Below are 97,144 nucleotides of genomic sequence, written 5' to 3'. Positions count from 1 at the left end.
GGCGGGCGGGCGGTGGATGCAAAACACCGGTGTCCACACGTCGCGCCGCGGTCTGCGGGTGTGCAACGTGCGAACACCGTTGTTTTGCGGGCCAGGCCGACCCGCGGAGCGCCCTACTGCATGCGCTGGCCGACGCGGCTGTGGCGACGGCTGTAGCCGAAGTAGATGACGAAGCCGATGGCCAGCCAGACGACGAACCGGAGCCAGGTCTCGACCTCGAGGTTCAGCATCAGCCAGAAGCACAGCACCGCCGAGATGATCGGCAGCACGGGCGACCACGGCACCCGGAAGGCCCGCGGGGCGTCGGGTCGCGAACGACGCAGCACGACGATGCCGATCGACACCAGGACGAACGCGGACAGCGTGCCGATGTTGATCATGCCCTCGAGCTTGTCGACCGCCGTGAACCCTGCCAGCAGCGCCACGACGACACCGGCGACGACCTGCACGCGCACCGGGGTCTGCGTCTTCGGGTTGGTCTTCGAGAACCAGCGGGGCAGCAGGCCGTCGCGGCTCATCGAGAAGACGATGCGGGACAGGCCGAGCAGCAGCACCATGACGACGGTGGTCAGACCGATCAGGGAGCCGATGGCGATGATGCCGGCGGCCCACGGCAGCCCGACGATGTTGAACGCCGACGCCAGGGACGGTGTGTCCTCCTCGGCCAGGCGCTGGTACGAGACCATGCCGGTGATGACGATGCTGACGCCGACGTAGAGCAGGGTCACGATGCCGAGGCCGATGAAGATGCCGCGCGGCAGGGTCTTCTGCGGATTCTCGGTCTCCTCCGCGCTCGTGGCGACGACGTCGAAGCCGATGAAGGCGAAGAACACCAGGGACGCCGCGGCGAGCAGGCCGAAGACGCCGTACTGGGCGGGCTCGGCACCGGTGAACCACGACACGAGTGACTGCGTCCAGACGCTGCCCTCGGCACCCTTAGCGGGCTCGGCCGGCGGGATGAACGGGGTGAAGTTCGCGGCCTTGACGAAGAACGCACCGGCGACGATGACGAACACGACGATCGCGACCTTGATGACGGTGATGACCGCCGACACCCGCGACGACAGGCGCGTGCCGAAGGCGAGGAGCACCGTGAAGATCCCGACGATGAGCACCGGCCCCCAGGTGAAGGGGATCGGGCCGAGCTGGATCGTGCTCGGCAGGTCGACGCCGAACACCTTGAACGCTTCGCTGAGGTAGATGCCCCAGTACTTCGCGATCACGGCGCTGGCGGTGAGGGTCTCGAGGATGAGGTCCCAGCCCACGATCCAGGCGAGCAGCTCACCCATCGTGGCGTAGGTGAACGTGTACGCGGAGCCGGCGACGGGGATCGTCGACGCGAACTCGGCGTAGCACATGATCGCCAGGCCGCAGGTGACGGCGGCGAGCAGGAAGGAGATGATGACGCCGGGCCCGGCGAAGTTCGCGGCGGCGTTCGCGCCGACCGAGAAGATGCCGGCGCCGACGGCGACCGCGATCCCCATCGCGGCGATGTCGAACGTCTTCAGGGAGCGTTTCAGGGACCTGCCCTGCTCCTCGGAGTCGGCCAGGGAGGCCTCGATCGACTTGATGCGGAGCTTCGTTGCCATGGGGTGGATCCCGTCATCGGCTGGCGGCGGACCTCGGAAGGGTACTGGTGTACCACTGTGTCACGCAAAGCGTCCGCCCGGACGGTGGCTCGGTCCGGCGACGGCCGGGAGGCGCGGCGGGGGTCCGGCGCGTACCGCTCGGCCGGCCGATGGGTGCGTCCAGGGCCGCGGTCGCGTCAGCGGGGCGCGGTTGTGGCCGCGTCAGCGGGATGCGGGTGTGCTCGCGTCAGCGGCCGGCGCGCCAGTCCGCCAGGAACCGGGCTCCGGCCTCGTCGTGGATCACGCCGTCGGGCGCGGTGAGCACCGGGTACGGCGTGGCCGGCACCCCGTCGGCGGGACGGACGTCGACGTGCGCGACCTCGTGGCCGTGGGCGTGCAGCCAGTCCGCCATGGCGTAGTCGCTGCGGGAGTCCCCCACGGTGCGCCAGGTGACCGGGAGCTCGCCGTCCTGCCCGAGGAGCTCGAGCGAGCGCTCGGCCCCCAGGTCCTTGCCGCTGCGGTCGGACTCGACGTCGGTCGAGATGATCGTGGGGTCGATGCGCCACTGCACGGCACCGTCGGCGTCGGGTCGGACGTCGTCGAGGCGGCGGACACCGAGCCCGCGACGCTCGAGCGCGGCCATGGCCTTCGCGTCGAACTCCGGCTGGCGGGCCAGGTAGGTGGCGTTCGGCACCTCGACGCGCTGCTCGATCGACACCATGGCGCGCTTCGTCTCGTCGAAGAACACCAGGTCGGCGTACTCGTCGCGGACCAGCTCGCGCATCTCGTCGGCGTAGTCCCGCGGCAGCGCGAGGTCCTCGGCGACGGTCAACTCGCCCATGCCGCCGTCGTACTGCGGACCGATCGAGCACCACACGGCACCCTTCTCGCAGACGGCGTGGACGCGGCCACCCTCGGCGAGGCCACCGGCGAGCAGGGGGCCGACGACCTCGGAGCGGATGAAGGCGTCGCTGCGGCCGGTGTTGAAGACGATCGGGATGCCCTCGGCGGCGAGCGCGACGAGGTCCGCGACGATGCTCGGGATCGCGATGGTGCGGGAGACCGGGCTGGCGATGGGCCCGTCGACGTCGAGCAGGAGACCGAGGCGGGGTGCGTTCACCCGCCCATCCTCTCGCAGTCAGCTGCTGGGCGAGACGATCCGACTCCGGACGCGGTCGATCAGGGCTCCGAGGGCGGCCGGGGCGGGGACGTGTCCCTGCCCGGGGACCTCGGTGTACTCCGAGCCCGGGACGGCGTCGACGACGGCGCGGGCCGCACGTCGCATCCACTCGAGTCCGTCGCCACCGGCGCCGACGAGCACCGGCACACCGACCGCGGCGGCAACGCGCTCCGGCACGGCGAGGCCGTTCAGCACCCGGACCTCGCGGCTGAGCACGTGGGCGTCGACCACCAGGGAGCGCCAGAGCGACCCCTTGAGCCGCAGGGCTGTGACCTGGCCCATCGGGACCCCGAGCACCTGGGTCAGGAACCCGCGGACGGCCTGGGCTCGGCGGCCGGCACCGACGTGCTCGTCGAGCAGGTCGGCGAACACGACGTCGTCGGCGTGCGGGTCGACGGAGGCGCGGTACGGCGGTTCCCACAGGACGGCGCCGTCGACGGGCAGTCCGGTGGCGAGCCCGTGCAGGACGACACCGGCGCCGACGCAGATGCCGACGGCGGTGGTCGGTGCGCCGATGCTCTCGACGACGGCCCGCAGGTCGTCGACCTCGCGCTCGATGGCCCACGTCGCGGAGTCACCGCTGGCACCACGGCCACGGCGGTCGTAGGTCACCACGCGGTGGGTCGAGCCGAGCTCGGCGACCACGCGGTCGAGGTACGGGGTCCCGCGGTGGTCGAAGGCACCGCCCACGACGACGACCGCCGGCCCGTCCCCTGCCTCGGAGACGGCGATGGTGGTGCCGTCGGAGGAGACGACCGTTCGGTCGACTGGAGGGAGCATGGGGTCCTTTGCGAGCTGTCGACGGCGATGCGTCGGGCCTCGGAGGGGACCGTGCGGATTACCGGTCCTCCGAGTGTCGCAGGCGCGGGAGTCCGTGTCTCCCCCCGCTTCCAGGGGCAGGACCCCGCCGCTCGACACCGTGGCGGTCGCCGTGCCATGCTGCTTGAGTACACCTGTACTCAAACGAACACCGCCACTGCAACGGGGAGCCATGACACTCATCGCCATCGTCGCCTGCGAGATCGCCTTCTGGGTCGCGATCCTCGGCGGCCTGACCACCCGGTACCTGCTGCGACGGCCGCGCACGGGTGCGGCGATGCTCGTCGCGGCACCCGTGATCGACCTCGTGCTGCTCGCGGTCGTCACGGTCGACCTGCTCGGTGGCGGAACCGCGTCGTGGCACCACGGACTCGCGGCGATCTACATCGGCTTCTCGGTCGCGTACGGGCATCGGATGATCGCGTGGGCGGACGTCCGGTTCACGCACCGGTTCGCCGGGGGTCCCGCACCGGAACGTCTGAGTGGACGGCGGTACACGGCCCGGTGCTGGGGCGACGTGCTGCGGACCGGGCTCGCCGTGCTGATCGCCGGCGGGATCGTCGGTGCGCTCGTCCTCGTCGTCGGCGACCCGGAGCGCACGGACGAGCTGCAGGGCACGGTCGCACTGCTCGGGGTCGTGCTGGGCGTCGAACTGCTGTGGGCGATCAGTTACACGATCTGGCCGCGCCGAGTCACCACCGCAGCCGCGGACCCGGCCGGAGCTTCGAGCCGGCCGTAGGCTGACCCGGTGCCCCGCCGTGTCGACCTCGAGGAACGGGGATCCCTGGTGGCCGCGGCCTGCCTGCGGATCCTGGAGCGGGACGGCCTCAGCGCGCTGTCCGTGCGGAACGTCGCGGACGAGGCTGGCATCGCCCCGGCGTCACTCCGCCGCGTGTTCCCGACGCAGGACTCCCTGCGCGAGCACTGCCTGACGATCATCGAGGAACGGGTCACCGCTCGGCTCGCCGCCCTGCGTTCGACGGGTCGTGCGCTCGCACTGGACGTCCTCGCCCAGGTGCTGCCGCTCGACGCCGAGCGCACGACCGAGATCCTGGCGCAGGTGCAGCTCGGCGTGCTCGCGCGCACCGACGACCACCTGGCCGCGAGTGCCCGACGCCTGAACGACGGGGTCCGCCGGGTGTGCACCCGGGCGCTGGAGATCCTGCGTGAGGACGGCGGCTTCGGCGACGGTCGCGACCTGACCGACGAGGTCGACCGGCTGCACGCGCTGATCGACGGGCTGGCGGTCGAGCACACGTGGGATCCGGCGGCACGTGCGCCCGAGCGGGTCCTGGCGCTCGTCGAACTGCACGTGGACAGCCTGCGCGGCGCGATCGCCTGACGGCTGCCGGCTGCCGGCTGCCGGCTCATCGGTCCCGGTAGACCTCGCGCCGGTGCCCGGCATCGACGACCACCACGATGAGCTTGCCGTCGTCGATCCGGTAGATCAGCCGGTAGTCCCCCGAGCGGACCCGCCACCCGGGCCGGTTCACGAGCTTGCGTGCGGCGGGTGGCCGGGGGTGCTCGGCGAGGATCGCGAGGAGCCCCTCGATCCGCCGTCGCCCGTCGAGCGGGAGCTTGCGGATGACGCGTTGCGCGGCCGGGATGACCTCGACCGAGTACGTCACCCGAGACCGAGTTCGCGCTTGAGGTCGTCCCACTTGACGTTCTCGCCACCGATGCGCGCACTCTCCGCAACGGCTTCGTCGTAGGCGACCAGGTCGTCCAGGTCCTCCGCCGCCTCGAGCAACCGGTCGAGGACGGCCGCGTCGACCACGGCTGCGACGCGCTTGTTGCGCCGGGTCAGGTAGACGGGTTCGTGCCGGGCGTCGTCGATGATCGACGCCAGGCGGCCACGGGCTTCGGAGATCGACACTTCGCTCACCTGTACATTCTAGAGCGTTTTGTACAAGTCAGACGAGTGCCGTGGTGCCGGCCGACTCCCGTTCGAGCAGGGACCGCTTGACGTCGAGCCCCCACGCGAAGCCCCCGAGCGTGCCGTCCGAGCGCAACACCCGATGGCACGGGACGAAGAGCGCCGGGGCGTTCCGGGCGCACACGCTCGCCGCCGCCCGCACCGCGTCGGGCCGGCCCATCGCCACCGCGAACCCGGTGTAGGTCAGGGTGCCGCCCGCGGGGATCCGGCGGAGCTGGCGCCACCCCTCGGTGAAGAGCTCCGTGCCGAACTGGCGCACGGGCACCTGCATGGCGTGCTCGACCTCGCCCGAGTAGAAGGCGTCGACCGCGTCGGCCGAGGCGACCACGCCGTCGAGCACCCGGTCGGGGCGGTGGCGGTCGGCCAGACGGGCGAGGATCCGCTCGACGGAGTCGGTCCACCCGGACGCGAGGACCCTGCCCTCGGCGTCTTCGAGCACGGTGAACGCCCCGTCAGGGGTGTCCAGGGTCTGGATGGTTGCGTCGGTCATCGGTCGTCCTTCCGGGGGTCCTCGGGGGCACGGGCTGCACGGGCGCCGGCGGTCGCGGTCATCGCGCGGTCGATGATCGGTCGCCAGCAGTGCATCGTGAGGTAGCTCCGCCAGGGGGCCACCTGCTCCGACCATAGGGAGAGCTCGCGCGCCGTTCCGGGCAGCCCGAGTTCCTGTGCACCGTTCCGCACGGCGAGGTCGCTGTGGAGGAAGATGTCGGGGTGGTGCCGGACCCGCAGCGCGACGTAGTCGGCGGTCCACGGCCCGATGCCCTTCACCGCGAGGAGTCCGTCGCGCAGGTCACCGAGGGACTGCCCACCGTCCACCACCAGGGACCCGTCGGCGAGCGCCGCAGCCACCCGCAGGATCGTGTCGACGCGGGCGGCGGGACCGCGCAGCACCTCGTGCCCGCGTTCGGCGATCGCGACCGCGGACGGGAACAGCAGTCCGCCGGGCCGGATGGCGTCCGGCACCGTCGCGCCGAGTGCGGCCACGAGCCGGGTCTGCGCCGTGCGCGCCGCGGCCACCGAGACCTGCTGTCCGATCAGGGTGCGGAACACGATCTCGTGCGCGTCCACCGCGCCGGGGAGCCGGAGGCCGGGCACCCGTGCGACGGGTCCGGCGAGCTCGGGCACGGCTCCGAGGACGGCGTCGACGGCGACCGGGTCGGCGTCGAGGTCGAACAGCGCACGCACCCGCGCCACGAGCGCGGGCAGGTCGGAGAGGTCGGTGACCCGCACGCGCAGGTCGATCCCGGTGCCCCGCCCGGCCACGTCGAGGACGGCGGCCGACGCGCTGAACCAGCCCGGGCCTCCAGGCAGGTCGACCAGCCGCCCGTACGACGTGACCCGGCCCGTGGGGTCGGTGTCCACCTGCTCCGTGCCCGGCAGGGCGTGCAGCGCGTGCCAGTCGAGCAGACCCTGCGCGTCGAAGGGTGCCCGGGCCGGCAGGTGGACGTGCAGTGCCCCGTCGCCGCCGTCCGTGGCACCGTCGCCTCGCCCGGACCGGCGTGCGCGGAGTTCGGTCGGGGTGACGGCGAAGACCTCGCGCACGGTGTCGTTAAACTGCCGGACGCTGGCGAAGCCTGCGGCGAACGCGACGTCGGCGACGGGCAGGTCGGACGAGGTGAGCAGGGTCCGCGCGGTCTGCGCCCGGTGCGCCCGGCTGAGCGCCTTCGGCCCGGCGCCCAGCTCGGCCGTCATGATGCGGTTGAGCTGCCGCTCCGAGTACCCCACACGCGCGGCGAGCCCGGGGACGCCGTCGCGCTCGACGACACCGTCGAGGACGAGTCGCATCGCCCGGCCGGCGACGTCCTCGCGCAGGTCCCACTCGGGGCTGCCGGGGGTCGCCTCGGGCAGGCAGCGCTTGCAGGCGCGGAAGCCGGCCAGGTGCGCTGCGGCACTCGTGCGGTAGAAGGTGACGCCCGAGACCCTCGGCGTGCGGGCCGGGCAGCTGGGCCGGCAGTAGATGCCGGTGGAGTGCACGGCGGTGACGAACTGGCCGTCGAAGCGCGCGTCGCGCGAGGCGACGGCGCGGTGCCGTTCGGCGTGCAGCGCGTCCGGTTGCACGTCGGCGTCCGGGGTGGTCATGGGCTCAGCCTGACATGCGCCGCCGACGTCGACTGGCGGGAATCGGACGGAGCAGCGCACGGCCGGGAGGCCCGGCTAGCGTTGACCGGGTGACTCCCGCAGACGACGTGGCCGGTCTCGACGACCTGCCGTTCCGGACCGAGGTCGAGGTCGCGCTGCTGCTCGTCTCGCCGCGGCACCGGTACGAGGGGCGCCCGGCCGACGGCGCGCAGCCGGTGGGCGCGGACGATCCGGACGAGTCACGCGACCGGATCGAGCTCCGGTCCGGGCTGGGCATCGTCGGTGACCGGTACTTCGCGGCCCGGGCGCACGTGCACGCCTCGGTCACGGTGATCGGCCTGGAGGGGCTCGAAGCCGTCGGCACGGCGATCGGGGCCACCGTCGAGCCCGCTGCGACCCGGCGGAACGTGTTCCTGCGGGGCGCCGACGTCGAGGCGCTGCGGGGCGAGCCGTTCTCGCTGGAGAGCGTGCTTCCCGCTGGCGACGGCAGCGACGACCTCGGCCGTGCCGTCCGGTTCCGTGGCTACCGGGCGGCGAACCCCTGCGCCTGGATGGACCACGAGGTGGCCCCCGGGGCGTTCCGGGCGATGCGCGGCCGGGGCGGTGTGCGGTGCGATCCGGAGTCCGACGGTGTGCTCACCCTCGGACCCGCGGTGCTCCGCACGGCCCGCCCCGTGGCGCTCAGCTGACGCGGTCGCGGGGCGGGGCGGCCGCCCTGCGGCACAGTGCTCAGGCGGTGAGGGCGCTCTCGATCGCGTCGACGAACGCCGGCAGGTCGTCCGGGGTGCGGGAGGTGATGAAGCCGCCGTCGACCTGGACCTCCTGGTCGACCCACTCGGCACCGGCGTTGCGCAGGTCCGTCTGCAGCGACGGGAACGAGGTGACGGTCTTGCCCGACAGCACGCCCGCCTCGACGAGGGTCCACGGGCCGTGGCAGATCGCCGCGACCGGCTTGCTCGCCTCGGCGAAGGCCTGCACGAGCGTCGCCGCGCGGGACTCCTGGCGCAGCGTGTCGGCGTTGATCGTGCCGCCGGGGATCACGAGGGCGTCGAAGTCCTTCGCGTCGACACCGGCGATGGTGGTGTCCGGCTCGAGCGTCTGCCCCGGGTCCTTGTCGCCGACCAGGGTCTGGATCGTGCCGGTCTCCTTCGCCGCCACGGTCACCGAGGCACCGCGCTCACGCAGCTGCTCGGTGGGGACGACGATCTCGTCCTGCTCCACGCCGTAGTTCGTCGTGATGACGAGGATCTTCTTGCCGTCGAGGGTTGCCATGATCCGCTCCTTCCGCGGCCCGGTCGTTCCGGCCGCACACCCGAGGGTGGTCGGGGTCGGCTGGGCAGGCCTCCAGGGGCGGCTCGGGGGTCCACTCGGGCGGTCGCAACACCCCGCTCCGGTCCGCCGGGCGGTCGCGAAGCGTCGGCTGACGGCGGCGCAACAGACGGTTCCTGACCGCTCGGCGCGGGCCGGGCGGGGTGTCCTGACCGGCCGCCGAGGCGCCGTGGACGCGCCCACAGTCGGCCTGGAGGCACGGTGCGGGCCCACCACGGGCCTCCAGGCCGCCGTCCGGGCGGTCGCAACTCCCCGCTCAGGTCCGCCGGGCGGTCGCGACGCGTCGGCTGGCGGCGGCGCAGCCGACGGTTCCTGACCACTCGGCGCGAGCCGGGCGGGGTGTCCTGACCGACGGCAGACCGCGGACAGGCAGGACGGGCGCCGGGCTCAGCCGCGGATGCGGAAGGCCTCGCCGTCGCGCTCGACGGTCAGGCCGTCGTACCCGTGGACCCGGTGCAGGCCGGCCGTCACCGGGTGCTCGAGCGGACCGACGACGACCGTGGTCGCGCCCGAGGCGATGGCGGACTCCAGCCCGGCCGGGGCGTCCTCGAACGCCAGGCAGTCGGTCGGGTCGACGCCGAGCAGGGCGGCTCCGCGCAGGTAGCCGTCGGGGTGGGGCTTGCCGTGCTCGACGTCCTCCGAGGGCACGAAGGCCTCGGGCACGGCGAACCCGGCGGCCGCCATCCGGCCCGCGGCGAGGTCACGCGGTGCGCTCGTCACGAGGGCCACCGGGACGCCGAGTTCGACGAGTCGCTGCACGAAGGCGACGGCTCCGGGGATCTCGAGGATGCCCTCGGTGCTCGCGGTCTCCTCGGCGACGAGCTCCGCCGCGATCCGCTGCTGCTCGGCCAGGGGCAGATCGGGGAGGAAGCGCCGCAGGGTGTCGATCGCCTGCCGTCCGTGCGAGAACGCGAGGATCTCGTCGGGGTCGATGCCGTTCGCGTGGCCGAACCGGGTCCAGGTCGCCTCGACCACCGCGGTCGAGTCGACGAGGGTCCCGTCCATGTCGAAGAGGACCCCGGACGCCACGATGTCGATCACGCGCCCGACCCTAGCCCACGGGCCCGACCGTCCCGCGGTCCGCGGTCCCGCCGTCCCGCGGTCCGCGCGCGACCGGTGTCAGCGCGCCCGGACGTACCGGGTGAGCAGCACGCCGTCGGCGCCGAGCAGCACGTGCGCCGGTCGCATCCGCCGGAGTTCCGGCGAGGACCCCCGGGCGATGCGCGGCCCCTCCCCGCCCTCGAGCGACGGGTCGAGCGTCAGGGTCAGCTCGTCGACGGCGTCCGCGGCGATGAGCGCCCCGAGGAACGACGGCCCGCCCTCGCAGTGGATCATCCCGAGGCCACGGTCGGCCAACACGCCTCGGATCCGCCCGGCGTCCACCGAGTCCGGCTCGTCGTCCGCGCTGCAGGGCACGACGTCGGCGACCTCGGCGAGTGTCTGGGCCTTCGACGACGCAGCCGCCGTCGCCGACGTCAGGACGATCGGGCGCACCGGCGCCTCGGTGAACACCCGAGACCCCGGGTCGAGCGACAGCGAGCCGGTGACGATCGCGAACACGGGGTGGTCCGGCTTGCCGTGCGCCCGACGCCAGGCGACGTCGGCGTCGTGCAGGACCATCGGCCCGTAGCCCTCGTCGCGGACGGTGCCAGCGGCGACGAGCACGACGTCGGCTACCCGCCGGAGCAGGTCGAAGACGCGCAGGTCGTCGTCGCCGCCGAGCGACCCGGACACCCCGGCAGCCGAGGCCGAACCGTCGAGCGTCGCGACGAAGTTCACGCGGAGCCAGGGGGCCCCGGCGTCGGCGGTGTAGAGGTCGAGCAGGTCGTCGTCGGACAGGTCCGCGATCGACGGGGGCAGGACGTTCACGTGTTGTGCCTCGATTCCACGGGGGTGCGCCATCCGAGCGTGGCCTCGACCATGCGCATCGCGTCGACACTCTCGGCGACGTCGTGCATCCGGACGATCCGGGCGCCGAGCATCGCGCTCACGGTCGCGACGGCGAGCGATCCGGAGAGCCGTTCCCCGCGGGGGCGTCCGAGCGACTCCCCGACGAAGTCCTTGTTCGACACCGCGGCGAGGACCGGGTAGCCGAGCGCGACGACCTCGGGCAGCCGACGGGTGAGCTCGAGGGTGTGCACGGTGTTCTTGTGCAGGTCGTGGCCCGGGTCGACGATGATCCGCGACTCGGGGATGCCCGCGGCGAGCGCTCGGTCGACCCGTTCGCGCAGGAACGCGACGACCTCGCCCGCGATGTCGCCGTACTGCGGGGGTGCGGGCAGCGGACGACGGGGTTCCGCGAGGGAGTGCGTGATGATGACGGTGGCCTCGGAGTCGGCGACCACGGCGGCCATCCGCGGGTCGGACAGGCCGGTGGTGTCGTTGACGACGGTCGCCCCGGCTGCGATCGCAGCTGCGGCGACCTCCGGGCGGAAGGTGTCGACGCTGATGACGACGTCGGACTGCTGGGCGAGCTGCTCGACGACGGGCACGACGCGGTCGATCTCGTCGGAGGCGGGCAGCTCCGGACCGGGGGCGAACTTCACGCCGCCGATGTCGACCCAGTCGGCGCCCTGTTCGGCTGCGCGGACCGAGGCGGCGACGGCCTGGTCGAGCTCGAAGGTGGCGCCGCGGTCGTGGAACGAGTCGGGGGTGCGGTTCACGATTGCCATCACGGCGATGCGGTGGTCGAAGTCGATGGTGCGGCGGCCGAACGTCCGGACCGGGTGGCGCAGGTCCGGCACGACCCAGCCGGGGCCGGCCGTGCCGGGTCCGGCCGCGCCGTCCAGGAGGCCCGTCATGCGTCCGCCCCGGCACGCTCGTCGTGCCCGGCCTCGGTCCCACGCCCCGCGCCGATGAGCGCGATCGCCTCGGCCCGTCCTGCGGTGTCGGCCAGCGAACCGGTCGCCGCCACCGTCACGGTCGTCGAACCGGTCTGGCGCTCCCCACGCGTCGTGACGCACTGGTGCTGCGCGTCGAGGACCACGAGGACGCCCTCGGCGCCGAGCCCCTCGGCGATGGTCGCGGCGACCTGTTCGCCGAGCCGCTCCTGCAGCTGCGGACGGGAGGCCACCGCGTCGAGCACCCGCGCCAGCGTGCCGAGCCCGATGAGGCGGTCGCCCGGCGCGTACGCCAGGTGCGCGACCCCGAGGAACGGCAGCAGGTGGTGTTCGCAGACGGAGCGGAACTTCACGTCCCGCACGATGACGAGCCGACCGCGTTCGCCGTCCTCGGCGTGCACGGTGCCGTCCCGGGCGATGGCGACCGCGTCGGTGCCGATCCCGGAGAAGAACTCGGCGTACGAGTCGGCGACACGGGCGGGGGTGCGGGTGAGTTCCGGGCGGTCGGGATCCTCGCCGATGGCGAGCAGCAGCTCGCGGACGGCGGCCTGCACACGGGCGCGGTCCATGGGTGACGTCACCCGCTCATCCAACACCAGCCATGGCCGGAGAACGCGGGCAGACGCCCAGCGCGAGGTGCGCGAACCGCGTGGAACGGGCCTCCCGGCCGTCACAACCTGTGAGACCGGTGTGACACGCCCGAAACCCAGCGTCCTTTAAACTCTCGTGGTGAGCGCCCCGCAGACCGACACCACGCCCCGGAACCGCTTCGCGACCGGCCTCGATCGATTCTTCTCCATCACGCAACGCGGATCGTCGATCCCCCGCGAGGTCCGCGGTGGCCTCGTCTCGTTCGTGACGATGGCGTACATCGTCATCCTGAACCCCCTCATCCTCGGCGGGTTCAGCGCCGACCAGGCCGCCAAGGACGTCAGCGGCGGATGGCTCGAGAACGCTCAGGTGGCCGCGGCGACCGGCCTCGTCGCCGGCGTGATGACCATCGCGATGGGCATCATCGCGAACCTGCCGTTCGGAATCGCCGCGGGGCTCGGGATCAACTCGTTCCTCGCCGTCAGCGTCGTGCACCAGGTCACCTGGGCCGAGGCGATGGGGCTGGTCGTCATCAACGGTGTGATCATCGTGATCCTCGCGTTGACCGGCATCCGGACGATGATCTTCACCGCCGTCCCGGCCCAGCTCAAGGCCGCGATCACGGTCGGCATCGGCCTGTTCATCGCCTTCATCGGGCTCGTCGACTCCGGCTTCGTGCGGTCCTCCGGGCTCGCCTCGCCGCCGCTGCAGCTCGGCGAGGACGGCTCCGTCGGCGCCCTGCCGACCATCGTGTTCCTCATCGGCCTGATCATCATCGGCACGCTCATGGCCCGCCGGGTCAAGGGTGCGCTGCTCATCGGCATCGTCGCGACCACGATCATCGCGATCATCCTGCAGGCGATCTTCCAGGTGCCCACCTCGGTCGACTCGAAGACCGGCTGGAACCTCAACGCCCCCGGCCTGCCGAGCGCGCTGTTCGCCGTGCCGGACCTGTCGCTCGTCGGCCACGCCGACGTCTTCGGTGCCTTCACCCGCATCGGCCCGCTCGCCGCGTCGATGCTCGTCTTCACCCTCGTCTTCACGAACTTCTTCGACGCCATGGGCACCATGACCGGTCTGGCCAAGGCCGCCGGTGTCGCGAAGCCGGACGGCACGTTCCCCCGCCTGAAGTCGGCGCTCGTCGTCGAGGGCGTCGGCGCGATCGCCGGTGGTGGCGCGTCGGTGTCGTCGAACACCGTCTTCATCGACTCGGCCTCCGGCATCGGCGAGGGTGCACGCACCGGCATGGCCTCGGTCGTCACCGGACTGCTGTTCCTGGCGTCGATGTTCCTCACGCCGCTCACCCAGGTCGTCCCGCTCGAGGTCGCCGCCGCCGGGCTCGTCGTCGTCGGTGCGCTCATGGTCGCGCAGGTCGCGGACATCTCGTGGTCGGACTTCGGCTCGGCCCTGCCGGCGTTCCTGACGATCGTCGTCATGCCGCTGACCTACTCGATCGCGAACGGCATCGGCGCCGGCTTCATCAGCTGGGTGCTCATCAAGCTGCTGTCCGGCCGTGGCCGTGAGGTCTCGTGGCTGCTCTACGTCGTCGCCGCGGGCTTCCTGCTGTACTTCGCGCGGGGGCCGCTGGAGGCGCTGCTCGGCGTCGGCTGAGGCGTTCCTGCTGGGCCTGCTGATCGGGCTGGGCCTGCGCAAGACGCCGTCGTGTCATCGAGACGCCGCCGAATCCGGCGGCGTCTCGACGTTTCCGGGGCGTCTTCCGCAGGACGCCGGCGTCTTCCGCAGGCCTGGAGGCCCGTGGTCAGTCCGGCAGGTCGCTCGGCGTCGCCTCGTGGTGGCGCTGGTCCTGGGTGCGACGGTCTTCCTTCATGCCCGCCTCGAACAGGTGGCGGCGGCCCTGCACGAGCTCGTCGCGCGCGGTGCGCTCGAGCTCCTTGGCGAGGGCGTAGTAGCCGTCGTCGTAGTCCTCGACGATCTGGAACGTCCAGCGGCCCGCGATGACGTTGCGGCCCACGAGTTCGGTGTCGATGCGCTCGGCGAGTTCGGTGTGCCCGGCCTTCCGCAGCTGCTCGACCGCCTCACCGAGGTTCAGGTCAGCGGTGCCGGTCAGTCGGTGGAACCCGTAGAGCAGGCCGCGGGCGTGCTCGATGACCTCGACCGCGGCGGACAGGCTGCCGAGTGCCTCGACCGTGGCCTCGGACACCCCCTCGGGAACCTGGTGCTGCGCGTCGGGGCCCTGTTCGTCGTTCGTCATGGGTCCCGTCTACACGACGACTGCCGAGGCCGAGCGCAGTCACTTCGTCTGGTTGGGGTGGTGGGTGTGCACGTCGGTGATGCACACCACCCGGTCATCCACGTCGACCGTGAACCAGATCCGGGCGCCGCGCTTCAGCTCGAACTGACGACGCGTCCACTCCCGGCCAGAGTGTCGAACCACACCGAGTTCCCCGCGCAGGGCGTGGCAGGACAGGTCCTCGGTCAACGGATCCGTGGTCAGCCGATCCCACGCGGCAGCGACTGCGTTCCGCTGCACCGCCACCACGTCGCGCCACCCCTGTTCCGCGCCACGTGTCCCGAAGACGATCGTGTACTCCGTCGAACGGATCGGCCGGGGGACCCCGCCGCGCCGGCCCGCCACCGCGTCAGGGCTTCTCGACGCGGATCGGCTCGGCGAGGATCTCCGGCTCTCCGGTGTCCCAGCCCGCGGCGATCGCCTCGGCACTGTTGCGCCACGCCTGCATCTCGAGCAGGAGTCTGCGCGGCTGCCGGAGCGAGAACGAGCCACGGGCGACGTCGACGATCTCCCGGGCGAAGCGCTGCTGGTCTGCGGCGCTGAGGAGCTTGATCCACGGGTACGGGATCGCCAGCCGATCGTGGAGTGGCAGTTGCTCGTTGAGCGTCACCGCGGCGATGAGCTGCGCCGCGATGTCGAGCACTGCGTCGTCGTCGTCGGATCGTTCCTTCGTGGTGAGGACGAGGGGCTTCCCGTCGCGACGGGTGACCTCGAGCGGGGCTTCCTCGGCGGCAGCGAACACCTGCTTGGCGTGGCGGGAGAGGTCAGAGGACTGCACCGACCGTCGGGATCGGAGCGGAGCGACGAGCGTCATGGATCGAGCCTATTCAGAACGTGTTCTGAACGCAACGGTCAGTTGCGACGTCGGAGGTCGACACCTACCATTCGAACACACGTTCGAACGAGGAGACCCGATGATGATCACCGACACGGCCGCCACGGTGTGGTGGGCCGAGGGCACGCCGACCCGGCTGGTGTGGGCCGGACGGCGCTGGCGGGTGAGCGACACCCCCACCCGGCTGACCGTGACGCGCGCCGAGCTGCCCACCGCGATCACCCATGCGCCCGAGCGAACCGTGGGCTGGCGGTTCCAGGCGACCAGCGACGACGACGGTGAGGCCCTGGTGGTCGACATCGTGCCGCAGGGTGCCGGTTGGGGCGTGGCCCGGACGTGGACGTGAGCGGCCCGGACCGCTACCGTCCGGACATGGACAGGTGGGTGGCGCTGCTGCGCGGGGTCAACGTGAACGGCATCACGATCCGGAGCGCTGAACTCGCGGAGCTCTTCCGAGGGCTCGGGTTCGACGACGTCCGCACTGCGCTCGCCTCGGGCAACGTCGTGTTCTCCGCCGACGTGCCCGCCGAGCAGCTCAAGACGTCGATCGAGCAGGGGCTGCGCGACCGGTTCGGGTACGACGCCTGGATCGTGCTCGTCCGGCACGACGCCCTCGCGGCGGTGGTCGACGGGTTCCCCTTCGCGCGTGCCGACGAACGGCACGACTACGTCGTGTTCGGGTCCGACGACGGTGCGCTCGACGCCTTGGTCGCGGACCTCGAAATCGACGACTCGGTCGAGCAGGTCGCCCGCGGGAACGGGGTCGTCTACTGGTCCTGCCCGAAGGGCTCGAGCACCGACACCCTGTTCGCCAAGCGGGCCGGCGCCGCACGCGTCAAGCGCACGACGACGACCCGCAACACGAACACCCTGCGGAAGCTCCTGTGACGCTCGGCACGCTGCACCACGTCGAGCTCCGCACCGCCGACCTCGACACCGCCGTCGGCGCCTGGAGCTGGCTGCTCGGAGAACTCGGCTACGAGCCGTTCCAGCGCTGGGAGCACGGCCGGAGCTGGCGGCTCGGCCCGTTGTACGTCGTCCTCGAATCGGCACCGCTGGACGGCGATCACGACCGCCGCCGACCGGGGCTCAGCCACCTGGCGTTCCACGCCGGTACTGCCGAGACGGTGGAGCGACTCTGGGCCGAGGCTCCCGGTCACGGCTGGGCACGCCTGTACGAGGACCGACACCCGTTCGCCGGTGGCCCGGAGCACCACGCGGCCTTCCTCGAGGACGCCGAGCGGTTCAAGGTCGAGCTCGTCGCCAGCTGACGGTGCCGCCGGGGCCGGGGTGGCTCAGGCCTGCGGCGGCTGCCCGTTGCTCGCCATCGTGCCGCCGTCCACCGGCAGGACCGCACCCGTGATGAACGAGGCCGCGTCGCTGGCCAGGAACAGGATCGCCTCGGCGACCTCGGCAGAGCGACCTCCGCGGCCGAGGGCGATGCGCTCGGTGAACTTCGACTGCAGGGCCTCGTCCTCCGCCTGCTCCTGGGTCAGGTCGGTCCAGATGAGTCCCGGAGCGACGGCGTTCACGCGCACGCCGAACTGCCCGTTGTCGAGGGCAGCGGCCTTGGTGAAGTTCGTCACGCCACCCTTCGCCGCGTTGTAGGGGCTCATCCGCCAGTCGGCGTCCTCACCGGAGACCGACGACGTGTTGACGATCGACCCCTTCGTCTCGCGCAGGAACGGCAGGGCCGCCCGGGTGCCGTAGAACACACCGGACAGGTCGGTCTCGATGACCCGGCGCCACTCGGCCGTGCTGATGTCGGTGATGTCGCCCGAGCTGAAGGTCCCGGCGTTGTTCACCAGGACGTCGAGCCGGTCGAAGCGGTCGATCGCCGCCGAGACGACGGTCTCCCAGTCCTCCGGACTCGCCACGTCGGCGTGCAGGGCGACGACCCGGTGCGTCGGCAGGGAGTCACCCACCGCGCGGACCTTCTCCTCGACGCTGTCGGTCAGCACGACCGACGCGCCCTCGTCGATGAACGCCCGCGCCGTCGCCTCACCGATGCCGGACCCTGCGCCCGTGACGATCGCGACCTTGCCCTCGAACCGGTTGCCCATGATGTCTCCTCTCGTTGCACGAACCGTGCCCGGGGAGACGCCATCGACCCGAGGGGCACGGCAGACCACGGTGCCCCGGGCCGGCTGGACGCGCTCGGAGGCGCCGGGAACGCCCGGGAACACACGTCGCCCCGGCTCCGCGAGGCGGAACCGGGGCGACGTGCGACTGCGGCGCAGGTACCGGCGTCAGCCGGTCGAGTCGTCGAGGTCGAAGTCGCGCTCCAGGGAGATCGTCGGGATCGACGCGGTGATGACCGAGCCGTCCGCCCGCAGCGTGCCCTGGATGTCGCTCGTGGTCGGGGCGTGCCCGGACATCCGCGGCCCGTGGTGCGGCAGCGGCACCACGGTGGGCTCCCCCGCCTCGATGTCCCACTGCTGGTTGTGCACCCACACCGTGAAGCCCGAACCGGTCTCGACCGTGAGCGTCATGGCTTCCTGCTCGAGGTCGACCCGGACCCGCGATCCGCGCACCGTCAGACGGTAGGATAGACGGTCCCAGTGCTTCGGCAGCCGCGGGTTGAAGCTCATCCGGCCGCCGTGGTCGCGCATGCCGCCGAAGCCGTTGACGAGCGCACCCCAGATGCCACCGGTCGACGCGATGTGCACGCCGTCCGAGGTGTTGCCGTGCAGGTCCGCCAGGTCGACGTAGAGCGCGGTCTGGAAGTACTGGTCGGCGAGGTCGTGGTACCCGACCTCGGCCGCCATGATCGACTGCACGACCGCGGACAGCGTCGAGTCACCGGTGGTGAGTGCGTCGTAGTAGTCGAAGTCGCGACGCTTCTCGGCCGCCGTGAACTCGTGCCCCTGCAGGAACAGTGCGAGCACGACGTCGGCCTGCTTCAGCACCTGGAACCGGTAGATGACCAGCGGGTGGTAGTGGAGCAGCAGCGGGCGCTTGGACTCGGGGGTGTTCTCGAGGTCCCAGAGTTCCTTGTCGAGGAACTGGGCGTCCTGCGGGTGGATGCCGCGGTGCGGGTCGAACGGGATCTCCATCGACTCGGCGGCGTGCTCCCACTCGACGAGCTCGTCCGGCTGCAGACCGGTCCGGCGCACCATGCGGTCGTACTCTTCGGCGTCGTCGGCGGCGAGCTCGCGGCAGGCGTTGACGGCGAACCACAGGTTCGCCCGCGCCATGACGTTCGTGTACAGGTTGTCGTCGACGACGGTCGTGTACTCGTCCGGCCCGGTGACGCCGTCGATGTGGAACTTCTTGTCACCGTTGGACCGCCAGAACCCGAGGTCGGCCCAGAGCCGGGCGGTCTCCACGAGCACGTCGATGGCGCCGCGCTTCAGGAACTCGCGGTCGCCCGAGGCCCGCACGTACTGCATGAGCGCATGCGAGATGTCGGCGTCGATGTGGTACTGCGCGGTGCCGGCGGCGTAGTACGCGCTGGACTCTTCACCGTTGATCGTCCGCCACGGGAACAGGGCGCCGCGCTGGTTCAGCTCGCGCGCCCGAGCCCGTGCCGCGTCGAGCATGTTGTAGCGGAAGCGCAGGGCGTTCCGGGCGACGATCGGCGCCGTGTACGACAGGAACGGCAGGACGTAGATCTCCATGTCCCAGAAGTAGTGGCCGCCGTAGCCGGAGCCGGTGACCCCCTTCGCGGCGATGCCGTGGCCGTCGGTGCGGGCGGTGGCCTGCGCGAGCTGGAAGAGGTTCCAGCGGACGGCCTGCTGGATCGCGGGCTGACCGGCGATCTCGACGTCACTGCGGGCCCAGTAGTCGTCGAGCCAGTCGCGCTGCTTCGCGAAGGTCTCGTCGACGTTCTCGGCGTGCGCGCGGTCGAGCGTGCGGTCGCACCGGTCGGCGAGCTCGCGCACGGGCACCCCGCGGGAGGTGTGGTACACCACGTGCTTCACGAGCCGGATCGGCTGCCCGGCGCGGGCCTGCACCCGGTAGACGTGCTTCGCCAGGTCGTCCTCGATCGACGACGACTCGTCCCAGCTGTTCTCGGTCTCGATGTGGTGCTCGACGCCGACGCAGATCGTCATGCCGGAGCTGGACGCCTGGTACCCGAGGACCGAACGGCCGCCGGTGCTGCGCTTGAGCTTCGGCACGAGCACCCGCTCGGTGAACGACTCGGCCTTGCGGGGGTCGAAGGCGTTCGCCGCGGCCCGCATGCCGGCGTGGTACTCGTCCTGCACGTCCTGGCGGTTGAGGATCTGGCTGGACAGCAGGATCGAGGCGTCCGCGTCGAGCACGGTGACCTCGTAGTCGATGACGGCGAGGTGCCGGTCGGTGAACGACACGAGTCGACGTGCCCGGATGAGCACCCGCTTGCCGGACGGCGTCGACCACTCGGTCTCGCGGAACAGGTACCCGCCGCGGAACTCCAGCCGTCGGGTGTGCCGGAGGATGTCGGCCTCGGCCAGCACGAGCGGCTCGTCGTCGACGTACAGGCGGATGACCTTGGCGTCGGGCGCGTTGATGATCGTCTGCCCGGTCTTCGCGAACCCGAAGGCGTCTTCCGCGTGCCGGATCGGCCAGGTCTCGTGGAACCCGTTGACGTACGTGCCGTACTGCACGCCGCCACGACCTTCGTCGAGGTTCCCGCGCAGGCCGAGGTACCCGTTGCCGACGGCGAAGTTCGTCTCGGCGACGCCCTGCTCGTCGGGGGTGTACTCGGTCTCGACGAGGGCCCACTCGTCGATCGGGTAGCGGACGCGGTCGAGGGGGTCCGAGGTGATGGGGTTCATGCTGCTCCGTGGGAAGGGAGGGAGATGGGTACGTCGGTGCGGCCGGCAGCCAGGGAGCGTCCGGCCCGGTGGCCTACGTCGTGCTGGTGGCCGGTGCGGGCAGCTGGTCGATGAGTTCGTCGAGGTCGGACACGACGACGTCGGCACCGTGCTCGCGCAGGGCGTCCGCCCCGGCACCGCGGTCGACACCGACGACGAGACCGAACGAACCGTTGCGGCCGGCTTCGACCCCGCTGGTGGCGTCCTCGACCACGACGCACTCGGCGGCAGTGAGCCCGAACCGGGTCGCCGCGTCGAGGTAGGTGTCGGGCGCCGGCTTGCCGGTCAGGCCGTCCTGACGCGCGACGAGCCCGTCGACGACGACGGGGAACCGGTCGAGGATGCCCGCCGTCCGGAGCACCGACGTGGCGTTCGCCGAGCTCGAGACGACCGCGACGGACATGCCTGCGGCGATCGCGGCGGTCAGGAACCGGAGCGACCCCGGGTAGGGCTCGACGCCGTGCTCGTCGAGCTCGGCGGTGAACTCCGCGTTCTTCCGGTTGCCGAGCCCGCACACCGTGTCGGTGTCGGGTGCGTCGTCCGGGGTGCCCTGCGGCAGGTCGATGCCGCGCGACTCGAGCAGCGAGCGCACGCCGTCGTAGCGGGGCTTGCCGTCGATGGAGGTGAAGTAGTCCTGCTCGGTGTACGGCGCGACGCCGTGTGCTTCGAGGTACGGCGTGAAGAGTCGGCTCCACGCGCGCATGTGCACGTCGGCGGTCGGGGTGAGCACGCCGTCGAGGTCGAACAGGAGCGCGCGCTGGTCACTGAGTCGCGCGGGCGTGCGCTGGTCCTGCGTCGTCATCTGCGGTCCTCCGGGGACTGGTGGTGGACGAATGGCTCGCGACGAGTCTAGGACCGCTCCAGTCCGGACGTTCCGACGCGCCGCACCCTGTGGAGCGAGTTCACCGGCCGCTCCGCTGTGCAGGGAGGACCCCCGCCACGGCGCACCTGTGAGGCCTCTGAGACACGCCCCGGCACGCTGACCCGGACGAAAGGCACCACCATGACCAGCGACACCACCGCCGCACCCCACGACGGCACGCAGTCGAAGCTCCGCCAGGCGATCACCGGCCCGCTGCTGTTCCTCTTCATCCTCGGCGACGTGCTCGGTGCCGGCATCTACGCCCTGATGGGGACGCTGGCGAAGGACGTCGGCGGTGCACTCTGGGCACCGCTGGTGCTCGCGCTCCTGCTGGCCCTGCTCACCGCGGGCTCCTACGCCGAACTCGTGACGAAGTACCCGAAGGCCGGCGGTGCCGCGGTCTTCGCCGAACGCGCCTACAAAGCGCCGATCGTCTCGTTCCTGGTCGGGTTCAGCATGCTCGCCGCCGGCGTCACGAGCGCCGCCGGTCTGTCGCTCGCCTTCGCCGGCGACTACCTCGGCACGTTCGTCGACCTGCCGCCCGTGCCCACCGCGATCGTCTTCCTCGCCCTGATCGCCTGCCTGAACGCCCGCGGCATCTCCGACTCGCTCAAGAGCAACGTCGTGATGACGATCATCGAGGTCTCCGGCCTGGTCATCGTGATCGTGGTCGTGGCCGTGATGCTCGGCGGTGGCGGCGGTGACGTCTCCCGGATCGGCGCGTTCCCATCCGAGGCGAACCCGGCCCTGGCGACCCTGAGCGCCGCGATCGTCGCCTACTACTCGTTCGTCGGCTTCGAGACGTCCGCCAACATCGCGGAGGAGGTCCGCGACCCCCGCCGCGTCTACCCGAAGGCCCTGTTCGGTGCCCTCGCCACGGCCGGCGTCGTCTACGTCCTCGTCGCCCTCGCCAGCGCGATCGCCCTGCCCGCTTCGGAGCTGTCCGAGTCCAGCGGCCCGCTGCTCGCGGTCGTCTCCGCCACGGGTGTCCCGATCCCGGACTGGGTCTTCAGCCTCATCGCCCTGGTCGCCGTCGCGAACGGCGCGCTGCTCACGATGATCATGTCGAGCCGCGTGACCTACGGCATGGCCGAGCAGCGGCTCCTGCCCGCCCTGCTCGCGAAGGTCCTGCCGAACCGGAAGACCCCGTGGACCGCCATCGTCGCCACCACGATCGTCGCGATGCTCCTGACCCTGGTGGGCGACGTGGGCGTGCTGGCCGAGACCGTCGTGCTCCTGCTGCTCTTCGTGTTCATCAGCACGAACGTCGCCGTCCTGGTGCTCCGCCGCGACCACGTCGAGCACGACCACTTCCGGGTCTGGACGTTCGTCCCGGTGCTCGGGGTGCTGTCGTGCATCCTGCTGCTGACGCAGCAGAGCGGTCAGGTCTGGCTCTACGCCGCGATCCTGCTCGCCGTCGGCGTGGTCCTGTACTTCGTCGCCCGGTTCACCGGGCGCCGTTCCGGACGCGACCACGAGGCGGGCGTGATCCACTGACGTCACGCACCACGGGCCTCCAGGCAGACCGTCTGGAGGCCCGTGGTACGTCCGCCGGTCCGCCCGCGTGATCAGCGCAGGTCGCGCACCCAAGCCTCGATCGCGTCCGAGATCTGCTGGCGGGCATCAGCACGGCTGATGGTCGCCGCGCGGTCGCCCGGCTGGTCGCCGTAGGCGCCGAAGTCGGCGTGGTTCGACCCCTGGATCTCGGTCATGGTGGCGGTCGACGGCAGCTTGTCCCGCGCGGCGTCGACCTTCGCCGGCGTCGACAGGCCGTCACGCGAACCGGAGACGCTCAGCACGTCGATGTAGGAGCGGCTGATGTCGTTCGCGCAGTAGCTGCCGAGCAGCAGCAGGCCGTCGGCGTCCTGGGCGAGCTGGCACGCGCGGACCCCGCCGAGGGAGTGCCCGCCGACCCCCCAGCGGGTGACCGAGGGTGCGTGGGCCTCGAACGTGGCGAGCGGCCGGGTGTCGAAGAACGCGAGGTTCAGCGTCGGCTTCGTGATGACCACCGTCGTGCCGTTGGCGACCACCTGCCGGAACGTGGCCATGTAGGCGTACGGATCGACCTTCGCGCCGGGGATGAAGACGATCCCGACCCCGTCGGCCTGGCCGGTCGGGGTCATCACCACCGAGTCACCGGCGTCCCGGACCGCGATCCGGTCGTCGCGCCAGACCTGCAGGGCGGCGCTGCGGGTGCCCTGCATGACGATGTGCGCCCAGACGAGGAACACCACCGCGATCAGCACGACGACGGCGACGATCCAGGTGGTCCAGCGCAGCGCTCGGTTCATGTGGCCACCGTACGGCGCATCCGGACCTCGGTCCGGCCGTCCGGCAACGGATCGCCGGGTTCGTCGCGGGCGCTGAAGCCGACGTGCTCGTAGGCACGACGGGCGACGGCGTTGTCGGGCAGCACCGAGAGTTCGAGTTCGGTGGCTCCGGAAGCAGCCGCCCACGTGGCGATCGCGTCGATGAGTGCACGGGCGATGCCGCGGCCGCGCGCTGCCGGGTCGACCCACATCGAGATGAGCTCGGCGGGGCCGTCGGGGCCGGTGGGTGGGATCCCGCTGGCCATCCCGACGACCGTGCCGGGAACCTCGGCAGCGGTGTCGACTGCGAGCAGGTCGAGCGCTCCCGGGATCGACAGGCGGGTGCGCCACCGGTGTTCGGGTGCGTTCGCCCAGTCCTGCAGCGTCGAGCCGAAGGCGTGCGGGGCATCGGCGAGCGCGCGGAGGCGCACTGGTCGCCAGGCTTCCCAGTCGTCGGCGGTCGCGCGGCGCAGTTCGATCCCCACGGCCCGACGCTACCGCGGGGCGGGGTGTGACCGCAGGGGCGGGAGCCAGTGAGCAGAAGACGTCGGGTGCGGTGGTCGCACTCGACGTCTTCTGCTCACTCGTTGACCGTCGCCCGAGGAGGGCGACCGGGACGCGCTACTTGATGGCGGCGCGGATCTCGGCGGCTGCTGCGCCGACGTCCGAGGCGCTGTAGATCGCGCTGCCGGCGACGGCGATGCGGGCACCGGCCTCCTGCACCGAGGCGACCGAGGACGCGTTCACGCCGCCCGCGATCGAGAACGGGACACCCGAGTCCTTGCCGGCGTCGAGCAGGGTCGAGAACGTGAAGCCCTCTTCCGCCTGCTCGTCGAGCCCGGCGTGGACCTCGACGAACTCGGCGCCGAGTGCGACGACCTCGCGGGCACGGGCGGCCTTGTCGGAGACGCCGATCAGGTCGACGACGATGCCCTTGCCGTGCTTCTTCGCGGCCTTGACGGCGCCGACGATCGTCGAGTCGCCGGCGACACCGAGGACGGTGACCAGGTCGGCACCGGCCGAGAAGGCGATGTCGGCCTCGAGCTCACCGGCGTCCATGGTCTTGAGGTCGGCGAACACGATCTTGTCCGGGTGTGCTTCCTTGATCGCGGTGACGGCGGACAGGCCGGCGCTCTTGATCAGGGGCGTGCCGAGCTCGAGGACGTCGACGTGCGGCGCGGCCGCGGCGGCGAGCTCGAGGGCGGCTTCGGTGGTCAGGGTGTCCATGGCGAACTGGAGCTGCATGGGTGTGCCTTTCATTCGAGGTTGGCGTGACGGGGCCAGAGGTCGTCGGCGGACTGCCCGCCTCGGGTCCACAGGGCGTGGAACACGGCGTCGCCCACCAGGGCGACCGCCTGTTCGAAGAGGCCACCGGCGTACTGGGCCGAGGCGGTGCCGGAGCGGTCGGTCTTCGTCGCGGCGGGCAGCACGATCGTGACGTCCGCCAGCTCGGAGAGCGGGGAGTCGTCGGTGGTCGAGAGCGCCACGACGGATGCGCCGACCTCGTGCGCGGTGCGTGCGGCCTGCACGATGCCGGTGGTCGTGCCGGAGCCGCTCGCGACGAGGAGCAGGTCGCCCGGTCGGATGGCCGGGGTGGTGACCTCGCCGACGACGTGCGCGTCGAGGCCGAGGTGCATGAGGCGCATCGCGGTCATGCGGAGGGCGAGTCCGGAGCGACCGGCGCCGTGGACGAACACCCGGTCGGCGCCCTCGATCAGGTCGAGTGCGCGCTGGGCCGGGGCATCGTCGAGGCGGGTCGCCAGGTCGCCGACCTCGCGGACGACCAGGTCGAGCGCTGCGGAGACGGTGGTTGCTGCCATGCCCTCGATCCTTCCGTCGCGCGCCTCGGCACGCCGCTACCCGCCCCGGCAGGGACCCCATCCCATCGGGTGGGCCCGTCCGCTCGGGTGGGACGGGTACCGTCGCGTCCATGGACGCATCGGTCGACACCCTGGAGGCCCGGGGCGGCTCCGCCATCCGGCTCGCGGCCGCCGAGCACGCCCGCACGGTCGCCGAGCAGGCCGATCGGCACGCGCTGACCCTGGAGTCCGTCCTCGCCGTGCTCCGGTCGTCGCGGGTCACCGACGCGGCCGCCAGGGCCGAGGCCGTCGAGATCGCCTCGGCCGCCCTCGTCGACCTGCGCACCGTGACCGATCAGCAGCGGAGCACCCTGCTCGAACCCGTCACCGGCGCGTTCTCGCGGTTGCGCGCCGACCTGCGGCCGCTCGTGCGCTTCGGGGACCTCGACGTGCAGTTCGTCGAGCCGCCGGCCACCGGCCGTGCGCTCCCCGGTGACGTCGCCCACGCGGCCCGGGCGATCGTCCGGACCGCGGTGCTCGCCCTGGTCGACGACGGTGCGGCGAAGCGGGTGCGCATCCAGTGGGACTGCGACGGCCGGAACCTGCTCATGCAGCTCCGCGACGACGGCTCCGGCACGCTCGACGTGCACGACGACGCCATGCGGCCGATCGCGGAGCGGGTCGTCACGCTCGACGGGCGGGTGCAGGTCGCGAGCACGCCCGGCTGGGGGTCCGTGCTCGACATCTCACTGCCGCTCGACCCGCGGCCGGCCGAGGTGGACGCGGTCGACGACGGCGACCTGACCCCGCGGGAGCGCGACGTCCTGCGGCTCGTGGCGACCGGTGTGGGCAACCGGGAGATCGCCGAGGGACTCGGCATCAGCGTCAACACCGTGAAGTACCACGTGGCGAACCTGCTCCGGAAGCACGGCGCCCGGACCCGGGCCGAGCTCGCGGCGTTCAGTTCCCGGGCGTGAACCGACGGGACCGCGACGAGGCGTCCCGACGAGACCGCGACAACGGGTACCGACGGTCGAGCGCGGGCTCGACGACGGTCGCCATCAAGAACTGCGAGAGCAGCCGTCCACCCGCCCAGTAGATGGGGATGACGAAGATCGCGGCCCCCGGCCAGATGCGCGAACCGATCAGTGCCAGGGTGCCGAGCGTCACGACGATGCCGACGCCGGAGTACAGGTACTGCCAGCCGCGCGAAGCCGCGTCGCGCTGCGCCTGCTCCCGCTCGGCGCGCTCGTCGAGACCGCGCACCCCGGGGTCGAGCGACGCCGGCTCCTCGGTGGCGAACAGGTCGCGCACGGGGACCTCGAGGGCCGTGGCCACCGCGGACAGCGACTCGAGGCTCGCGTCGTTGCCGCTCTCCATCCGTTGCACCGTCCGCACGGCGATGCCGCTCGTCTCGGCCAGTCGTTCCTGGGTCCAGCCCCGCAGTCGTCGGAGTTCACCGATCCGCATCTCGTTCATGTCCTGAACAGTAGGGAACCGCGGAACGGCACACCACGACAGGGACCCGCCACCGACACGACAGCTTCCCGCCAGTTCCCCGACAGCGGCGGTCCCCTACGCTCCGGGGGCGAAGCGGTACCCCATGCCGGACTCCGTCACCAGGTAGCGCGGGTGCGCGGGGTCGGGCTCGAGCTTCCGCCGCAGCTGCGCCATGTACAGGCGCAGGTACCCGGAGTCGTTGCCGTGCGTCGGCCCCCAGACCTCGGTCAACAGCATCTCGCGGGTCATCAGACGGTCGGGGTTCGTGACCAGGACCTCGAGCAGGCGCCACTCGGTGGGCGTCAGGCGGATCGCCGGACCCTCGGCCGGGGTGACCTGCTTCGCGACGAGGTCCACGAGCAGCGGTCCGATCGCGATCGTCGGGGTCTCCTCCGACGCCACCACCCGCCGCCGTCCGAGAGCCCGCAGCCGGGCGAGGAGCTCGTCCATCTGGAACGGCTTCGTCACGTAGTCGTCGGCACCGGCGTCGAGCGCGTCGACCTTGTCGGACGAGTCGGTGCGCCCGGAGAGCACGAGGACCGGCACCTGCGACCAGGCCCGGACGCCCTCGAGCACGCCGATGCCGTCGAGCCGGGGCATGCCGAGGTCGAGCAGCACCAGGTCGGGGCGCTCGGTGATGACGGCGTCGATCGCCTCGCGCCCGTCCCGAGCCGTGACGACGTCGTACCCACGCGCCGAGAGCGTCACCGAGAGCGCGCGGACGAGCTGCGCGTCGTCGTCAGCGATCAGGACCTTCATCGGATCTCCACTCCCACGTGCCCGGCGATCGGCAGCCGCACCACGACGGTGAGCCCACCGCCCGGGGTGTCGTCGACCTCGATCGTGCCGCCCATGCCCTCGGTGAACCCGCGCGCCAGGGCCAGCCCGAGCCCGAGGCCGGTCTCGTTGTCCGTGTCGCCGAGCCGCTGGAACGGCTGGAACACCTCGTCGCGGCGGTCCTCGGGGATCCCGGGGCCGTGGTCGGCGACGCGGAGTTCGACCCCGCCGGCGAACGCGCTCGCGGCGACCCGGACGTGGGTGCCGTCCGGTGCGTACCGGGCGGCGTTGGCGAGCAGGTTCACGACGACGCGCTGCAGCAGGACCGGGTCGGCGAGCACCGGCGGCAGGTCCGCGGGCAGGTCGAGGTCGACGTCGTCGGGGCCGAGCTCCAGCTCGTCGAGCGCCGGCGCGACCACCGTCTCGAGCGCGATCGCCGCCGGGGTGACCGCGAGGACTCCGGCCTGCACGCGGCTGACGTCCAACAGGTCTGCCAACAGCACCGCCAGCTGACCGAGGCTCTCGTCGGCGGTCGCGAGCAGCGCCTCCCGGTCGGCCCCGGACAGGTCGATGTCGGACGCACGCAGCGTCTGCACGGCGGCGGAGGCCGCTGCGATGGGTCGGCGCACGTCGTGGCCGACGGCCGCGAGCAGCGCGCTCCTGACCCGGTCGGCGGCGGCGATGCGCTCGGCGCCGACGGCCGTGCGGGTCAGCTCGCGGTGCTCGACGGCGGCGTCGAGCTGCTGCTCGACGACCCGCAGCAACCGGCGCTGGGTCGGGTCGTCGGGCGCGCCGGCGAACTCGAGCACGGCGCCGGACGCCAGCGTCGTCGACGCGTCCGGCGTCGCGCCGAACTCGCCGGAGGTCGCCGGCACCTCGTCACCCTGGCGGATCCGGACGCCGGCGAAGCCGAACGCCTCTCGTGTGCGGTCGAGCAGTGCCTGCAGGGCGTCGTCGCCGCGGAGCACGCTGCCGGCGATGCCCATCAGGAGCCCGGACTCGGCCGAGGCCCGACGGGCAGCACGCGACCGCCGGGCGGACCGGTCGACCACGAAGCTGACCAGGACCGCACTGATCACGTACATGACCAGGGCGAACAGGTGCCACGGCTGCTGGACGGTGACCATGTAGAGGGGTTGCACGAAGAAGTAGTCGAGACTCAGCCCGGACAGCACGGCCGTGAACACCGCCGGCCACATCCCACCCACGAGCGCCACGACCAGGACGAGCAGCTGGTACGCCAGCACGTCCACCGTGATGGCGTCCGGATCGCTGCCGATCGACAGCACCCACGTGAGCAGCGGCCCGACCAGGACCGACAGGACGAACGCGGCGACCACCCGGCCGCGGGACAGGCTGCCGCCGAGCTTGGGCAGGGTGATCCCGCCGCCGGCGCGCTCGTGCGTGACGACGTGCACGTCGATGTCGCCGGACTCGCGGATCACGGTGTTGCCGATCCCCGGACCGGTCATCGCGGCAGCGAGCCGGCTGCGGCGGCTGACCCCGATCACGATCTGGGTGGCGTCGATCGACCGCGCGAACCGCACCAGCGTGCTCGGCACGTCGTCACCGACGACCTGGTGGTACGTCCCACCGAGCTGCTCGAGCAGGGTCCGCTGCTTGCCGAGCGCGCCGGGGTGCCGGACGCGCAGGCCGTCGTTCGTCGTCACGTGCACGGCGGCGAGTTCACCGCCGGCACTGCGGGCGGCGATGCGGGCGCCGCGGCGCAACAGGGTCTCGCCCTCGGGGCCGCCGGTCAGGGCGACGAGCACGCGCTCCCGGGTCTCCCACCGGTGCTCGATGCCGTGCTCGGCGCGGTAGGCCTTGAGCGCGTCGTCGACCTCGTCGGCCAGCCAGAGCAGGGCGATCTCGCGCAGCGCGGTGAGGTTGCCGAGGCGGAAGTAGTTCGACAGCGCGGCGTCGATCCGGGCCGCCGGGTACACGAGCCCGTCGGAGAGCCGTTCGCGCAGCGCTGCCGGGGCCAGGTCGACGACCTCGATCTGGTCGGCCGCGCGCACCACGGCGTCGGGGACGGTCTCGCGCTGCACGGTGCCGGTGATCTCGCGGACCACGTCGCCGAGGGACTGCATGTGCTGCACGTTGACGGTCGAGATGACGTCGATGCCGGCGTCCCGCAGTGCCTCCACGTCCTGCCAGCGCTTCTCGTTCGGGCTCCCCGGGGCGTTCGTGTGCGCGAGCTCGTCGACCAGCGCGACCTCGGGTGCCCGGGCGATGACGGCGTCGAGGTCGAGGTCGTCGAGGTCGACACCCCGGTGCGAGACGGTGCGGCGGGGCACGACCTCGAGCCCGTTCACCAGTGCTGCGGTGGCGGCGCGCTCGTGCGTCTCGACGACGGCGACGACCACGTCGCGACCCTCGTCGAGCAGCCGACGCCCCTCTTCGAGCATCGTGTAGGTCTTGCCGACACCGGGCGCCGCACCGAGCAGGACCCGCAGCTTCCCGCGCTTCACGTGCTCATCCTCTCGCGTGCGGGGGTCGGTCTCCGCAAAACACCGGTGTTCACCTGTCGCACCGCGGATTGCGGGTGTTCGACGCGCGAGCACCGGTGTTTTGCGGAGGGGACACCCACGCTCAGGACGCCTTCGCCAGCGCCAGGTTCAGCGCGAGCACGTTCACGACGGGCTCACCGAGGAACCCGAGCTGCCGCGACTCGGTGTGCGACGCCACGAGCTGCCGCACGGTGGCGACGGACAACCCCCGCGCCGAGGCCACTCGAGCCACCTGCTGGGACGCGTAGGCGGGGCTGATGTCCGGGTCGAGCCCCGAACCGGATGCGGTCACGGCGTCGGCAGGCACCTGCGCGGCGGGGACCCCGTCGGCCTTCGCCAGCGCCGCACGACGCTCCTCGACGGCCTTGAGCAGGTCGGCGTTGTTCGGCCCGAGGTTCGAGCCGGAGGACGCCCCCGCGTCGTAGCCGTCCCCGGCGGCGGACGGCCGCGACTGGAACCAGCGGTCGGCCTGCTTTCCGGTGAACGACTGCCCGATCAACGAGGAACCGACGACCTTGCCGGACGAGTCCGTGACCATCGAACCGTTGGCCTGGTCGTGGAACGCCGCCTGGCCGACGCCCCAGACGGCGAGCGGGTAGCCGACGCCCAGGACGACGGTGGCGACGAGGGTGAGGCGGATGGCCACACCGGCGGAACGGAAGGTGGAACGTGCAGATGCCATGACTAGAACCCCGGGATGAGACCGACCACGAGGTCGATCAGTTTGATGCCGATGAAGGGGACGACCACGCCGCCCAGCCCGTAGACGAGCAGGTTGCGGCCGAGGATCGACGACGCTGCGGCCGCGCGGTACTTGACTCCACGCAGGGACAGCGGGATGAGCGCCACGATGACGAGCGCGTTGAAGATGACCGCCGACAGGATCGCGGACGACGGGCTGTGCAGCCCCATGATGTTGAGCGCCGCGAGCCCGGGGAACGCTGCCTGGAACATCGCCGGGATGATCGCGAAGTACTTCGCGACGTCGTTGGCGATGGAGAAGGTGGTCAGGGCACCGCGGGTGATGAGCAGCTGCTTGCCGATGCGGACGACGTCGATGAGCTTGGTCGGGTCGGAGTCGAGGTCGACCATGTTGCCCGCCTCCTTCGCCGCCGTCGTGCCGGTGTTCATCGCGACGCCGACGTCCGCCTGGGCCAGGGCCGGGGCGTCGTTGGTGCCGTCACCGGTCATGGCGACGAGGTTGCCGCCTTCCTGCTCGCGCTTGATGTAGGCGAGCTTGTCCTCCGGGGTGGCCTCGGCGAGGAAGTCGTCGACGCCGGCCTCGTGGGCGATGGCGGCCGCGGTGCGGGGGTTGTCCCCGGTGATCATCACCGTGCGGATGCCCATCGACCGGAGCTCGGCGAACCGCGACGCCATTCCGTCCTTGACGACGTCCTTCAGGTGCACGACGCCGAGCAGGGCGACCGCGCCGTCGGAGGAGCGGCGGCCGACGACGAGCGGGGTGCCGCCCTGGTCGGAGATCTCCGCGACGGTCGCGTCGATGGCCGACACCACACCGGCTTCGGTGGTGTCCGCCCAGGCGAGCACTGCCGCAGCAGCGCCCTTCCGGATCTGCGACCCGTCGGGCAGGTCGAGACCGGACATGCGCGTCTGCGCCGTGAACGGCACCTCGACAGCGCCGTCCGGCAGTGCCGGCGCCACCCCTGCGTCAGCAGCGAGCGACACGATCGAGCGGCCTTCCGGTGTCCCGTCGGCGGCGCTCGACAGCGCGGCTGCCGCCATGAGCGAAGCCTCGCTCACGCCCGGCACCGGCACCACGCGGGATGCCCGACGGTTGCCGTAGGTGATCGTGCCGGTCTTGTCGAGCAGCAGCGTCGTGATGTCGCCGGCGGCCTCGACCGCGCGGCCCGACATCGCCAGCACGTTGTGCTGCACGAGCCGGTCCATGCCGGCGATGCCGATCGCGGAGAGCAGGGCTCCGATGGTGGTCGGGATGAGGCAGACGAGCAGGGCGATGAGCACCGGCACGCTTACCGTCGCGCCGACGAGTCCCGCGATGGGCTGCATCGTCAGGCAGACGATCACGAAGACGATCGACAACGAGGCGAGCAGGATGTTCAGCGCGATCTCGTTCGGTGTCTTCTGCCGTGCCGCACCCTCGACCAGGCGGATCATCCGGTCGATGAAGGTCTCGCCCGGCGTCGAGGTGATGCGCACCACGATCCGGTCCGACAGCACCCGGGTGCCGCCGGTGACGGCACTGCGGTCACCGCCGGACTCGCGGATGACCGGTGCGGACTCACCCGTGACGGCCGACTCGTCGACCGACGCGATGCCGTCGATGACGTCGCCGTCGCCCGGGATGACCTCACCGGCGACGACCACGACCACGTCGCCCTTGGCCAGGTCGACGGACGCGACCTCCTCGGTCTCGTTGCCGGTCGCGGCCGCGTCGGTCGTCGCGTACCCGAGCACCCGGCGGGCGCTCGTGGTCGAGCGGGTCTTCCGCAGGGTGTCGGCCTGCGCCTTGCCACGGCCCTCCGCCACCGACTCCGCCAGGTTGGCGAAGACGACGGTGAGCCAGAGCCACACGGCGATCGCGATGGTGAACGCGGACGGCTCGACGACGGCGGCCACCGTCGTCAGCGCCGCGCCGACCTCGACGATGAACATGACGGGGTTCCGCCACATGAGTCGCGGATCGAGTTTCCGCAGGGCGCCCGGGAGGCCCGCCACCAGTTGGCGGGGTCCGAATGCGGACGAGCGGGTGGCCGGTTCCACGGCGGTGCGCGGTTCCGACTCCGTGGTCACGGGGGTGGTCATGACAGTCCTTCTGCGAGCGGACCCAGTGCGAGCACCGGGAAGTAGGTGAGTGCGGTGACGATGACGGCGACGCCGCCGAGCAGCCCGATGAAGAGCGGGCGGTGGGTGGGCAGCGTGCCGGCGGTCTCCGGCACCCGGTCCTGCGCGGCGAGGGACCCGGCGAGCGCCAGGACGAACACCATCGGCACGAAGCGGCCGAGCAGCATCACGACGCCGAGCGAGGAGTTCATCCAGGTGGTGTTCGCAGTGAGCCCGCCGAAGGCCGAGCCGTTGTTGTTCGCGCCCGAGGTGAAGGCGTAGAGCAGCTCGGTCAGCCCGTGGTTGCCGGGGTTGAAGATCGACGTCCCGAGCACCTGTTCGCGGACCCCGGGGATCACGAGCGAGAGCCCGGTGGCCAGGAGCACGAGCGTCGGCGTGACGAGGATGTACAGCGCCGCGAAGGTCATCTCCTTGGCGCGGATCTTCTTGCCGAGGTACTCCGGGGTGCGACCGACGAGCAGGCCGCCGATGAACACCGTGATGACGGCGAGCACGAGCATGCCGTACAGGCCGGATCCGACGCCGCCGGGGGTGACCTCGCCGAGCATCATGTTGACGAGCGCCATCATCCCGCCGATCGGGGTGTAGCTGTCGTGCATCGCGTTGACCGCACCGGTGGACGTCGAGGTGGTCGCGGTCGAGAAGAGCGTCGAACCGAGGATGCCGAAGCGGCTCTCCTTGCCCTCCATCGCGGCCCCGGCAGCGTGTGTGGCGACACCGCCGCCGCCGAGTTCGGCGATCGACATGACCGACAGCGACACGAGGAAGATCGCGCCCATCACGGCGAGGATCGCGTACCCCTGGCGGTCGTCGCCGACCAGCCGCCCGAACGTGCGCGGGAGCGAGAACGGGATGACGAGCATCAGGAAGATCTCGACGAGGTTCGTCCATGCCTGCGGGTTCTCGAACGGGTGCGCCGAGTTCGCGTTGAAGTAGCCGCCACCGTTCGTGCCGAGTTCCTTGATCGCCTCCTGCGAGGCGACGAACCCGTCGGGGATGTGCTGCGTGCCACCGATGAGCGTGGTGACGTCGGTGCCGCTCCCCCACGACTGGACGACCCCGCCGGCGACGAGGACGATCGCGAAGACGAACGCCCCGGGCAGCAGCAGTCGGCCGAGCCCGCGGACGATGTCCACCCACACGTTGCCGAGCGTGCCCGACTTGCGACGGGCGAACCCGCGCACCAGGGCCACGGCAACCGCCAGGCCGACGGCTGCGGACAGGAAGTTCTGCACCGCCAGGCCGGCCATCTGCACCGTGTAGCCGAGGGTGACCTCTGGCGAGTACGACTGCCAGTTCGTGTTCGACACGAACGACGCCGCGGTGTTGAACGCGAGCGAGGGTCCGACGCCGGGCAGGCCGAGGTCGCCGGGCAGGACGACCTGGATGCGCTGCAGCAGGTAGACGAGCAGGAGCCCGGCGACGCTGAAGAGCAGCACGCCGCGCAGGTACACGGGCCACGACTGCTCGGCGTCCGGGTCGACCCCGATCAGCCGGTAGACCCCGCGCTCGACCCGGTTGTGGCGGACGGGCGTGAAGACCTTCGCCATCCAGTCACCGAGCGGGCGGTACGCGACGACGAGCAGCAGGACGAGCGTGGCGACCTGGGCGATGCCCGCCCAGACGTCCGCGGCGCCCACTAGAAGCGCTCCGGACGCACGAGCGCCCAGACGAGGTACACGACTGCGGCGATGCCGAGGACGGCGGCCGCGATGGTGATGCCGATCACAGCCGTTCCACCCCCTTGGCGATCAGTGCCACCACGCCGAACACGGCGAGGACACCGGCGACGACGAACACGTCGAACACGAGGGACTCCAGAAGATCTGCGGTGTCCGCGCCGGGTGACGCGGACCGGCACCACGAGTGGTGCCGAACCGATGCTGCGTCCTGCGCCGGGCCTCCAGGCCGCTCCTAACGGATCCCTGACGCCGCCCTGGCGGACGCATGCACGCTCCTAACGCGCGTGACCGACGCGGCTCAGTCAGCCGCGGTCGCGAGTCGAGTCGACAGGTCGCAGACTGCGCCACGCAGCGCCTCCGGCCCCTCGACCCGGATCGGCACGGCCAGCCCGGCGACGACTCCGGCGAGCCCGTCCCACGACCACGATCCGAGGGTGACGCGGGCCCGGTCGTCCTCGAGCTGCTCAACCACGGCGTCCTCGGGCAGGTACGGCGCGATCCGCCGCGCATCGCCCGCCGTCGTGGTCACCGAACCGGTGCACGGCCACACGTCGTCGACCGCCGACCCCTTGAACCGCGCGGACACGAACGCGGCCGCATCGCCTCCGGGGATCGGTCGCGGCGTGAAGGGGACGCGGGTGCGCATCCGGGGCGTGATCCGGTCGATGCGGTGCGTGCGCCAGTCGTCGCGGTCGACATCCCAGTCGAGCAGGTACCAGCGACCGTTCCGGGCGACGACGGCGTGCGGTTCCACCCGGTGCGGAGTCTCGTCGTCGCCGTACCCGAAGCGGAAGACCTCCTGCAGGTGGACGGCCTCGCTCACCGCCACCAGGACCTCCGGGTCGGTGGTGGTCCGGCTCGTCGCGGTCACGGCCTGCACCGCGTCGACCCGGGACCGCAGCCGCGCGGGCATCACCTGCCGGACGGTCGCCAGGGCGCGGGCCGCCGACTCCGCGACGTCCGCCCCCGATGCCGGTGCCACGGCGAGCGCCAGGGCGATCGCCACAGCCTGGTCGTCGTCGAAGAGCAGCGGGGGCAGGTCGGAGCCGGCCTCGAGCCGGTAGCCGCCGGCCGGGCCACGGAGCGCCTCGACCCGGTACCCGAGCCCGCGGAGCCGATCAACGTCGCGGCGGACGGTGCGCGGACTGACGTCGAGCCGCCCGGCGAGCTCGTCCCCCGGCCAGTCGCGGTGCACCTGGAGCAGGGAGAGCAGCGCGAGCATCCGTGCGGAGGGTCCGGCCATGGCGTCCATCTTCGTCCGAGAAGCGGACACGATCTGACCGCATTGCCCGTCATCCTCGTCCCATGAGCATCGAAACGACAACCCACCTCAACTTCGACGGCGACGCCCGCGCGGCGCTCGACTTCTACGCATCGGTCTTCGGCGGCGAGGTCACCGCCGCCACCTACGGCCAGATGGGCGCCCTGGACGACCCGGCCTGGGCGGACCGGATCGTCTTCGGTCAGGTCGCCACGGCCGCCGGCTTCCGCGTCATGGCCTTCGACGTCTGGCCCGGGCAGCCCTACGACCAGGGATCGAACGCCTTCTACGTGTTCGTGCACGGCGACGACACGGCCGAGATCGAGCGGTACTGGGCCGTACTGTCCGACGGCGCCGAGGTCCGGCAGCCTCTGGAACCCTCGGCCTGGGCACCATTGGCCGGGCAGCTGCGCGACCGGTTCGGCGTGGTCTGGCAGCTCGACGTCGCCCCCGCTGGCGACTGATCCGTCCTGAGGGTCGCGGTCAGCGCGTCGGCGTCCACGTCGACACGGTGACCGCGGCCGTCACCGTCGCCGGCTCGAACACCGTGTCCGCCGCGACGTGGTGGTGGCTCGGCCCCATGTGCACCACGTCGTGGACGTCCTCCGCCGACAACTCCATGGTCCACGTCAGGTCCTCGGAGGACCGCAGCGCGAACGACGGCGCCAGGGAGTCGTGCAGCCGGCGCTCCTTCTCCGGGTCCACGCTGATCGTCGCCTCGGCGAGCTCCGCCAGGTGGCCGGCCCGCGGGGTCACCACCGCGAGCACGCCGTCGGCGTGCAGGACGCGGGCGTACTCGGTCTGGTTGCGGGGTGCGAAGACGTCGAGCAGGACGGCGGCAGCGCCGTCGACGACCGGGAGGCGCTCGGTCACGTCCCCGACGACGGCCCCCGCGCGCTCGTGGGCGCGTGCCGCACGCCGGATCGCGACGGCCGACAAGTCCAACGCGACCCCGAGCCTCCCGTCCGCCGCGCGCAGCGCATGCGCCAGGTAGGTCCCTGGGCCCGAACCGACGTCGAGCACGATGCCGGGCGCGGTGGCGTCTGCGACGATCGCGGCGAGCGCCCGCTCGACGGGCGCGTAGTGGCCGCGCCCCAGGAACCGCAGCCGCGCGTCCACCATCTCCGGGGTGTCCGCGGTGAGTGCGCGCCGCTTCGCGGGCAGGAGCGTCAGGTGGCCCTGCTTCGCCTCGTCGAACCGGTGACCGTTCGGGCAGCCGACCTGGCCGCCGTCGACGCGGCCGAGGGGCTCGGCGCACACGGGGCAGGCGAGCATCGGCAGCAGGTCGTCACGCACCGGCCCAGCGTACGGGCCTCGGTAGCCTGACCGGATGTCGCTGCAGCAGCTCTTCGGCCTCGACGGCCGCACCGCACTCGTGACGGGAGGCAGCTCCGGCATCGGCCGAGCGATCGCCACCGCACTCGCCGACGCAGGTGCCCACGTCCTCGTCGCCGCCCGGACGTCCGCGACCATCGACGCCACCGTCGCCGGCATCCGCCAGGCGGGCCGCTCGGCTGACGGCATCGTCGCGGACCTCTCCTCCCGCGCTGGCGCACACGCGCTCGCGGACGCCGCCGGGGACGTCGACGTGCTGGTGAACTCCGCCGGGATCAACCTGCGGCCGCCGATGCCGGAACTCGACGAGGCCACCTGGGACGCCACGATGGCCGTCAACCTCGACGCGCCGTTCGTGCTCGGGCAGCGGCTCGCACCCAGCATGGCGGCCCGTGGGTACGGGCGGATCGTGTCGATCAGTTCGCAGCAGGCCCACCGCCCCTTCGCCGCCAGCGGCGCGTACGGGGTCTCCAAGGCCGGTCTGGAGGCGCTGGCCCGGTCCCAGGCAGAGGCCTGGTCCGCGCAGGGGGTCACCTCCAACGTCCTCGTCCCCGGTTTCGTGCGCACCCCGCTCAACGAGCGACTCGGGTCCGACCCGGCGACGGTCGCGGCCCTCGCCGCACGGACGCTGGTCGGGCGGAACGGGCTCGCGTCGGACTTCGCCGCGGCGGCGGTGTTCCTCGCCGGACCCGGGTCGGCCTACGTCACCGGGCAGTCCATCGCGGTGGACGGCGGGTTCTCCGTCCACTGACCTCGAGCGACGCCGACGCCGACGGCACGGTGCTGCGCGGCAGTACGGTCAGGACATGGCAGTCATCGAGCAGGCAACGCTCCGCCCCTCCAAGGCCGAGGCGCTCGCCACCTGGCTCCCCCGCCAGGCGTGGAGCGGCGTCGTCGCGGGAGCGCCGCTCCAGGTCGTCGGGCAGTTCCGGTTCGACGACCCCGCTGGGGAGGTCGGCATCGAGGTGCTCCTCGTCCGCACCGACGACGGCCGCGTCCTGCAGGCGCCACTGACCTACCGGGATGCACCACTGCCCGGTGCCGACGCGTTCCTGGTCAACGAGATGGACCACTCCGTGCTCGGGCGACGGTGGGTGTACGACGCCGTGGGCGATCCCGTCCACGCTGATGTCCTGCGCCGGGCGATCGTCACCGGCGGACACGAAGCGGAGCTCGAGTTGGCCAACGGTGCCGGACAGCGGCCCAAGGACGCCTGGGCCAGCGGGAGCGGCTCCGCACCCGACTCCCCCAGTGTCACCTCGGTGCGAGCGACCACTGCGGACGCCCTGACGTCGATCGCGACCGACCACGGCACGATCGTCGTCGCTCGGGTCGTCGGTACGGCCCTGCCCGAGGGCGAGACGCTGACCGGGACGTGGACGGACGGCTCCGAGGTGCTCGCCGTCCTGCTGCCCGAACGCGCCTGAGGTACTGGCAGGGCCTGCCTGTGCAGGGGACCGGCTGGCAGGATCGACGGCGTGAAGACACTGGAGTTGCCACAGACAGACCTCACCGCTTCCGACGTCGTCGTCGGACTGATGCGGATCAACGACATGAGCGACGAGGACATCCGTTCGCTCTACAGCGCCTCGCGCGACGCGGGCGTGAACATGTTCGACCACGCCGCGGTCTACGGCGAGTGGCACGGCTGCGAGGAGCGGTTCGGCGCGGCGGTCACGCTGTCGCCCGCGGAACGCGCCGAGATCGTGCTGCAGACCAAGGTCGGCATCCGACCGACGCCGAAGGGCGCGTACTTCGACTTCTCGTACGAGCACATCCTCGAGTCCGTGCACGAGTCGCTCGAGGCGCTGCAGACCGAGTACGTCGACGTCCTGCTGCTGCACCGCCCCGACGCCCTGGTCGAGCCGGAAGAGGTCGCGAAGGCCTTCGACGAGCTGCACGCCGCCGGCAAGGTGCACCACTTCGGCGTCTCGAACCACACCCCCGGCCAGGTCGACCTGCTCAAGAAGCACGTCCGCCAGCCGCTCGCGTTCAATCAGGTGCAGCTCAGCATCACGCACGCCAACGTGATCTCGCAGGGTCTGACCGCGAACATGGGTGGCCTCGAGCAGTCGGTCGACCGCGACAACGACATCCTCAACTACTCGCGTATCAACGACATCACGCTGCAGGCCTGGTCGCCGTTCCAGAAGGGCTTCTTCGACGGCGTCTTCCTGGGCGACCGTGAGCAGTACGCCGAGCTGAACGACGTGCTCGAGGAGGTCGCCGCCGCACACGGTGTCACCCCGACCGGCATCGCGGTCGCGTGGATCACCCGCCACCCCGCGCACTTCCAGGTCGTCCTCGGCACGACGAACCCGCAGCGCGTGCGGGACTCGGCAGCCGGCTCGGACGTCGAGCTGTCGCGCGAAGAGTGGTACCGGATCTTCACCGCGGCCGGACACACCGTTCCCTGAACCGGGACCGCCCGGTCAGGTCGGGCAGGGTGGGATCGTGCTCCACGACCTCGCCCTGCCCGTCCGCCTGACCACACGCTCCGGCGAGGTGACGCTGCGGGACGCGGTGGACGAGGACCTCGACGCGCTCATGGCACTGTTGTCCGACGACCCGATCAGCGCTGCACGTGGTGACGTCGCCGCGCGGGAAGACCGACCGCGGTACGCCGAGGCGCTCCGGTCGATCGTGGACGACCCGGCGAACGCGCTGCTCGTCGCCGAGGACGCCGACGGGCGGCTCGTCGGGACGCTGCAACTCACCCGGATCCCAGGGATGGCTCGTCGTGGTGCCACCCGACTGCTCGTCGAGGCGGTGCGGGTCAGCAGTGCGCTGCGCTCCGGCGGCATCGGGACCGCACTGATGCGCTGGGTGACCGACGTGGCGGCACCGGCCCTCGGGACCCCGCTCGTGCAGCTCACCTCGGACGCTGCACGGACCGATGCGCACCGGTTCTACGAGCGCCTCGGCTTCACCGGCTCGCACGTCGGGTTCAAGTACCGGGTCCCCGACCCTTCCGCCATCCCGCCTGATATGTCACACTGAGACCAGTCGCCCCATCGAGGTGGGTGCGGAAGTGATCCCCGGGAGCTCCTGCGGTATAGCGGGGCCCGGGGATTTGCGCCGTATACAGGCCTGTCATCGGGGCAGCCGATAAAAATCCCTGGCTACTGCAAGTTGCTCGATATGGTCGAGAAAGCGCGCCCAGTCGCTGTCCCAGTCGTCAACGAGCGCCCTCATCTCGGCTTCCGAATAGGACCGCCCCACCTCCTGTGGCGTAAGACGGCCATGGGCAATTCCGTTACGCTGAGTGACCACGGTGTCGATTTGCTGCCAGATGTTCCGAAGGATTGGTGCCGGATCGCCGGCACTGAACAAAGAACACCAAAGTGTCACCTGGGACCTTCTCATAAAGGACCCGTCATTCGGGAATACGTCGGGGTTGATGGTCGGCCCAGGCTCTCCCCGTGAAGCAAATTCGACGAGATTAGGGAGAGCTGCGGTGAAGAGCTTTTTCTGGGACCCGGAACTCAATGACGAGGCAACATTGTGTAACGCGAAAGCTCGAAACCCGGGTTGAAGCCGACGATTTCCAACCCTCAAGCCAGCGGCTACTTCCAACAGCGATCGATTGAGTGAAGTTAGGAGTTCCTCATAAGCAGCAAAAAGAAGAACAACTGCCATTCCACGTGCCTCTCGCGCAATCCGCCCCGTAGCGGGAGGAGTGGGATGAGTCTCGTCGATGATGTTGCGGATGACAGAGACGCGATCCTTCAGCGCGGCTCTATGCGAGTCGAGGGAAATCATGATCCAGATAGAAAGTGGTCGCGAGAGCGTTCGATCCGGCCGGTTACACGGGAACGATTGTTCGTAGCCCCAGTCGTGACGGCCTTCATCTCATCACTTTGCACCCAACTGAGGTCGCCCGGAACCTTCAATCGAGGTTCCGCGTTTAGCGCCAGCCTGGCGCCTACTGACACGCCCTCGAAGAGATTGACGGGGGTAGTTCCCTTCCTCGTTTTGAGGCCGCCCGGGAAACATCGCGCAAGATAATCAAAGGTTTCGACAAATGTCTTTCGGCGCTCCTCCAAGTTCGGCGCCGCAGCCCCGAACTCGCAATAGTCATTAAGGAAGTCTTTCACCGAGTGATCAAAGTCCTTATATCGATCAAGGAAGGCGAAGAAACGCAGGACGTACTCTTGCGCCGAAGCATCTTGCTGCTGTGCCTTCGGTAGAACCACGACTTGTTGGAAAGAAGGAAGGGTAGACAGTTCCTCAAGCAAGTCAATGAACTCACCCATGAATACAGATCCGCGAACCTCTTGATCCGTAAGTTTGATCCCGCCTGTATTGAGGCGCTCAAACAGGTCGAACCGCACTTTCAGGTCACTCTTGTCGTTGAGCACAATGACCTTGATTGGCCTGTCCTGAAGTCCTGTGAGGATGTCAGTCGGGAGCGACGCCGCTCCTTGCCCTTCGAGTTCGGTGAGCTTCTCTAGCCCGATCAGCCGAGTCGGACCACCCTCCAGCCGGGCTGCCTTACGCACGTCTTCATCACCGAGAAAATTCACGAGAGTCAGAAGTCGCTGTAGACCGTCGACGACTTCCCAGGTCGTTCCGCGGTCCTCGTCGACATTCGTGGCCATGAACAGAGATGGCACGGGAATACCGAGGAGCAAGGATTCAATCAGTCTCGCCTGACGCGGCAAGTCCCATCGGAACTGCCTCTGGTACGCGGGAGCAATTTCGATCCGATTACGCCCGACGCGACGAACAAGTTCGTCAACGGTGACATCGTACGAATCGAAATCAACCTTATGCCGCTGTTCCGCTAGCTGACTACGCTGTGCTGCGGGATCTGTCCTGGCCATCCTCAAAGGCTATACGACGATGTTGCCAAAAGCGACAGCATGCTCTACCCCTGTTTCGGGGACAACGCATCCGATTTGCTCTAGCACGTTCTAGCAACACCCTGATCACAACAACAATGGCCTGTGCAAAATCGGGAGACCCATTCGTCAACAGGTGTCCCGTGCTAGTCGGCGGAGTCGGCAGCTCTCGGCGTCGGCACGTTCACGTCGACCGGGGACACCCCGGCGGGATCGGCCGAGGCGCCACCCACGACGTCGAACGAGATCCCCAGCATCGCCGGGTCCTCGTCGAGTTCGAGCCCGTCCTGACGGACCTGGTCCTCCGGGATTGCACGGCCACCGGACGGGTCCCACGAGTTCGCGATCGACATGCGCACGAGCATGCCCGAGCCGCTTGGCAATCGCCCAAGAAAGCCCGGAGGACCCCCGGAACGGTCAGAGGTCGTCCGGGTGGAGCCGCTCACCGGCGTGCGGACGTCGGAACACCGGGCCGCCGCCGGCCTCGTCCTCGTCGTGGTGACTGACGGGCGAGACGCTCGGGTCGGCGGAATCGTCGCCGACGTCGGCGCCGCGGTCCTCCTCCATCTCGAGTTCGGACTCGTCACTGCCGTCCACGGGGATGGACCGGCCCTGCTGTTCGGGATCGAACGGTGCGCTCATCGACATGGGGCGAGCATGCTCCCGCTCGGTGAACGCCGGGTCAACGCTGTCCGTCGGCCGCGATGAGCTCGAGCTGCGTCAGCGTCAGGTCGGTGCCGGCGGTGAACGTGAACGACGAACCGCCGCCGAGGATCCGGAACACCCGGGTCTGGCCGGCCCACGAGAACTCGGCAGCGTCGACCGCCGTGACGGCGTCGTCGAGGCCGACCTGCCACGAGTAAGACCCCGGCGATGCCACCGTCACGGTGTACAACGAGGCGGCGGGGCACGACACGTCGAAGGACACGGACTCCCCCGCGGCGAGCGCCGTGACGGTGCGGCCGGTGTCGTCGGTGAGCGCCGAGACCCCGACGGGCAGGACGTCCACCGGGGCGTTCCGGTACCCGTGCACGTCGGAGGCCGAGACGGGGCGGGTGTCCGACGCCCAGCCCTGCGGCTCGTCGGACAGGGTGAACTCGATCCGCGACGCGGCCACGACCACGCTGTGCGGGATGGTGACCGAGGTCCAGGGCGCGCCGTCGACCGTCACCGACGCGACGTACGCGCCTGCGGAGCCCGCGGCGATCTCGATGACGGTGGGCGATCCTCCCGGCTGTCGCAGCACCGTCCTGCGGACCGACGGCGGCACGAGCACGTAGGTACCGGTCGACGGGGCCAGCGGGTACAGGCCGATGGTCGCGAAGACGTACCAGGCGCTCATCTCACCGTTGTCCTCGTCGCCGGGGTAGCCCTGGCCGAGGTCCGACCCGACGAACAGCCGCTCGAGCGACTCGCGGACGATGCGGTGCGCGTCGTCGTGGCGCCCGGTGAACATCGGGAAGAAGGGGATGTGGTGCGCCGGCTGGTTCGACAGCCCGAGCATGCCCATCCGGACGTCGCGGGCCTCGGTCATCTCGTGGATCGGGAACCCGTACGAGCCGGACCGCGCCAGGGCGCCGGTCTCGGGTGTCGCGAAGAACGCGTCGAGAGCGGCATCGAACCGCTCCGGCCCGCCGTGCAGGTCGACGACGCCGGCGCCGTCGTGCGGCGCCGTGAACGCGGTGCCCCACGCGTTCGTCTCCGTGTAGTCGTCGCCCCAGTCGCGCGGGTCGAACTCGGTGCCGACCCGCCACGAGCCGTCCGGGTCGCGGCCGATGAAGAACCCGCGCTCGGAGTCGAAGACGTGCCGGTACTGCAGGGAACGGCGGGCGAACCACTCGGCCTCGGCCTCGTAACGGGACAGGTCGGCGGGCGTCCGCGCCCGTGACGCGAGCAGGCCCGCCATGACGGCCAGACCCCAGTCGTTGATGGCCGCGTCCAGGGTCCACGACATCCCCTCGTGGGTCGCCGTGTCGACGTGGCCGCGGAAGGCGCCCGGGAGGCTCCCCTTGCGTCCGACGCGCTCGTCACGCGGCGGGACGGTCGCGTTCCGCACCGCGCTCCGGTACGCCTCGGCCAGGTCGAAGCCGCGCACGCCCTTCACCGCGAGGTCGGCGAAGACGGTGTCGCTCGTGGTTCCGGTCATGCAGTCCTCGGCGCCGGGGGCACTCCAGCGGGGCGTCCACCCGCCGTCGTGGTGGTGCTCGACGAAGCCCTGTGCGAGCTCGCCAGCGGTCTCGGGGGTCAGGAGTCCGAGGAGCGGCCAGGCCGTGCGGTAGGTGTCCCAGAAGCCGTTCGTGGTGGTGAACGGACCTTCGACGATCTCCGGCCCGGGCTCGTCGCGGATCGGGTCCGCCAGCACGTCGCCGTACGGGGAGCGGTGCCGCGGGGTGCCGGTCAGGGCGGTCTCCCCGGCGCGGTTCGGGTAGAGGAACAGCCGGTACAGGCCGGAGTACAGACTCGTCAGCTGGTCGGGGGTCGCGCCGTCGAAGGACAGCGTCGCGAGCTTCTCGGTCCACAGCGCCTCGGCACGGGAGCACATGGCGTCGAACGAGCCGGCGTCGTCGAGGTTCGCGCGGGCGTCCTCGATCGAGACGGTCGAGATGCCGAGCAGGACGTCGACCGGGCCGTCCGTACCCCCAGCCTGCCCCACGGACAGCCAGCCGCGCAGCTCGTGCTCGCCGACCGTCGTGTGGTCGGCGGTGACCCCCGCGACTCGCAGGTGCACGTGGTGCGGCGGGGTGCCGGGGCGGTCGTCCAGGAGCGCCTCGACCACGGCAGTGCCGTCGGTGATCGTCACGGAGACGTCGGACACCCGGCCGTGGTGGTCGAGCACGACGCTGCGGGTGCCGGTGAACCGGAACCCGAGGGCGAACTCCCCCGCGGTCAGCTCGGCCGTCACACCGTGTTCGAGGGCGACCCGGTAGCGGTGCGGGCCGTCCTGCTCGTCCTCGTGGTCGAACCCGAGCGCGCGGGCGGACCGGTCGACATCGGGGGTGTCGAGTGGCGAGGGCATCACCTGGAACACCCCGCGGTCGCCCATCCACGGCGACGGGATGTGACTCGTCGCGAAGGCCTGGATCGCCGGACGGAGCCGCCCCTGGTCGTCGAGCCGGTCGTGCTCCTGGTACGCGTACGGCCAGCGGTTGCTCGAGGCGTCCGTCATCGGCAGGCCGAACACGCCTCCGTGCGGGACGCCGACGAGCGGGGCGTTGTTGCCGCGGGAGAACCGGGAGGACGCGTGGGTGCCACGGGTCGTCCGGACGTGGCCGAGCGGGGTCGTCGGGGCCGGACGCGCGGGACCGATCCGGACGGCGTCGAGCCAACCGCGCAGTGCGGGACGTTCGCCGTCGGTGGCCGCAGCCGACGTGTCGGAACCGAGCCGGGCCTCCAGGCGGTCGACGACCAGCCCCGCGAACGGCGTGAGGTCGACCGCGCGGCGGTTCCACTGGTCCACCCACTGCTTGCGGGCCGCGTCCTGCGCGTCCGGGGTGACCGCGTCGCCGTACTGGTCGCGGACCGCGGCGTCGTCACGCAGCCGCGAGCCGTCGGTGAAGACGACGTCGACGGCGAAGGCCGTGGCGTCCCAGAAGTGCGGCAGGTCTGCTTCCGTCGGTTCCGACGCCCCGTCGGGCAGGGTCCGCTCGGGGAACCAGACCCAGGACAGCTCGTCGCCGGTGGTGATGGTGCGTCCGGTGAAGCCGGAGACGATCGCCTCGGCCACGGACGCTCCCGCTGGTCGTTCGACGAGCCAGGCCTCTGCCGAACCGAAGCCGACACCGTTCCGAGCGGCCACGGCCGTCGTCGGACCACCGCTCCGTTGCAGTTCTCGCACGGGGCGAGCCTATTGCTCCAGGGACTGGACGAAAACCCGGCGTGTCAGTCCTTGTTCTGTCCCGGGGCGCTGCCGGACTTGCCGGGGGCGGTGTCCGACGTGGTGTCGACCGCGCCGGTGTCGGCCGCGCCCGCGCCGTCCTGCGGCTCCTGCACCGGGTTCGATGCCGGAGTGCTCGGCTCCGGGCCGACGGGCGGGTCCTGCGTGGGCTGCTCCGGCTCGGTCGGTTCGCTCGGCTGCTCGCTCGGTTCCTCGGCGGGCTGCGACGGCTGCTGCTGCTCCTGCGAGGGCTGCTGCTCGGCGGGTTCGCTCGGCTGCTGTTCCTCGCCCGGGTCCTCGGACGGCTGCTGCTCGGTCGGCGCGGTCGACGTGGTGTCCGTCGGGGTCGGAGTGCCGTCGTCGTCGCCGTTCAGGGCGAACACCGCGACCCCGATGCCGATGAGCACCAGGGCGATCACGATGATCGCGGCGATGAGCGGTCCGCGCTTCTTCTTCTCCGGCTGGTCCTCCGACCGGTCGCCCCGGACCGGGCGGGGCGTGACCGGTGGCGGTGTCGGACCGCTCGGGCCCGATGCGCCGCGGTCGGCTGCCTGGGCGCCGAGGACGGTCGTCGAGACGTCGTCGGCGGGGTTCGGACGCTGGGTGTCGAGGACGCGGGTGGCGTCGTCGCCCGGGCGCGCGCCGCCGTTCGGCAGTTCGCTCGCCGGCATCGCCTGCGTCCGGTCGTCGGCGTTCGCCGCTGCGGCGGCACCGGCGCCGACCGCGGCACCAGCCGCACCGGCGGCCGCGGACGTCACCGCACCGGGCGTGCCGGGCAGCAGCTGCGTGGCGTTCGTCGGCTCGTCGCGGCCCAGCGCTCGCAGGCGCTCGGCCGCCTCGGCAGCCGTCGGTCGCTCCGCCGGGTCCTGCGCGGTCATCACGTGCAGCAGGGTGCGCCAGGCCGTGGGCAGCTGCCGGTCGATCTCGGGCGAACGGGTGAGCCGGGCGGTGGCCGACTCGACCGCGCTGCCCGGGAACGGCTGGCGGCCGGTCATGCACTCGAGCAGCACGAGCCCGAGGGAGTAGACGTCGGCCTTGCCGGTGATCTCCTTCGCCAGGACCTGCTCCGGGGCCAGGTACGCCGCCGTCCCCATCACGGTCCCCGTCCCCGTCACGCGTGAGGCGTCACGGAGCAGGGCGATCCCGAAGTCGGCGAGCTTGACGTGCCGGCCGTCGCTCTCGAGCAGGACGTTCGCGGGCTTCACGTCACGGTGGACGATCCCCTGCGCGTGCACGGCGGCCAGGCCGTCGGCGACCTGCGCACCCAGGCGGGCAGCGGTCGCGGGGTCGAGCGGACCCTCGCGCAGACGGGTCGCCAGGTCACTGCCCGGCACGAGTTCCATGACGAGGTACGAATCGCCGTCGACGTCGTCGAGAGCGGCGTCGTAGAGCGTGACGAGCTCGGGCGCGCGCAGCGTCGCGAGCGTCTGGATCTCCGCCTCGGCGCGGGCGCGCTCACCGCGGTCGACGGGGCCGATGCGGAACACCTTGACCGCGACCTCGCGACCGAGTTGCTCGTCGACCGCCCGGTACACGGACGCCATGCCACCGTGTCCGAGCGTGCCCGTGACGCGGTACCTGCCGCCGAAGACCCGTTCTTCCATGCCCGGCAACCTACCGGTCGCGGCTGACGGCGCTCTGCCGTTCGGGGCGCCCGGCGCGGTGCCTGGCGACTTCGTGAGCAGAAGATGTCGGGTGCGGGCGAGCAACCCGACGTCTTCTGCTCACGAAGTGATGCGGTCGACGTCCGGCGCGGGCTCGGCACCGTGGTGGAGCGCCGTCAGGTACAACCGGTGCGCCGTGATCACGAGGGCGAGCCAGGCGAGTCCGAGCGCCCACGCCGCCAGCACGTCGGTCAGCCAGTGGTGCCCGAGGAACACCCGCGACGCCCCCACCGACAGCACGAACAGGGTGCCCACGACGATCGTCCACACCCGGGTGACGACGCGCGACTGCCGCAGGAGCAGGAGGTACACGATGGTGCCCACGATCACCGTGGAGTTGAGCGTGTGCCCCGACGGGAACGACGGCGACGTCTCGTACGGCGGCACCGCGTCGGACAGCGGCGGACGTGCACGGCCGATGAGGTCCTTGCCCGCGATCGTCATGAGCAACGAACCACCGCTCGCTGCGACCAGGAGCACCAGTGGCGTCCACGCACGGCGCTGGATCGTGAAGCCGACCAGGAACCCGAGCGCGACGATCGGCATCCCGATCGTGCCCGCGATGTCGGTCCACCAGGTGACGAGCGTGTCCGCCGTGGGTGATCGGAGTGTGAGCGCCCAGTCGAGGACGGGTCGGTCGAGCACCGCGACGTCGTCGGCTTCCCGCACGGCGTCGTAGACCTCGGAGGCGATCCACGTGGCGAGGACGGCGACGCCGAGACCCACGGCGAGGGTCAGCAGCAGGACGGGCATGGCACCGAAGCGCTTGCCGAGCGCGGTCCACGCACCGGCGACGCTGCGGCCGGCACGGGAGCGCCAACGGGTCAGGTCGACTTCGCCGACGGTGCGGTCGGCGGCGTCCCCGCGTTCGGTGTGCATCCGTCCACCCTGCCCGAAGCCGCCGGGAGCCGTCCCGGCCGAACGCTTCGCGGTGGGCAACTGAAATGCTACGTTGCAGACATCACGAAAGGGAGGTTCAACATGCGAGCAACGAAATGGCGAGGGATCACCGTCGCGGGCGGGGTACTCCTTGCAACCGTCGCCAGCGTTGGCATCACGGCACCAGCGAACGCGTCGACTGCGAGTGCCGTCGAGACCTACGGGCTCGACGGCATCACCGTGCAAGGGCTCCCGAAGTTCACGAACCATGCGGCGCTCCTCGACTACGTCGCGACGAACTCGGTCAGCACTCGGCTCGACGCGGAGACCGGCAGGATCATCTCGGTCGCACCTGTTCCTCCCGCTGAGCGACAGGCGAAGGTGTCCGTACGGAACACCTGCAAGTCCGGAGATGCGTACTGGGCAGCCGCCGCGACGCCGTACACGAACAACTGCTTCTACGGCTCCGCCGGGACCTACACGTTCCCGAGCGGAGGCACGTTCTCGCGGAAGTTCTACATGGGGAGTCACACGGCTCGCGGGGGCTGGAAGTACGGCGGCAAGCAGCACCACACTCCGAAGCAGGGGCCCGGATCGGTCGCGACGCTCGACACCGCGACACAGATCAACCGCGGCCAGCTCTACTGACCGTGCCCGCTCGGGTGCCCCGTGCCGTCCTCGAGCACGCGGCACCCGACCAGGCGCTGCGGCGACAGCCCGACTAGTCCTTCGCCTCTGAGTACGCCCCCACCACCCCGACCGACAGCGGGAACGTCACCGGGAAGTCCTGGAACAACAGCCGTCCGGCATCGACGGCGGCCTCCCGGATCTGCTGCGCCACCCACTCGGCGTGCTCCGCCGGGGCGTGCACCACGATCTCGTCGTGCACGAAGAACACCAGGTGCGGCCCGTCCGTCACGGCTCCGGGGAAGCGCGCGATCAGCCGCGAGCGCAGGGACCCCATCCACGCGAGCGCCCACTCGGCCGCGGTCCCCTGCACCACGAAGTTCCGGGTGAACCGTCCCCAGCTCCGGGCGCGGGACTCGACCGCACGCTGCATCGCCGGGGTCCCCTCGACCGTGTAGGCCTGGTTCCGGGCCTCGAACCACGAGTCCTCGGGCACCGGTGACGTCCGCCCGAGCAGCGTCGTCACGGGTTCGCCGCGCTCCCCCGCACGGGCCGCCCGTTCCACCATGTCGAGCGCCTGCGGGAACGCCCGGACCAGGCGCGGCACGAGCCGACCGCCCTCGCCCTGGGTCGCCCCGTACATCGCACCGAGCATCGCCACCTTCGCCTGCTGCCGGGTCTCGACCGCACCCGAGGCCACCACGCCGTCGTACAGGTCGCGCCCGTCGCCGGCCGCGGCCATCGCCCGGTCGCCGGACATCGCGGCGAGCACCCGGGGCTCCAGCTGTGCGGCGTCCGCCACGACGAGCTTCCACCCGGGGTCGGCGATGACCGCCCCGCGGATGCCCTTCGGCAACTGCATCGCTCCCCCGCCGTCGGCCGCCCAACGGCCGGTGACGACACCGCCGACGACGTACTTCGGGTGGAACCGTCCGTCGCGGATCCAGTCGTCGAGCCAGGTCCAGCCGTTGGCGGTGAGCAGTCGCGCCAGGCGCTTGTACTCGAGCAGTGGCTCGATGACGGGGTGCTCGATCTCCTGCAGCTCCCACTTCCGCGTGCTCGTGACCATCAGGCCCGCACGGCGCAGCGACTTCAGGACGTCGGCGGGCGAGTCCGGGTTGAGACCGGGGTCGTCGAGGCGCTCGCGCACGACGGCGGCGATCTCCTCGAGGCGTCGCGGCCGCACCCCGTAGGGCACGCGCGGCCCGAGGGCGTCCTCGAGCAGCCGCTCGTGCACGTCGGCACGCCACGGCAGCCCGGCGTGCAGCATCTCGGCCGCCACGAGCGCACCGGCCGACTCCGCGGTGAGCAGCAGGCGGAGCGCACCGGGAGCGCTCGACTCCGCCACCGCAGAGAGCTGCGCCCGGAACTCCGCCACCGGGTCGACCTCGTCGTCGGGCGCGGCGGCGGTGAACAGGGCGTCGTCGAAGAGCTGGGCCTGCGTCGGCCGGACCACGCGGGCTTCCGCGACCGGGGCGTCCAGGGCATCTGCCGGGGCGGCGGCGAGCGCGGATCCCCGTGCCGCGAGCGCGGCCCGCAGGACACGACGACCGAGGCGAAGGTCGACGCAGCGACCGACCCGCCCACCTGCAGCGAGCACGGCCGGGTACCAGCGCGCGGTGTCGTCCCACACCCAGCGCACGCCCGGTGCGTCGTGGGCCGCGACGAAGGCCGGGAGGCCCGGCTCGTCCAGGCGGATCGGCTCGCCCCCGGCGGTCCCCGCGTCGGTCAGGGGCGTCGCGAGGACGCCGCCGTCGACGCGGCGGAGGACGAGGTGCACGACACGATCATGCCGTGCCCCACCGACCCCGGTGGACCAGGGCCGGAGCGGGTGTCACTCGCCGGGTCGGACCGCCGCGGTGTCGGCGACGTCGATGCGGACGTCGCCGTCCTCGGCACGGGAGACCTCGACCCGCGGATCGGCGTCGTGCTCGTCGGATCCGGACATGCGGCGGAACGTGTCCTGTCGGCGTTCCTCGAACGTCATGTCGACGCCGTCGTCGAGGTGGTCGTGGTCGGGCTTCGTCATGCCGTGCACGGTACGCGGCCGCAGCTGCGGGCGGTCACGCGACCGGTGCCGTGCCGGTCCGCTCGGCCCAGTGCCCACCGCTCGCCCACCGGTCGAGCACCGCCGCGCGCAACCGACCGGACGGCGCCGCGGACCGTGCGGTCGCCAGCGGCACCCCGAAGACGAACTTCGCGACACTGGCGTCCCCCTCGGTCGCATCGTGCTCCCCCGGCGGGACGAGACGGAAGCGCCGGGCGAAGCGCACGAGGTTGGCATCGGGGCCGAGCGCGGCCGGCAGGCCCGGATCGAGCATCCAGGAGCGGCACTGCCACCGGTCCGCAGCGAGCTGCGGCGCGAGGCCGCGCAGGACCTCGGGTGCGCGGGCGAACGAGCGGTCGCAGGCCACCGGGTCGAGCGGCCCGGTCTCCGGCACGTGCACGCCCCAGGCCGGCGTGCCGTCCGCCAGGTGGTCGCCGAGTTCGAACTGGAGGCGCCCCACGGCCACCACGCGCCCGGTCACCACGGCGACGAGCCACTCCACCCCGGTGCCGTGCAGTCCGTAGCGCGCGAGCTTGCGGTCGACGTCGGCGACGGAGGCCTCGGCGAGCGCGCGCGGGAGGCCCCGCTCCGCGAGCGCGTCGGCGCTGTCCGGCACCGCGGCGCGGAGCGCCGCCACCAGCAGCGCGTCCCGCTCCGCGGGCCCGGCGTCGGCGACGGTGGCGGCCAGTGCGGCCGCCACCGTCGCGGAGTCGTCCGGTGACCCCACGGCGGCGGCGAGGACCGCGACGGACGCGGGGCGGGCCTCCCGGCCGGGGGTCGCGGTGGTCACTTCAGACCGGACGACGCGAGCCCGTCCATCACCCGACGCTGCAGCACGACGAACATGATGAGCACCGGCGCCATCGCCATCAGGCTGGCGGCCATCAGCACCGGGTAGTCGATCGTGCGGTCACTCGACAGCGTCGCGAGGCCGGCGGCGAGCGGCATGTCCTCGGCCCGGGTGGAGACCACGAGCGGCCAGAGCAGCTCGTTCCACGACCACAACACGGTCGTGATCGCGAGCACGCTGATCGAGGGACGGGCCAGGGGCAGCATGATCCGCCAGAACGTCTGGAACGGGTTCGCACCGTCCATCCGCGCTGCCTCCTCGAGCTCGGGCGGCATGTTCAGGAACGCGGTCCGCATCAGGAACGTGCCGAAGGCGCTGAACAGCCCGGGTGCGACGATCCCCATCAGGGTGTCGAGCCAGCCGAGCCCCTGCACGATCTGGTACTGCGAGATCAGGTAGACCTGCGAGGGCACGAGCAGGATCGACAGCACGATCGCGAGCAGTGCCGCCCGGCCGCGGAACCGCATCCGGGCGAAGGCGTACCCGGCGAGCGTGCACAGGACGATCTGCGCGAGCGTGCGGATGATCGTGACGTACACCGACGTGCCGAGCTGGCTGAGGAACGGCAGGCGTTCGAAGACCTGCGCGTAGTTCTGCCACTGCAGCTCCCCCGGCCAGAAGACCGGCGTGACGGACTGCACCTGCGCGTTCGTGGAGAGCGACATGATGATCTGCCACAGGAACGGGAACGCCATCGCGAACCCGCCGATGCCGAGCACGACGTGGATCCACCAGTGGCTGCCGCCGCGACGGCCGGGTCGGCGTGCGGCCCGAGGCGGTGTGACGGTGGCGGTCATCCCTGCACCCACTTCCGTTGGACGCGGAACTGCACGAGCGTGACGATGCCGATGAGCAGGAAGATCACCATCGCGATCGCGGCCGCGAAGCCCTTGTCGTTGTCGATGAACCCGGCGCTGTAGAAGTAGAAGACGAGCGACATCGTCTTCGGGATCACCGGGTTGGTGCTGCCGAGGATCGCGTACAGCAGGTCGAACAGCTGGAAGCTCGAGATCGTCGTGACGATCACCACGAAGAAGATGCTCGGGCTGAGCAACGGCACGGTCACCGACCGGAACTGCCGCCACCGGCTCGCGCCGTCGAGCTCCGCGGCCTCGTAGAGCTCCGGCGGGATGTCCTTGAGCCCGGCGCCGAGGATGATCATCGAGAACCCGAGGGACGACCAGAGGCCGACCAGGCTCACCGCGATCAGCGCGAAGCCGGGGGTCGAGATCCAGTACGGGCCGTCGATGCCGAAGTTCCCGAGGAACCAGTTCACGATGCCGTAGTCGCCGTTGTACATGATCCGCCAGACCAGGGCGATCGCCGCGGGCATGGCGACGTACGGCAGGAAGAAGAGCACCCGGTAGAACTGCGCGAACCGCAGCCCCGGGGTGTTCAGCAGGCTGGCGAGCCACACCGCGATCGGGATCCCGGCGAGGACGATCACGGTGTAGATCACCGTGTTGAGCAGCGACTGGTACAGCTGCGGGTCACCGACGAGCCGGACGTAGTTGGCGACGCCGGTGAACGTGGCACCGCCGAAGACGCCCCAGCTGGTGAACGAGTACCAGAACGTCTGGATGATCGGCCAGATGTAGAAGGTGCCGACGCCGACGAGCAACGGGAGCACGAAGAGCCACGGCCACCAGCCGTCGGTCCGTCGTGGCGCTCGGCCGCCGTCGGCTCGCTGAGCGGGGGCGCCCCGCCCGGACGAACGTGTCGTCCGGGCGGGGGTGGCTGCGGCCGGGGGCCGCTCGGTGTTGATCGTCACGCGCGGGTCCTACTTTTCCTTGGCGAGGGCGGCGTCCATCTTCTGTGCGAGGTCCTCTGCCACCTGGTCGACGGGCTTCGACCCGTCGAAGGCGCTCGGCAGCAGGGTGGTCTCGAGGGTGTTCCAGGCGGCGGTGTTCTTCGACACCGGCAGCGGCTTCGCGTAGTCCACCGCGTCGAGGAACACCTGCAGGTCGGCGTCAGGCATCGTCTTCGTGAAGGCGCTCTGCGTGCCCTCGTACGCCGGGATGACCGCGCCCATGTCGCCCTGCTGCTGCTGGGCCGTCTTGCCCGCGAGGTAGACCTGCAGCGCCTGGGCGGCTGCCTTGTCCTTGCTCGCCTCGGACACGACGTTCGAGACCCCGTGGATGACGGTCGCCTGCTCCTCGCCCTTGGGCAGCGGGTAGGCGACGACGTCCTTCTCGAGCTCGGTGCCGGTCAGCGCGGAGCGGAACCAACTGCCGCCCTGGTACATCGCGAGCTTGCCCGAGGTGAACCACTGGTCGGCCGTGGTGTCGGTGAGCTGCTTGATCGAGGGCGATGCCCCCGAGTCGATCAGGTCGGTCCAGAACTGCAGGCCGTCCTCGGAGGCCTTCGTGGCGTACTCGGACTCGGTGCCGTCCGCGTTCACGACCGATCCCCCGGCCTGCAGGATCGTGTTGTAGTACGTCGTCTGGCCGTCCATGCCGCCGGCTGCCCCGTAGGCGCCCTTCGCCTTCAGCTTCTCGGACAGCTCGGCGCCGGTCTGCTGGAAGTCGTCCCACGTCCAGTCCTTGGACGGCAGGTCCATGCCGGCCTGCTCGAACAGCGACTTGTTGACCCAGACGCCGATGGTGTCGAAGTCCTTCGGCACGCCGTACTGGGTGTCGTCGTACGTGTACAGGTCGTTGAGTGCGCTCGAGTACTTCGACGCGTCGATGTCACCCGACTCGACCTCGCCGGTGATCGGCGCGAGCTTGCCGTTGGCCGCGTACAGCTGGAAGTTCGGACCGTTCATCCAGAACAGGTCGGGCAGGGTGTTGCTCGAGCCCTGGGTCTGCAGCTTCGTCCAGTAGTTGGCGAACGGCGTGACGTCGACGGTCACCTTGATGTCCGGGTACTCCTCGTTGAAGCCCTTCAGGTTGGCCTTGATGGCCTTGACCTGGTTCTCGTCCCAGACGGCGTAGGTCAGGGACGCCTTGGTGTCCTTCGGCGCGGCCTCGTAGTCGCCGCCGGAGCCGGACGCTCCGGACGACGAGGAGCAGCCGGCCAGGAGCGCTGCCGCGCCGAGTGCGGCGACGGCGCCGAGGAGGACGCGGCGCACGCCGGTTCCTCGGGTGGGGATGTGTGCGGTCATCGGGGTGTCCTTTCGCACGGCCGTCAGGAACCGACGGTCTGGGCGGGATGCGGGGTGGAGGGGGTGGAGTGCGGGGCGTTCGACGTGAAGTGCGCGATGGTCTCGGCCTGCAGGGGCGGGACGTCGATGGGGACGGACCCGTTGCGGAGCGAGCGCGTGGCCAGCGCGCCGGCGGCGACCGCGGCACGGGCCGCGATCGGGGAGAGCTCCGACGGTTCGCCGAACGCGACGGACCGCAGGAACTCGGTCATGGTGAGCAGGTCGGCATCGGCATGCCCGTCCTCGACGCCGTCGATCGGGTACTCGCGGTCCCCCGTGGTGTCCCAGCCGCGGCGGTGCGTCCAGACCTTCACGACGCCCCCACCGGTGTCGCCGATGTTCTCGAGGCGCCCCTCGGTGCCGATGACGGTGTAGTTCCGCCAGTAGTCCGGGGTGAAGTGGCACTGCTCGTAGCTGGCCTGCACCCCGTTGTCGAGCGTCATCATCACCATCGAGACGTCCTCGACGTCGACGACGGGGTTCAGCCCGGTCTGGGCGAGCGGCGGCCAGTTGTCGTGGGAGAACCAGTCCCCCATGAGCTCGCCGCTGCGGTCGCGCCGGTCGGTGACGTCACCGTAGACCGACAGCGACCCCATGCCGACGACCCGGGCGGTGTCACCCCCGCCGAGCGCGTGGATGACGTCGAGGTCGTGGCTCGCCTTCTGCAGGAGCAGGGAGTTCACCTTGCTGCGGTCGGCGTGCCAGTCCTTGAAGTAGTAGTCACCGCCGTTGCCGACGAAGTGCCGGCACCAGACCGCCTTGACCTGACCGATCTCGCCGCGGTCGACGATCTCGCGCATCAGGCGGACGACGGCGGCGTGCCGGAAGTTGTGCCCGACGTACAGCGGCGTCCCGGTCTCCGCCGCGGTGTTCAGGACGGCGTCGGCGTCCTCGACCGTGATGGCCAGCGGCTTCTCGAGGTAGACGGCGATGCCCGCGCGGAGCAGGTCGATCGCGATCTCGGCGTGGGTCCAGTCCGGCGTGGTGACGATGGCCGCGTCGACGTGACCGGTGAGGTCACGGTGGTGTTCCACCACCAGGGCGTCCGGGTACTCGTCGTGCCCGCGGTCCCGGCCGGCCGCGGTCACGTCCGCGACGGCCACGACCCGGGCCTGCAGCGACGGGTCGTCCGCGGTTGCCTCGGCCACGTGGCGGGCGATGGCGGACCGCTGGCCCATCCCGATCACCGCGACGCGGAGTCCTGCGTTGTCAGCGCCCATGCTCATCGCTCCCTTGCGTGAATGTGACGCCCATGATGCCAAATCGATCATGAATGCACAATAGGCGCTCACGGATCGCTCACGCATCCGTGCCGGGGAGGGTTTTACACGATCGAAACGTCCGGACCGTTCCGGGGTGGCCGCAGAGGGCGCTCAGTCGGCGACGACGAGCTCCACGCCGGCGCTGGCCAGGTCAGCAGCGAACGAGGCAGGCACCGGCTGGTCGGTGACCAGGACGTCGATGCGGTCGAGCGGGCAGATCCGGGCGAAGGTCGACCGTTCGATCTTGGTCGAGTCGGCGACCACGACGACGCGTCGTCCGACCGAGGCGAAGTGGCGGCTGACCTCGGCCTCGCCCTCGTGCATGGTCGTCGCACCGTACTGGCCGGTGAGCCCGTCGACGCCGAGCACCACGAGGTCGAGGGCGAACTCGTCGAGGGTGTCCCGGACGAGCGGCCCGACGAGCTCGTAGGACTGCCGCCGCGCCACACCACCGGTGACCACGATCTTCACGTTGGCGCGGACGGACAGCTCGTACCCGACGTTCAGGGCGTTCGTCACGATCGTGATGCCGAACTCGCCGTCGGCGCGGATGAACCGCTCGCTCTTGCCGAGTTCACGCGCGACCTCGGTCGTGGTCGTCCCGCCGTTGAGCCCGACGGTCTCCCCCGGCTGCACCAACCGGGCGGCCGCGCGGGCGATCGCCGTCTTGGCCTCGGCCTGCCGGGCGATCTTGTACTGCAGCGGGAGCTCGTACCCGGCCCCGAGTGCTGCCGCGCCCCCGTGCGTGCGCGTGACGAGCCGCTGGTCGGCGAGGGTCGCGAGGTCACGGCGGGCCGTCGCGGCGGAGATCCCGAGCAGCTCCCCGATCTCGGCGATCGACACGTTGCCGCGTTCGCTCACCAGTTCGAGCAGGGCGTTCAGCCGCTGTTGGGGGGTCATGACGGTCATCCTACGGCGTCGCCACCGTCGCCCGGTGATCGAAAATGACGTTTTCCCCTTCCCTTGCGCACGATCGATCGCTACGCTTCCTGATCATCGATCACCCGGATCGATCCGGACCCGGAAGGCTCCCATGACCGACACCTTCGTGAGCGCTGAACTGGCCTCGCAGCCGGAGACCTGGCGTGCAGCCGCCGCGCTCCTGCCGACCTTCGCCGACGCGCTCCCCCAGCCGGGCGAACGCGTGGCCGTGATCGGCTGCGGCACGAGCTGGTTCATCGCCATGAGCTACGCCGTCGCCCGTGAGCAGGCGGGTCTCGGCGTGACCGATGCCTTCGCCGGATCCGAGTACCCCGCGTCCCGCGAGTACGACCGCGTGCTCATGATCAGCCGCTCGGGCACCACGACCGAGATCGTCGACCTGCTGCAGGCCCTGCCGTCCCAGCGGACCGTCCTGATCACGGCCGTCGCCGACAGCCCCGCCGCGGCCGTCGCCGACCAGGTGGTTGCCCTGCCCTTCGCCGACGAGCGCTCGGTCGTCCAGACCCGCTTCGCCACCACGACGCTCGCACTGCTGCGGGCGTCCATCGGTGACGACGTCGACGCGCTCGCCGCCCAGGCCGAGACCGCGCTGACGGTGCCCATCGACGACCTGCTCGACGCCGAGCAGGTCTCGTTCGTCGGTCGTGGGGCAGCCGTCGGTCTGACGTTCGAAGCCGCGCTCAAGACGCGTGAGGCAGCGCAGTTCTGGGCCGAGTCCTACCCGGCGATGGACTACCGGCACGGTCCCATCGCGATCGCCCAGCCCGGCCGGCTCGTCTGGTCACTCGGCACCGCACCCGAGGGGCTGGCCGCCGAGGTCGCCGCGACCGGCGCCCGCTTCGTCCAGCACGACCTCGACCCGATCGCCGGACTCGTCGTCGTGCACCGGTTCGCCGTCGCCCTGGCCGAGGGACGCGGGCTCGACCCGGACAACCCCCGGTCGCTCACCCGGTCGGTCATCCTCACCTGATGGGTGGCGCAGGCGCGGTGCTCGGGGTCGACGTCGGCGGCACGGGCATCAAGACCCGGCTGACGACGGCCGACGGACTCGTCCTCGACGAGACTCGGGTACCGACGCCGCGCGACGACCCGGGCGCCGAGCGCCTCGCCGCCGTCGTCGCCGAACTGGCCGCACAGGCCACCCGACGGGCGCCGCTCGGAGCCATCGGGGTGGTGACCCCCGGCGTCGTCGACGAGACCCGCGGTACCGTGGACCTGTCCGTCAACCTCGGGTGGCGCGACGTCCCGGTGCGTGACCTCGTCCGTGCCGAGCTCCTGCGTCACGGGATCGACGTGCCGCTCGCCTTCGGCCACGACGTCCGCGCCGGCGCCCTGGCCGAGGTCCGGGCCGGTGACCCGGCGCTCTCGCGGGGGTCGGTCTCGTTCGTGCCGGTCGGCACCGGGCTCGCGAGCGCCCTGGTGGTCGACGGCGTCGTCGTGTCCGGCGGTGGCTGGGCGGGGGAGATCGGGCAGGTCCGCATCCAGACCGGTCCGCACGCGGGCCACCGCGTCGAGGAGATCGCGTCCGCCGGGGGAGTCGCACGTCGTTCCGGCGCGCCGTCCGCTCACGCCGCCATGATCCTGGTCCGCCAGGGCGACCCCGCAGCCCGTGCGGTCTGGGACGACTGCGTCGCGGTCCTGGCCGACGCGCTCGCCTGGACGACCGCGGTCGCCGGGGTCCACACCATCATCGTCGGCGGGGGACTCGCCGAGTCGGGGCCGCTGCTGCTCGACCCGCTGCGCGACGCCGTCACGGAGCGCCTGCAGTGCGTCCGTGTCCCCGTCGTCGTCCCCGCCCGGCACGGCGACGCAGCCGGCGCCATCGGAGCGGGGATCCTCGCACGCGCGCTGCTCGAGACCGAGACCGGGGTCCGGCTGTGACCACCCTCGTCCGGGCCCATCGCATCGTCACGGCCCAGGCAGACCTGCACGACGGCTGGCTCGTCATCGGTGACGACGACACCGTGCTGGCGACCGGCACCGGGTCCCCGATGCGCACGGACACCGCCGTCACCGTCGACGGCGCAGTCGTGCCCGGGTTCGTCGACCTGCACGCCCACGGCGCGCTCGGGCACGACTTCGCCGGGTGCTCCGCCGAGGACGCCCGTGCCGCCGCTGGGCACCACCGGTCACGGGGCACGACCACCCTGGTCGGGTCCATCGCCACGGGCGAGCGCGCGGACACCGTGGCGGCCCTCACCCGGCTCCGGCCGCTCGTCGCCGACGGCACGCTCGCCGGACTGCACCTGGAGGGGCCGTGGCTCGCGCCGGCCCGTCGCGGGGCGCACCGCGTCGACCTGCTGCACGCCCCGGACCCCGCCGAGGTCGATGCCTACTGCGACGCCGCGGGTGGCGGCCTGCGGATCGTCACGCTCGCGCCGGAGCTGCCGGGTGCACTCGACGCCGTCGCCCGCTTCGTCGACGCCGGGGTCGTCGTCGCCATCGGCCACACCGACGCCACCGCCGAGCAGACCCGCCGCGCGGTCGACGCCGGAGCCTCGCTCGTCACCCACCTGTTCAACGGGATGCCCCCGCTGCATCACCGCGCACCCGGGCCGGTCGGGGTCGCGCTCTCCGACGACCGTGTGCTGCTCGAGTGCATCGTCGACGGCCACCACCTCGACCCGGTCGCCGTCGACATCGTCCAGCGCAGCGCTCCGGGCCGGATGGTCCTGGTCTCCGACGCCATGGCGGCGACGGGCTGCCCCGACGGGGCGTACACGGTGGCCGGATCGGCGGTGACCGTCCGCGACGGGCTCGCCGTGCTCGCCGACGGTTCGTCGCTGGCGGGCAGCACGATCACGGTCGCCGACGCCGTCCGCCGCCTGCTCGACGCGGGGATCGACCTGCCCGAGATCGTCGCGGCGTCCGCGGGGCGTGCGGCACGCCTGCTCGGGGCCCCGGCACCGCTCAGCGTGGGCGCCCCCGCCGACCTGGTCGTGCTCGACCCGGAGCGCGGCAGCGTCCGAACCCTGCCGACGGCGGTGGTCGCGTGATCCTCGTCGTCACCCCGAACCCGGCCGTCGACGTGACCTACCGGGTCGCCGAACAGCGCATCGGCGAGACCCAGCGCGTGCTCGAGGTCCAGCGGCGCCCCGGCGGCAAGGGCCTGAACGTCGGGCGGGTCCTCGCAGCCACCGGTGTCCCGACCCACGCCGTGCTGCCCCTCGGCGGCGACGGCGGGCACTGGATCGCCCACGCCCTCGAAGACCTCGGGCTCGCCCACACCGACATCGCCGTCCGTGGCGAGACCCGCACGACCGTCACGGTGGTGGACGACCTCGCGCACCCGACGATGTTCGGCGAGCCCGGCCCCGTGCTCAGCCCCGACGAGTGGGACACCGTCACCACCGCGGTCGAGCAACTGCTCGACGACGGCGGCACCCGCGGTGCCGCCGATGCCCCGCCCGCCGCTGCCCTGGTCGTGTCGGGCTCCCTGCCCCGCGACACCGACCCCACGGTCGTCGCCCGCTGGGTCACCGCCGCCCGCCGCCGCGGTGTGCTCTCCGTGGTCGACTGCTCGGGAACGGCACTGCTGGCTGCCGCGTCGGCCGGCGCGACGGTCTGCAAGCCCAACCGCGAGGAACTGCTCGAGGCCACGGGCACCGACGACGAGCGCTCGGGGGCACTCCGGCTCCTCGGACTCGGCGCGACGGTCGTCGTGGTCTCTCGCGGCTCCGACGGCATCGCCGCCCACACCGCCGAGCACGTGCTCGAGGTGCCGGCGGTCCGCGGAGTCTCGGGCAACCCGACCGGCGCCGGGGACGCAGCCACCGCCGGGCTCGTCAGTGTGCTCGTCGACGTCCTCGTCGGTGCTGGTCTCCCCGGGCCTGACGGCAGCGTCCCGGCCCCCGACGACGCCACCCTGTTCCGAGCCCTGCGGTCCGCCGCCGCACACGGTGCCGCGGCCGTCCTCCAGCCGGTGGCCGGCGTGGTCGACCCGGCAGACGTCCAACGATTCCTGTCCACCCCGCCTGCTCCCGCCCACGACCGAACGAGGACCCCCGCATGATCACCGACCTCGCCCTCACCGGCCTGCTCGACACCGCCCGGACGGCACGCCGCGGGGTCGGCGCGTTCAACGTGGTGCTGCTCGAGCACGCCGAGGCGATCGTCTCCGGCGCCGAGCTGGCCGGTCTGCCGGTGATCCTGCAGATCAGCGAGAACTGCGTTCGGTACCACGGCGGCCTCGCACCGATCACGACCGCGACCCAGGCGGTCGCACGGGCCGCCGACGTCGAGGTCCTCGTGCACCTCGACCACATCGAGGACCCGGAGCTGGTGGCGGCCGGCGTCGAGCTGGGCGTCGACTCGGTCATGTACGACGGTTCACACCTGGACTTCGCCGCCAACGTGGCCGCGACCCGCGAGCTCGCCGCTCGGTGTCACGCCGCGGGCGTCGCGATCGAGGCCGAGCTCGGCGAGGTCGGCGGCAAGGACGGCGTGCACGCACCCGGCGTCCGCACCGATCCGACCGACGCAGCCGCGTTCGTGGCCGACACCGGGGTCGATGCCCTGGCGGTCGCGGTGGGGACCTCGCACGCGATGCAGACCCGCGAGGCGTCGGTGGACCGTGACCTGGTCGAGCGCCTCCGTGCCGCGGTTCCGGTGCCGCTCGTGCTGCACGGGTCCTCGGGCCTGTCCGACGACGAACTCCGTGGCGCTGTACACGCGGGGATGACGAAGATCAACATCTCGACGCACCTGAACGGCCTGTTCACCCGTGCGCTCCGCACCGTGCTCGACGAGCGGCCGGACGTCGTCGACCCGCGCAAGTACGTGTCGGCGGGCCGGGACGCCATCGCCACCGAGACGGCACGGCTGCTGACGCTCCTGCACGCCTGACGCGCGAGCGGGCGCAAACGGGCGCGAGCTGGCGCTCAGCAGAGCGGGACGTTCACCGCCAGCCCGCCCATCGCGGTCTCCTTGTACTTCGACGACATGTCCGCCCCGGTCTGCCGCATCGTCTCGACGACCTGGTCGAGCGACACGTGGTGCACTCCGTCCCCGCGCAGGGCCATCCGGGCGGCGTTGATCGCCTTGTTCGCCGCGATCGCGTTCCGCTCGATGCACGGGATCTGCACCAGGCCGCCGATCGGGTCGCAGGTCAGCCCGAGGTTGTGCTCGATCGCGATCTCGGCGGCGTTCTCGACCTGCTCCGGCGTGCCCCCGAGGACCTCGGCGAGCCCTGCAGCCGCCATCGACGCCGCCGAACCGACCTCGCCCTGGCAGCCGACCTCGGCACCGGAGATCGACGCCCGTTCCTTGTAGATCGACCCGATCGCCCCGGCGGTGAGCAGGAACCGCACGACGGCGTCGTCCCGTTCGGCGGCGGGGGCGTCGGCGACCGTGGGCACGTAGGTGAGCGCGTAGTACAGGACCGCGGGGATGATGCCGGCTGCGCCGTTCGTCGGGGCGGTGACGACGCGGCCTCCGGTGGCGTTCTCCTCGTTGACCGCCATGGCGACGAGGTTCACCCACTCCATCGCGAAGAGCGGGTCGTGGTCGGGGTCATCGCGGGTGAGCTGCTCGTGCCAGGTGGCCGCGCGACGGCGGACGTCGAGTCCCCCGGGCAGGCACCCGCCCCGGCGGACGGATCGGTCGACGCACGACTCCATCACGCCGTGAATGCCCAGCAGTCCGGACCGGATCTCGGCGTCCGTCCGCGTGACTGCCTCGTTCGCCAGGGCGACGCCGCTGATCGGCAGGCCGGAACCAGCACACGCGGCGAGCAGCTCCGCGCCGCTCGAGAACGGGTACGGCACGGCGTCGTCGACCGGGATCGCGGCACCGGCGACGGCAGCGGATGCGTCGGCCGCCGGCTCCGCCGCCTCGTCCCGTGCGATGAACCCACCACCGATCGAGTAGTAGGTCTCGTCGCCCAGGTCGGCACCGGCGGCGTCACGGGCACGCAGCCGCATGGCGTTCGGGTGCCGGGGCAGCATCGTCAGGGGGTGCAGGACGATGTCGGCGAGGCGGAACGGCACGGTCGCACCGCCGTCGAGCCGCAGGACACCGTCGCGTTCAACGGCGTCGAGCGCGAGGACCATGGCATCGGGGTCGACGGTCTCCGGGTGTGACCCCATGAGCCCGGCGACGACGGCACCGAGGGTGCCGTGACCCTGTCCGGTCGACGCGAGGGACCCGTACAGGTCGACCACCACGGACGCGACGGGCAGGCCACGGACGAGGGTGGCGAACTCGGCACCGGCCCGCATCGGGCCGACGGTGTGCGAGCTCGAGGGGCCGACACCGACGCTGAACAGATCGAAGACGGAGACCGGCACGCCGCCACACTAACCCGTCCGGACGGAGCGGTGCTCAGCGCCGCCGACCGCCCTCGGGCGGCATCACGAACCACAGCACGACGTACGCGATCCACAGCGGCCCGGGGAAGAAGCTCAGGATGACCCAGACCACCCGGACCAGGGTGCGGGACAGGTTGAAGCGGTCGGCGAGACCGGCGCAGACGCCGGCCAGCAGACGACCGTTGCGGGGACGGGAGAGTGTGCTCATACCGACGACGCTACGCAACCCCGCCGGTCGAGCGCATCCGGGACGCACCCCGAGCGTGGTGGGGGAAACCCCCGGACCGGCCCTGAGCAGCCCCCGGGGTCAGGGGATGAGGACGATCTTGCCGCGGGTGTGGCCCTGCTCGAGCTCCTCGAAGGCGTCCTGCACACGATCGAGCGGGTAGGTCGCGGCGATCGGCACCTCGATGGCGCCGTTCGCGACCTCGAGGGCGAGCGCCCCGAGGATCTCCGGGTCGGCGGTGTCCGCGCTGCCCAAGGCCTTCGCTCCGACCTCGGCGGCCTCGTCGAAGGCGATGATCGTCTCGATGCGGTCGACCGGCACCCCGAGGGCGATGCCGAGCCGGACGTACTCGGCACCGTGGGTGTCGATGACGGCGTCGATGCCGTTCGTCGCGAGTTCGGTGATGCGCTCCTGCAGCCCGTCGCCGTACGCGACCGGCCGTGCACGCTTGGAACGGAGCCACTCGTGGTTCGCCTCGGAGGCGACGGCGATGACGTCGATGCCCTCGTTCGCGAGCAGCTGGGTGACGAAGCCGCCGACCCCACCGGCGGCACCGGACACCACGACGGTCTCGCCCGGACGCGGGTCGACCGCACGCACGGCTGCGGCCGCAGTGGTCGCGATGACGTCGAGGCCACCCGCCACGGTCCAGTCGAGCAGGCGTGGCTTCTGGACGACCTGGACGGCCGGCACGGAGACGTACTCGGCCTGGCTGGCGCGGTCCCACGACCAGCCGATGACCTCTTCACCCTCGTCGACGCCGTCCACCTCGGCCCCGACGGCCACCACGATGCCGGCGAAGTCGGTGCCCTGCCCGGACGGCAGGTCGCCACCGAACGCACCCTGGCGGATGGCCGACTCACCGGGGTTGATGCCCGCGGCTCGGACGCGGACGAGCACCCGCCCGGGCGTCACCTCGGGAACGGGCACCTCGGCGACGTGCAGGACCGATCGGTCACCCCACTCGTCGAAGCGGACAGCGCGCATGGTCTCCGGGATCTCAGTCATCGGAACCGACGCTACCCCGGCGCGCGGCACCCGGTCTGCGTGGACCGCTCCATCCCTGCGAGGACGCGAAAGGGAGAGGGTGCGAGACTGGGGGCATGCCCATCCTGAACAAGGACATGCAGGTCTGCATGTCGCTGGCCGCGCGACCGAGCAACATCGGCACCCGGTTCCACAACTACCTGTACGACGAGCTCGGCCTCAACTTCCTGTACAAGGCGTTCACCACGACCGACCTGCCCGGCGCCGTCGCCGGCATCCGTGCGCTCGGGATCCGCGGTTGCTCGGTGTCGATGCCCTTCAAGGAGGCGATCATCCCGCTGGTCGACCACATCGAGGACTCCGCCGCCGCGATCCAGTCGGTCAACACGGTCGTGAACGACGACGGCGTGCTCACCGCGTCGAACACCGACTACGAGGCGATCGCCGCCCTGCTCGGGTCCCACGAGGTCGACCCGGCTTCGCGCGTGCTCCTCCGCGGCTCGGGCGGCATGGCCAAGGCCGTCACGGCGGCGTTCCGCGGCGCCGGCTTCGACCGGTTGACGGTCGTCGCCCGCAACGAGCAGACCGGCCCGGCCCTGGCCTCGCAGTACGGGTACGACTGGGTGGCCGACGAGCGCGAGGCTGGGGAGACCGACCTGGTCGTCAACGTCACCCCGCTCGGCATGCGCGGCGACCAGCAGGACGCACTCGCCTTCGCGCCGGAACGGATCGAGGCGGCGCACACCGTCTTCGACGTGGTCGCGTTCCCGTCGGAGACCCCGCTCGTGCGGGCGGGGCGCGACGCCGGCAAGCACGTCATCACCGGCGCCGAGGTCATCGCCCTGCAGGCGGCCCGTCAGTTCGAGCGGTACACGGGCGTCGCCCTGACCGACGACCAGGTGGCGCGGGCCAGCGAGTTCTCGCGCGCCGAGTAGTCGACGCACCCACAGGGCGTACGGGAGGCCCGTGGCGGCGCCGCCACGGGCCTCCCGTCCGTCTCGTGGGACGTCTCAGGCGTTCGCCGCGCGCCCGACGGCCACCCACTCGAGGCGGCGGAGCGTCTCGCGGTTACGGATCCAGATGAGCGGCTGCATGAGGAAGTCGGGTACGTAGGAGCCCGGTCCGGCCACCGCGTTCTCGGTGATCGTGACCTTGCAGCCGTGCCGGTGCGGTTCGACCGTCAGCTCGACGCGGGCCTCGCCGATGGGCCAGCCCTTCGGCTGGATGACCATGCGGTGCGGCGGCTCCCACACCAGCGACGTCGTGACGTCGTTGATGACGATCGGCCACGCGCCGAACGAGTGGTGCAGGTGGGTACCGACCTGCGGCCAGCCGGACTCCTCCTGGCGCATGCGCGAGGCCCCGACCACCCAGGTCGTGTAGAGCCACCCGTCGCCGAGCACGTCGAAGACGGCTTCGGGACGGCAGTGCAGGATGCGGACGTTCTTCGCCATGGTGATCAGCCTTCCGGGGTGAGGTCGACGTCCTCCGGCAGGCCGAAGGTGTGCCGGAGTGCGCTCTTCGCCGCGTGCCATCCGGCCATGCCGTGCACGCCGGGGCCGGGCGCGGAGGACTCGGAGCACAGGTACATGCCGCCGCCCATCCGCCACGGGTCGCTGGACAGGACGGGGCGCTTGACGAGCTGCCAGAAGCTCGCGGCACCGGCGGCGATGTCGCCACCGACGTAGTTCGGGTTGTACTCGCCCATCTGCACGGCCGTGCGGGAGCTCGACGAGAGGATCGTGTCCCGGAACCCCGGCGCGAACCGCTCGATCTGGCGGGTGACGGCCTCGGTCGGGTCGACGTCCGACCCCGCGGGGACGTGCGCGTAGGCCCAGAAGACGTGCTTGCCCTTCGGGGCGCGGGTCGGGTCCACCACGGTCGGCTCCGCGCCGAGCACGTACGGGCGCTCGGCGTGCCGGCCGTGCGCCACGGCACGTTCGGCCTCCGCGATCTCCTGCCGGGTCCCGCCGATGTGCACGGTCCCGGCCTTCCGCAGCGACTCGTTGGTCCACGGCACCGGGTCGGACAGTGCGAAGTCGACCTTCGCCGCCGCATTGCCGAACCGGAAGCGTCGCAGTGCACCGCGCTTTGGGGTCGGGATCTGCTTGCCCGCGATCCGGAGCATGCCCGGCACGCTGGTGTCGAACAGCACCGCCTTCGCCGGGGTGAGGTCACCGAGCGACCGGACCTCCTGCCCGGTGACGATGCGGCCGCCGTGCGCGACGAGGTCGGCGGCGAGCGCGTCGACGATCGCCTGGCTGCCGCCGATCGGCACCGGCCAGCCGCGGGCGTGCGCGTACGAGCCGAGCGACAGTGCCGCCGCCGCGGTGGACAGGGACGGCAGGTGCTGGATCGAGTGCGCCGCGACGCCGGACACCATCGCCGGGGCGGCCTCGCCGCGGAAGCGCAGGTTCCACGCAGCGGTGCCCTGCTCGAGCGCCCGCAGACCGAAGCGCAGGACGGTCAGGGGGTGCCGCGGCACGTGCAGCAGCGCGTCGGTCGCGAAGTCGGCGACCTGGTCGGCGTTCTCCGCCAGCGGGGCCATCAGCTGCTTGAAGGCCGGCCCGTCCACCCCGAGCTCGGCGGCGGTGCGGTCGAGGTCCTGGTAGGCGATGCCGGCGCGGCCACCGTCGAGCGGGTGGCCGTACTGCACCTCGGGCAGGCGGAGTTCGATGCGCTCCTCCATCCGGAACAGCCGGAAGAACTCGGACTGCAGGGCCATCGGGTGCACGGCGGAGCAGACGTCGTGCAGGAAGCCGGGCAGGGTGAGCTCGGCCGTGCGGGCGCCGCCGCCGATCGTGTCGTTCCGTTCGACGACCTCGACCGACAGTCCGGCGCGTGCGAGCGTCACCGCTGCCGCGAGCCCGTTCGGTCCCGCTCCGACGACCACCGCATCAACCATGCACCGAGCCTAGGGACTCGTGACTGCGTGTGGTGTCGGTCAGGTGCGCGAGGTGTCGGGGTCGGCCGGGTCCGACTCGTCCTGGTCACCATCGGCGTCGTCGGGCTCGTCGGCGTCGACCGGGGTCGATCCGACGGGGTGCTCGGCGAGCAACTCGGCGAAGTCCTCGTCGAGCATCTGCTGCAGCCGGTCGTCGCGGCCGATCTCGTAGTCGTCAGCCGGACGCTGGGCCCACCCGAGCCGTCCGACGACGGTGGTGCCGATGTCGTCCCAGGCGCGGGCCCGCGCGGCGAGCACGATCCCGTCGACGAAGTGCTGGTCGTCGCGCCGCTTGTCGAGCATGGTGGCGAGCTGCTCGTACGTGGCCTCGCGCATCCGGAGCTTCAGGTCGTCGCCCCGCCGGTAGTCGTGCTGGTGGCGGGAACGGCCCTTCTGCTTGCTCGAGGTGGAGCGGATCTCCCGCATGCGTGCGGCGTCGCCCCGCTGTTCCTCGGCCATGCGGTGGAGTTCCTCGCGCGTGGCCTCGGCGATGAGCGCGTGGTCGAAGTACCCCTGGTCACGCAGGGCATTCGTGATGATGCGGTTGGCCACCGCGATGGTGACCGCGGCCTTCGCGATGAGGAAGCCCTCGTCGACCGCCCGCTTCAGTTCGACCTGGCTGATGGGTCGATCGCGCACGTCGTGGTTGCGTCGTCCGAACAAGGCCATGCTCCGACGATACCGGCGACCGGTGTCGGTCGGCCTGCACGAGGGAGTCGTTCGTCAGAGCAGCAGGCCGTACACCGCGACGTCGACACGCTCGGGCCCGAGGGGCAGCGCGCCGCGCAGGGTGCCCTCGTGCACGAAGCCGAGCCGCTCTGCGAGCCCCCGGCTCCGCGCGTTGTCGACCGCCGTCCGGATCTCCATCCGTGCGCACCCGCGCGCCCGCGCGACCCCGATCAGCACGGTGGCGGCCCGCCGGACGACACCACGGCCCTCCTGTCCGGCGTCCACCCAGTAGCCGAGCGATGCCTGGCCCAGGTACGGGTCGAACGTCAGAGAGGCCACCCCGACGATGCGGTCGTCCGCGCGGATGACGCAGGGAAGCGCGCGGTCCATCGCGAACTGGCCGAGCAGCCGCTCGGTGTGCAGGGCGATGGCCTCGCGGGTCTGGAGGTCCCATGCCCAGGGCTCGGCGGCGCGCAGACGGTCGGTGTTGGCGTGCACGAGTGCGAGCACCTGGTCGACCGTCGTCAGGTCGCGCAGCGTCAGCGTGTAGCCGTCACCGAGGTCGCGTCCGAACGTCGTCACCGTTCCGACACTAGGCAGCCCTGCCTGTCACTCGTACCGGAGCGCCTCGATCGGGTTCTGCCGTGCGGCTCGTCGTGCCGGCAGGGTGCCCGCCAGGAACGCGATGAACATCACGACGAGGATGATCGTGGCGACCGACCCCGGCGCGAACTGCATGATCTGCAGCCCCGGCAGGTCCTTGAGGAGCGTGCCGGCCAGGACGTTCGAGATCCCGGTGCCGAGCAGGATCGCGACCCCGGCACCGATGGCACTGCCGAGGAACCCGATGAACACCGCCTCGAGCGAGAACAGCGTGTAGACCTTGCCGCCGCCCATGCCCATCGCCTTCATCAGGCCGATCTCGCGGGTGCGCTCCTGCACGCTCATGAGCAGGGTGTTGATGATGCCGAAGCCGGCGGCGACGAGCGCGATCACGGCGAAGGCGTTCAGGACCCCCACGATGCCGCTGATGACGGTCTGGAACTGGCCGAGCTGGTCCTGGATGGTCTGGCCGAGGAACCCGTCGTCGGCCAGGGACTTCTTGACCGTGGTCACGGAGGCGTCGGCGTCGAGCGTCGCGGTGGCGCTGGCGTACGACGTCGCGATCGAGTCGGGCTTGCCGATCTCCTGCGCGGCCTGCATGGCGTCGGTCAGTGCGGCGTTCGCCCCGGCACCGCTGCCGAACAGCGACTCGTTCTGCACTCCGACGACGGTGGCGGTGAGCGTGTGCTCCTTGCCCTGGTAGTCGTCGACGGCGATCGTGAGCTCCTTGCCGACGGCGGCCGAGGTGCTGCCGAGACCCATGTTCTTCAGGTAGTCGGTCGGCAGCATCACCTGGTTGGCGTCGGTCTCGTCGTCGAGCTGCTTGCCGCTCGCCAGGTCGGCGTCGAGCTCGCCGGCGTTGGCGGTGAGCGACACGACGTACTTGCCCTGGTCGCCGTACTCGGCGTACTTCGGTGCGAGGGCGATCGCCGGGCGGAGGCTCTTGATGCCGTCCGTCTTCTCGATCGCGTCGACGTCGGACTGCGACAGGTACGAGAACGACGCGGGGCCGCGGTCGACGCTCTGACCGGACGCCTCGGGGTCGTACTTCGCCGGGCCGCTGTCGGTCGAGGTGCTGTCGACCGCCTTCGTGACGACCAGGGTGCCGTCGTCGCCGATCGAGGAGACCTGGCTGTCGATGTAGTTGCTGACGCCCGTGCCGATGGCCGAGGTGAGCGTGATCGTGAAGGCGCCGATGAAGATCGCGATGACGGTCAGGGTCGTGCGCAGCTTCGAGCGGAAGGTGTTCGAGACCGCGGTGCGCAGGAGGTCGAGGAAGTTCATGCGGAGTGCCTTCCGTGCGTGGCAGACGCATCGACCGCGTCGTCGGGTCCGCCGACGATCAGGCCGTCGCGGACGTTCACGCTGCGGTCGCAGCGCGCGGCGAGCTCTTCGTCGTGCGTGACCACGACGAGCGTGATCCCCCGCTCGCGCTGCAGCCCGAACAGCATGTCCTCGACCACCTGCCCGGTGTTCGTGTCGAGGTTGCCGGTCGGCTCGTCGGCGAAGATCACGCTCGGCTCACCGACCAGCGCCCGGGCGATGACCACGCGCTGCTTCTGGCCACCGGACAGGTCGTTGGCGTCGTTCTTCGCCTTGTCGGCCAGGCCGAGGGCGTCGAGCGCCGCCATGCCCCGTCGCTTCCGCTCGGCTCCGGAGACACCGGCGATCTTGAGCGGGAGCACGACGTTGTCGAGCACCGAGGTCTTCGGCGTCAGGAAGAACTGCTGGAACACGAACCCGAAGGTGCTGTTCCGGGTGCGGTTGACCTGGCGGGCACCGAGCGTCGCCGCGTCGGTGCCGTCGAGCAGCACCTGTCCGGCCGACGGCTTGTCGAGCAGTGCGAGCAGGTGCATCAGCGTCGACTTGCCGGAGCCGGACTTGCCGACGATCGCCAGGCTCTCGCCCTGGTGCACCGCCAGCGACACCCCCTTGAGCGCGTCGAACCGCGTCGCGCCGCGGCCGTAGGTCCTGGCGAGGTCACGGGCCTCGAGCACGGGAGTGGTCATGGGTTCACCGTAGTGTCCGATGCACGACTGCAAGTTTGCGTTTGCTGTAGATCATGTGACGTCCCGGTTACAGTCGGGCCATGCCCGACTCCGCGACGCCGTCAGAACTCGGTCTCCGTGACCGCAAGCGCATCGAGACCCGCAACCGCATCGCCGAGGCGGCCCGGTCCCTGGCCCTCGAGCAGGGCGTCGACGGCACCACGATCGAGCAGATCGCCGCGCGGGCCGACGTCTCCCCGCGGACGTTCTTCAACTACTTCGAGAGCAAGGAGGACGCGGTCCTCGGGCACACCGAGCTCGACCTCGAACCCGCCACCCTCGAGGCGCACCTGGCGGCCGTCGCGGGGGAGCCGGCGGCGCAGGCCGTCGTGGACCTGGCGTTCCTGGTGTTCGGGTCGTCGTTCGGCGACGAGCACGAGCGCCTCGAGCGCAAGGCCGTCATCGTGCGGTTCCCGCAGCTGATGCGTCGGCAGGTCACGCGGATGACCACGGTCGCCGAGGCGATGACCGGCGCGGTGCGCACGATCCTCGAGCGCGACCCGGCCTGGGGGCCGGAGGCGGCGACCCCGCAGGCGGCGGAGATGCTGCTCGGCATGTGCATGACGGGGCTCCGCAGTGCCGCTCGGCACGAGGGTTCCGACCCGGAACAGGTGCGGGCGGCGGTGGTCGCGTCGATCCGCGACACGGCTGCGCGCATCGCCGCGGCCTGAGACACGACCATGAACGGACGGGAGGCGTGGTGCCAGCTGGCACCGCGCCTCCCGTCCGTCGGTGGGCACGTCGAGAACGGTCAGGGCTTCGTGATGAAGCCCTCCTTCACCATCCAGTCGAAGGCGACGTCGGCTGGCTCACGCCCCTCGACGTCGACCTGACGGTTCAGCTCCTGCAGCACCGCGTCCGTGAGCTTCGGTGAGATCTGGTCGTAGATCCCCTCGAGCTGCGGGTACTCCTTGAGCGTCTTCGAGTCGATGACGGGCGCGACGTTGTACGCCGGGAAGAACCCCTTGTCGTCCTCGAGCACCGTCAGCCCGAGCGACTTGATGCGGCCGTCGGTGGTGAAGACCTCACCGAAGTTGCACTTGCCCCGGTCGGTGGCCGTGTAGACCGTGCCGGTGTCGAGGATGCTGACGTTGCTGCTCGGCACACCGTTCGACCCCGAACCGCCGAGCTCCAAGCCGTACTTCTTGAGCATCGGCTTGAAGCCGTCGGCACGGGAGTTGAACTCCGACTCCACGCAGAACGTGCGCTGGTCGACCGGCAGCTTCGTGATGTCGGAGAGCGTCTTGACGTCCCCGAGCTCCTTGACGGCCTCGTTGCGGACGGCGAACGCGTAGGTGTTGTTCATCGGCGCGGGTTCGAGCCACGTCAGCCCGTTGCCGGCGTCCTCCTTCTTCACCGCCGTCCACTGCTCGGTCTTGTCCGGGATCCCCTTCGTGTGACCCATGAAGGTCAGCCAAGCGGTACCGGTGTACTCGTACGTGAAGTCGGCCGCGTGCGAGGTCATCAGCTCACGGACCGCGACGCTGCCGGGCACGTTCGTCTCGTCGGTGACGTCGAACCCGGCGGCCTTGGCGGCGAGCACGGCGATCTTGCCGAGCACGAGCTGCTCGGTGAAGTTCTTCGACGTCACGGTGAGGTGGGCGCCGGCCGGCAGGTCGTCGATGCGCTGGATGGAGCCGGCGCCGGCCTCGGGCACGAACGAGGTGGCGGGCTGCAGGCCGCACCCGGTCAGGACGAGGGCGGTGGCACCGGCGACGAACGCGGCGGCTCCGACCCGGGTGCGGGTGCGGCGGGTGCTGCGTGTGCGGCGGGTCATCGGAGTCCCTTCGGTCGTGCGACCGTCTCGACCACGCGGCCGAGCCAGTCGATGGAGAGGGCGAGCAGGGCGACGAGCAGGGCCCCGGCGACCAGGAGCTTCGGCAGGAACAGCGTCACGCCCGTGGTGATGAGCAGACCGAGTCCGCCCGCACCGACGAAGGTGGCCAGGCTCGCCGTGCCGACGAGCAGCACGAGCGCGGTCCGGATGCCCGAGAGCATCACGGGCACCGCGAGCGGCAGTTCGACGCGCATCAGCACGCTGAAGGCGCTCATGCCCATGCCGCGACCGGCCTCGACCAGTCGGGCGTCGACGCTCTGCACGCCGATCATGGTGTTCCGGAGCACCGGCAGGATCGCGTAGAGCACGAGCGCGACGACGACGGACCGCGAGTTCAGACCGAGCCAGGCGGCGAGCAGCACGATGAGGCCGACGGCCGGGGCCGCCTGCCCGAAGTTCGCGACGGCGAGCACGTACGGGCTCGCCCGGCGCAGCGGCCCGCGGGTCAGCACGACGCCCAGCGGGATGCCGATCACGAGCACCAGGACCGTCGACTGCAGGGTCAGCACGAGGTGCTGGCCGGTCAGGGCCAGGATGTCCGCCGGGTTGAGCGTCGTGCGCTCCGTCGGGGTCAGGTCCGCCGTCGCGAGCCACACCGCGAAGCCGGCCAGGACGACCAGGATCGCGATCGGCTGGAACAGCAGGCCCTTCCACGAGGTGCTCGCACCGGTGGCGGGGCCGGCAGTGGCGACTGCGCTCACAGGTCTTCTCCGGTGGGCATGGCCGACACCGGTGACGACGGCATGGTCTCGATCGGGTTCGTGTTCGTGCCGACCGGCGTGTAGGCCTGGTCGCCTGCGGCGGTCGCGCGGGAGCGGGTGATCGCCTCCATCACGGTCTCGACGGTGATGACCCCGCGGAACGCGTCACGACGACCGGTGACGAGCGCGGCGCCGGCGCTCGAGACGAGCATGGTGTCGAGCGCGTCGTTGAGGGTCGCGGCCTCGCCCACGACGGGCAGGCCGGGCTCGACGCCGTCGGGGATGCGGTCGAGGCGCTCGAGCTGGCGGCGCGACGGCCACCCGATCGGGCGCTGGCGGTGGTCGACGACGACGGCGTGCTGGTGCCCGCCGGCCTCGTTCATCCGCTGCAGCACGGCCTTGACCTCTTCGCCGGGCGAGCAGGTCACGGCCGACTCGACCTCGACGTCGCGCACGCGGTTCAGCGTGAGCTGCTTCAGGCCCGCGCCGGAGCCGATGAAGTTCTCGACGAACTCGTTCGCCGGCTCGGCCAGGATCCGTTCCGGGGTGTCGTACTGCACGATGTGCGCACCCTCGGTGAAGATGACGATCCAGTCGCCGAGCTTCACGGCTTCGTCGAAGTCGTGCGTGACGATGACGATCGTCTTGTGCAGTTCCTCCTGGATGCGCAGGAGCTCGTCCTGCAGGCGCTGGCGGGTGATCGGGTCGACGGCGCCGAACGGCTCGTCCATGAGCAGGACGGGCGGGTCCGCGGCGAGCGCCCGGGCCACGCCGACGCGCTGCTGCTGGCCACCGGAGAGTTCGCGGGGGAACCGGTCGCGGTAGGTGTCGGGGTCGAGTGAGACCAGGTCGAGCAGCTCGTCGACACGCGCCGCGATCTTCTCCTTCGACCAGCCGAGCATCTTCGGCACGATCGCGATGTTCGCCGCGACCGTCATGTGCGGGAAGAGCCCGCCGGCCTGGATCACGTAGCCCATGCGGCGGCGGAGCTCGTCGCCGTCGATGCCGGTGACGTCGTCGTCGCCGACGACGATCCGGCCCTGGGTGGGCTCGATCAAGCGGTTGATCATCTTGAGGGTCGTCGTCTTGCCGCAGCCGGACGGGCCAACGAGCATGACGATCTTGCCGGCCGGGATCTCGAGCGTGATGCCGTCGACGGCGGGCTTCGACTGCCCGGGGTACCGCTTGGTGACCTCATCGAGCAGGATGCTGCGCCCGGTGACGTCCCCGTCGGGCGCGGTGGTGGTGGCGGAGTCAGTGCTGGACACGGATACCTCTCGAGATGGTCAGGCGGCCGAGGCCGATGAGGAGCAGGTCGAGGACCAGGGCGAGCAGGACGACGCCGACCACCCCGACCACGACGGAGGACAGGGCGTTGGCGCCGCCGAGGCGGGACAGCCCGGAGAAGATGAAGCCGCCGAGCCCGGGGCCGAGCGCGTACGCGGCGATGGCGGCGATGCCCATCACCATCTGCGCGGCAACGCGGACACCGCTCAGGATGATCGGCCACGCCATCGGCAGCTCGACCTGCAGCAGGGTGCGGAACCGGCTCATGCCGATGCCGCGCGCCGACTCGACGACGGCAGGCGGGATCTCGGCGAGACCGACGACCGCGTTGCGCAGGATCGGCAGCGCGGCGAAGAAGACGACCGTCACGACCGACGGCAGGACGCCGAAGCCGAGCGGGACGATGAGCAGGCCGATGACGGCGAACGACGGCAGGGTCAGGCCGATGGCCGACACCCCGTTCGCGAACGCGGTCAGGCGCGGGCTGCGGTAGACGAGTGTGGCGAGCACCACGGCGATGACCGTGGCGAGGACGACGCACTGGACGACCAGTGAGAAGTGCTGCCACGATGCGAACCAGATCTGGCTCCATCGCTCCACGACGTACTGGAACACGGGTGGGCGCTCCCCTTCCGGTCGGCTGAACTGCCCACAGATCGGGGCACGAGCTCGGCCAAAGCTATGCAACAGCCGGACCGGTTGTACAACGCAACCCCACCTGCACGGCGGTTTCCTTTGCGGTTGCGAGGAGGACAACCCCTGGTCAGCAGGGGTTTACCAGGGCGAGCCTGGGAGAACGGTAACGATCGGTCTGCCTGCTCGGCTATGCGTCGAGGTCGCGCAACCCGGACCGCTCCGCGATGTCGACGAGCTGCTCACGCCACCGGACCCATTCCTCCGGGGACTTGTCGGCCAGGTTGCCGTCACCGTCGCCGGCCAGGCCGTCGAGCATCTCGCGCACGATGTCGGCGTGACCCGCGTGCCGGGCGGTCTCGTACGCCATGTGCACCAGGATCCGGTGCAGGGTGACGTCCCGGTGCCCCTCCGGCCACCACGGCACGGTCCCGGTGGCGGTGAGGTCGAGCGCCTCGATCGTGGCGTCGGCATGGGCGGCACTCCGGTGGTGGAAGGCCACGATGTCGGCCATGGTCTCGTCGAGCGAGGCGTACATGTCCTCGCCGTCCTCCGACTCGAGCCAGGCGGGCTGGTCCGGCAACGGCCGCCCGAACACCTCGCCGAAGTAGCCGGCCTGCACCCCGGCGACGTGCTTCACCAGCCCGAGGACGTTCGTACCCGTCGGCGTCACCGGCCAGCGTGCCTGGCGCTCGGCCAGCCCGTCGAGCTTCGCCAGCAGGGCCGCACGGTGCTTCTGCAGGTACCGGTGCAGCGTCCGCTTCACCGCGGCGTCGGCGGCAGCGGCGTCCGCGTGCGCGCCCGCGCCGTCCGCGACCGCCGCGCCGTCGGGGCGCCGCGTGGCCCCTTCGTCCGACAGCAGGGCGTTGCCGCTCGCAGCCAGGGTGCTGGTGCTCGCGGGGTGCACCTCGGGGACCGCTTCGACGTCGCTCATGCCCCCGATCGTGCCACCCGGAGCTCCTGCAGGCGCGTCGACTCCTGCACGGCGACCCGTTCGGCCGTCAGGAGCAGCCCGGCGACCTCGGTGCCGGTGCGTGCCGGGGAGTCGTTCCAGCTCGTCAGGTCCCGTACCCGCCCCATCCGGATGTCCGGCGCGGGGCACCACAGCACGGGCTCGCCCTCGTCGCGGGCGAGGGCGTGCCACACGACGTCGAGCGCGTGCTGCACCCGGGGAGCGTGCACCGCGTGCGGCCCGCCGGCGGCGGACACGACCGCGCCGACCAGGCAGGCACCGACGAGCGGCCGGCCCTGCACGTCCATCGCGGCGGCACTGGAGGCCTTCCGCTCGCGGCCGTGCTCGTCGAGGTAGGCGAACCAGGCGTGCTGGACCCACCCGCGTTCGACGACCGCGCGGGCGTCGGAGAGCAGGTGGACGAGTTCCCCGAGTTCGCGGACCCGGTCGTCGACCCGTCGCGCGCGGGCGGCGGCGCGGCGGTCCGACAGACGGTCGAGCAGGCCGCGGAGACCGCGTCGCTCGGGTCGGACGGGGGCGGGGGAGGCGTCGGTGGCGACGTCGTGCTGGACGCGGAGCTCGAGGGTCATGGCGGCCCCTCCGATCGGCTGTGCACGGATGGTGCGGTCACGATAGCCCCGCGGGGACTCAGTCGTCCAGCACCGCGTCGATGCTCCGTCGCGCGACGCTCCGGAAGGCGCGTTCGTCGGCGGTCGCCAGCGCGGACGCGAGCGCGACCGCCCACCCCCGTGCGCGCAGCCAGGTGGCGTCCGGGGCCGCGACGCGCGCCCGGAACGCGGAACGCCCCGGCACGTCGAGCGTCAGCCAGGCAGTGGCGAGGTCGACGGCCGGGTCGCCCGCGGTGACGTCCCCGAAGTCGATCACGGCCGACAGGCGGTCGACACCGTCCGACGAGTCGACGAGCAGGTTGAAGGGGTGCAGGTCGCCGTGCACCCAGACGGGAGGCCCGGGGTGCGCGGGCACGGCCGCTGCGGTCCGCCACAGCGTGGCCAGCTCTCCGGCCCGGTGCACGCCGTGCTCGTCGAGTCGTGTCAGCACGGCGTCGCTCCGCGACGCGAGCGGCACCGCACGGAACGGGTTCGCCGGGGCGTCGTCCGGGGCCGGGACGTGCAGGAGTCCGACGAACGCGGCGAGCGCCTCGGCGACGGGGATCCCGGCCGCACGTTCACCGATCGCCGTACCGGGCAGCCACGGCACGATGCTCCACGACCACGGGTAGCCGAGGGCGGGGCGTCCGGTGCGCACCGGGGCAGGCACCGGGACGACCGATCCGACCCGGGCGGCGATGTCCGGCAACCAGCGCTGTTCGTGTTCGACGAGCCGTGCGGCCAGCTCCCGACGGGGGACCCGGACGGCCAGGTCGTCGCCCAGACGCAGCACGACGTTGTCCCAGCCGTTCGCGACGACCTCGAGCGGGAGGCCCGCCAGGTCGGGGTGCTGGTCGCGCAGCAGGGACCGGACGAGCGGGACGTCGACGTCGACCTCGGCAGCGGGTGTGGGCACCGCGTCAGGCTAGTGGGCCGCCGGACACATGCCCGCGAACTGGGGCCGGTGGCGCGACACCCTTCTCGGTAGTCTCAGAGGTGAGGTGACGTGGGTGTTTCCCTGGGGGGACCCGCGTCACTCCGGAGCGATGAGTGCGACGAGCCGCGGGATCTCCGGACGCAGCCGTTCGGTGACGAACGCGTCCAGCAGGACCGTCCAGAGTTCCCGCAGGCCCGCGAACAGGTCGGCCCGGCGGGTCATCACGTCCGAGACGGTCTGCACGCCGGTGTAGGCACGGACGACGACCCGGCCGACCAGGTCCGGGTCCCACCGCTGGTCGAGCTCGCCCACCTCGACGGCCTGCCGCGCGAACCCGGCGACCACCGTGGTCCAGTCGGTGTACGGGTCCTGCCGGGCGACGTCGCTCGCGGCCACGTCGGTCGACAGGCGCACCCCGGCGCTCACGACGACCTCGGACGTCATCTGGACCGCGAGCCCCTGGCACAGCCACATGATCGACTCGAGCGGAGTGGTACCCCGCGCCACCGCGGCCTCGCCGTAGCGGCGCGAGATCGCGTGCTGCTCGGCGACGACGGCCCCGGCCATGTCGGCCTTCGACGTGAAGTGGAAGTACAGCGCACCCTTGGTCATCCCGATGCGTTCGGCGATGCCGTCCATCGAGGCACCGACGTACCCGCGTTCGTCGAACTCCGCGGCCGCGCCCTCGATGATCGCCGTGCGGGTCGCGAGCGACCGCTGTTGCCGGGTCGGTCGGTCCTGCGCCATGGGGTCCGATCGTAGTCAGCGCACGCTGCCGCCGGGGTCCACTGGCCGCATTCGGCAGGCGTTCGGCCGGGTGCCCTACGGTCGGTCGCCATGGACGGATGGCGGAACCCTGCGCGCTGGGCACGGACGGGTCGGTGGCTGCTGCTGCCGATCGCGGTGCTGGACTGGGTCGCGCTCGCGCCGCAGACCATCGTGGTGCTCGCGTTCCTGATCGCCGTCGTCGGGCTCGCCGGCATGTGTGCGGCCCTCGTGGTGCACATGCTCCGCCGGTCCCGTGGGGCGATGGCCGGCCTCGGGGTCGTCCTGCTGCTCGGTGGCCTCGTCGTGTTCGGCCTCGACCCGTTCCCCGGCTCCTTCCCGCTCATCCAGTCGTGGTGGCCGGAATCGATCACGCAGCCGCAGCACGTCGGCAGCGCGTACTGGCAGCTCGCCGGCCTGGGCATCGAGCTCGCCGGGTTCGCCCTGCTCGCCACGCTGCTCGTGGTCTCGCTGACCGGCACTCCGCGCCCGCGCCCGGACCGGTTCCGCTCCTGACGCGCGCGGCACGATCAGCTGGCGCGGCACGACCGGATGGCGCAGCACGAACGCTCAGTGCCGCGTGAGCACCACCAGCGTGACGTCGACCACGGCGTCCGTCGGGACGGCCGTGCGCACCCCTTCGACCACGGTGGCCCCGTCCGGAGCCGAGCGCACCAGCGCGGCGAGGTCGTCCAGGTGCCGGAGCCCGTCCAGCGACAGGACGCCCTGGGTGCAGATCGCCAGCCGGTCACCGGGTTCCAGGTCGAGCGCGCCGGGCGACCGGGGGATCGACGCCGGCTGCAGCCCGAGCGGCAGGTCGAGCGGGTGCAGGACGCGAGCCGGACCGTCGGCGGGGACCAGCACCGCGAGGCCGTGGCCGGCGTCACCGAAGTCGACGTGACCCGACGTCGGGTCGAGCCGCAGGTGGAACAGCGAGCCGACGGCGTCCGCAGCCGACAGGTCGGCGGTGACCTGCGCCTCCAGGCCGACGATCGCGTCCGACATGTCGGTGCCGGTCCGTGCCGCCACGGCACCGCGGACCGCCGCGGCGAGCAGGCCCGACGCCGGGCCGGCCGCGCTCACCCGGCCGACGGTGACGTGCAGGGCAGAGTCCGGTGCGACGCGCCAGTCGGCGACGTCACCCCCGCCGTCGTCGTGCTGGGCCACCAGGACGTCGAGGTCGTACCCCGGCACCGCGACCGGGTCCGGCACCAGGCCGTCGAGCACCCGACGGACCCGCCCGCGGTCGATGGCGACGCCGAGTTCGCGCTCCGCCCACCGGGCCAGGTCGCCCAGCAGGGCGACGTCGTCCGGTGAGAACGTGCGCGGAACAGCGTCCATCAAGCACAGCGTGCCCACCCGGGTGCCGTCGACCATGGTCAACGGTGCGCCCGCGTAGAACCGGATGCCGTGCTCCGCCACCGCCGCGGTGTGGGCGAACCGGGCGTCGAGGGACGCGTCCGGGATCACCATCGGTTCGCGGGTGAGCACCGTCGACGCGCAGAACTGCTCGCTGGCGGGGACACTCGATCCCTGGTGCCAGCCGAAGGTCGACTGCGTGGTGACGAGGTCGTGGTGGACGAGGTTGAGGAAGGTCAACGGGACGTCGAACGCCTCGTGGGCCATGCGGGTGATGCGGTCGAAGCGCTCCTCGGGTCCTGATCCCAAGATGGCGAGCGCCTCGATCACCGCGGTGCGCTTGTCCGCACCGTCGAGATGGTTGGTCACCCGGCCTGTCTACCCCCATCGTCCGACAGGAACCAGTCCCGTGGGTGGGGGTCAGCCGTCAACTCGCGGCGCTCGGACACCGGGGCGGCCCAGGCGGCGGCGTTCGACAGCACGCGCTGGATGTCCGGGTGGTGGTAGACGGGGTACTCCTGGTCGCCGGGCGAGAAGTAGAAGACCTTGCCGAGCCCCCGGCGGTACGCGACGCCGGAGCGGAAGACCTCGCCGCCCGCGAAGGTCGACAGGAACACCTCTTCGTCGGGGCGCGGGATGTCGAAGTACTCGCCGTACATCTCCTGCCGGTCGATGACGATCGGGTGCGGGACCCCGGCGGCGATCGGGTGCTCGGGCGCGACGGTCCAGACGAGTTCGCGCTCGCCGTCGTTCCGCCACTTCAGCGAGCAGGTCGTGCCCATCAGGCGCTTGAACGGCTTGGAGTAGTGGCCGGAGTGCAGCACCACCAGGCCCATGCCGGCGTGCACGGCGTCGACGACCAGGTCGACGACGGCGTCGCTCACCTCGTCGTGGGCGGCGTGGCCCCACCAGAACAGCACGTCCGTGGTGGCCAGTCGTTCGGCGGTGATGCCGTGGTCGGGTTCCTGCAGGGTGGCGGTGGAGACGTCGGCCCCGGGCTGCAGCTGCCGGAGCGCCTGGGCGATCACGGCGTGCATGCCGTCGGGGTAGTGCCCGATGACCGTCGCGTCACCGCGGGTCTCGTGCACGTTCTCGTTCCAGACGACGATGTTCAGGGGACGGTTCTCGGTCGACGGCGACATGCAGGCAACGCTACCCGTGCTCGGTTCGCGCATCCGCGGGCGTTTGCTGATCGTCTTGCCCACCTTGAGATCACGATCCGGGGCGTTCTGCTGTCTGTCAACCGGGTCCGCCACGATTGACGGCATGACTCCGCGCTCCCTGTTCCGCGCCGCTGCGGTCGCCGAACTCGTGACCTGGACCCTGCTCATCCTCGGGATGGTGCTCAAGTACGGCCTGGACGCCGGCGACTGGGGCGTCCGCATCGGCGGTGGGGTGCACGGCTTCGTGTTCCTGGCGTACCTGGTGGTCACGACGGTCGTGGCGGTGAACCAGCGGTGGTCGTTCGGGGCGCTCGTGCTCGGCTGGGCCAGTGCCGTCGTGCCGTACGCCACGGTGCCGTTCGAGGTCGCGGTCGCCCGCCGCGGCATGCTCGAGGGCTCCTGGCGCCGCTCGCCGGACGCCCACTCGGGTTTCTGGGACCGCCTGCTGTTCTTCGTGGTGCGTCGGCCCGCCGTGGCCGCGGGCATCGGGGTCGTGGCCGTCGCCGTGGTCTTCACCGGGCTGCTCGCCGCCGGCCCGCCCGTGCCGTCCCGCGGCTGACGCGACGAGCGCCCACGCGTCACTTCGTGAGCAGCAATGGTCGGGTTCGTGGTGCGGACCCGACCATTGCTGCTCACGAAGCGCGGCCGTGGTCGCGACCACGGACGGACGGGAGGTGGGCCCCACCAGCCGGTACCGCCGCACCGCGCCAGCGGGGCGACGGCCGTGCCTGGAGGGACGGTGCCAGCTGGCACCGGGCCTCCCGTCCGTCGGCTGGTGCGCCTAGAGCGCTGCCAGCGCCGCGTTCAACGTGGCGGACGGACGCATGACCGCGCTCGTCTTGGCGTCGTCGGGACGGTAGTAGCCGCCGATGTCGGCCGGGTGACCCTGCACCGAGACGAGCTCGTCGACGATGGTGTGCTCCTGCTCACCGAGCTTCGCCGCGAGGTCCGCGAACGACGCCGCGAGCTCAGTGTCCTGGGTCTGCGCCGCGAGCTCCTCGGCCCAGTACTTCGCCAGGTAGAAGTGGCTGCCGCGGTTGTCGATCGAGCCGAGCTTCCGGCCCGGGGACTTGTCCTGCTCCAGGAACGTCCCGGTGGCACGGTCGAGGGTCTCGCCCAGGATCTTCGCCCGCTCGTTGCCCGTCACACCGGCGAGGTGCTCGAGGCTGACCGCCAGTGCGAGGAACTCGCCCAGGCTGTCCCAGCGCAGGTAGTTCTGCTGCACGAGCTGCTGCACGTGCTTCGGGGCGGAACCACCGGCACCGGTCTCGAACAGGCCGCCACCGCCCAGCAGCGGGACGACGGAGAGCATCTTCGCCGAGGTGCCGAGCTCCATGATCGGGAACAGGTCGGTCAGGTAGTCGCGCAGGACGTTGCCGGTGACCGAGATGGTGTCCTCGCCTCGGCGGATGCGCTCGAGCGAGAAGCGCATGGCGTCCTCGGGCGCGAGGATCTCGAGCTGCAGGCCCTCGGTGTCGTGCTCGCCGAGGTACTGGCGAACGAGCCCGATGAGGTTCGCGTCGTGCGCACGGGTCTCGTCGAGCCAGAACACGGCCGGCGTCGCGGAGGCACGCGCGCGGGTGACGGCGAGCTTCACCCAGTCGCGGATGGCGACGTCCTTGGTCTGGCAGGCGCGCCAGATGTCACCGGGCTCGACGTCGTGCTCGATGACGACGTCGCCCGAGGCGGTCGTGACGCGGACCACACCGGCGCCGGGGAGCTCGAACGTCTTGTCGTGCGAGCCGTACTCCTCGGCCTTCTGCGCCATCAGGCCGACGTTGGGCACGGAGCCCATCGTCGACGGGTCGAAGGCGCCGTGGGCGCGGCAGTCGTCGAGCACGGCCTGGTAGATGCCGGCGTAGCTCGAGTCGGGGATGACGGCGAGGGTGTCGTGCTCGTCGCCGTCCGGGCCCCACATGTGCCCCGAGGTGCGGATCATCGCGGGCATCGACGCGTCGACGATGACGTCGCTCGGCACGTGCAGGTTCGTGATGCCCTTGTCCGAGTCGACCATGGCGAGCTCGGGGCCGTCGGCGATGCCCTGCTTGAAGGCACGCTCGATCTCGGCGCCGTTCGGCAGCGCAGCGAGGCCGGCGAGGATCGAACCGAGGCCGTCGTTCGGGGTCAGGCCCGCGGCGGCGAGGTCGGCGCCGTAGCGCTCGAACACCGACGGGAAGAACGCCTTGATGACGTGGCCGAAGATGATCGGGTCGGAGATCTTCATCATCGTGGCCTTGAGGTGCACGGAGAACAGGACGTCCTCGGCGGCGGCGCGCTCGATCTGCTTGCGCAGGAACGACTCGAGTGCGGCCACGTGCAGCACGGTGCCGTCCACGACCTCGCCCTGCAGGACGGGGATCGACTGCTTGAGGACCTGCTCGCTGCCGTCCTCGGCCACGAAGGTGATCGTCAGGACGTCGTCGGCGGGGGCGATCCAGGACTTCTCGTTCGACCGGAAGTCGTCGACGCCCATGGTGGTGACGTTCGTCTTCGAGTCACGCGACCAGGCGCCCATGCGGTGCGGGTGCTTCCGGGCGTAGTTCTTGACGGACAGGGGTGCGCGGCGGTCGGAGTTGCCCTCGCGCAGCACCGGGTTGACGGCGCTGCCCTGGACACGCCCGTAGCGGGCGCGGACGTCGCGCTGCTCGTCGGTCGTGGCCTCGTCCGGGTAGTCGGGCAGGTCGTAACCCTGCGCCTGCAGTTCCTTGATCGCGACCTTGAGCTGGGGGATCGACGCCGAGATGTTCGGCAGCTTGATGATGTTCGCCTCGGGGGTCTTCGCCAGGTCGCCGAGTTCGGCGAGGGCGTCGTCCAGGCGCTGCTCGTCAGTGAGCCGCTCCGGGAACTGGGCGATGATCCGGCCGGCGAGCGAGATGTCGCGGGTCTCGACGTCGACACCCGCGGTGCCGGCGAAGGCCTGGATGACCGGGAGGAAGGAGTGGGTGGCGAGGAACGGCGCCTCGTCCGTGAGGGTGTAGATGATCTTGGCCATGCTGGCGGGTACTCCCTTGTTCGACCGTCGGTACGTCCACGGTACTCGTGGCGCAGAATGTCTCGACATCAAGATACATGGCCCCCGCTTCCGCGCGGCAGATGCTCGGCCGACACCCTGGAGGCGCACTGTCGACACATAGGAACGGTGCGTGGACTGGTCTTCCGCAGCACCAGAGCGAGGGAGAGCGCGCATGACCACCACACGGCAGACCCCGGACGACTTCGGCTGGACCGCGGAGGACCTGCGGTCCGCCTACGCCTCGGACGGCAGCGGGCCCTACCGGTACGCGCCGGACGGCTCCGGCCCGTTCTCGTACGACCCCGACGGCTCCGGTCCCTGGCTCGTCGGCCCCGAACCCCGACGGAGCACGAAGCGGTTCGCACCGCGTCAGCGTGGCAGCCGGTCGCGCTTGGGGCGGATCGGGACGGCCTGCACCGCCGGAGCGCTGGCGCTCGTGCTCGCCGTCGGCAGCGTCTCCGTCGTCGCGCACGCCGCTCCTCCACACCCGTCGGTGCAGGCGAGCGCCGCGCAGGGCCCCGGACCCGGACCCGGACCCGACGGAGCCTGAGCCTCAGTCGCCGATCGAGACGCGGAACACCCGGACGCCGGCGGCACGGAGCCCGGCGAGCCCGAGCCGCATGCGCAGGGGCCGGAAGGGCCGGCGGAACCCGGACGACGCCGACGCGGCATCGATCTGGTGCAGGACCTCGGACGTCAGGGTGCGCTCGAGCTTCGGCGCCAGGCGAGTCACCCCGGACACCGTGACGACGATGCGGACGGCGTGCGGCGCGAGCATCGGTGCGATGAGCTCGGCAGCCGCCTGCGCCCGGTGGAACGCGGGGTCGTCACCGGGGCGACGGATCGCGATGACGGCCAACGCCGCGTCCCACGTCTCCTCGGGGTCCGGCAGGTCGTCGACCCCGATGACCCGCATCCGCGCGGCGTCGATCCCGGCGCGCACGGCCGCGGCCCGGAGCACGGGGAGGAGTTCCTGGGTACCGGCCAGCACGACGTCGGCCGACGCCAGGTCGACCGTTCCGTACCGCTCACGCGGCGATCGGGCCATGGTGCGGGTCCTTCCGTCGCTTTCCCCTGACCGTACCGATGCGGAGGGCCCGGGGGACGCTTCCGCCCGTGGTGATCAGGGGCCTCTCAGCGCACTCGGTAACGAAAAGATCACGAAAGGGCCTGTACAAAGCGACAGAGTCGTGCAGAATGGTGGGCGGCCATGACGACTGCACCCGAACTCGACCAGCACCCGGAGACCCCGGTGGTGCACCTGTCCCGTCGCGCCGCCCTCGAGGCCGAGCGCGCAGCAGCCCGCGGACCGCAGCGTCGCAGCAAGACGGCGCCGGTCGCGAAGGCCGCCAAGCCCGAGAAGCCGGCCAAGGCAGCGAAGGTCGCCAAGGCAGCGAAGGTCGCCAAGGCGCCGAAGGCCGCGAAGGCCGCGAAGGTCGCCAAGCCCGTGCAGGCCGTCGTCCTCGCGACCGCGTCCTCGGCCACCGAGGCGGCCGGCCGCCGCTCCGCAGCCGCACGCGCCACCACCGAGCACGTCGACGACCGCATCCAGCGGGTCGTCCGTCGCCCCGCACCCAAGGTGACCCGTGTCGCCAGCGCACCCCGGGCCTCCCGGTCGGCCCGCGCCGGACGCATCACGCTCACCAGCGCCGCCGCCGCCATCGCGATGTTCGCCGCCTCGGCGATGCCCGCCCACGCGAGCGCCGGCACCTCGATGGCCACCTCGACCATCGCGCCCGTCGTGCGCACCCAGGACTACGCGGTGACCCAGGCGGTCACGGCCGCCGGGTTCGACCGTGACGGGTTCACCGTCGGCGGCGGCTCGACCGTCACCGCGAAGACCGCTGGTTCCGCCGACACCGCGGCGACCGCGGGCGGCGCCGTCTCGTTCGGCGGCGCGGTCCGCTCGCCGTTCCCCGGCCCGGTGCAGATGAGCTCCGGCTTCGGGTACCGCTCGGCACCGTGCGGCGCGTGCTCGTCGCTGCACCAGGGCCTCGACTTTACCCCGGGCATGGGCACGCCGATCGGCGCCGTCGCCGCGGGCAAAGTCCGGGTCTCGGGCACGTACTTCTCGTACGGCAACGCGGTCATCATCGACCACGTGGTCGATGGCCGTCAGGTCTCCACGCTCTACGGCCACATGATCCCCGGCTCCTCGCCGCTCAAGGTCGGCGACACCGTCGCGGCCGGCCAGTTCATCGGGCTCGTCGGGTCGTCCGGCGTCTCGACCGGTGCCCACCTGCACCTCGAGGTCCTGATGGACGGCGTCACGCCGATCGACCCGAAGGCGTGGCTCGAAGCCCGCATCGGTCGCTCGCTCACGCTGTAGCGACCGCGCCCCGCACCGACCGCTCCCCGTTGCGACGCGGGATCCACAGCCGCTGTCGAGCGGCAGCACGGTGATGTCCCAGTCGGCCTGTGCAGACTCACAGGCATGGACGATCCCCACAGACCGCCCGCCCGTCGTCGATCCGAGGCGGCTGCCCGCTGATGGGCGCCGACACCTGGATCGCCTTCGGGCTCGTCATCCTCTTCGTGCTCGTCGGCGGGGTCTTCGCGGCCGCCGAGATCGCTCTCGTCTCCCTCCGCGAATCCCAGCTGCAGCAGCTCGAACGCCGCGGCCCCCGCGGGATGCGGGTCGCCGAGCTCGGCCGTGACCCCAACCGGTTCCTGTCCGCCGTGCAGATCGGCGTGACCGTCGCCGGGTTCTTCTCCGCCGCGTACGGTGCATCCTCGATCGCACCCGACGTCGCGCCGCTGTTCCAGGGGCTCGGCCTCGAGCAGGGCACGGCCGAAGCCGTCGCGCTGGTGCTGATGACCCTCGTCATCGCGTACCTGTCGCTCGTGTTCGGCGAGCTCGTGCCGAAGCGCCTCGCCCTGCAGCGTGCCGAGGGCTTCTCGATGGCCGTCGCCCCGACCCTGGAGCGCTTCGCGGTGCTGATGCGGCCGGTGATCTGGCTGCTCTCGAAGTCCACCGACACCGTCGTGCGACTGCTCGGCGGCGACCCGAACGCCCGCAGCGAGTCGATGAGTACCGAGGAACTCCGCGGCCTGGTCGACGAGCACACCGGCGTCGACGAGCAGGGACGCCGGATCGCCCGCAGCGCCCTGGACGCCGGTGACCGCATCCTGCGCGAGTCGATGCGCCCCTGGTACGACGTCTCGACGCTGGATGCCGGTCTCTCCGTCGCCGAGGCCACCGACCAGGCCATCGCGGCCGGGCACACCCGGTACCTCGTGACCTCCGGCGGGCGTGACGAGGTCCAGGGCTTCGTGCACCTCCGTGACCTGCTGCGTCCGGTCGACCCCGCGGCCCCGGTCGCCACGCTCGTCCGGCCGGTGCTCGCCCTGCCCGAGACGAAGTCGCTGTCGAGCGCGATCGCGGACATGCGCACCGACGGCCACCAGATCGCCCTGGTGGTCGACGAGTACGGCGGCAGCGCGGGCATGGTCACGCTCGAGGCGCTGCTCGAGGACCTCGTCGGCCGCATCCGCGACGAGTGGGACTCCACCGAGTACGACGAGTCGGTGCTGGCGCACGACGGCGTCGACGGCGCCACGGTGCTCGAGGACCTGGCCGCGGACGGCGGCCCGGTCCTGCCGGACGGCGACTACGAGACCGTGGGTGGGCTCGTGCAGGTGCAGCTGGACCGCGTCCCCGAGGTCGGTGACGTCGTCCTGGCCGGCGGCCACCGCCTCGAGGTGACCGCCATGGACGGTCACCGCGTCGCGCGCGTGCGCATCGGACCCGACGCCGCGCCCTGACCGCGGGACAGAGCGGTCGGGAGGCCCGTGGCGGCCCCGCCACGGGCCTCCCGACCGGCCCTGGTCGCGTCCACCCCGTCGAAGCGACTGAATCCCGCGAACGTTCGGGCACGATCTGTCGCTTTCGCGAACCGGACGGTAGGGCGACCCGCGAAGTGTCGCTTCTGCGCACCGGGGGCTGACGGGTACCGCCCGTGCCTGCCGGACGCACGGCCCGGGCACGTACGCTCGTCGCATGGGTATCGACGTGCGCAACGAGATCCGCGACTTCTTGTCCTCCAGGCGGGCGCGGCTCACCCCCGAGCAGGTCGGCATGCCGTCGTTCGGCGGCGGGGTCCGACGGGTCCCCGGGCTGCGTCGGCACGAGGTCGCCATGCTCGCCGGCGTCAGCGTCGACTACTACACGCGGCTCGAGCGCGGCTCGCTCAAGGGCGTCTCGGACAGCGTGCTCGAGGGCCTGGCGAGCGCCCTGCAGCTCGACGAGGACGAGCGTGCGCACCTGTGGGACCTCACGCGCCTGGCGAACTCCGGCGCGAAGGTCATGCACCGGAACGTGCCGACCCGCGTGCGCCCCGGCGTGCAGCGGCTGCTCGACGCCATCACCGGCGCGCCGGCCTGGGTGCGGAACGAGCGCGGGGACGTCGTCGCGACGAACGAGCTCGGCCGTGCGCTCTACGCACCGCTCTTCGCCGGCCCCGGACGCCCGGTGAACACCGCTCGCTTCACCTTCCTCGACCCGGCCGCCCGTGACTTCTTCCCGGACTGGGCACAGACCGCGAAGGACGCCGTGGCCGTGCTCCGGACCGCCGCGGTGTCGAACCCCTGCGAGCCGGGGCTCATCACGCTCGTCGGTGAGCTCTCCACCCGGAGCGAGGAGTTCCGCGGCTGGTGGGCTGCCCACGACGTCCGGATGCAGCGCACCGGCAAGAAGCGCATCGACCACCCGATCGTGGGGGAGCTGCGGCTGTCCTACGAGGCGCTCGACCTGGTCGCCGACCCCGGCCTGACGCTGTTCTCGTACTCGGCCGAACCGGGCAGCGAGTCCGAGCGGTCGCTCGCGCTGCTCGGCAGCTGGGCAGCGACGGAGCGGGCCGAGCAGTACGCGGCCATGCGCGAGTCGGAGTCCGAGTCCGAGTCGGTCGACTGACCCGGCCCGCCGACGGGCAGGTGCGTCAGCGCCGTGGTCGGAACGTCAGGCCTGGGGCGGCACGTCGCCGTCGAACAGCTCCGGCGAGCGCATCCGCTCGATGCGCAGCTGCCGCTCCGTCGCCGACAACCGCAGCACACGGATCGCGGCGAACACGAGCACGATGAGGGCGACGGCCAGCACCGCGAGCGCCAGCACGAACAGGGCGTAGAGGACGACGACGAATCCGAGACCACTGTCTGCGAGCATCCGTCGAACATAGCAGCGCGGGTTCGTAGGGTGGAGACGTGACGAGGACCACGGACGGCTCAGCCGGGGACGCGGACCACCGGCAGCACCGCCGGCCCGAACCCGCGTTCGCCCGCGCGGTCGCGAAGGCCCTCGGAGACGCCCGGGCCGTGCTCGACGTCGGGGCCGGCGCTGTTTCCTACGCACCGACCGACCGCGACGTGACCGCCGTGGAACCCGCCGGAGACCTGCCCTTCGCCGACGCCACCTTCGACGCCGCGATGACGACCTTCTCGCTGCACGAGTGGGACGACCTCGAACGCGGGCTCGCCGAGGTGCGTCGGGTGACCCGGGGCCCGATCGTGGCCCTGACGTTCGACCCCGACCGCATCGAGCGCTCCTGGCTCGCCGAGTACGCGCCCGAGGTGCTGGCGGCCGACGCCCGTCGCCACCCCGCACTGCCGCGGATCGCCGACGCACTGGGCGACGACACCGTGACGAGCACCCCGTTGCCGATCCCGTTCACGTGCGTCGATGGGTTCGCCGAGGCGTACTACGCGCGCCCCGAGCGTCTGCTCGACCCCGGCGTGCGCCAGGCGGACCCGGCGTGGGGCCTCGTCGACGAGTTCACCGTCCGGCGGTCGGTGGCAGCGCTCCGGACCGCGCTGGAGTCGGGGGAGTGGGACCGGCGGCACGGGTCGTTGCGGATCCGCCCGACGTACGAGGGCTCGGTCGTCCTGGTCACGGCGACGCCGAACCGGCCGCGGACGGACCGGGCCGGGCTTGACACCCGGTCGTAGGCTGGTCGGGTGAGCTTCCAGGAGGTGGTCGGCGCCCGTATCGCCGGCATCAGGGCGTGAGGCCCTCGGTCGTGCCCTCGGGTGCGGCCGACCTCGTCGAACCCTGACCTCCTCCGCCCGGTGCGGTGTGCGTCCGCACACCCCGGGCCTGCACGAAAGCGATCACCCATGCTCCCCATCGTGGAGAAGACCCTCCGCACGTCCTTCGTCAACGCCTCGCGCAAGGAGGTGTCCGACCTCACGCTGCCCGCCGACTTCGAGACGCTCGACTGGGACGCGCTCGACTACCTCGGCTGGCGCGACCCGAAGATCGGTCGGCGTGCGTACGCCGTCGTGCCGACCCTGGACGGCGACCTGATCGGCATCCTGTTCCGGCAGGCCGAGGCCTCGCCCCGCTCCCGTGCCCAGTGCTCGTGGTGCCAGGACGTCAAGCTGCCGAACGACGTCGCGTTCTACAGCGCGAAACGGTCCGGGCCGGCCGGGCGGAACGGCAACACCGTCGGCACCCTGGTGTGCCAGGACTTCCAGTGCTCGCGGAACGTCCGGAAGCTGCCGCCGCCCGCCTACGAGGGCTACGACGTCGAGGCAGCGCGCCTCCGGCGCATCGAGGACCTGCAGGTCCGGGCCGCGTCCTTCGCCGCCGAGGTCTGAGACGCGACTGACGACGGACGGGAGGCCCGTGACGGATCCGCCACGGGCCTCCAGGCCGTCAACCGGTCGCGTCTACCGACCGATGGTCGACATGTCGGGGTAGCGGTCACCGGTCGGGACCGGCAGCGCCGACAGGCGCGACAGCTGGTCCGCCGTGAGGGTCAGGTCGGCTGCGCCGACGTTCTCCTCGAGGCGGGAGACCCGCTTCGTGCCGGGGATCGGGACGATGTCGTCGCCCTGGGCCAGCAGCCAGGCGAGCGACACCTGCGCCGGGGTGGCGCCGGCCTCGGTCGCGATGTCCTTGACGGCGTCGACGATGCGCATGTTCTGCTCGAACGCCTCCTGCTGGAAGCGCGGGTTCGCCAGGCGGAAGTCGTCGGAGTCCAGGTCGGACGGCTTCGTGATGGCACCCGTCAGGAACCCGCGGCCGAGCGGCGAGTACGGCACCAGGCCGATGCCGAGCTCGCGCAGGGTGTCGAGCACGTCGCCCTCGGGGTCCCGCGTCCACAGCGAGTACTCGCTCTGCAGCGCGGTGATCGGGTGGACGGCGTGGGCCTTGCGGATGGTGTCGGCACCGGCCTCGGACAGTCCGATGTGCCGGATCTTGCCCTCCTGCACGAAGCCGGCGAGCTGGCCGATGACGTCCTCGATCGGGACGGCCGGGTCGACGCGGTGCTGGTAGTAGAGGTCGATGTGGTCCGTGCCCAGGCGACGGAGTGAGCCCTCGAGCGCCTCGCGCACGGACTCGGGCTGGCTGGAGATCCCGCGCTGCTGCGTCGGCGTCTCCTCTCCGGCCTCGTGGTGGTACAGGCCGAACTTGGTCGCGATGACGACGTCGTCGCGACGGCCCTCGAGCGCACGGCGCAGGAGTTCTTCGTTCGTGTAGGGGCCGTAGGCCTCGGCGGTGTCGAACAGGGTGACGCCGAGGTCGATCGCGCGGTGGATGGTGCGGATCGACTCGTCGTCGTCGGTGCCGGCGCCCGTGTAGAAGGCGCTCATGCCCATGGTTCCGAGGCCGATCGGTCCGACCTCGAGGTCTGCGAGCTTGCGTGTCTGCATGCTGCAGGTCTACTCCCGGTCCCCCTGACGGCGGGAGGCACTGGCTGTACCCGCCTCCGCACCGCTAGGCTGCGAGGGAGCGGGGCAGACGCCCTGGGCTCGGGGGAATGTCGTGGTCGTCATCTGGATCGTCATCGCCGTGGTCGTCGTGCTCGGCGCCCTGCTCGTCGTGCTCGAGGTGCAGAACCGCCGTCGGCGGCGGGCGCTCGCGGACCTCGAGGACTTCTCCGACCCCACGGCCGGGTCACGTGCCATGGCCGATGCCGAGGCCGCTCGATCGACGGCCGAAGGCGTGTCGAAGACCGCGCACCCGGGTGGCAGCGCCGCCAGCGGGATGTTCTCCGGCTGACCCACCCGGCCGCTCCGGCGGTTGTCGGAAGCAGCGGGTCCCCGGTGACCCGGGCTGCCCGCGCTTCGTGAGGTTCCTCCAAGGTGCTCGCACGAGTGCTCCGCGCGCTGGTGTGATCAATCCGTGAACCTGTACTTCCGACTGCTCCTGCTGCAGCTGCGCACCCGTTTGCGCGCTCGGGTCGGTGGACGCCGCCGGGCGTCGCTCTGGGACGAGGTCCGGACGCCGTTCCGGGTCGCTCCCACCGACCTCGACCCGCTGCGCCACGTCAACAACGGCAAGTACCTGTCGATGCTCGACCTCGGTCGGCTCGACCTGATGCTCCGCTCCGGGTACTGGGCCGCACTGTCCGAGCACGGCTGGTACCCCGTCGTCTCGGCGCAGACGATCACGTACAAGCGGTCGTTGACGCTCGGCCAGCGGTTCGAGCTCCGCACCCACGTGCTCGGGGTCGACGACCGTGCCGTGTACCTGGAGCAGACGTTCGTGCGGCAGGGTGCCGTGATGGCCCGCGCCGTGGTGCAGGCCCGGTTCCTGCGGCGTTCCGGCGGGACCGTGCCGACCGCGGACCTGCTCGAGGCGGCGGGTGGCGCGGACCGCGACCTCACCGTGCCCGACTGGGTGCACGACTGGGCGAGTGCGACCCGGATCAGCAGCGGCGCGGCCTGACCCGCGCGGCCGCCCGGTCCTACGATGACCGCATGGACATCGTCGACCTGGTGCTGCCGGACGTCGCCGCGTGGCGTGCCTGGCTCGACGACCACGAGCACGAACCCGACGGCGTGTGGCTCGTCCTCGCCAAGAAGGGCGTCACGGAGCCGACGACGCTGACGTACGACACGGCCCTCGACGAGGCGCTCTGCTCCGGGTGGATCGACGGGCAGCGGCGCGGGCGCGACGACACGACCTACCGCCAGCGGTTCACCCCGCGCCGGAAGGCTTCGCTGTGGTCGCAGCGGAACCTCGGCCTGGTCGCCGCACTCATCGCCGAGGGGCGGATGCGGGAGCGCGGGCACGCCGAGATCGAGCGCGCCAAGGCTGACGGCCGGTGGGACCGCGCCTACGCCGGCTCGGCAACGGCCACGGTGCCCGAGGACCTGCAGGCCGCGCTCGACGCCGCCCCCGCAGCCGCCGCGCTGTTCGCCGAGCTCGACGCAACCAACCGGTACGCCGTGCTGCACCGCATCACCACCGCCCCGAACGCCACGGTGCGGACGAACCGGCTCACCAAGCTCGTCGGCGGACTCGAACGCGGCGAGACCCCGTACCCGCGACCCACCCGTCCGTAGACCCTGCGAACCCGGAAAGCGGTCGGGGGACACCGACTCAGGGACCGGCAACGCACCGGGCGTAGACCGGGGACATGACCACAGGCACTGACACCACGAACCGTCCGGCCGCGTCCTCCGGCACCTTCCGCATCGGCGGCGACCTCGAGGTCAACCGGCTCGGCTACGGCACCATGCAGCTCACCGGCCCCGGCGTCTGGGGACCGCCGAAGGACCACGACGAGGCGATCCGCGTCCTCAAGCGCGCCGTCGAGCTTGGCGTGAACTTCTTCGACACCGCCGACTCGTACGGCCCCTACGTCGCCGAGGAGCTCCTCAAGGAGGCCCTGCACCCCTACGGCGACGACGTCGTCATCGCCACGAAGGCCGGCCTCACCCGTACCGGCCCGAACGTCTGGCCGCCCGTCGGCCGCCCCGAGTACCTCCGGCAAGAGGCCGAGATGAGCCTCCGACGCCTGGGCCTCGAGCGCATCGACCTGTTCCAGCTGCACCGCATCGACCCGAAGGTCCCGCTCGAGGACCAGGTCGGCGAGCTGAAGAAGCTGCAGGACGAGGGCAAGATCCGCCACATCGGCCTGTCCGAGGTCTCCGTCGACGAGGTCAAGGCCGCGCAGGAGATCGCCACGATCGTCTCCGTGCAGAACCTCTACAACCTGCAGAAGCGTGACGCCGAGGAGCTGCTCGACTGGTCCGAGGAGCAGGGCATCGGCTTCATCCCGTGGTTCCCCCTGGCCACGGGTGGCCTGACCGGCGAGGACTCGCCGCTCACCGAGATCGCCGAGCGCAAGGGTGCCACCCCGGCGCAGCTCGCGCTCGCCTGGCTGCTCAAGCGCTCCCCGGTGATGCTGCCGATCCCCGGCACGTCGAGCGTCGCGCACCTGGAGGACAACCTCGCGGGTGCCACCGTCGAGCTGACCGACGACGAGTTCGAGGAGCTGGCGAAGCTGGGTCACTGACCCTCAGGACGCGACCGCGGGTCGCGAACGCGACGACCGGTCGGACGGGAGGCGCGGTGCCAGCTGGCACCGCGCCTCCCGTCCGTTTTCCCGCCCTCTCCAGATCCGTGCTTGCGCACGCATACCGGGTATGTGCATACTCAGTATGGCCACGGTGGCCCGGGACAGGGGAATTGTCATGAGCGTTCGGATGGGCGTACTCGCGCTGCTGGTGGGGGGACCCGGCTACGGGTACCAGCTCCGGGGGGAGTTCGAGCACCGCACCGGCGGGAGCTGGCCGCTGAACATCGGCCAGGTCTACACGACCCTGGACCGCCTGGAACGCGACGGCCTGGTGGCCCGCGGCGACGCCGACGACGACGGACACGTCGTCTACACGGCGACCGACGCGGGTCGCGCGGAGGTGGCACGCTGGTTCAGCGAGCCCGTGCCGGCCAAGCGCGGCCGCGACGAGCTGGCGATCAAGTTCGCCCTCGCCGTGACGGTGCCCGGAGTCGACGTCGCCCGGCTGGTGCAGGTGCAGCGCGGTGCCGCGATCCGGAACCTGCAGGACCTGACGCGGCTGAAGCGGACGACCGACCCGTCGACGGACCTGGCGTGGTCGCTCGTGCTCGAGTCGATGGTGTTCCAGGCCGAGGCCGAGGTGCGCTGGCTCGATCACGTGGAGTCGAGCGTCGCGCGGTACCGGCCGGACGAGCACCCGGCGGCGCCTGCCAGTGCCGACGCTGCGGCTTCCGCTGCCGCTGCGGCTTCCGCTCCGCGGAGCGCACGGTGACCGCCGCACCGCTCCTGCAGCTCGACGCCGTGAGCGTGCACTACGGCTCCGGTGCAAAGGCCGTCACCGCCCTGGCCGGCATCGACCTGCGGGTCGAGCGTGGCGAGATGGTGGCCGTGATGGGCACCTCGGGGTCGGGCAAGTCGACGCTGCTCGCCTGCGCCGGCACCCTGCTGCCGCCGACGAGCGGTGAGGTGCTGATCGACGGCGCCTTCGTGTCCGACCGTCCCGCAAAGGAGCTCGCAGCGCTGCGGCGCCGGCTCATCGGGTTCGTGTTCCAGGACTTCAACCTGATCCCCTCGCTGACCGCGGTCGAGAACGTGGCACTGCCGCTCGAGCTGGACGGGTGGAAGGCCTCGCAGGCCCGCCGCGCCGCGGAGCTCGCGCTGGACAACGTCGAGCTGTCGCACCGCTCCGACGCCTACCCGGACGACCTGTCCGGCGGCCAGCAGCAGCGCGTCGCGATCGCCCGCGGCGTGGTGGGCGAGCGCCGGCTCGTGCTCGCCGACGAACCGACCGGAGCCCTCGACTCGCAGACCGGCGAGGTCGTGCTCCGCATGCTCCGTCGGCACGTCGACGCCGGAGCCGGCGCCCTCCTGGTGACCCACGACGCCCGGCACGCGGCCTGGGCGGACCGGATCGTGTTCCTGCGCGACGGTCGGGTGGTCGACGAGACCGTGTACTCGGGCGTCGAGGCCGCGCTGACGGACCGGACCGCCTCGTGAGCCGGGGTCGGCGTGCCGGGACCGGCCGGACGCCGTTCGCCCTGAGACCGGCGCTCCGTCTGGGGCGTCGACTGGCGTTCGCGAAGGCGGGCCGTGCGGCACTGATCATCGCGCTCATCGGGATCCCCACCGCCGGGTTCGCCGCGGTCGCCGTCGTGGTGCAGTCCACACAGGCCACCGCAACCGAGCGGCTCGACTACGACCTCGGCCAGGCATCGGCGCAGATGCGGGTGTCCGGCCCGGACCTGCCCGGCATGGTGCAGGACCCCGTCCAGTGGCAGTCCACGGACTCGAAGCGGAACAGCCCCGTCACGAAGTCGGACGAGGACTCACCGTTCACGAACGTCCTGGCCCACGTGCCCGACGGCGCCCTGTCGATCCCGGTGGGCAGCGCGCCCGTCGTGCTCCAGGGTGCGCACGGCCCGGTCGGACTGACCGCCGTCGAGGGCAGCGTCTGGGATCCGTCACTCGATGGTCACTGGCACGTGCTCGACGGTTCCACGCCGACCACGCGCAGTGAGCTCATGGTCACGCCGGCGACGCTCGAACGCCTCGGGGCGCACATCGGCGACACGGTGGACCTGACCGACCCGGTCACCAAGCGCTTCACGATCACCGGCACCATGACCGACCTGGGGACGGACCCGGGTTCGCAGGGCGTGTTCCTGCCCTGGGGCACGACGCTCTCGACGACCGACACCACCGACGACGTGGGGCTCACCGACGTCACCGTGTACCTGCCGTCGGACGCCCCGACGTGGTCGGAGATCCGGCAGCTCAACGCGCACGGCATCATCGTGCAGTCGCGTCCGGTCGTGCTCGACCCGCCCGACGCCCGGCTCCCCGGTGGGCAGCTGGGCTCGTCGCTCGGCTGGTACCTCGGGGCGATGGGACTGCTCGGCGTCTTCGCGATGTTCGAGGTCGCCCTGCTCGCCGGGGCCGCGTTCCTGGTCGGTACACGGGCGGACACCCGCTCGTACGCCATCGTCACGAGCGTCGGCGGCGACAAGCGGTTCGTCCGCACGATCGTCGCCGGGTCGGGCCTGGTGCTCGGGCTCGTCGGCGCGGTCCTCGGGGTCGCCGCCGGCACCGGGATCGGTGTGCTCGCCTACCGACTGATCGACAACGGCAACGTGGCGTC

Annotated in this window: 106 protein-coding genes (1 of these 106 running past the window's edge); 37 read left to right on the top strand and 69 right to left on the bottom strand. The window is 71.5% G+C overall.

What is annotated here, in order from left to right; genetic code table 11:
• Nucleotides 1-113: 113 nt before the first annotated feature.
• From DEJ04_RS01625 to DEJ04_RS01615, 3 genes are all read right to left on the bottom strand, one after another.
• The gene (locus DEJ04_RS01625) at nucleotides 114-1,589 is read right to left on the bottom strand and encodes an APC family permease (RefSeq protein ID WP_110863247.1); all 1,476 of its coding nucleotides are present in this window, start codon (nucleotides 1,587-1,589) and stop codon (nucleotides 114-116) included.
• A gap of 226 nt (nucleotides 1,590-1,815) precedes the next feature.
• Nucleotides 1,816-2,688, bottom strand: coding sequence for a hypothetical protein (locus tag DEJ04_RS01620; RefSeq protein WP_110859458.1), 873 nt, complete (start codon nucleotides 2,686-2,688; stop codon nucleotides 1,816-1,818).
• A gap of 18 nt (nucleotides 2,689-2,706) precedes the next feature.
• The gene (locus DEJ04_RS01615) at nucleotides 2,707-3,528 is read right to left on the bottom strand and encodes an alpha/beta fold hydrolase (RefSeq protein ID WP_111045909.1); all 822 of its coding nucleotides are present in this window, start codon (nucleotides 3,526-3,528) and stop codon (nucleotides 2,707-2,709) included.
• A gap of 211 nt (nucleotides 3,529-3,739) precedes the next feature.
• Between DEJ04_RS01615 and DEJ04_RS01610 the strand changes: the two genes are divergently transcribed.
• Together DEJ04_RS01610 and DEJ04_RS01605 are read left to right on the top strand one after the other, a co-directional pair.
• On the top strand, nucleotides 3,740-4,306 hold the full coding sequence (locus tag DEJ04_RS01610) for a hypothetical protein (protein WP_111045907.1): 567 nt from the start codon (nucleotides 3,740-3,742) through the stop codon (nucleotides 4,304-4,306).
• 9 nt (nucleotides 4,307-4,315) lie between these two features.
• Nucleotides 4,316-4,909, top strand: a complete 594-nt coding sequence (locus DEJ04_RS01605; RefSeq protein ID WP_111045902.1) for a TetR/AcrR family transcriptional regulator — start codon at nucleotides 4,316-4,318, stop codon at nucleotides 4,907-4,909.
• A gap of 25 nt (nucleotides 4,910-4,934) precedes the next feature.
• Here the strand turns inward: DEJ04_RS01605 and DEJ04_RS01600 are convergent, their stop codons facing one another.
• Genes DEJ04_RS01600 through DEJ04_RS01585 form a run of 4 tightly spaced genes read right to left on the bottom strand, consistent with a single transcriptional unit; the run spans nucleotide 4,935 to nucleotide 7,582 of the window.
• Nucleotides 4,935-5,195, bottom strand: a complete 261-nt coding sequence (locus DEJ04_RS01600) for a type II toxin-antitoxin system RelE/ParE family toxin (RefSeq protein ID WP_111028942.1) — start codon at nucleotides 5,193-5,195, stop codon at nucleotides 4,935-4,937.
• Nucleotides 5,192-5,452 (bottom strand): type II toxin-antitoxin system Phd/YefM family antitoxin, encoded by a 261-nt coding sequence (locus tag DEJ04_RS01595; RefSeq protein WP_027466775.1) that lies wholly within the window; start codon nucleotides 5,450-5,452, stop codon nucleotides 5,192-5,194. The genes DEJ04_RS01600 and DEJ04_RS01595 overlap by 4 nt, the downstream gene beginning before the upstream one ends.
• Before the next feature lie 28 nt (nucleotides 5,453-5,480).
• On the bottom strand, nucleotides 5,481-5,993 hold the full coding sequence (locus tag DEJ04_RS01590) for a methylated-DNA--[protein]-cysteine S-methyltransferase (protein ID WP_111045900.1): 513 nt from the start codon (nucleotides 5,991-5,993) through the stop codon (nucleotides 5,481-5,483).
• On the bottom strand, nucleotides 5,990-7,582 hold the full coding sequence (locus tag DEJ04_RS01585; RefSeq protein ID WP_111045898.1) for an AlkA N-terminal domain-containing protein: 1,593 nt from the start codon (nucleotides 7,580-7,582) through the stop codon (nucleotides 5,990-5,992). Before DEJ04_RS01585 ends, DEJ04_RS01590 begins: the two co-directional genes overlap by 4 nt.
• 89 nt (nucleotides 7,583-7,671) lie before the next feature.
• Between DEJ04_RS01585 and DEJ04_RS01580 the strand changes: the two genes are divergently transcribed.
• Nucleotides 7,672-8,271, top strand: coding sequence for a molybdenum cofactor biosysynthesis protein (locus DEJ04_RS01580; protein WP_258371275.1), 600 nt, complete (start codon nucleotides 7,672-7,674; stop codon nucleotides 8,269-8,271).
• A 40-nt stretch (nucleotides 8,272-8,311) separates the two neighbouring features.
• Here the strand turns inward: DEJ04_RS01580 and DEJ04_RS01575 are convergent, their stop codons facing one another.
• The 5 genes from DEJ04_RS01575 to folE all read right to left on the bottom strand — a co-directional run bounded on the left by DEJ04_RS01575 (nucleotide 8,312) and on the right by folE (nucleotide 12,320).
• Entirely contained in the window at nucleotides 8,312-8,854 is a 543-nt protein-coding gene (locus tag DEJ04_RS01575) for a type 1 glutamine amidotransferase domain-containing protein (RefSeq protein ID WP_071245566.1), read from the bottom strand.
• 444 nt (nucleotides 8,855-9,298) lie between these two features.
• Complete coding sequence (locus DEJ04_RS01570; RefSeq protein ID WP_111045893.1) at nucleotides 9,299-9,952, bottom strand: HAD-IA family hydrolase; 654 nt, start codon at nucleotides 9,950-9,952, stop codon at nucleotides 9,299-9,301.
• Between the two features lie 78 nt (nucleotides 9,953-10,030).
• Nucleotides 10,031-10,780: a pyrimidine reductase family protein gene (locus DEJ04_RS01565; RefSeq protein ID WP_258371274.1), complete on the bottom strand. Its 750-nt coding sequence runs from the start codon at nucleotides 10,778-10,780 to the stop codon at nucleotides 10,031-10,033.
• Entirely contained in the window at nucleotides 10,777-11,712 is a 936-nt protein-coding gene (gene folP, locus DEJ04_RS01560; RefSeq protein WP_111045887.1) for a dihydropteroate synthase, read from the bottom strand. Before folP ends, DEJ04_RS01565 begins: the two co-directional genes overlap by 4 nt.
• Nucleotides 11,709-12,320 (bottom strand): GTP cyclohydrolase I, encoded by a 612-nt coding sequence (folE, locus tag DEJ04_RS01555; RefSeq protein WP_111028935.1) that lies wholly within the window; start codon nucleotides 12,318-12,320, stop codon nucleotides 11,709-11,711. Before folE ends, folP begins: the two co-directional genes overlap by 4 nt.
• Before the next feature lie 157 nt (nucleotides 12,321-12,477).
• On the opposite strand from folE, the gene DEJ04_RS01550 reads away from it, so the two are divergent.
• A complete protein-coding gene (locus DEJ04_RS01550; protein WP_027466783.1) occupies nucleotides 12,478-13,953 on the top strand; it encodes an NCS2 family permease in 1,476 nt (491 codons plus the stop codon).
• Between the two features lie 148 nt (nucleotides 13,954-14,101).
• Here the strand turns inward: DEJ04_RS01550 and DEJ04_RS01545 are convergent, their stop codons facing one another.
• The 3 genes from DEJ04_RS01545 to DEJ04_RS01535 all read right to left on the bottom strand — a co-directional run bounded on the left by DEJ04_RS01545 (nucleotide 14,102) and on the right by DEJ04_RS01535 (nucleotide 15,407).
• Nucleotides 14,102-14,554 (bottom strand): hypothetical protein, encoded by a 453-nt coding sequence (locus DEJ04_RS01545; RefSeq protein WP_110863258.1) that lies wholly within the window; start codon nucleotides 14,552-14,554, stop codon nucleotides 14,102-14,104.
• A gap of 39 nt (nucleotides 14,555-14,593) precedes the next feature.
• Complete coding sequence (locus DEJ04_RS18645) at nucleotides 14,594-14,782, bottom strand: hypothetical protein (RefSeq protein WP_194653228.1); 189 nt, start codon at nucleotides 14,780-14,782, stop codon at nucleotides 14,594-14,596.
• A gap of 160 nt (nucleotides 14,783-14,942) precedes the next feature.
• Nucleotides 14,943-15,407, bottom strand: coding sequence for a prevent-host-death protein (locus DEJ04_RS01535; RefSeq protein ID WP_111045885.1), 465 nt, complete (start codon nucleotides 15,405-15,407; stop codon nucleotides 14,943-14,945).
• A gap of 100 nt (nucleotides 15,408-15,507) precedes the next feature.
• Between DEJ04_RS01535 and DEJ04_RS01530 the strand changes: the two genes are divergently transcribed.
• The 3 genes from DEJ04_RS01530 to DEJ04_RS01520 are packed head-to-tail and all read left to right on the top strand — an operon-like array spanning nucleotide 15,508 to nucleotide 16,699.
• Nucleotides 15,508-15,774, top strand: a complete 267-nt coding sequence (locus DEJ04_RS01530) for a hypothetical protein (protein WP_035809269.1) — start codon at nucleotides 15,508-15,510, stop codon at nucleotides 15,772-15,774.
• A 26-nt stretch (nucleotides 15,775-15,800) separates the two neighbouring features.
• Nucleotides 15,801-16,316, top strand: coding sequence for a DUF1697 domain-containing protein (locus DEJ04_RS01525; protein ID WP_111045948.1), 516 nt, complete (start codon nucleotides 15,801-15,803; stop codon nucleotides 16,314-16,316).
• Nucleotides 16,313-16,699 carry a VOC family protein gene (locus DEJ04_RS01520; RefSeq protein ID WP_111045883.1) on the top strand — a complete coding sequence of 129 codons (387 nt, stop codon included), beginning with the start codon at nucleotides 16,313-16,315 and terminating at the stop codon, nucleotides 16,697-16,699. Before DEJ04_RS01525 ends, DEJ04_RS01520 begins: the two co-directional genes overlap by 4 nt.
• A gap of 24 nt (nucleotides 16,700-16,723) precedes the next feature.
• Here DEJ04_RS01520 and DEJ04_RS01515 read toward each other — a convergent pair whose 3' ends face one another.
• The 3 genes from DEJ04_RS01515 to DEJ04_RS01505 form a co-directional block, all read right to left on the bottom strand.
• Nucleotides 16,724-17,491, bottom strand: a complete 768-nt coding sequence (locus DEJ04_RS01515) for an SDR family NAD(P)-dependent oxidoreductase (RefSeq protein ID WP_071406210.1) — start codon at nucleotides 17,489-17,491, stop codon at nucleotides 16,724-16,726.
• Between the two features lie 186 nt (nucleotides 17,492-17,677).
• On the bottom strand, nucleotides 17,678-20,188 hold the full coding sequence (locus tag DEJ04_RS01510; RefSeq protein ID WP_111045881.1) for a glycoside hydrolase family 65 protein: 2,511 nt from the start codon (nucleotides 20,186-20,188) through the stop codon (nucleotides 17,678-17,680).
• Nucleotides 20,189-20,261: 73 nt separating this feature from the next.
• A complete protein-coding gene (locus DEJ04_RS01505) occupies nucleotides 20,262-21,029 on the bottom strand; it encodes an HAD family phosphatase (protein WP_071406212.1) in 768 nt (255 codons plus the stop codon).
• Between the two features lie 201 nt (nucleotides 21,030-21,230).
• Here DEJ04_RS01505 and DEJ04_RS01500 point away from each other — a divergent pair, with 201 nt between their 5' ends.
• Nucleotides 21,231-22,586, top strand: a complete 1,356-nt coding sequence (locus DEJ04_RS01500) for an APC family permease (protein ID WP_035809271.1) — start codon at nucleotides 21,231-21,233, stop codon at nucleotides 22,584-22,586.
• Nucleotides 22,587-22,657: 71 nt separating this feature from the next.
• On the opposite strand, the gene DEJ04_RS01495 is transcribed toward DEJ04_RS01500, so the two are convergent.
• From DEJ04_RS01495 to hxlB, 4 genes are all read right to left on the bottom strand, one after another.
• Nucleotides 22,658-23,380, bottom strand: coding sequence for an alpha/beta hydrolase (locus DEJ04_RS01495; RefSeq protein ID WP_111045879.1), 723 nt, complete (start codon nucleotides 23,378-23,380; stop codon nucleotides 22,658-22,660).
• Nucleotides 23,377-23,883, bottom strand: coding sequence for a GNAT family N-acetyltransferase (locus DEJ04_RS01490; RefSeq protein ID WP_111045877.1), 507 nt, complete (start codon nucleotides 23,881-23,883; stop codon nucleotides 23,377-23,379). Before DEJ04_RS01490 ends, DEJ04_RS01495 begins: the two co-directional genes overlap by 4 nt.
• Before the next feature lie 136 nt (nucleotides 23,884-24,019).
• Nucleotides 24,020-24,643 (bottom strand): 3-hexulose-6-phosphate synthase, encoded by a 624-nt coding sequence (gene hxlA, locus DEJ04_RS01485; protein WP_071406215.1) that lies wholly within the window; start codon nucleotides 24,641-24,643, stop codon nucleotides 24,020-24,022.
• 11 nt (nucleotides 24,644-24,654) lie between these two features.
• Complete coding sequence (hxlB, locus tag DEJ04_RS01480) at nucleotides 24,655-25,218, bottom strand: 6-phospho-3-hexuloisomerase (protein ID WP_111045875.1); 564 nt, start codon at nucleotides 25,216-25,218, stop codon at nucleotides 24,655-24,657.
• Between the two features lie 110 nt (nucleotides 25,219-25,328).
• Between hxlB and DEJ04_RS01475 the strand changes: the two genes are divergently transcribed.
• Nucleotides 25,329-26,174: a LuxR C-terminal-related transcriptional regulator gene (locus DEJ04_RS01475; RefSeq protein WP_027466793.1), complete on the top strand. Its 846-nt coding sequence runs from the start codon at nucleotides 25,329-25,331 to the stop codon at nucleotides 26,172-26,174.
• Here the strand turns inward: DEJ04_RS01475 and DEJ04_RS01470 are convergent.
• The 8 genes from DEJ04_RS01470 to DEJ04_RS01435 all read right to left on the bottom strand — a co-directional run bounded on the left by DEJ04_RS01470 (nucleotide 26,158) and on the right by DEJ04_RS01435 (nucleotide 35,732).
• The gene (locus tag DEJ04_RS01470) at nucleotides 26,158-26,676 is read right to left on the bottom strand and encodes a helix-turn-helix domain-containing protein (RefSeq protein WP_111045873.1); all 519 of its coding nucleotides are present in this window, start codon (nucleotides 26,674-26,676) and stop codon (nucleotides 26,158-26,160) included. The two genes, DEJ04_RS01475 and DEJ04_RS01470, sit on opposite strands and share 17 nt — an antisense overlap.
• 96 nt (nucleotides 26,677-26,772) lie before the next feature.
• Nucleotides 26,773-27,456, bottom strand: a complete 684-nt coding sequence (locus DEJ04_RS01465) for a response regulator (protein WP_027466795.1) — start codon at nucleotides 27,454-27,456, stop codon at nucleotides 26,773-26,775.
• Entirely contained in the window at nucleotides 27,453-29,945 is a 2,493-nt protein-coding gene (locus DEJ04_RS01460; RefSeq protein WP_027466796.1) for an ATP-binding protein, read from the bottom strand. Before DEJ04_RS01460 ends, DEJ04_RS01465 begins: the two co-directional genes overlap by 4 nt.
• Before the next feature lie 121 nt (nucleotides 29,946-30,066).
• Nucleotides 30,067-30,666, bottom strand: a complete 600-nt coding sequence (gene kdpC / locus DEJ04_RS01455) for a K(+)-transporting ATPase subunit C (protein ID WP_111045871.1) — start codon at nucleotides 30,664-30,666, stop codon at nucleotides 30,067-30,069.
• Between the two features lie 2 nt (nucleotides 30,667-30,668).
• Nucleotides 30,669-32,768, bottom strand: a complete 2,100-nt coding sequence (gene kdpB / locus DEJ04_RS01450; RefSeq protein ID WP_111045868.1) for a potassium-transporting ATPase subunit KdpB — start codon at nucleotides 32,766-32,768, stop codon at nucleotides 30,669-30,671.
• On the bottom strand, nucleotides 32,765-34,447 hold the full coding sequence (gene kdpA, locus DEJ04_RS01445; protein WP_111045866.1) for a potassium-transporting ATPase subunit KdpA: 1,683 nt from the start codon (nucleotides 34,445-34,447) through the stop codon (nucleotides 32,765-32,767). The genes kdpB and kdpA overlap by 4 nt, the downstream gene beginning before the upstream one ends.
• Nucleotides 34,447-34,536, bottom strand: coding sequence for a potassium-transporting ATPase subunit F (locus tag DEJ04_RS01440; protein WP_017887940.1), 90 nt, complete (start codon nucleotides 34,534-34,536; stop codon nucleotides 34,447-34,449). Before DEJ04_RS01440 ends, kdpA begins: the two co-directional genes overlap by 1 nt.
• Before the next feature lie 251 nt (nucleotides 34,537-34,787).
• The gene (locus DEJ04_RS01435; RefSeq protein ID WP_111045863.1) at nucleotides 34,788-35,732 is read right to left on the bottom strand and encodes a YafY family protein; all 945 of its coding nucleotides are present in this window, start codon (nucleotides 35,730-35,732) and stop codon (nucleotides 34,788-34,790) included.
• A 62-nt stretch (nucleotides 35,733-35,794) separates the two neighbouring features.
• Here DEJ04_RS01435 and DEJ04_RS01430 point away from each other — a divergent pair, with 62 nt between their 5' ends.
• Nucleotides 35,795-36,214, top strand: coding sequence for a VOC family protein (locus DEJ04_RS01430; RefSeq protein WP_111023347.1), 420 nt, complete (start codon nucleotides 35,795-35,797; stop codon nucleotides 36,212-36,214).
• Between the two features lie 19 nt (nucleotides 36,215-36,233).
• Here the strand turns inward: DEJ04_RS01430 and DEJ04_RS01425 are convergent, their stop codons facing one another.
• Nucleotides 36,234-37,046 (bottom strand): putative RNA methyltransferase, encoded by an 813-nt coding sequence (locus DEJ04_RS01425; RefSeq protein WP_111045861.1) that lies wholly within the window; start codon nucleotides 37,044-37,046, stop codon nucleotides 36,234-36,236.
• Nucleotides 37,047-37,080: 34 nt separating this feature from the next.
• Here DEJ04_RS01425 and DEJ04_RS01420 point away from each other — a divergent pair, with 34 nt between their 5' ends.
• The 4 genes from DEJ04_RS01420 to DEJ04_RS01405 are packed head-to-tail and all read left to right on the top strand — an operon-like array spanning nucleotide 37,081 to nucleotide 40,085.
• Complete coding sequence (locus tag DEJ04_RS01420; RefSeq protein WP_111045858.1) at nucleotides 37,081-37,836, top strand: SDR family NAD(P)-dependent oxidoreductase; 756 nt, start codon at nucleotides 37,081-37,083, stop codon at nucleotides 37,834-37,836.
• Between the two features lie 55 nt (nucleotides 37,837-37,891).
• Complete coding sequence (locus tag DEJ04_RS01415; protein ID WP_111045856.1) at nucleotides 37,892-38,512, top strand: hypothetical protein; 621 nt, start codon at nucleotides 37,892-37,894, stop codon at nucleotides 38,510-38,512.
• 51 nt (nucleotides 38,513-38,563) lie between these two features.
• On the top strand, nucleotides 38,564-39,502 hold the full coding sequence (locus DEJ04_RS01410; RefSeq protein ID WP_111045854.1) for an aldo/keto reductase family oxidoreductase: 939 nt from the start codon (nucleotides 38,564-38,566) through the stop codon (nucleotides 39,500-39,502).
• 37 nt (nucleotides 39,503-39,539) lie between these two features.
• Nucleotides 39,540-40,085, top strand: a complete 546-nt coding sequence (locus DEJ04_RS01405; RefSeq protein ID WP_111045851.1) for a GNAT family N-acetyltransferase — start codon at nucleotides 39,540-39,542, stop codon at nucleotides 40,083-40,085.
• 93 nt (nucleotides 40,086-40,178) lie between these two features.
• On the opposite strand, the gene DEJ04_RS18135 is transcribed toward DEJ04_RS01405, so the two are convergent.
• The 7 genes from DEJ04_RS18135 to DEJ04_RS01375 form a co-directional block, all read right to left on the bottom strand.
• The gene (locus tag DEJ04_RS18135) at nucleotides 40,179-40,847 is read right to left on the bottom strand and encodes a hypothetical protein (RefSeq protein WP_146248617.1); all 669 of its coding nucleotides are present in this window, start codon (nucleotides 40,845-40,847) and stop codon (nucleotides 40,179-40,181) included.
• Nucleotides 40,844-41,911 (bottom strand): DUF262 domain-containing protein, encoded by a 1,068-nt coding sequence (locus DEJ04_RS01400; protein WP_111045849.1) that lies wholly within the window; start codon nucleotides 41,909-41,911, stop codon nucleotides 40,844-40,846. Before DEJ04_RS01400 ends, DEJ04_RS18135 begins: the two co-directional genes overlap by 4 nt.
• A 164-nt stretch (nucleotides 41,912-42,075) precedes the next feature.
• On the bottom strand, nucleotides 42,076-42,282 hold the full coding sequence (locus DEJ04_RS01395; protein WP_146248616.1) for a hypothetical protein: 207 nt from the start codon (nucleotides 42,280-42,282) through the stop codon (nucleotides 42,076-42,078).
• 64 nt (nucleotides 42,283-42,346) lie between these two features.
• A complete protein-coding gene (locus tag DEJ04_RS01390; protein WP_017887929.1) occupies nucleotides 42,347-42,577 on the bottom strand; it encodes a hypothetical protein in 231 nt (76 codons plus the stop codon).
• A 34-nt stretch (nucleotides 42,578-42,611) separates the two neighbouring features.
• Nucleotides 42,612-45,764 carry a GH92 family glycosyl hydrolase gene (locus tag DEJ04_RS01385; protein ID WP_258371273.1) on the bottom strand — a complete coding sequence of 1,051 codons (3,153 nt, stop codon included), beginning with the start codon at nucleotides 45,762-45,764 and terminating at the stop codon, nucleotides 42,612-42,614.
• Nucleotides 45,765-45,808: 44 nt separating this feature from the next.
• Nucleotides 45,809-47,407, bottom strand: a complete 1,599-nt coding sequence (locus DEJ04_RS01380; RefSeq protein ID WP_111045842.1) for a serine/threonine-protein kinase — start codon at nucleotides 47,405-47,407, stop codon at nucleotides 45,809-45,811.
• A 120-nt stretch (nucleotides 47,408-47,527) separates the two neighbouring features.
• Nucleotides 47,528-48,346: a phosphatase PAP2 family protein gene (locus tag DEJ04_RS01375; RefSeq protein ID WP_111028916.1), complete on the bottom strand. Its 819-nt coding sequence runs from the start codon at nucleotides 48,344-48,346 to the stop codon at nucleotides 47,528-47,530.
• A 102-nt stretch (nucleotides 48,347-48,448) separates the two neighbouring features.
• Here DEJ04_RS01375 and DEJ04_RS01370 point away from each other — a divergent pair, with 102 nt between their 5' ends.
• Nucleotides 48,449-48,994, top strand: coding sequence for a hypothetical protein (locus DEJ04_RS01370; RefSeq protein ID WP_111023357.1), 546 nt, complete (start codon nucleotides 48,449-48,451; stop codon nucleotides 48,992-48,994).
• Between the two features lie 73 nt (nucleotides 48,995-49,067).
• Here the strand turns inward: DEJ04_RS01370 and DEJ04_RS01365 are convergent, their stop codons facing one another.
• The 8 genes from DEJ04_RS01365 to DEJ04_RS01330 all read right to left on the bottom strand — a co-directional run bounded on the left by DEJ04_RS01365 (nucleotide 49,068) and on the right by DEJ04_RS01330 (nucleotide 57,177).
• Nucleotides 49,068-50,753: a bifunctional 3'-5' exonuclease/DNA polymerase gene (locus DEJ04_RS01365; protein WP_111045839.1), complete on the bottom strand. Its 1,686-nt coding sequence runs from the start codon at nucleotides 50,751-50,753 to the stop codon at nucleotides 49,068-49,070.
• Between the two features lie 54 nt (nucleotides 50,754-50,807).
• Nucleotides 50,808-51,002, bottom strand: a complete 195-nt coding sequence (locus tag DEJ04_RS01360) for a hypothetical protein (RefSeq protein ID WP_017887924.1) — start codon at nucleotides 51,000-51,002, stop codon at nucleotides 50,808-50,810.
• A 34-nt stretch (nucleotides 51,003-51,036) separates the two neighbouring features.
• Nucleotides 51,037-51,810 carry a hypothetical protein gene (locus DEJ04_RS01355; RefSeq protein ID WP_111045837.1) on the bottom strand — a complete coding sequence of 258 codons (774 nt, stop codon included), beginning with the start codon at nucleotides 51,808-51,810 and terminating at the stop codon, nucleotides 51,037-51,039.
• Nucleotides 51,807-52,667, bottom strand: a complete 861-nt coding sequence (locus DEJ04_RS01350) for a carbohydrate ABC transporter permease (protein WP_246566096.1) — start codon at nucleotides 52,665-52,667, stop codon at nucleotides 51,807-51,809. Before DEJ04_RS01350 ends, DEJ04_RS01355 begins: the two co-directional genes overlap by 4 nt.
• Nucleotides 52,664-53,641 (bottom strand): carbohydrate ABC transporter permease, encoded by a 978-nt coding sequence (locus DEJ04_RS01345; protein WP_111038425.1) that lies wholly within the window; start codon nucleotides 53,639-53,641, stop codon nucleotides 52,664-52,666. The genes DEJ04_RS01350 and DEJ04_RS01345 overlap by 4 nt, the downstream gene beginning before the upstream one ends.
• Nucleotides 53,642-53,650: 9 nt before the next feature.
• Nucleotides 53,651-54,976 carry a sugar ABC transporter substrate-binding protein gene (locus DEJ04_RS01340; RefSeq protein ID WP_111045834.1) on the bottom strand — a complete coding sequence of 442 codons (1,326 nt, stop codon included), beginning with the start codon at nucleotides 54,974-54,976 and terminating at the stop codon, nucleotides 53,651-53,653.
• Nucleotides 54,977-54,999: 23 nt separating this feature from the next.
• Complete coding sequence (locus tag DEJ04_RS01335; RefSeq protein WP_111045831.1) at nucleotides 55,000-56,241, bottom strand: Gfo/Idh/MocA family protein; 1,242 nt, start codon at nucleotides 56,239-56,241, stop codon at nucleotides 55,000-55,002.
• A 147-nt stretch (nucleotides 56,242-56,388) separates the two neighbouring features.
• A complete protein-coding gene (locus tag DEJ04_RS01330; protein ID WP_027466817.1) occupies nucleotides 56,389-57,177 on the bottom strand; it encodes a DeoR/GlpR family DNA-binding transcription regulator in 789 nt (262 codons plus the stop codon).
• Nucleotides 57,178-57,310: 133 nt separating this feature from the next.
• On the opposite strand from DEJ04_RS01330, the gene DEJ04_RS01325 reads away from it, so the two are divergent.
• The 5 genes from DEJ04_RS01325 to DEJ04_RS01305 are packed head-to-tail and all read left to right on the top strand — an operon-like array spanning nucleotide 57,311 to nucleotide 62,064.
• Entirely contained in the window at nucleotides 57,311-58,189 is an 879-nt protein-coding gene (locus tag DEJ04_RS01325) for an SIS domain-containing protein (protein ID WP_111045829.1), read from the top strand.
• Nucleotides 58,189-59,100, top strand: a complete 912-nt coding sequence (locus tag DEJ04_RS01320) for an ROK family protein (protein ID WP_111045827.1) — start codon at nucleotides 58,189-58,191, stop codon at nucleotides 59,098-59,100. Before DEJ04_RS01325 ends, DEJ04_RS01320 begins: the two co-directional genes overlap by 1 nt.
• Nucleotides 59,097-60,215 (top strand): N-acetylglucosamine-6-phosphate deacetylase, encoded by a 1,119-nt coding sequence (nagA, locus tag DEJ04_RS01315; RefSeq protein WP_111045824.1) that lies wholly within the window; start codon nucleotides 59,097-59,099, stop codon nucleotides 60,213-60,215. The genes DEJ04_RS01320 and nagA overlap by 4 nt, the downstream gene beginning before the upstream one ends.
• Complete coding sequence (locus DEJ04_RS01310) at nucleotides 60,212-61,231, top strand: 1-phosphofructokinase family hexose kinase (RefSeq protein WP_111045822.1); 1,020 nt, start codon at nucleotides 60,212-60,214, stop codon at nucleotides 61,229-61,231. Before nagA ends, DEJ04_RS01310 begins: the two co-directional genes overlap by 4 nt.
• Nucleotides 61,228-62,064: a class II fructose-bisphosphate aldolase gene (locus DEJ04_RS01305; protein ID WP_111045820.1), complete on the top strand. Its 837-nt coding sequence runs from the start codon at nucleotides 61,228-61,230 to the stop codon at nucleotides 62,062-62,064. Before DEJ04_RS01310 ends, DEJ04_RS01305 begins: the two co-directional genes overlap by 4 nt.
• Nucleotides 62,065-62,099: 35 nt before the next feature.
• Here the strand turns inward: DEJ04_RS01305 and DEJ04_RS01300 are convergent, their stop codons facing one another.
• The 3 genes from DEJ04_RS01300 to DEJ04_RS01290 all read right to left on the bottom strand — a co-directional run bounded on the left by DEJ04_RS01300 (nucleotide 62,100) and on the right by DEJ04_RS01290 (nucleotide 64,761).
• Nucleotides 62,100-63,506, bottom strand: a complete 1,407-nt coding sequence (locus DEJ04_RS01300) for an L-serine ammonia-lyase (RefSeq protein ID WP_111045817.1) — start codon at nucleotides 63,504-63,506, stop codon at nucleotides 62,100-62,102.
• A gap of 34 nt (nucleotides 63,507-63,540) precedes the next feature.
• A complete protein-coding gene (locus DEJ04_RS01295; RefSeq protein WP_027466823.1) occupies nucleotides 63,541-63,735 on the bottom strand; it encodes a PspC domain-containing protein in 195 nt (64 codons plus the stop codon).
• Nucleotides 63,736-63,834: 99 nt separating this feature from the next.
• Nucleotides 63,835-64,761 carry an NADP-dependent oxidoreductase gene (locus tag DEJ04_RS01290; protein WP_258371272.1) on the bottom strand — a complete coding sequence of 309 codons (927 nt, stop codon included), beginning with the start codon at nucleotides 64,759-64,761 and terminating at the stop codon, nucleotides 63,835-63,837.
• 95 nt (nucleotides 64,762-64,856) lie between these two features.
• On the opposite strand from DEJ04_RS01290, the gene DEJ04_RS01285 reads away from it, so the two are divergent.
• Entirely contained in the window at nucleotides 64,857-65,675 is an 819-nt protein-coding gene (locus DEJ04_RS01285; RefSeq protein ID WP_111045813.1) for a shikimate 5-dehydrogenase, read from the top strand.
• Between the two features lie 75 nt (nucleotides 65,676-65,750).
• Here the strand turns inward: DEJ04_RS01285 and DEJ04_RS01280 are convergent, their stop codons facing one another.
• Genes DEJ04_RS01280 through DEJ04_RS01255 form a run of 6 tightly spaced genes read right to left on the bottom strand, consistent with a single transcriptional unit; the run spans nucleotide 65,751 to nucleotide 70,965 of the window.
• Nucleotides 65,751-66,194 (bottom strand): SRPBCC family protein, encoded by a 444-nt coding sequence (locus tag DEJ04_RS01280; RefSeq protein ID WP_111045811.1) that lies wholly within the window; start codon nucleotides 66,192-66,194, stop codon nucleotides 65,751-65,753.
• Between the two features lie 5 nt (nucleotides 66,195-66,199).
• Nucleotides 66,200-67,645 carry an NAD(P)/FAD-dependent oxidoreductase gene (locus DEJ04_RS01275; protein WP_111045809.1) on the bottom strand — a complete coding sequence of 482 codons (1,446 nt, stop codon included), beginning with the start codon at nucleotides 67,643-67,645 and terminating at the stop codon, nucleotides 66,200-66,202.
• 39 nt (nucleotides 67,646-67,684) lie between these two features.
• Entirely contained in the window at nucleotides 67,685-68,353 is a 669-nt protein-coding gene (locus DEJ04_RS01270) for a hypothetical protein (protein ID WP_111028900.1), read from the bottom strand.
• Between the two features lie 54 nt (nucleotides 68,354-68,407).
• Nucleotides 68,408-68,935 (bottom strand): GNAT family N-acetyltransferase, encoded by a 528-nt coding sequence (locus DEJ04_RS01265; RefSeq protein WP_181437695.1) that lies wholly within the window; start codon nucleotides 68,933-68,935, stop codon nucleotides 68,408-68,410.
• 27 nt (nucleotides 68,936-68,962) lie between these two features.
• A complete protein-coding gene (locus tag DEJ04_RS01260; protein ID WP_111045805.1) occupies nucleotides 68,963-70,240 on the bottom strand; it encodes an ABC transporter permease in 1,278 nt (425 codons plus the stop codon).
• Entirely contained in the window at nucleotides 70,237-70,965 is a 729-nt protein-coding gene (locus DEJ04_RS01255; RefSeq protein ID WP_031260145.1) for an ABC transporter ATP-binding protein, read from the bottom strand. The genes DEJ04_RS01260 and DEJ04_RS01255 overlap by 4 nt, the downstream gene beginning before the upstream one ends.
• A gap of 80 nt (nucleotides 70,966-71,045) precedes the next feature.
• Between DEJ04_RS01255 and DEJ04_RS01250 the strand changes: the two genes are divergently transcribed.
• Nucleotides 71,046-71,675, top strand: a complete 630-nt coding sequence (locus tag DEJ04_RS01250; protein WP_071406244.1) for a TetR/AcrR family transcriptional regulator — start codon at nucleotides 71,046-71,048, stop codon at nucleotides 71,673-71,675.
• Nucleotides 71,676-71,755: 80 nt separating this feature from the next.
• Here DEJ04_RS01250 and DEJ04_RS01245 read toward each other — a convergent pair whose 3' ends face one another.
• The 8 genes from DEJ04_RS01245 to DEJ04_RS01210 all read right to left on the bottom strand — a co-directional run bounded on the left by DEJ04_RS01245 (nucleotide 71,756) and on the right by DEJ04_RS01210 (nucleotide 78,706).
• Nucleotides 71,756-72,781, bottom strand: coding sequence for a glycine betaine ABC transporter substrate-binding protein (locus tag DEJ04_RS01245; protein ID WP_111028897.1), 1,026 nt, complete (start codon nucleotides 72,779-72,781; stop codon nucleotides 71,756-71,758).
• Nucleotides 72,778-73,542, bottom strand: a complete 765-nt coding sequence (locus DEJ04_RS01240) for an ABC transporter permease (RefSeq protein WP_111045803.1) — start codon at nucleotides 73,540-73,542, stop codon at nucleotides 72,778-72,780. The genes DEJ04_RS01245 and DEJ04_RS01240 overlap by 4 nt, the downstream gene beginning before the upstream one ends.
• The gene (locus DEJ04_RS01235) at nucleotides 73,539-74,810 is read right to left on the bottom strand and encodes an ABC transporter ATP-binding protein (RefSeq protein WP_017887899.1); all 1,272 of its coding nucleotides are present in this window, start codon (nucleotides 74,808-74,810) and stop codon (nucleotides 73,539-73,541) included. Before DEJ04_RS01235 ends, DEJ04_RS01240 begins: the two co-directional genes overlap by 4 nt.
• Entirely contained in the window at nucleotides 74,797-75,444 is a 648-nt protein-coding gene (locus DEJ04_RS01230; protein ID WP_111045801.1) for an ABC transporter permease, read from the bottom strand. Before DEJ04_RS01230 ends, DEJ04_RS01235 begins: the two co-directional genes overlap by 14 nt.
• Before the next feature lie 208 nt (nucleotides 75,445-75,652).
• Nucleotides 75,653-76,396: a DinB family protein gene (locus DEJ04_RS01225; protein ID WP_111045798.1), complete on the bottom strand. Its 744-nt coding sequence runs from the start codon at nucleotides 76,394-76,396 to the stop codon at nucleotides 75,653-75,655.
• Nucleotides 76,393-77,004 carry a hypothetical protein gene (locus DEJ04_RS01220; RefSeq protein ID WP_111045795.1) on the bottom strand — a complete coding sequence of 204 codons (612 nt, stop codon included), beginning with the start codon at nucleotides 77,002-77,004 and terminating at the stop codon, nucleotides 76,393-76,395. Before DEJ04_RS01220 ends, DEJ04_RS01225 begins: the two co-directional genes overlap by 4 nt.
• A 58-nt stretch (nucleotides 77,005-77,062) precedes the next feature.
• Complete coding sequence (locus DEJ04_RS01215; protein WP_111045793.1) at nucleotides 77,063-77,938, bottom strand: aminoglycoside phosphotransferase family protein; 876 nt, start codon at nucleotides 77,936-77,938, stop codon at nucleotides 77,063-77,065.
• Nucleotides 77,939-78,055: 117 nt separating this feature from the next.
• The gene (locus DEJ04_RS01210) at nucleotides 78,056-78,706 is read right to left on the bottom strand and encodes a ScbR family autoregulator-binding transcription factor (protein WP_110865312.1); all 651 of its coding nucleotides are present in this window, start codon (nucleotides 78,704-78,706) and stop codon (nucleotides 78,056-78,058) included.
• Between the two features lie 90 nt (nucleotides 78,707-78,796).
• Between DEJ04_RS01210 and DEJ04_RS01205 the strand changes: the two genes are divergently transcribed.
• Entirely contained in the window at nucleotides 78,797-79,240 is a 444-nt protein-coding gene (locus DEJ04_RS01205) for a hypothetical protein (protein ID WP_111045790.1), read from the top strand.
• A 54-nt stretch (nucleotides 79,241-79,294) separates the two neighbouring features.
• On the opposite strand, the gene DEJ04_RS01200 is transcribed toward DEJ04_RS01205, so the two are convergent.
• Nucleotides 79,295-80,452, bottom strand: coding sequence for a GAF domain-containing protein (locus DEJ04_RS01200; protein WP_111045788.1), 1,158 nt, complete (start codon nucleotides 80,450-80,452; stop codon nucleotides 79,295-79,297).
• Nucleotides 80,449-81,225 (bottom strand): ThuA domain-containing protein, encoded by a 777-nt coding sequence (locus tag DEJ04_RS01195; protein WP_246552689.1) that lies wholly within the window; start codon nucleotides 81,223-81,225, stop codon nucleotides 80,449-80,451. Before DEJ04_RS01195 ends, DEJ04_RS01200 begins: the two co-directional genes overlap by 4 nt.
• 124 nt (nucleotides 81,226-81,349) lie before the next feature.
• On the opposite strand from DEJ04_RS01195, the gene DEJ04_RS01190 reads away from it, so the two are divergent.
• Complete coding sequence (locus tag DEJ04_RS01190) at nucleotides 81,350-81,805, top strand: DUF3817 domain-containing protein (RefSeq protein ID WP_111045786.1); 456 nt, start codon at nucleotides 81,350-81,352, stop codon at nucleotides 81,803-81,805.
• A gap of 222 nt (nucleotides 81,806-82,027) precedes the next feature.
• Here DEJ04_RS01190 and DEJ04_RS01185 read toward each other — a convergent pair whose 3' ends face one another.
• Nucleotides 82,028-84,238 carry an NADP-dependent isocitrate dehydrogenase gene (locus DEJ04_RS01185; protein ID WP_111045784.1) on the bottom strand — a complete coding sequence of 737 codons (2,211 nt, stop codon included), beginning with the start codon at nucleotides 84,236-84,238 and terminating at the stop codon, nucleotides 82,028-82,030.
• 193 nt (nucleotides 84,239-84,431) lie between these two features.
• Here DEJ04_RS01185 and DEJ04_RS01180 point away from each other — a divergent pair, with 193 nt between their 5' ends.
• Nucleotides 84,432-84,809 (top strand): hypothetical protein, encoded by a 378-nt coding sequence (locus DEJ04_RS01180; RefSeq protein WP_111045782.1) that lies wholly within the window; start codon nucleotides 84,432-84,434, stop codon nucleotides 84,807-84,809.
• A 3-nt stretch (nucleotides 84,810-84,812) separates the two neighbouring features.
• On the opposite strand, the gene DEJ04_RS01175 is transcribed toward DEJ04_RS01180, so the two are convergent.
• Nucleotides 84,813-85,307, bottom strand: a complete 495-nt coding sequence (locus tag DEJ04_RS01175; protein ID WP_071406257.1) for a hypothetical protein — start codon at nucleotides 85,305-85,307, stop codon at nucleotides 84,813-84,815.
• 162 nt (nucleotides 85,308-85,469) lie between these two features.
• Here DEJ04_RS01175 and DEJ04_RS01165 point away from each other — a divergent pair, with 162 nt between their 5' ends.
• The 3 genes from DEJ04_RS01165 (at nucleotide 85,470) to DEJ04_RS01155 (ending at nucleotide 89,171) form a co-directional block, all read left to right on the top strand.
• Complete coding sequence (locus tag DEJ04_RS01165) at nucleotides 85,470-86,588, top strand: M23 family metallopeptidase (protein WP_146248428.1); 1,119 nt, start codon at nucleotides 85,470-85,472, stop codon at nucleotides 86,586-86,588.
• 161 nt (nucleotides 86,589-86,749) lie between these two features.
• Nucleotides 86,750-88,024 (top strand): hemolysin family protein, encoded by a 1,275-nt coding sequence (locus DEJ04_RS01160; protein WP_111045774.1) that lies wholly within the window; start codon nucleotides 86,750-86,752, stop codon nucleotides 88,022-88,024.
• A 235-nt stretch (nucleotides 88,025-88,259) separates the two neighbouring features.
• Nucleotides 88,260-89,171: a helix-turn-helix transcriptional regulator gene (locus tag DEJ04_RS01155; protein WP_111045772.1), complete on the top strand. Its 912-nt coding sequence runs from the start codon at nucleotides 88,260-88,262 to the stop codon at nucleotides 89,169-89,171.
• 45 nt (nucleotides 89,172-89,216) lie between these two features.
• On the opposite strand, the gene DEJ04_RS01150 is transcribed toward DEJ04_RS01155, so the two are convergent.
• Nucleotides 89,217-89,420: a hypothetical protein gene (locus DEJ04_RS01150; protein ID WP_017887883.1), complete on the bottom strand. Its 204-nt coding sequence runs from the start codon at nucleotides 89,418-89,420 to the stop codon at nucleotides 89,217-89,219.
• A 38-nt stretch (nucleotides 89,421-89,458) separates the two neighbouring features.
• Between DEJ04_RS01150 and DEJ04_RS01145 the strand changes: the two genes are divergently transcribed.
• Together DEJ04_RS01145 and DEJ04_RS01140 are read left to right on the top strand one after the other, a co-directional pair.
• Nucleotides 89,459-90,199: a class I SAM-dependent methyltransferase gene (locus DEJ04_RS01145; RefSeq protein WP_111045770.1), complete on the top strand. Its 741-nt coding sequence runs from the start codon at nucleotides 89,459-89,461 to the stop codon at nucleotides 90,197-90,199.
• Between the two features lie 168 nt (nucleotides 90,200-90,367).
• Nucleotides 90,368-90,850, top strand: a complete 483-nt coding sequence (locus DEJ04_RS01140) for an FBP domain-containing protein (RefSeq protein ID WP_071406263.1) — start codon at nucleotides 90,368-90,370, stop codon at nucleotides 90,848-90,850.
• A gap of 72 nt (nucleotides 90,851-90,922) precedes the next feature.
• Here DEJ04_RS01140 and DEJ04_RS01135 read toward each other — a convergent pair whose 3' ends face one another.
• A complete protein-coding gene (locus DEJ04_RS01135) occupies nucleotides 90,923-91,909 on the bottom strand; it encodes an aldo/keto reductase (protein WP_111045768.1) in 987 nt (328 codons plus the stop codon).
• A gap of 112 nt (nucleotides 91,910-92,021) precedes the next feature.
• On the opposite strand from DEJ04_RS01135, the gene DEJ04_RS01130 reads away from it, so the two are divergent.
• From DEJ04_RS01130 to DEJ04_RS01100, 7 genes are all read left to right on the top strand, one after another.
• Nucleotides 92,022-92,258, top strand: a complete 237-nt coding sequence (locus tag DEJ04_RS01130) for a hypothetical protein (protein ID WP_111038398.1) — start codon at nucleotides 92,022-92,024, stop codon at nucleotides 92,256-92,258.
• A 123-nt stretch (nucleotides 92,259-92,381) separates the two neighbouring features.
• Nucleotides 92,382-92,927: an acyl-CoA thioesterase gene (locus DEJ04_RS01125; protein WP_111045766.1), complete on the top strand. Its 546-nt coding sequence runs from the start codon at nucleotides 92,382-92,384 to the stop codon at nucleotides 92,925-92,927.
• 32 nt (nucleotides 92,928-92,959) lie between these two features.
• Nucleotides 92,960-93,547 (top strand): YdeI family protein, encoded by a 588-nt coding sequence (locus DEJ04_RS01120; protein WP_111045763.1) that lies wholly within the window; start codon nucleotides 92,960-92,962, stop codon nucleotides 93,545-93,547.
• A 74-nt stretch (nucleotides 93,548-93,621) separates the two neighbouring features.
• Nucleotides 93,622-94,503, top strand: a complete 882-nt coding sequence (locus DEJ04_RS01115; RefSeq protein WP_027466858.1) for an aldo/keto reductase — start codon at nucleotides 93,622-93,624, stop codon at nucleotides 94,501-94,503.
• Between the two features lie 178 nt (nucleotides 94,504-94,681).
• On the top strand, nucleotides 94,682-95,278 hold the full coding sequence (locus tag DEJ04_RS01110; protein ID WP_258371269.1) for a PadR family transcriptional regulator: 597 nt from the start codon (nucleotides 94,682-94,684) through the stop codon (nucleotides 95,276-95,278).
• Complete coding sequence (locus tag DEJ04_RS01105) at nucleotides 95,275-96,003, top strand: ABC transporter ATP-binding protein (protein WP_071404089.1); 729 nt, start codon at nucleotides 95,275-95,277, stop codon at nucleotides 96,001-96,003. The genes DEJ04_RS01110 and DEJ04_RS01105 overlap by 4 nt, the downstream gene beginning before the upstream one ends.
• Nucleotides 96,000-97,144, top strand: partial view of an ABC transporter permease gene (locus tag DEJ04_RS01100; RefSeq protein ID WP_111045758.1) — the beginning only. The gene runs 1,678 nt beyond the window's last position; only the first 1,145 of its 2,823 coding nucleotides appear in the window; its start codon is at nucleotides 96,000-96,002; the stop codon falls past the right edge of the window. The genes DEJ04_RS01105 and DEJ04_RS01100 overlap by 4 nt, the downstream gene beginning before the upstream one ends.

The sequence above is a fragment of the Curtobacterium sp. MCLR17_044 genome (assembly GCF_003234435.1).
GTDB classification, from domain to species: Bacteria; Actinomycetota; Actinomycetes; order Actinomycetales; family Microbacteriaceae; genus Curtobacterium; species Curtobacterium flaccumfaciens.
The sequence above is the reverse complement of the archived record's forward strand: the minus strand, read 5'-3'. Positions and strand labels throughout refer to the sequence as shown.

Coding starts and splice junctions, on each gene's coding strand:
- DEJ04_RS01500 (WP_035809271.1), top strand. CDS start 21,231: ATGACCAGCGACACCACCGCCGCACCCCACGACGGCACGCAGTCGAAG.
- DEJ04_RS01575 (WP_071245566.1), bottom strand. CDS start 8,854: ATGGCAACCCTCGACGGCAAGAAGATCCTCGTCATCACGACGAACTAC.
- DEJ04_RS01280 (WP_111045811.1), bottom strand. CDS start 66,194: ATGGCGAAGAACGTCCGCATCCTGCACTGCCGTCCCGAAGCCGTCTTC.
- kdpC (WP_111045871.1), bottom strand. CDS start 30,666: ATGGCATCTGCACGTTCCACCTTCCGTTCCGCCGGTGTGGCCATCCGC.
- DEJ04_RS01285 (WP_111045813.1), top strand. CDS start 64,857: ATGCCCATCCTGAACAAGGACATGCAGGTCTGCATGTCGCTGGCCGCG.
- DEJ04_RS01250 (WP_071406244.1), top strand. CDS start 71,046: ATGCCCGACTCCGCGACGCCGTCAGAACTCGGTCTCCGTGACCGCAAG.
- DEJ04_RS01545 (WP_110863258.1), bottom strand. CDS start 14,554: ATGACGAACGACGAACAGGGCCCCGACGCGCAGCACCAGGTTCCCGAG.
- DEJ04_RS01585 (WP_111045898.1), bottom strand. CDS start 7,582: ATGACCACCCCGGACGCCGACGTGCAACCGGACGCGCTGCACGCCGAA.
- DEJ04_RS01195 (WP_246552689.1), bottom strand. CDS start 81,225: ATGTCGCCGTCGACCGAGAACCGTCCCCTGAACATCGTCGTCTGGAAC.
- DEJ04_RS01380 (WP_111045842.1), bottom strand. CDS start 47,407: ATGGAAGAACGGGTCTTCGGCGGCAGGTACCGCGTCACGGGCACGCTC.
- DEJ04_RS01415 (WP_111045856.1), top strand. CDS start 37,892: ATGGCAGTCATCGAGCAGGCAACGCTCCGCCCCTCCAAGGCCGAGGCG.
- DEJ04_RS01275 (WP_111045809.1), bottom strand. CDS start 67,645: ATGGTTGATGCGGTGGTCGTCGGAGCGGGACCGAACGGGCTCGCGGCA.
- DEJ04_RS01115 (WP_027466858.1), top strand. CDS start 93,622: ATGACCACAGGCACTGACACCACGAACCGTCCGGCCGCGTCCTCCGGC.
- DEJ04_RS01325 (WP_111045829.1), top strand. CDS start 57,311: ATGACCGACACCTTCGTGAGCGCTGAACTGGCCTCGCAGCCGGAGACC.
- hxlB (WP_111045875.1), bottom strand. CDS start 25,218: ATGGCAGCAACCACCGTCTCCGCAGCGCTCGACCTGGTCGTCCGCGAG.
- DEJ04_RS01510 (WP_111045881.1), bottom strand. CDS start 20,188: ATGAACCCCATCACCTCGGACCCCCTCGACCGCGTCCGCTACCCGATC.
- DEJ04_RS01260 (WP_111045805.1), bottom strand. CDS start 70,240: ATGAACTTCCTCGACCTCCTGCGCACCGCGGTCTCGAACACCTTCCGC.
- DEJ04_RS01340 (WP_111045834.1), bottom strand. CDS start 54,976: ATGACCGCACACATCCCCACCCGAGGAACCGGCGTGCGCCGCGTCCTC.
- DEJ04_RS01435 (WP_111045863.1), bottom strand. CDS start 35,732: ATGGCCGGACCCTCCGCACGGATGCTCGCGCTGCTCTCCCTGCTCCAG.
- kdpB (WP_111045868.1), bottom strand. CDS start 32,768: ATGACCACCCCCGTGACCACGGAGTCGGAACCGCGCACCGCCGTGGAA.
- DEJ04_RS01210 (WP_110865312.1), bottom strand. CDS start 78,706: ATGGCGCAGGACCGACCGACCCGGCAACAGCGGTCGCTCGCGACCCGC.
- DEJ04_RS01190 (WP_111045786.1), top strand. CDS start 81,350: ATGACTCCGCGCTCCCTGTTCCGCGCCGCTGCGGTCGCCGAACTCGTG.
- DEJ04_RS01615 (WP_111045909.1), bottom strand. CDS start 3,528: ATGCTCCCTCCAGTCGACCGAACGGTCGTCTCCTCCGACGGCACCACC.
- DEJ04_RS01535 (WP_111045885.1), bottom strand. CDS start 15,407: ATGACGCTCGTCGCTCCGCTCCGATCCCGACGGTCGGTGCAGTCCTCT.
- DEJ04_RS01165 (WP_146248428.1), top strand. CDS start 85,470: ATGACGACTGCACCCGAACTCGACCAGCACCCGGAGACCCCGGTGGTG.
- DEJ04_RS01220 (WP_111045795.1), bottom strand. CDS start 77,004: ATGACCCTCGAGCTCCGCGTCCAGCACGACGTCGCCACCGACGCCTCC.
- DEJ04_RS01430 (WP_111023347.1), top strand. CDS start 35,795: ATGAGCATCGAAACGACAACCCACCTCAACTTCGACGGCGACGCCCGC.
- DEJ04_RS01205 (WP_111045790.1), top strand. CDS start 78,797: ATGGACGGATGGCGGAACCCTGCGCGCTGGGCACGGACGGGTCGGTGG.
- DEJ04_RS01515 (WP_071406210.1), bottom strand. CDS start 17,491: ATGGGCAACCGGTTCGAGGGCAAGGTCGCGATCGTCACGGGCGCAGGG.
- DEJ04_RS01135 (WP_111045768.1), bottom strand. CDS start 91,909: ATGCAGACACGCAAGCTCGCAGACCTCGAGGTCGGACCGATCGGCCTC.
- DEJ04_RS01375 (WP_111028916.1), bottom strand. CDS start 48,346: ATGCACACCGAACGCGGGGACGCCGCCGACCGCACCGTCGGCGAAGTC.
- DEJ04_RS01420 (WP_111045858.1), top strand. CDS start 37,081: ATGTCGCTGCAGCAGCTCTTCGGCCTCGACGGCCGCACCGCACTCGTG.
- DEJ04_RS01290 (WP_258371272.1), bottom strand. CDS start 64,761: ATGACTGAGATCCCGGAGACCATGCGCGCTGTCCGCTTCGACGAGTGG.
- DEJ04_RS01185 (WP_111045784.1), bottom strand. CDS start 84,238: ATGGCCAAGATCATCTACACCCTCACGGACGAGGCGCCGTTCCTCGCC.
- folE (WP_111028935.1), bottom strand. CDS start 12,320: ATGGACCGCGCCCGTGTGCAGGCCGCCGTCCGCGAGCTGCTGCTCGCC.
- DEJ04_RS01120 (WP_111045763.1), top strand. CDS start 92,960: ATGGACATCGTCGACCTGGTGCTGCCGGACGTCGCCGCGTGGCGTGCC.
- DEJ04_RS01350 (WP_246566096.1), bottom strand. CDS start 52,667: ATGACCGCCACCGTCACACCGCCTCGGGCCGCACGCCGACCCGGCCGT.
- DEJ04_RS18135 (WP_146248617.1), bottom strand. CDS start 40,847: ATGATTTCCCTCGACTCGCATAGAGCCGCGCTGAAGGATCGCGTCTCT.
- folP (WP_111045887.1), bottom strand. CDS start 11,712: ATGACGGGCCTCCTGGACGGCGCGGCCGGACCCGGCACGGCCGGCCCC.
- hxlA (WP_071406215.1), bottom strand. CDS start 24,643: ATGCAGCTCCAGTTCGCCATGGACACCCTGACCACCGAAGCCGCCCTC.
- DEJ04_RS01400 (WP_111045849.1), bottom strand. CDS start 41,911: ATGGCCAGGACAGATCCCGCAGCACAGCGTAGTCAGCTAGCGGAACAG.
- DEJ04_RS01590 (WP_111045900.1), bottom strand. CDS start 5,993: ATGACCGACGCAACCATCCAGACCCTGGACACCCCTGACGGGGCGTTC.
- DEJ04_RS01155 (WP_111045772.1), top strand. CDS start 88,260: ATGGGTATCGACGTGCGCAACGAGATCCGCGACTTCTTGTCCTCCAGG.
- DEJ04_RS01180 (WP_111045782.1), top strand. CDS start 84,432: ATGACCACCACACGGCAGACCCCGGACGACTTCGGCTGGACCGCGGAG.
- DEJ04_RS01225 (WP_111045798.1), bottom strand. CDS start 76,396: ATGAGCGACGTCGAAGCGGTCCCCGAGGTGCACCCCGCGAGCACCAGC.
- DEJ04_RS01625 (WP_110863247.1), bottom strand. CDS start 1,589: ATGGCAACGAAGCTCCGCATCAAGTCGATCGAGGCCTCCCTGGCCGAC.
- DEJ04_RS01320 (WP_111045827.1), top strand. CDS start 58,189: ATGGGTGGCGCAGGCGCGGTGCTCGGGGTCGACGTCGGCGGCACGGGC.
- DEJ04_RS01305 (WP_111045820.1), top strand. CDS start 61,228: ATGATCACCGACCTCGCCCTCACCGGCCTGCTCGACACCGCCCGGACG.
- DEJ04_RS01475 (WP_027466793.1), top strand. CDS start 25,329: ATGGACGCATCGGTCGACACCCTGGAGGCCCGGGGCGGCTCCGCCATC.
- DEJ04_RS01175 (WP_071406257.1), bottom strand. CDS start 85,307: ATGGCCCGATCGCCGCGTGAGCGGTACGGAACGGTCGACCTGGCGTCG.
- DEJ04_RS01530 (WP_035809269.1), top strand. CDS start 15,508: ATGATGATCACCGACACGGCCGCCACGGTGTGGTGGGCCGAGGGCACG.
- DEJ04_RS01525 (WP_111045948.1), top strand. CDS start 15,801: ATGGACAGGTGGGTGGCGCTGCTGCGCGGGGTCAACGTGAACGGCATC.
- DEJ04_RS01335 (WP_111045831.1), bottom strand. CDS start 56,241: ATGAGCATGGGCGCTGACAACGCAGGACTCCGCGTCGCGGTGATCGGG.
- DEJ04_RS01465 (WP_027466795.1), bottom strand. CDS start 27,456: ATGAAGGTCCTGATCGCTGACGACGACGCGCAGCTCGTCCGCGCGCTC.
- DEJ04_RS01255 (WP_031260145.1), bottom strand. CDS start 70,965: ATGACCACTCCCGTGCTCGAGGCCCGTGACCTCGCCAGGACCTACGGC.
- DEJ04_RS01610 (WP_111045907.1), top strand. CDS start 3,740: ATGACACTCATCGCCATCGTCGCCTGCGAGATCGCCTTCTGGGTCGCG.
- DEJ04_RS01160 (WP_111045774.1), top strand. CDS start 86,750: ATGGGCGCCGACACCTGGATCGCCTTCGGGCTCGTCATCCTCTTCGTG.
- DEJ04_RS01360 (WP_017887924.1), bottom strand. CDS start 51,002: ATGACGAAGCCCGACCACGACCACCTCGACGACGGCGTCGACATGACG.
- DEJ04_RS01140 (WP_071406263.1), top strand. CDS start 90,368: ATGCTCCCCATCGTGGAGAAGACCCTCCGCACGTCCTTCGTCAACGCC.
- DEJ04_RS01470 (WP_111045873.1), bottom strand. CDS start 26,676: ATGAACGAGATGCGGATCGGTGAACTCCGACGACTGCGGGGCTGGACC.
- DEJ04_RS01110 (WP_258371269.1), top strand. CDS start 94,682: ATGAGCGTTCGGATGGGCGTACTCGCGCTGCTGGTGGGGGGACCCGGC.
- DEJ04_RS01150 (WP_017887883.1), bottom strand. CDS start 89,420: ATGCTCGCAGACAGTGGTCTCGGATTCGTCGTCGTCCTCTACGCCCTG.
- DEJ04_RS01295 (WP_027466823.1), bottom strand. CDS start 63,735: ATGAGCACACTCTCCCGTCCCCGCAACGGTCGTCTGCTGGCCGGCGTC.
- DEJ04_RS01270 (WP_111028900.1), bottom strand. CDS start 68,353: ATGGCCTTGTTCGGACGACGCAACCACGACGTGCGCGATCGACCCATC.
- DEJ04_RS01245 (WP_111028897.1), bottom strand. CDS start 72,781: ATGACCCGCCGCACACGCAGCACCCGCCGCACCCGCACCCGGGTCGGA.
- DEJ04_RS01370 (WP_111023357.1), top strand. CDS start 48,449: ATGCGAGCAACGAAATGGCGAGGGATCACCGTCGCGGGCGGGGTACTC.
- DEJ04_RS01390 (WP_017887929.1), bottom strand. CDS start 42,577: ATGTCGATGAGCGCACCGTTCGATCCCGAACAGCAGGGCCGGTCCATC.
- DEJ04_RS01495 (WP_111045879.1), bottom strand. CDS start 23,380: ATGAACCGAGCGCTGCGCTGGACCACCTGGATCGTCGCCGTCGTCGTG.
- DEJ04_RS01505 (WP_071406212.1), bottom strand. CDS start 21,029: ATGACGACGCAGGACCAGCGCACGCCCGCGCGACTCAGTGACCAGCGC.
- DEJ04_RS01330 (WP_027466817.1), bottom strand. CDS start 57,177: ATGACCCCCCAACAGCGGCTGAACGCCCTGCTCGAACTGGTGAGCGAA.
- DEJ04_RS01395 (WP_146248616.1), bottom strand. CDS start 42,282: ATGTCGATCGCGAACTCGTGGGACCCGTCCGGTGGCCGTGCAATCCCG.